The following is a 108047-nucleotide window of genomic DNA, read 5'->3' as shown; positions in this document are numbered from 1 at the left end:
GGAAGCGAATACAACCGTTACATCCCCTTGACCGCCGGTATATAAATGCATATTTTTCCCATTCACTTTGTACAGCTTGCCGCTAGGGGTATAAGTTTTCAAATCCTTCCGGACGCTCACCTGTTCATATATCGCGCCTGATCCCAGAAAAACAAGAATAGCCACGAACCCGATAACAAGCGTCTTCCATAATCTTTTACGCCATTTTTTCATCTCTCACACTCTCCTGGATGTCAATACATAGATTCCAATGGCTGATCGGGCGTCGTTATTGAGCGGCGGCAGCGTTAGCGACGGCTTCTCCCTGCCGCATAACCAGACCGTTCTCCCAGCGCACGGGAATCGATTTTCCTGCGAACAAGTCTTTGTTATCGGATACTTGATAATGCAAATGGGGCTCGCTGGAATTGCCGGAATTGCCGCATAGCCCGACCGGGTCCCCCTTGGCGACTTTGTCTCCGATTTTGACTTTGACGGAACCTTCCCGGAGATGCGCGAGAAAGCTGTATTCTCCATCGCCGTGATCGATAACGACCATATTGCCCGCAGGCCGATCGGCATTCATAGTACCGACCGGGACGTTATCCTTGATATCGTTCACGACGTCGACGACCGTTCCGTTCCTGGGCGCGAGGACCTCTTGTCCGAACGCATAATAGCTTTCATTTTTGGCGGCATCCCCCTTATAGGAATATCCGTCTTTGACCTGAATGATATCGTAGGCGTAGCGCTGGCTGGGATACGCGTAGTGATAATTCGAGAGAACGTCCCGGCCTCCCCAAAAGACGAACCATTCCCCTTTGAACGGAGCGCCGTATTCAAGCTTGGTCAATGTATCGTCCGTTGCCGGAAAACTTTCCAACGGCTTAAACTGAAGTCCCGTAATCACGTTCTCCGCGTCCATCGTTAAGATGACTCCTTTTTTGCCTTCCTGATCTGTCCACGTGAAATAATTCGTTCCGTTTAACCGTGCTTGCGAATGGGGCTTCCATACTTTTACGCCCTCGCTGACGCTGGTGACAACCTCCCGGAACTGGTCTTTAGCAATTTGCTTTTGAAACTCGGCGCTAGTTTGTTTGTAAATCGCATCGTATTGTCCGTCAAGCAAAGCCTGCCCGATTTGTTCCGCCTTAAATTTCATCGCATCTGGCTCCTTCGATTCGGATGCCGCTGCCGGTTCCGAAGTGGCTGCGGATTGTTTCCCGCTGCCGTTATTGCCGCTTCCACACCCTCCCAGCAGGATAGCGCAAGCTGTCAGAAGTACTAATGTTCTTTTCATTGTCTCCACTCCATTCTCTAATCGACCTGTCTCCATTATGAAAGATCAGTCTTATTTCATTGGAAACGGAATATTACGCCAATCTTAATTCGGATCAGCCATAATTAAGGTTCCGTTAAGTTTGCAGCGGTTCCCCGTCAGCGGGAACATGTTAAAATAAGAGGAAACGCCGGGAGCAGAGGAGTGAAATGAACTTGAAAGATGCCGCCATCCTTCTCGTGGACGATGAACAAGCATTACTCCAGTTATTGGAAACGGTACTTCGCAAAGAAGGGTTCCAGACGATAGATAAAGTAAAATCGGCCGAGGAGGCGCTGATCGCGTGCGAGCGGCGAGGCTATCACGTCATCGTCCTCGATGTAACGCTGCCGAGTATGAGCGGTATTGAGGCCTGCCCTTTCATTCGCAGATTAACGGACGCTCCGATTCTCTTCCTGAGCGCGAGGACGACGGATTTCGATAAGCTGACCGGGTTTGCGGTCGGAGGGGACGATTATGTCACCAAGCCGTTTAATCCGCTGGAAATCGTCGCCAGAATCAAGTCGCTGCTGCGCCGTTCCGGCAAAGCGATTCAGTCCTCAGCCGCTCCGGCTGGCAGAATGATCGATTTCGGCCGTTTTCAGGTCGATGAAGCCGCCGCGGAGCTGCGCGTGAACGGTACGCCGGTTCCCTGCCCTTCGCTTGTTTTTCAACTCCTGATGTTTTTATGCAAAAACCCCAATCGTGTTTTCACGAAAAGCGAGCTATACGAACGGGTGTGGGGCGGAAACAGCTTGAATGACGACAACACCATCATGGTTCATATTCACCGGATCCGCGAGCGAATAGAACCCGATCCCGCCCAGCCGGAGTACCTGGTGAATGTCAGGGGGCTTGGGTACAAGCTGGTGAAGAAGGAGCTTCCGCATGAACATTAAAAGCCGGCTTGCTCTCCGCCTGGTCGCCTGGCTGGCGGCCGTCGGGCTCATTTTGTTGGCGCTGGCCGGAGCCGCGCTTTATTGGATGCTGGACCAGTTGACGAAGATAGACGCGACGCGGCAATTCGAGAGCGCAGGCTTGTACCGGCTGATTACAACGATTCAATCCGAAGGGGACAAGCTGCGATTCGACCCGGAGCTTTTGGAGCAGGTTCGCGAAAGCGGAGGATGGCTCCAGCATCTCGATGAAAAGGGCAGAGTAACGGACGCTTTCTATACGCCGGACGATGTTCCGCTCTCCTACGGTCCGGGACAATTAACCGCTTATTGGCTTGGAAAGAGCCCTTTTCCCTATCAATTGTACTTGTGGATACAGGAAAAGGACGGTACCCTCCATACGCTGGTTTACGGCAAAGAAAAGCGGGACGACTACTTACTCCAACAATTGGTCGATCACGCTGTCATTAACGGCAAAGACATTCGTCTTTCGGACGAATTGCAGAGCAGCCTGAGAAGCAGTGCGGCCTGGCTGCAGCTGTTGGACGAGAACGGCGCAGAGATAGCGTCCTTTAACAAGCCCGCCCAAGTCGTAGCCGATTTCTCCGTTCAAGAATTGGCGCTGCGCTCCGTATACCCTGACCGTTACGGCACGAGCCTGAAGTCGCGATACATCAAGGAAACCGGACGGACCTGGGTGCTCAGCTCTCCGTTATCCGGCATGAAGCCCGGGGAGAAGCCGCTGTTCAATCCGGAGATTCGCGTGCTCGCTATCGGTATTGGAACGTTCCTGCTGGCGGCAATGCTCGTATTCTTGATCGTCGCCTATTTGTTCGGGCAGCGCTTCGGCTCTCCGATCATGCATGTGCTGAAATGGCTCGGATTTTTGGGAGAAGGCCGGTATGAGGAACCTGCCGATCCGGGCGGCGTTCCCCGCAGCCAGGACGGCCGCGGCAGACGAAAACGCAAGTTTCGCGTCTATCAGGACGTGATCGATTCGATGAATTCGTTATCGCAGACTTTGCACCGCAATGAGAGGCTGCGGGAAGAAACCGAACAAATGAGGGCCGATTGGATCGGGGGCGTTTCGCACGATTTGAAAACCCCTTTGTCCTCCATCAAAGGCTATGCGCATCTTTTGGAGAACGATACGTATGAGTGGACGCCGGAAGAGGTGCGCTCTTTTGCCAGAATCATTTTGGACAAATCTTCCTTTCTGGACGAGTTGGTCAATGATTTGACGCTGACGTACCGGCTGAGAAACGGACAAGGGGCTCCTTCCGACGAGCTTGTGGAAATTAACGAATATGCAGCCGAAGCGGTCGAGGAAGCGGCTAACCATCCGGTATACGCGAGAGGCAGCGTCCGTTTCATCCCTTCGGGCACTCCCTCCTATATTTTCGTATATAAGCCCTGGTTTCAACGTATCGTGGACAATTTGGTCGCCAACGCCCTGCTGCATAACGATGCAGGGACGATTTTAACGGTGTCCGTTCAAGCCGCAGAGCCATCCGGCATTATTTTATCCTTCGCGGACAACGGCAGGGGAATGAACGAAGAGACGGCAACCCGGCTGTTCGAGCGGTATTACCGGGGCACGGACACCGAAAGCAGAGCGGAGGGCTCCGGGCTTGGCATGGCCGTTACCAAGGCGTTGGCGGAAGCGCTTGGCGGGACGATCAAAGTCATAACCGCCGAGGGGCGGGGGACGACGATCCTGCTTCATTGGAAGCTCGAAGGATCGCAGACAAATCCGGCAGACAAGCATGCCGAAGTGTAGAATTGATTTTGAACAGGGTTATCATCTTGACAACAAGGCACGTTTAAAATATAGTAAACACATCGGAATTAACATTAACTGACTCGTCAGTTAAGTGAGAAGAGGTGGTTAGGATTGCAACCGTGCCGGATCAGGAAGATCGCCGTCAGCAGTTGATGGGGGCGGCGCTTGAGCTGTTTGCGAGAAAGGGGTACCACAATACGAAAATTTCGGATGTGGTTAAGTCTGCGGGCGTGTCCCAAGGAACGTTTTATTGGTATTTTCAGAGCAAGGAACAGCTTACGCTGGAATTAATCGATGGCGGCAAAGAGAAGCTGGCCAAAGTGATCGAACAAGGATACCGCAAGCACGCCGGGACAACGGAAGATATGGTGCGGTCGTCGGCGCGGCTGCTCACGGATTTGTTCGAATTCGCCCATGAGAACCGGTATTTGATGGCGCTGCTGCTGATCAAAGGCCAGGGCGCCGACCCGCCGGTCAGGGAAGCCGTATCGCAAACATGGATCGCCTTCGAAGAAGCCTTCAAGAGCAACGTCAAGCGCGCAATAGAGCTCAGCATGCTGCCGCAAAAGATCGATGTGCCCCTGCGGGTAAGCATTCTTGTCGGCCTCATTACAGGGGTGCTCACCAAATGGTTGTTCGGCCCGATGCACGACGTCGATTATGAATCGGCGTACAGCCCTGCGCAAATGGCGGAAGAAACGGCAAGGTTTGAGATTTTGGGATTGTTGGGATAATGAAACATATACGACTAGAGAACAATCGGGAGGAATGGAAGTCACTATGAAAATGAACAGATGGTTTAAATCGATATCGTTGTTAAGCGTAATTACGGTCGCACTCGCAGGATGCGGGACGAAACCGTCGCAGCCTGCGGCGCAAAGCCCAAGCGCCCAGCCAACCGCAGCGGCGGCCTCGTCGAACCTGCTCGAACAAATCAAAAAGTCGGGCAAAATCAAAGTGGGCTTAATGGGAACCTATGCCCCGTATAACTTTTTGAACGACAAGCATGAAGTGGACGGATTTGACGCCGATGTGGCGAAAGAAGTCGCCAAGCGTCTGGGTGTGCAGGTGGAATTCATCACCGGGGAATTTTCCGGATTGATCGAAGGTCTGCAAAAAGACAAGTACGACGCATTGGTCAGCCAGGTGACCATCACCGACGACCGCAAAAAAACGATGGATTTTTCCACGCCTTATATTAAAAATGCCGTCAATGTCATCGTCAAAAGCGACAACACGACGATCAAGTCGATCGACGATTTCAAAGGCAAAAAAGTCGGCGTAGGGCTCGGCACGAACGATGAGAAATATTTGCGCGACGTCGTGCTGCCGAAAGTCGGAACATTTGAAATCGCCACGTACAACGACGTTATCACATCCTTGACCGATTTGAATGTCGGCCGGATCGATGCGACGATCAACAACATATTCGCGATCAAGCCGCTGGTCGAGAAAAATCAATTCAAAATCAAAACCGTAGGCGATCCGATCAAAGAGGACTCCGCCGGCATCGCCATCCGCAAGAACAATCCGGAGCTGCTGGATGCGATCAATAAAGCGTTAAGCGACATGAAAGCCGACGGAACGTTTAAAACGATTTTCCAAAAATGGTTTGGGGTCGACCCTAACATTTAACGGGCACGACTGGAGAGGATGCATGGAATGGATCTTGTTATTCAAAATCTCCATTTTCTATTGACGGGTGCCTACTATACGCTTCTTATCACGCTTGTATCGATGTTTTTCGGCTTCATAATCGCTCTGATCGTAGCGATAGCGCGGTTAAAAGGAAATTGGCTCATTCGTAATGCGGCCAAAGTCTATGTCTCCATTATCCGCGGAACGCCGATCCTTGTTCAGATTTTTATCGTCTATTACGGATTGCCCGATTACGGAATCAATTTTGGGCCGCTCACTGCGGCCTATATTTCCTTAAGCATCAATATCGGCGCTTATTTGTCCGAAACGTTTCGCGGCGCGATTTTGTCCGTGAACAAAGGCCAGACGGAGGCGGCGCTGTCGCTCGGCTTGTCGCCGTGGCAGACGATGCTGAAAGTCGTGCTCCCGCAGGCGGCCAGAGTAGCTATTCCGCCCATGGGCAATACGTTTATCGGCATGCTGAAGGAAACTTCGCTCGTATCCATCGTGACGGTCACCGAGCTGCTCCGTTCGGCTCAACTGCTCATGGCCCAGTATTATATAGCGATGCCTTTTTATATTGCAATTGCCCTCATGTATTGGATCATGAGCATGGCTTTTTCCTATATTTTGAACCGCATTGAAACGAAATTATCCAAGGCTTATTAAGGGCGTGGGTTCGCATGATCGAGGTTAGCAAGCTTAGCAAAAGTTTTCAAGATTTAAAGGTGTTTCAGCATATCGATTTGCATATTCGTCAGCGGGAAATCGTGGTCGTCATCGGCCCGAGCGGTTCGGGCAAAAGCACGCTGCTGCGCTGCCTGAACGGGCTGGAGGAGCCTGATGAGGGAACGATCCGCATAGGCGGCATCAAGTGGGATGCGGCCATGGATGCCCCGGCGAAAAAGCAGGCGATCAAACAGATCCGTTCGTTAACCGGAATGGTTTTTCAATCCTTTAATTTATTTCCGCATATGACCGTTTTGGAAAATGTCACGATGGCTCCTATGCTTTTGAAAAAAATGCCCAAGGCGGAGGCTGTGCAGCTTGGCGAATCGCTGCTGGCCAAAGTCGGCCTGCTGGAAAAGAAGCACGAATATCCGTCCCGGCTTTCCGGAGGCCAGCAGCAGCGGGTGGCGATAGCCAGATCGCTCGCCATGGAGCCGCAGATCATGCTGTTTGACGAGCCGACATCCGCCCTGGACCCGGAATTGACGGGGGAGGTGCTCGCGGTGATCAAGCAGCTTGCCGCGGAAGGCAGGACGATGGTCGTCGTGACACATGAAATGAAGTTCGCCAGGGAAGCGGCCGACAGAGTTATTTTTATGAGCGAAGGGAAAATACAGGAGGAGGGCGTTCCCGAGCAGTTTTTTGCCGGGCCGCAGACCGAACGCGCGCGTAAATTTTTACGGCAGCTTGGCGAATAACACGCAGGAGGGTGAGACCGTGCTTTCCAGCAAAGCAGAACATTTGAGCCATATTGCCGCGAGATCGAGGCGGATTATGGAAAGGGACAACCTGGACGCGCTCGTGGCGTCCGGCTGTGAAAATTTTTACTACCTCTCCGGTCACCCGAGCACGTTCATGTATACGCTGCGCATGAGTGAAGTGGCGCTGGCCGTCATGTTTCGCGATCCGAACCGGAAGACGATCGTGATCATGAACGAGTTCGAAGCCGCCGGCGTTCCGGAGGATTTGCCCGGGTGCGAGATCAGAACGTATCCGACGTGGGTCGATGTCGACGATCCTTTGGGTCTGCGGGGAGGGAAATATCAAGGCAAAAGGCCGACCGCGCACCAGGTGCAGGAAATGTTCGGCCTGCTCGTGCAAGTGCTGGACGAGCATGGCGTCTCGCAAGGCCGGGTGGCCGTCGAGCTGGGCTCCATGCGGTATCCTGCGGCGGCGGCCCTGCTTGAGCTCGCGGGAAGCCGGGAGCTGGTCGAGGCAGCTCCCGTTTTTAGCGAGCTGCGCGCGATCAAGACGCCATGGGAGATCGAGCTGCTGCGCCGAAGCTGCGCCTATGCCGAAGCGGGCGTCTCCGAAGCCGTGCGGAGCATTCGGGCGGGGAGTTCCGCCGCCGACATTGCGCACGCTTTTCAGCAAGCGCTGCTGCGCAACCGAGAGGGATCGACGTCGCGATTCCATATGATTTCCGTCGGGGCGAACTTTGCCCCTGCGCATATTTTTGATACCCGTCCGGGCGAGCCCGGGGATTTGGTCAAATTTGACGTAGGCGTCGATGTGCTAGGATACGGGTCCGACATTGCCCGGACTTTCGTCATCGGGGCTCCTGCCGATACGGCGAAGCGGGCTTACGAGGCTTTGAGGATCGGGCACGACCGTCTCCTGGAGCTGATCGAACCGGGGAAAACGATGCAGTCCGTTTTTGACGAAGTCATGGGCCTGATTCGCCGTTCCGGTCTGGACAATTACAACCGAGGCCACCTTGGGCACAGCGCGGGTTTGAGCCTTGCGGCGGAAGAGCCTCCGTTCATCAGCCCAGCCGAGAGTACCGTTTTTCAGCCCGGCATGGTGATTTGTCTGGAGACCCCTTATTACGGTTACGGCGTAGGCTCGATTATGATTGAAGATATGGTGCTGGTAACGGAATCGGGCTGCGAACGGCTCAACAAGCTGTCGCGGGATTTGATTTCGCTTTAAGTTGGCAGTCGAGAGGGAGGCTTTTAGAAGCCTCTCTTTTTTTTGACATATAAGAATTTATAAGTTTTGGGGTGATCGGGGGGGACCCCTTATTTATTCGAGCCGTGCCGAGCGGCCGACCGTCGAAAAGCTGTTGTGGCCAGGACAACGCCGGCCATGCGAAAAAACCTGCAAAAGTGCATCCTTTTGCCCCAAAATATGCTTGCAGCGATAAATTCCTGCAAATCTGCAGTTTTTTTCGCTGAATTCGGGGCTCAGTTCTATTTGGAGCGGGAATTCCTGCACTATCGCAGGCTTTTCCTCCAAACGAGCCGCTTTTGCCGAAAAAGGCTGCACTTTTGCAGGCTTTGCGGGTTAGCGAGCCGCTTCACAAACGGCCGCCCCGGTTTCTGGGAGGTAAAAGAATAGTTACTCACCCGTCCCCACGCACACGCTACAGCACTTAGCCGTCCGTGTCGGCCGCCCCCCACGCAACTAAGCCGTCCACGTCGTGCCGCCCTGCGCTTGCGCTTAGCGCGTTATGCCGCCAGCTTAAATCCTTGTTCTGAAGAAAACCTCCGGTTCGACGGGGAGTTCATCCCTTTAACTCAATGAAAAGATGGAAGCCGGAGTCTATTCAGCTGCATGTACGGTCATGGGCGGCGGGGATCAGTAGTCGGAGAAAAGAACAATTTGAGCTAATGTGTATTAATTTTCATACAGAATTATCGATTTAACGAAAGAAGGATAATTCTGTGTGATTTTTCGAGTTGATCCTGCAGATCGTAGATGGCTAATGATGAATGAGCTGATCGACCCGTTTACGGGTGAATAGGTGAAAAAGGGCGTGTAAAATGGACGAAACCTTGATTGACGGCCAAGAACTGCCGCTTTGCGGCGGGATTCGTGTCGTCCTCTTCTTATTGCCGGGGATTCGATGTATAGTCTTAACGGGATTCTCGGGGGAATTCATGTCCAGACTACTCCCGATATGCATGCAGCCCGTCTCTCGTTGAAAAAGTATATGGTGGTTTGTAATCACGGTGGATTAATATTAGGTCTAGCCAGGGATCCCTAAGTTGAAGTTTGCCGCATGTTCTTTAAAGCATTTTCTTGCCGTAGCGGCAGGACTATGTTTCGTGTCTCAATTGGGTCTTGACTATTGCTTCCCAATACTATATCTTAATATTAAGATAATCAATTTAAAGATTTTTCGAATTTGTTCTACATACAGCATACTAGAAAATGGAGAGTGGACACAATGACCGATTTTATTTCTTTAGTCAAAGAGCGCAGATCCGCCAACAAGTTTATTCCCGATATCGAACTGCCGGACCATGAGCTGGAGGAAATTTTTAACCTTGTCAAATTCGCACCGTCGGCATTCAATTTGCAGCACGCCCACTATGTCGTCGTTAAGGACCCTGCTGTCAAAGATGAAGTGTACCATGCAGCGGCGCAGCAATACAAAGTAAAATCGGCATCGGCGGTTATCGCGGTGCTGGGCAATATGGATGCTTACAAGGATGTGGCGAAAATAAATGAAGGGTTTTTGCATCTGGGCGTTTTTAATAAGCAAGAATATGATATGACAGTCGAATCGGTGACCCGGTTTTATGAAGAGCGCGGCGACACATTCATGCGGGAAGAGGCCATTCGGAACGCAAGCTTGTCGGCCCAGTTATTTATGCTGGCTGCAAAAGAAAGAGGCTGGGATACTTGCCCGATGATCGGATTCGATCCCGAAGCTTTGCGGCAGGTGCTGCAAATTCCGGATCGGTATGCAATCGCTTTGCTGGTGACTATCGGGAAAGAGGACACTTCCAAAAGAAGGCCGCGCGGCTACCGCAAACCGACCGGCGAGTTCGTCAGCTACAACCGGTTTTAATGGGTTCAAAATGAAAAAAAGGAGCTGATTTCGATTGGCGAGTTCGAGCCCTCAAATTGCCCCGTTTCTCATGTTTGCCGGCAAGGCTAAGACAAATACGGCTTATCGTGGCAATTGAACCTTGCAAAAAACTAGTACAACGAGGCCGGGGACAGAAGCGAGCGCAATCCTCGGCCTTTCTTTTGCCGATGGGCGCTTTGCGACGGGCTGCCGAGCCCGCAAAACTACGAATGAGCGGACGAGTTTGTTTAAAAATTGGGGGAACTGATTGGATGAAGAGTAAGCTGCAAATATTTATCGCGTTATGGGGGGCCCTATCGTTATCGCTGCTGGTGCTGACCGCCTATTCGAAGGAAACGGTTCCGGCGGCGAAGCAGACGGTCGTCCTGAAAGTAAGCGATCCGGTTGCGACGGTCAATGGCAAACAGGTGGCTTTGCAGACGGCGCCGATCCTGCTGAATAATGTTACACTTGTACCTCTGCGCTTCATAAGCGAAACGTTTGGCGCAAATGTGAAGTGGGAGGAGAAGAAGCGCGGCATTACGATACAGGACAAGGAACAAACTATCGAGCTTGTGATCGATGACGCATGGTCGCAGGTGAACGGAACGCGCTCCAAATTGGAGCAGCCTGCCGTTATTGTCAACGAAACGGCGATGGTTCCTTTGCGATTCGTAGCCGAAAGCTTGCATCTGACCGTCAGTTACGACGAAACTGTTAAGCAGATTCAAGTAACTTCGAACGAGCGGAAAGCGGAAGCCGAACAGGCCGAAGCGCCTGCCAAGCAGCGTTTGGAGCATGTAACCGTAGATCATCTAACGGCTGGCCGGCGATATCCAAAATCTTTCGATAAGCTGAAATTAGCCCCTCTCTCGACCAAGAGCGTGGCGGCGGCCAAAAATAATCAGGTTTATATCCTTGAAAATGACACGGTTACAGGATCAGGACTCGTCATCAAGAAATACGATCCGAATGCTTCAGAGAAGCTTTCTCTGGTAACTACGATTAACGAGAAGTTCAACTTTGAGTATACCGTTAAAAATGACAAAATTCGGTTTATTTACTCGTCGTTCGTTCCCGAGAGATTGATTTACAATGACGCGACCGGCGCTTTGTACGTGCTCGGCGAGAGCACAACGGAGGACCCGCGTTTGCGAACGGTCGTGTATTCCATTTTGCCGGAAGTGAAAATGATTACATATCAGTTTGAAACGCCCGGCTTTTTCAACATCGAGGATAATTTTTTTGCTTCTCTTGACGAGCAAACGTATTATTACGGGGACCCGCACACGCGGTCGGTCTATTCGGCAAAAAAAGGCGAGAAGATGGCTCTGTTCGCCGATTCCGGCACCGAGGGCGTAACCCGAATGATCTCCACGGTAAAAGACGGCGTCACGTATGTGTTTGACAAAAACGGAAAAACGATATTCAAACTTACGGACAATGGGCTGAAAAAAGCAGCCGCAGTATCTGTCGACACGGATTCGATAACCAGGCTGTCAGCCTCCAATGGATACTTCTATGTCCTGGATAAAAACTCGCTCATTCATCGAATCGATCCGAATGGCGAAATATCCGTTTACGCCGATCTTCAAGGCGTTACACACAACAGGGGGATCTTCAATATCCCGGAGACGCAGATACAGCAGTCGGACCCGTTGACGTTGGACCGAAACCGTATATTGATGTCTGCGGACAGCAATGGCAATATTTTTCTTATCGACGATGACATTTTAAAACGCATCAACATTTATCCGTGAGAATGCCCCGCCACGGCACAATCGCTGCTTGGTGGTAAAACAAACCTCTAAACGCGGCCGCTCATCATTGAATGGCCTCGATAGAGGTTTTCTCATTGACATAAAACTTTACTTGAGTTAATTTATAAATATAAGTTCACAAATGGATGACAATAAGTACGCAGAGAAGGTGAAGGATATGAGAGCGGGAAACCGGCAATCGGTACGCCATAGCAAAAGCAAAATGCCGCTGAGGGAGATTAAAAAAGCCCGCGCGAAGCTGGCTGTTTTTCAGGCCAGTCTTGAATTGATCGGCGAAAATACGTTTCGCGCCGTGTACGTCGACGATATTTGCCGGCGGGCGGAAATATCGAAGGTGACGTTTTTTAAGTTTTTCCCGCAAAAAGAAGACGTACTCATTTATTTCATGCTCGTTTGGCTGACGCGGCGGCTTGTGGAGCTTCGGGAAGAGCAGAAGCGGGGGATGGCCGCGATCCGCCATATTTTCGGCAAGGTGGCCGAGGACGCGAAGAAACAGCCGGGGCTGATGCTCAGCCTGATCGGGTTTCTTGCGGAGCAGAAAATGCACCCTTGCATGCCCGATTTGAACGAAGCGGAATTGCATCTGCTGTTTCCCGGCAAGGAGGAGCTGGCCGCTTCCGTCGACCCGAATCTCGACAAACGCTTCCGGCAGTTTGTCGAGGAGGCCAAACAAGACGGCGGCATTGACGCCGAGCGGGATACCGAAAACTTGGTAGCGATGCTGGTCACGCTGTTTTACGGCGCTTATTTAACCGCTCATATGTTCAAAGCTTCGGATTACATGGCTTTTTACGACATGCATTTACAATTCATCGGAAAGTAGGGTGTTTTCTATGGCAAAAGTCGTTCCGGGCCGGTATACGGCCCAAATGGGGGATTCATTCGTCGTATTTATTATCGGAATGCGTGTCAACAAGCTCTGGGCCGTCCATAAATGGTGGCCTGTTATGAGCGCGATGCCCAAAATGCTGAAAGAATTGTACAGCCATCCCGAGCTCGGATTTTTGCACTCCGAATATTTGTTAAGCTGGCGCGGAGTGACGCTGATCCAGTACTGGAAGTCGTTCGATGATCTGGAGAAATACGCGCGCGGCGGCGTGCACTTGAAAGCGTGGCAGGCATTCAACCGGAGCGTCGGCACGGACGGGACGGTCGGCATTTTTCATGAGACGTATCTCATGAAGGAGGGGCAGTATGAATGCGTGTACGGCAATATGCCGCGCATGGGGCTTGGGGCTGCAGGCGAACATGTGCCGGCTACGGGAAAAAGGGAGACCGCCCGCAGAAGAACGGGCGGAACCAACGATCCCGCCGTACCGACTCCGCCGAATCCCGCGGTATAATCTGAAGCGAACTGCGGGACAATAGTAGCGAACAGCAAAACAACCGTTTCCGGAGGGTTCGGAAACGGTTGTCGTATGAATCAATATTAATTGGCGATAAATTCTTGAACCCATTCGTTGTTGTAAAAGGCTACGCCAATTTTCGTGTAGTTAGGGCTTAAGATGTTTTGGCGATGACCTTCGCTGTTCATCCAGGCAGTCATAACTTCTTGCGGAGTTTGCTGCCCCATGGCAATATTTTCGCCGGCATACGTGTACTGGATTCCGTATTTGGTCATCATATCGAACGGAGATCCGTAAGTTGGCGAAGTGTGATCGAAGTAATGGTTGTTGTACATGTCTTTCGCTTTATCAAGCGCCATAGCAGCCAAACTGGAGTCGCTTGTAAGCGGGCTCAAGCCTGCTTTGGCCCGTTCCTGATTGACCAGGGTGACGACTTGATCGGCATAAGTGGAGCTGGAAGTGTCCGTAGTCGTGCCTGTTGTCGTTCCTGTATCAGTGCCTGTGGAAGGCTGTGTCGTTGTTCCCGTATCAGTGCCCGTAGAAGGTTGTGTCGTCGTACCTGTGCCACTGCCTGTGTCAGTACCCGTAGAAGGCGTATCCGTCGGCGTTGTGCCGGTGGAAGGCGTTCCGGTATTCGAGTCTGAGCCATGATGTCTTACGTGATGATGGTAAGAACCCGATGGCATATTGTAATTGCCGGGAGATTTAAACAGGCCGGCCCAGTTGCTCGGATCAAACAATTGCGGATATTGCTGAAGCAAGCTGTCCAGGGAAGTTCCTTGAGAATTTCCTTGCTGGAGTCCTTGCTGAAGTAATTGCTGAATGTTTTGCTGAAGCCCTTGCGGGAGCCCCTGCAGGTTGCCGATGACTTGGCCGTTCACAGTGTAAGTAGCTGCGGATGCCGCTCCGGAACTTACGATCATGCCTAATACCAGCGCACCTGTGATAGCTGTTTTCTTGAAACGCATTAAAACCATCCTCTCCTTTTTTGGCCTACGAGGTTAGCTGACGGATTCGGGTCAAAGAGAAATCACCCTGCCATTTTGCAATGGCTTCACCCCAAATAAAGAGGTTCCCCCGTGCATCTTTCGATGCTTTGGCCGTTTTGTTTGCTCAGCAAGAACAGCAGTTTCCCACGTCCTTCTGTGGGTTTCATTCTAGCATAGAAAACTAGGGGGGATCACCCCTCAAATGTTTCCATTGATAGAAACAGGCAGCCGCAACAAAAAAAGCCCGGCCGTCAGGTTTCCCTGATCTGGCCGCGCTTGGCGTCGTTTCGGTTGGTATGTACGCTGTTCGCTTATCGGCGTCTTGCTGCCGCGAACCGGCTTTTTATCAATTCCAAAGCTTTCGTGCTTTCTTCCTTTTGCTCTCTTAGCAAATCTTGAAAGCTCTTGTTGGGAGAAACAAAAAGCAGCGCGTCTTTGGGCTGCTCGCCTACGGCTACCGACACTTTTCCGTTAATGGATACATATACAGTTGTCATGGCTGCATCCCTCCGATCATTTTCCGGGCAAATTCAAAAACCATAGGGTTCTGGTTCATTATAGCATATAATACGTCATCTCGAAAAGTGACAAACTTCCGCGCATCCCAGCCGGAATCGGCCCGAAAGTGGCAGGTCATGACCCGGTCCTGGCATTTTACCGTTAAGTAGAGCGTTTGCTTGGCTTCATTGAAAAAAAGCTGCTCCGGATTGTCCCTTTTCGCCGTAATCGATACGTACGATTTTTCATTATTCAGCAGAAAAAAAGGTTCGCTAGTCGTATTCCCGACTTCCAGCAGCAAATTCATCCGCCCGTTGTCGCGCGTATATATCGTAACGGCCGAGCAATCATGAAAGGCGCCGATGTCCTCGGACATATAGTTTCCATAATGGCGCTTTACCATTCTGCCTTTGAGCTTGCTCATAAAATCGGCGAAAAAGAGCGCCATCCGATCTTTCGGTAAATGTTGAAAAAGCGGAATATTGCGCTCGATGAATTGAGCGAACTCTTCATGCAGTTGAATTTGTTTCGTATACGTTTCGAACGTAGCTTCAAGCGGAAGCAGCAGAACGCCTCTGCGCATCAAGTCGCTGAAATAGTCTTTCCAGTCGATAGAGACACCCAGTGAGAGCTCTTCCATATAAATCCCTTTTTTGACCAAATCATCGATGAAAAACCACACGTACGGATCGATGTGGGAAGGTACTTGAGTATGGCTTTTTAATGCGGCTGTAATGTCCGCGGCTTTAGGATAAGCCCCGGTTTCTTCGGCATGCCTGTTCGTAATTTCTTCGATAATGCCTTTCATAGTGCTGAAAAACAGGCGCTTGACGCCGGTTTCTACAAAGACAAGCACGGTCTTATTCAAACGGGTTGCCTGTATGTACTCCAGATGGGTAATCGTCCGGTCGTATTTGGGGTAGAACGTGCCCCCTTTATCTTTAATAAATAAAAGAAAAACTTCCGACTCTTCGACTTTTTTGAGGCATTTGCTAATAGGATCCTGATGCGAGTCCCACGGGCCAAAATTTCGTTCGTACATAAGAGGATCATGCCCGATTTCCGTCAATTGCTCGAAAACGGCGTTTCGAATCGGCCGCAATTCGTCTTGGCCTACGGAGCTAATGAATATTTTCGCTTTAGGCAAAACGTTCACCCCTTACCTTATCTGCAACTATTATACCTTATTTGATGCTTTTTTCGCATATTTTCATTGAGCAAGTGAAGAGAGGGATGGTAATATATTGAAAGAACGACATTACGACAATAATCGACAAACAGAGAGAGGGATTGTACATGCAGCATGTTCATGGTACGTACGATACGGGACTGGTCATATTTTCATATATCGTAGCTGTCGTTGCGTCTTATACGGTTCTTGATTTAACCGCACGGATCAGTACTGCCGCAGGCGGAGCCCGTTGGCTGTGGCTCTCATTCGGCGCCATTGCCATGGGGATGGGCATATGGTCGATGCATTTTGTCGGAATGCTCGCCTTTTCTCTGCCTATACCGATCGGATACGATCTTATGCTCGTGCTGTTGTCCGTGCTCGCGGCTGTCAGCGCGTCTTTCGTCGCTCTGAACGTCGTGGGCCGCAATCAGCTGACATTGCGCCAATTGATCGGCGGCGGGCTGATGCTGGCCGTGGGCATTTCGGCGATGCATTACATCGGCATGGCCGCCATGCAGGTCGATATTTCGTACGACCCGTTCTATTTTGCGCTGTCCATCGTCATTGCGATCGTCGCCTCCATCGCGGCTTTATGGTTATCGTTTTATTTCCGTACGGGAAAAGAAAGCGGCGAAGTGTGGAAAAAGATCGGAAGCGGATTGATTATGGGCGCCGCGATCGTCGGTATGCATTATACGGGAATGATGGCCGCGCAGTTTCATTTGGGGGGCAAAGCGGCGCTATCCTCAGGAATGGTGCTGGATCAAAAATGGTCGGCTTATTTCATAGCCGGAGGCACTTTGTTTACGCTCGCACTGTCCCTCTTGGGAATTTATATTTCCAAGCGCCTGTCTCATAAAGATTTGGAGATTGAGGAAAAAACAAACGAAATTTACATCATGAACCAGGAGCTCCGAAAGTTAAACGACCATTTGGAGGAATTGGTGAAGGAACGCACGGCACAGCTTGAGAAAGCCCACGACGAGGCGATCCAGGCGAATATGATCAAAAGCCAGTTTCTGGCCAATATGAGCCATGAACTGCGGACGCCGCTCAATGCTATCATCGGGTACAGCGAAATGCTGATGGAGGAAGCGGAAGAACTGGGCGAGCCGACTTTTGTGGACGATCTTGGCAAAATCGGCAAATCGGGCAGGCATCTGCTGGCGCTTATTAACGATATTTTGGATATTTCGAAAATCGAAGCCGGTAAAATGGAAATTTATTTGGAGCCGTGCCATTTGCCGGAACTGATTCAGGACGTGCTGACGACGGTAAAACCGATGATCGAAGGCAATGGGAACCGGCTGGAATCCAGCGAAATAGAAGGCGAAATCACGACCGATGTGACGAAGATGCGGCAAATATTGTTCAACCTGCTCAGCAATGCGAGCAAATTTACGAAAAACGGCACCATCGGTCTCGAGGTGTACCGCCAAGCGAAAAAGGGCGTCGAGGGCTTCTGCTTCCGGGTCAAGGATACGGGAATCGGCATGACGCCGGAACAAATCGAGAAACTGTTCCAGCCGTTTACGCAAGCCGACGCTTCAACTACGCGCAAGTACGGAGGCACCGGTCTCGGGCTGGCTATCAGCCAAAACTTCTGCAGCATTTTGGGCGGCGACATTTCGGTCGAAAGCGAACTGGGATCCGGCAGCACATTTACGTGCTGGCTTCCTGCCGTTCCTCCCGGGCGGGACAATAGCCAGGCTCTGTCCGCGGGCGATTCCGGCACAGCGGAGGATAACGGTCCGATGAGCGTTCTGGTGATCGACGACGAGCCTTTTAACCAACAATTGATACGGAAATATTTGGCCAAGGAAGGATGGGACTTGACGTTTGCCGAGAGCGGAGAGGAAGGGCTTTTGCTGACCAAAAAGCTTCGTCCCAAGGTAATCTGTCTGGACATTCTGATGCCGAGCATGGACGGGTGGAGCGTGCTGGCCGCGCTTAAGAACGATCCCGAGCTGCAGGATATTCCCGTTATTATATTATCGATGACGGACGACAGGCACCTGGGCTACGAGCTTGGCGCTTCCGAATTTCTGACGAAGCCGGTGCAGCGGGAACGGTTGATCGGCGTCATAGACAAGTACATCTCGAAACATAAGGAACACTCCGTTCTGGTGATCGAGGACGACGCGACCACAAGCGCCTTAATGGCCAAGCTGCTGCAAAAGGAAGGGTATGTGGTGACCCAGGCCGGCAACGGCAGATTCGCTTTGGAATTTATGGCAAGGAAAATACCTGAGCTGATTTTGCTGGATTTGATGATGCCGGAGATGGACGGCTTTCAGTTCGTTGAAGAGCTGCGCAAGCACGACGCTTGGAGCGCTATTCCGATTATCGTCATCACCGCGAAGTCGATCACGTCGGAAGACAGGATGAAATTGAACGGTTTCGTAAAAAGCGTTTATCAAAAAGGCTCGTTCGACCACAAATCGCTGCTGGCCGAAATCAGCCGGTTCGTAACATCGCCGTAGGGGCGCGCACAATCTGCCTGGTTCTGGTGGCGCGAAGAAAACCTGCAAAAGTACAGTTTTTGCTTGGATGATACGCTGCAAACGAAAAATTCCTGCAAATGTGCAGGCTTTTCGCCGCGAACATGGGCTCAGATACATTTTTATAGAAAATTCCTGCACAATCGCAGGCTTTTCGCCCAAATGAGGTACTTTCATGGAAAAAGCCTGCACTTTCGCAGGCTTTTTCCCTGCCAAGCCGCCCTGTCCCCACTTCAGCACCCCAACCCGTGCAATAGAGGCCGTAGGTTGTGAAAGAGCGGCCGTCTTTTCTTAGCCATTTGACAAAATAAACTGTAACTATTATTATGATAGTTAAATAGAATAATTATATAACTTCAGATGGGTGGTGCAGAAAGATGAACTTTGAAATCAGCGATTGGGTGCAAGGCAGAACGGATGCTGGGGAATTAGTCCACGGGTACATTGAATCGATTCATGAATTGTTGGGAATCGCCAGAGTGAATGTTCTTCAATCCGATAATGAGGAGATCATAGGTACGATTGCCTTGGTTTCAGTGAGCAAGTTGAAAAAATTAGCGATGATTTCCATGGAAGCCGATGAACAAATAAAAGCGTTGATCGATATTGCGCTGTCAACCCGCGATGAAGCGTGGTTCATGGAGCTTTCCGGCAAATTGAAATCCAAGCCGAACGGTGCAGGACAAGATAACGGAAGCCGGCCCGCCGCTTACTCATCTTTTGTTAACCGTTTGGGCCTGTCCGGGAAAAAATAAAAATGCTGATGAACATCTATACGTAAGGCTGCCGGGAAAGTTCCGGCAGCTTTTTTTGGCGTTTTGGCGTGCTGTATCGCTTCCCAGGCGTGGACAACGGAAACCGGGGGGGCGGGCGGACCGGCGCTAACCGACGCAGAGCGGCGCGCGAAAATGCGGCAGACAAACACGCGGGCTGTCAGGGACGCATACAGTGTTCCAAAAGGAGGGGAGCCGTATGCCATGGCTGCAAAAAGCTTTTTTCTTAATCGGCCGTCCGGTAGGCGTATCTTTGACGAATGGACAGGGTGTGTCAGGGGTAATGTGTACGATTCAGAACGGTGAAATTTATTTGCTTGAGTACTTGTACCATACGCAATTCGCGACCAAGCACTATCCTTTCGAGCAAATTCAGGACATCCACGCTTTTCCTCCTTGTTATCCGCCGCTTCAACATTACGCTCAACCGTTATACCAGTGAAACACCCGGAAATGCAGCGGAATGGTTACATGTATGCAGAGGCTATACGGCGAATGGCACCAGGACGGTCCGTTCAAAAGATAGCCGCTTTCGCATGCGCACGTTTTGTTGTATGATATTGATAATGATTATCACTAAAACTTTTCATTCGGTAAAGCAATTCAGGGAGGCATATGGAATGGGTCGATCCGACCGGGCGAGTACCTTTCTGCATGGGACGATGCTGGAAATCAAAGATGCGGATGCAGTATCGGGCTTTGCGGCGGAGCGGTGTCTGGAACGGCATACGGTTACATCGCATACGCTGCTTTTTTTTGTCAAAATGAGAGGCACGATCCTCGTAAATGATATACCAGCCGGCATAACCGGCAAATCCGCCTGGCTGCTGCTTCCCGGCACGACCGTAGAAGCGAAAGGTTCATCGGGCAAAGATGCGAAAATGTACCGGATTGCGTTCGATTTATTCCGGGCGACGGAAAACACGGATCAAAGAAAAGTGTACGAGCGGGAAACAAGCTTTCCCGTGCAAGGAAGCGTGCGGAACGATTTGAACCGCATTCAGCGCCTTGTTTTGCAGCTTGCGGAAGAGCGCCCGGCTGCAGATGCCTATGCGCATGCGGATTCCGGCTACCGCTTCCGGCAGCAGCAGCGCATGTACGAATTGCTGGAAGTTTTGCTGCAGAGCGAGCCCGCCTCACCGCCGCCGACCAGCCCCGAGGAGCCGCTCCAACTGACGGTCCGCTACATGCAGGAGGCGTATCATACGGACATCAAGCTGGACAAGCTGGCCGAGCTCGCCGGTATGCATCCGTCGTATTATTCGCAGCTGTTCAAGCAAAAAATGAACAAAAGCCCGATTGAATTTTTGACCCGGCTGCGCATGAACAAAGCGAAGGAGCTGCTCCGCGTCTCCGACAAAAAAGTCCGCGAGGTCGCCGCACATGTCGGCTATCGCGACGAGTTTTATTTCAGCCGCCGGTTTAAAGAGAACTACGGCTACGCGCCTACGCAGTATTTGAAGCAAACGTGTCCGAATATCGTCTCGCTTTCGTTTCCGTATACGGACCATTTGTTCACCCTTGGGGTGGTGCCGTGTGCCGCGCAAATTCACCCGCTGCTGCCCCAGGCGATCAAGTCGCTGACGCTGCCGTTTCACGCTTACGAGACATGGGACATCGACAGGCAGGCTTTTTTCGACGTCAAGCCCGATCTCATTGTATGCAAAGACAATGTGCTGCAAAAAGCAAGGGACCATATCGGCGATATCGCCCCGATTATTTCGATTCCGTGGAAGCCCGGGGACATCTTCGACCATATGCTGGAGATCGCCCGGATTGTCGGGAAGGAGCAGGCGGCCAGGGATTGGATAAGCCTTTACGAGCAACGGGCGGAGCGGGCGCGGAAAAGGGTGAAAAGCGTTATCGGCAGCGCGACGGCAGCCATTTGGCGGATTGCGCCGGGCGAATTCAGGGTATACGCGGCACGCAATATCGGCCACGTTTTTTACCGCAGCCTGCAGCTGTCGCCTCCGGAGCGCGTCCGCACGTCAATTCAACGGTATCGTCCCGGCACCCAATTGACCTGGACGGCCGCCGCGATCGAGGAGCTCGGCGACTACGATTCGGACTACCTGTTCCTGGTCGTACAATCGGCGGAGGAGGTGCGGCGCGTCATGCATCAGATCGCTACGAACCCCATGTGGCTGCGGCATTCCGCGATTCGCGCGAACCGTTACTATTTTCTGGAGTGGGAAAAGTGGAAGGTCTATGCGCCGTATGCCATCGGGCGTCAATTGGAGGAAGCGGTATCGATGCTGGAAGGCTCGCACAAATCGTCCTACATCTAAAGAAATAACATGGAAACGAATCTTAAAATATGTCATGGACGCCGCGGAAAACGGATTTTATAATACATTTTATTGATAATGATTATCAATACTACTCGAGAAGGAATATGCAATGGAACAGAATCGACTGCAAGAGCAGTGGACATCTGCTGCTGCGGCGCGTACGAACTTCGCGCTTTTTGTGCTCATTTTCGTTTTGGCTATATTCGGATTGCTGCTGTCGATGTTTCTCGCGATCTCATATGGGGCGAAGGAGCTTACCATGAAAACGGTATGGACGGCGGTCGTGCACTATGATCCGTCTGTGACCGCGCATCAAATCATCCATGAACTGCGGCTTCCCCGCGTCATAGGCGCTGCCGTAGTAGGAGCGGGGCTTGCCGTGGCTGGCGCGCTGATGCAGGGCGTTACGCGCAACCCGCTTGCCGATGCCGGCATCCTGGGCATTAATGCGGGCGCGATGCTGGTGGTGGCGGTCAGCTTCGCCGTTTTGCCGAATTTGCCGTACTCCGCTTTAATGGCGCTGTCTTTTGGCGGAGCCGTGCTCAGTACGGTCGTGATTTTTGCGCTTGCCTCGGCGGGGCCGGGCGGGCTGACGCCTTTGCGGCTCACCGTAGCCGGTGCCGTAGTGGCCGCGATGCTGCATTCGCTCAGCTCGGGAATCGCGATTTATTTTGATTTGAACCAGGATTTGGCCTTTTGGTATGCGGGCGGGGTGGCCGGGGTCAAATGGTCTCATCTCCAGCTCCTGGTGCCGGTTATCCTGCTGGCGATCCTTTGGGCAATGACGATGGGACGTGCCGTCTCGCTGATGGCGCTCGGGGATGAGGCGGCGGTAAATTTGGGCGTGCGAACGAAGCGGATACGCATGCTCGCGATGACCGCTGCGGTTATTTTGGCGGGCGTCTCCGTGTCGGCGGCCGGCTCCATCGGGTTTATCGGGCTTGTCATCCCGCATATTTCGCGAAAGCTTACCGGCGTGGACTACCGCTTCATCATTCCGCTGTCTGCGATTCTGGGCGCGGTGCTGCTCGTTCTGGCCGATCTGGGCGCCCGGACGGTCAACCCGCCGAAGGAGCTTGCCATCGGCGTGATGGTCGCGCTCGTCGGCGTTCCTTTCTTTTTATATTTGGCGCGAAAAGAAAGGAGGAGCTTGTAGATGCAACTGCAAACTAAAAGCAGGGGGAAGAAAGCTTTTGCAGTGGGGATCGTCCTGGTCCTGATTTCGCTGGCAGTCATCCTTATAAGTCTGAATACCGGCACGATCCGGCTGTCTCCGCTGCATGTGGTGCAAACCTTTCTCGGCTATGGCAGCGAGGACGACAAGACCGTGCTGTTCGACTACCGCTTGCCGCGTATTGTCGTTGCCATGCTGGCGGGGATCGGCCTTGGAGTATCGGGAGCCATTTTGCAAGGGCTGTCGCGCAATGCGCTCGCCGATCCGGGCATTCTCGGGCTTCATGCAGGCGCGGCATTCGGCCTTATCATTTTTATGTCCTTCTTCCGTTCGATGCAGGGCCCGGTTTCGCTGCTCATTCCGCTGTTCACTTTCGCGGGCGGCGTGGCGGCGGCTTTCCTGATTGTGATTTTGGCGTACGACCGGCACAAAGGGGTGCAGCCGATTCAATTGCTGCTGATCGGAATTGCGGTTGCTGCGGGTTTTAGCGCAATCACGCTGTATTTATCGCTTCGCCTGGACGACAAGACGTATACGTTTGCCGCAAGATGGCTGGCCGGCAACATATGGGGAAGAGACTGGCTTCATGTGTATGCGCTGCTGCCCTGGATTGCGCTGTTGGCGCCTTACACGATGCTCCAGTCCAGAGCGCTGGACGCCTTTGCTTTCGGCGACCAGGTGGCGGCCGGCCTCGGAGCGCCGGTGCGCAGAAACCGGCTGCTTTTGCTGGGAGCAGCCGTCGCTTTATCGAGCGCCAGCGTATCGATGGCCGGCGGCGTCGGTTTCATCGGGCTGGCGGCGCCGCAGCTTGCGCGCCGGCTGGTCGGTCCGATGCACCGGCATCTGCTGCCGATATCCGGGCTCATCGGCCTTGTCATCCTGGTGATCGCGGATACGATCGGACGTTCGGTCTTCCAGCCGAACTCGATTCCGGCCGGGGTCATCGTAGCGGCCGTCGGAGCGCCTTATTTTCTGTATTTGCTAGTGAAAACCAAACATACATAACCAAGGGAGAAAACCATGAAAAAGACATCTTTACTCATCATGAGCATGATCGTAATACTAGTACTGGCCGCCTGCGGCAAGGCGGCGGCTCCGGCTGAGCCGAGCCCGGCCGCGGCCAATGCCGGGACAACGGCAGCGGCGTCGCCAACGCCCGCAGCCGCCAAAGAGCAGAGAATCGCTTCGCTGTCGATTCATCTGACGAACCACCTGCTCGCGCTCGGCATTACGCCTGTCGGCTCGGCCATCGGCGGCGACCTGAAAGACTTTTTGCCGCACGTCAAAGACCGCCTGCAAAACACGAAAAAGCTGGGCGTAGTTTCAGACCCGGACATGGAAGCTTTGCTTGCCTTAAAGCCTGACGTGATTTTCCTCGACAAGCAGTACGCCGGCAACGATCTTGCCAAATATGAGAAAATCGCTCCGGTTCAAGTGTTCGATCTGGACGAAGGGACATGGAGAGACACGCTGAAACAAGTCGGAAAGGCCGTGAACCGCGAAAAACAGGCAGAAGATTTTATCAAAGAATATGACACCGAAAAAGAGCGCGTTAAAGGGCTCATTGCAAACAAGATCGGCACCGGCAAAGTGATGGCGATCCGGGTTACGAGCAAAGAGCTCCGCGTCTTCGGCATGAAGCGTCCGATGGGCCCGATCCTGTTCGACGATTTGAAATTGCAGCCTGCCAAAGGCGTTGAGAAAATTAACAAAGCTTACGAGGTGATTTCCCAGGAGGTGCTGCCCGATTTTGACGCCGATGCGATTTTCGTCGTTGTCAACCGGGATGAGGAGGCTCAGAAGGTGTTCAAGCAGCTGCAGGGCAACCCGATCTGGCAAGGGCTCAAAGCCGTGAAGCAAAATCACGTTTACCCGATCGCCGACCAGCCGTGGCTGGACTATTCGTCGCTGGGCAGCAAGTTGTCGATGGATGAGGCGGAAAACATATTTTCCAAATAATCGCTGACTAAATGCTGAACATTTTGATTTTCTCTTTCAGGCCTTGAGCCTGCTCGCTGAGAACGTTCGCCGAAAAAGAAATTTCCTGCATGAATGCGGTTTGCTCCTGCGTGGCCGAGGCCGCTTGCATGGCCATATCCGTAATTTGTTTGGAAATGAAAGCTATCTCCTGGCCCCTCGATTCCGAGAGGCCAATTTTTTGCGCCTGCTCGCCCACCGTTCTCGCAATCATGTTTACGGCGTCCGCCGTCTGATGCACGGCGGCGCCGATATGCTCCATGGCCGCGCCGGCTTTTTGCCCTCTTCCGAGCTCTTCGTGAATGTGGCGCACCTGATCGGCTATTTTGTCCTCCATCGTATGCACTTGCGCCTGAATGTCCTTGACCAGCCTGTCGATGTTTTTGACGGCATGGGCGCTCTGTTCGGCCAGCTTTCTGATTTCCAGGGCTACGACCGAGAATCCGATGCCCTCGTCGCCGGCTCTGGCCGCTTCAATGCTGGCGTTTAAAGCGAGCAGGTGCGTCTGATCGGCGATTTCCCCGACCCATCCGGATACTTTGCCGATTTCGGCGGTATGCGCTTGCAGCTTGTTTGCCAGCGCTGTGGAGTCCTCGCTGATCGTGGAAAGATCCGATATCCCGGCCAACAGCGATTGAATGTCGCTGCCGCTTTCCCGGATGGTGACGACCATTTGCCGGGAAAGCTCGTGAACGTCCGCCGCCTTCCCGTTCATCTCCGCCGCGGCTTGCGCGGCCGACTCGATGGCGTTCAGGCACTCTAGAGACTGCTGCTCCTGCCTGTGGGTGCTGTTTGAAATGTCCTCGGTGCTCTGCGAAATTTGCTCGGCCTGCTTCGCCGCAGCCCCGATGGCGCTGTTTAACGAGGCGGAGCTTTGTTCGGCGACCGTGATGTGCTGGGAGATGTCGACGATCATGTCCCGAAGATGGCGGACCATTTTCTGAAAGGAAGCGGTCAGCATGCCGAGTTCATCATCCGATTTGTGATCGGGGATGCTGATGTCGAGGCGGCCCAAAGCCGCATCGTCGGCGAATTTGGCCAATCTCAGCAGTGGCCGGACGATCCAGCGCGCCATCAACCAGCCCAACAAACCGGTCCAGCACACGCCCAGGCTCAAAGTGCCTAAAGTGAACAGCCAGCCGGGAATGCCGCTCGCGGCCGCGTCTTTAATATAAAGAATGAAAAAAGCGCTAGTGCCGTAAGTGATGATGGAAACGGCTACAATTCCGATGACGATTTTTTGGATCAGGCCCAGACGCATACCGAAGCCCCTCTCGTTTTTGATAGTTTCAGTTTACCATGCTTCTTATTCGATAGAATCGTTTTTCAGCATGTTTTTGGCTAAATTTTCGGTCGCCAGATCCCGCGAATGATCTTCGTAATCTTCCAAAATGTCGATGATATATTCTTCGCCCGGTCTGTACGCTCTGAAAATCGCCTTTTCCTTGTTTTCCAAACGCACTTCGTGGCCGCAATCCTTTAGACATTGAGCAAAATCATGAAGGGTAGGCTGCTGGCCTTCTTCCAAAAATATGACGCCTCTCAGAAGCTTCACGCTGTCTTTGCGAATGACTTTAAAGTGAATGATATGTTCTTTTTTCACGGGTACGCACTCCCCTCATTGTTTCCTTCGCACTGCATATTTACATGGTAGCTGAAAATTGGCGGTGCAGGCTGTGATATTTGTTACTGCATCGGCCTTTATTGCGGCCGTTGGCATCTCCCGGCAGTTTCGTTACAATAGAGAAGATGCAAAGCCGGAAGGAGCCGAGTCCAAATGTCTGTCGATCGTCGCAACGGAATTTTCCCCTCGGTATGTTCGCTGGATTGTCCGGATCAGTGCGGACTGCTCGTTCATAAAGAGGACGGAAAAATTGTGAAAATAGAAGGGGACCCCGCGCACCCGGTCACGCAAGGCGCGATTTGCAACAAAGTCCGCCATATGGCGGAACGGTTATACGACCCCGAGCGGCTGCAATTTCCGCTAAAACGCGTCGGAAACAAAGGCGAGAACCGCTTTGAGCGGATCACTTGGGAGGAAGCTTTGGGCACGATCGCCGCCAACTGGAAACAGTTGATTGCCGAACATGGGGCGGAGGCGATTCTTCCTTACAGCTTTTACGGGAACATGGGCCGAATCGGCACGGAGGGCATGGATCGCCGTTTTTTCCATCGCCTGGGCGCGAGCCGGCTGCTGTATTCGATCTGCCAGGCTGCCGGAACGGAAGGTTACAATTATACGATGGGCGGGAGCTTCGGGATCGACCCCGAGGATACGGTTCATTCCAAGCTTATTGTGATGTGGGGCATCAATGCGGTCAGTACGAACATGCACCAGGTCGTGCTTGCGGAGAAGGCGCGTAAAAACGGCGCGAAAATCGTCGTGATCGATGTTCATAAAAATCAGACAGGCCGCTGGGCGGACTGGTTCATTCCGGTACTGCCGGGAACCGATGCGGCGCTTGCCCTGGGGCTGATGCATATTTTGTTCGACGAAGGTTTGACGGACGAAGCTTTCTTGAAAGAGTACACCGTAGGATACGAGGAACTGAGGAAGCATGTCCGGAAGTACGATCCTCTGACGGTGTCCGCCGTGACGGGTGTGCCGGTCGAAGATATATACCGGCTAGCCCGGATGTACGGCCAGTCCTCGCCGTCGTTCATTCGGATCGGCAACGGCCCGCAGCATCACGATAACGGCGGCATGTGCGTGCGCACGATTGCCTGCCTGCCCGCGCTTACGGGCCAGTGGCTCCACAAGGGCGGCGGCGCGATCAAGGGAAACGGCGGCTACCTGGAGCACAACACGGCTGCACTGCAGCGCCCGGATTTGCTGACCGCGGATACGCGGCGCATTAATATGAACTTGCTGGGGAGCGCGCTGCTTGAACTGGACCCTCCGGTCCGTTCGCTCTACGTGTACAATTCGAACCCGGCGCTCGTAGCTCCGCACGCCAATAAAGTCAGAGAAGGTCTCGCCCGGGAGGATTTGTTTACCGTCGTGCACGACTTGTTTCTGACAGAAACGGCGTTGTATGCGGATATCGTGCTGCCTGCTACGTCGTCTTTTGAAAATACCGATTTTTACCGGTCTTACTGGCATCATTACGTGCAAATTCAGCAGCCGGTTGCAGAACCTTACGCGGAAAGCAAATCCAATGCGGAAGTGTTCCGCTTGCTGGCGCGGGCGATGGGTTTTGAGGAGCAGGCGCTGCAGGATTCGGAGGAAGCGATGATCCGCCAGGCGCTGGATCACCCGGACAATCCGTATTTGGACGGGCTCACCTATGAGGCGCTGCTGGAAAAACAGTTTGTCAAAGCGGCGGTTCGGCCGCTCTTCCCGGGGCGGCTAAGTACCCCAAGCGGGAAAATCGAGCTTTATTCGCAGACGATGGAAAGCCGGGGCTATCCGCCGCTGCCTGTTTATACGCCGCTTCACGAAGACGAGAAGCTGCCGTTTTTGTTCGTTCCGGCGCCGAATCATAACTTTTTGAATTCGACCTTTTCCAATAATGCCAAGCATGTGCGCATGGAAAAAGCGCCAAAGCTGCATATGAATGCAGCGGATGCCGCAGCCCTTGGAGTGGCGACCGGCGACAAGGTGCGGGTCTGGAACGGGCGAGGGGAATGCGAGCTGGTCGCCTCGGCCGGAGAGGACGTGCTCCCGGGAGTCGTCGTCAGTCAAGGCCTCTGGGCCGACTCCCCGGAAGGCAAAGCGCCGGCGTTGGTCAATGCGCTGACGCCTGACCGTGTGGCCGATATGGGCGGAGGAGCGACCTTTTTCTCCGGGCGGGTACAGGTGGAAAAGAGCGCAGGGCGGTAAAAGCAGGAAGGCTGCCGCACAAGCAGCTTGTGAGATGCTTGTGGGGCTGGCGCCGCGTCCGGCAAAGCTGCAAACGCGCGGCGTTGCCCCGCCGACAGAATTCGCACCGCGCGCAGCTCCCAGCGCGTGGTATTTGCGCTGCATGGCGGTCGGTCCGACCACAGCAAATCTCAGGCTGCTGAGAAAAACGTACACGCCAGAGCCGGTTGCACAATCGCCTGGCTGCGCGAAGAAAGCAAGCATAAATCAGATTGTTGATAAAGTGGCGGGTTAGAGGAATCAGAGGGGAACAGCCGCTCACTCCCACCCACGTCTCTCTTGCACGGGTTACGGAGCTGAAGTGGGGGGCAAAGCGGCTTGGCGGGGAGAAAACCTGCGAAAGTGCAGTTTTTTTCGCAAAAGTGGCTCGTTTTGGCGAAAAGCCTGCGATTGTGCAGGAATTTTCCGCGAAAATGAATCTGAGCCCATGTTCGCGGCGAAAAGCCTGCACATTTGCAGGAATTCGTCGTGACCAGCGTATCAACCGGGCAAAAACTGTACTTTTGCAGGTTTTCTTCGCGCAACCAGGCAGATTGTGGGCGATCGGTTCGGCTTGTGGGTTTCTGAGCAGCCTGCAAATCAGCAGTTTTTTCCGTTAGGAGTCTGTCGGGCGGAGTTGCTTTTGTGCATAAAGAAGGGGCTGTCCGTTGAGACAACCCCTTCTTTCATAAAAGCTTAAGCTTGTTTCGAAGTCCACATGGATTCGATTTCCTCCAGCGATTTTCCTTTCGTTTCAGGCACGGCGCGCCAGGTGAACAGGAATGTGAACAGCGACATTACGCCGAAAATCCAGAAGGTGATGGCAGGTCCGGCGGATTGAAGCATCGGCGGGAACGATTGGGAGACGATATAGTCCGCCGCCCACAGCGCCATGGATGCGATTGCCGTAGCTCTGCCGCGGATGCGGTTCGGGAAAATTTCTGACAAAATGACCCAGACGACCGGTCCGAGCGACACGGCGAAGGATGCCACGTAGATCAGGATGAAAATAAGCACGAGCGGCCCGCTTGTATAGCCGGTATGAAAAGCGATGCCGATAACGAGCAGGCACAGCGTCATCATTGCGGACCCGACGAGCAGCAGCGCTTTGCGTCCCACTCTATCGATCAGCCATAAAGACAAGATGGTGAACATAAAATTGATGAAGCCGATGAGAATCGTTTGCACCAGCGAAGCGCTTGTGCCCGCGCCCATTTGCTTGAAAATTTCCGGGGCGTAATACATGATCGCGTTGATGCCGGTCACCTGCTGCAGGATAGCCAGCACTACACCCGCAATGAGAGCCCAGCGCAGCCCGGGTTTAAACAGTTCTTTGATGGAGCCGTTGCTTTCCTCTTTGAACGATTCTTTAATGTCGAGCACTTCTTTGCGGGCAAGTTCCTCGCCATGAATTTTCAGCAGAATCGGCAGCGCCTCTGCGGGGCGTTTTTGCTTGATCAGCCATCTTGGGCTTTCAGGCACGAAAAACAGCAGCGCCATGAACAGCAGGCCGGGAATGACGCCGATGCCGAACATCAGGCGCCAGCCGGTGGAAATATTCCATGCCTCGTCCCCGGCGCCGGCAATGCTCAAATTGACAAAATATACGAGAAAAATGCCCGTAACCGTAGCAAACTGGTTGAACGCGACAAGTCTGCCGCGGTATTTGGCCGGCGCGATTTCGGCATTGTACAGCGGGCACAGGGTCGAGGTGATGCCGATGCCGACACCGCCGATGATCCGGGCTATAATGTATCCGGAAAAAGTAGCCGGAATCGCGGAGCCGAGCGAGCCGATAATAAACAAGAAGGCCGCGGCGATAAGCACTTTTTTGCGGCCGAACTTGTCGCTGAGCACGCCGGAACCGGCGGCGCCGACGATACAGCCGATGATCAGGCTGGATACGGCCCAGCCGACCTGCACTTCATTCAGGCCGAACCGCTCCTGCATAAATCCGATCGCGCCCGAGACAACGGCTGTATCGAAGCCAAACAGCAAACCGCCCAATGCGGCGATAATCGAAACGAGCGTTACAAACTTGATGCTGATTTTTTCATTTTCGTTTTCTATGCGAACAGCTGCTTCCATTTTGATCACTCCTCTCAGTATCTCCATACGGAAACGAGTTCATTATAGCATGCCGCAAAGTTCGCAAAAGGAGGGATCGTCTGCACTTATTTGTGGTCTTGCCGCATTTATTTTGCAATTGCCGGCGCATCGCCCCCTACGCGGCCGGACTAGCACATTCTTGCTGTCCGAACACAAAAAAGTCCACGTCCGTTCAAGACGTGAACATCGCCCGCTTGGGCTTATTTGGTCTGGCCGCGGTACTCGGTCGGGGTGACTCCCGTTACTTTTTTGAACACCCTGCTAAAATAATTCGGGTCTTTGTATCCGACCTCGAAGCATACTTCCTTAAGGCTGACCGAGCCGGCAGCGATCAGTTCCTTGGCCTTTTCGATCCGCAAGCCGGTTACAAAATCAATGAACGTTTCGCCGACTTGCTGCTTGAATACCTTACTGAAATAGTGGGGATTGAGGTGGACGAAATCGGCGACTTCCTCCAGCGATATGTCTTCGGTGTATTGGTCCCGAATATAGCTTTTCGCTTTGTCCAGCACCGACAAGGTTTGCTGCTCGCGCTCTTCCCGGATGCGCTCCAGCGCGGACAAGACGTAGGACTGCCTGGCGGGAGACGGCGATGACAGGGGTTCGCCTTTGGCGGAGGACGGCCCGTCCGAATGGCCTTCTTTCAGGTCATCGAAGCTGCATACCCGGCCGCCCTGGTCATAGCAAGTGGAAGCAAATACCGCTTCAAAATATGACTTGCGAAAACCTTCGGACCCGCTGCGCTCCGTCCCGATGCCGACCGAAACGGACAGCTCCAGCTGGCGTTCGGTCAAGGAGCATACCTTTTCGCCGAAGCTCAAAACTTCTGCTTTCCACAAGGAGGCGGACAGTTCCGGCGATTTTCTGAGGAAAACAGCCATGTGCAGATCGATCAGCGAGCTGACGATGCATGAGCCGTGCGTTTTGGCAAAATTCCGGATAGTGTCGTATATCTTTTTCTTCGTGCGGGCATGCAGATGCTCCGGAAAAGCGATTACGATTGCACAGCCGTCGTCAATGGGGAATTCCAGCCACTCGGACAACTGCTCCACGCTCGCATCGAGCACCTGATCGACCATGAAAAGCATAGCCAGCTCGTTTTCGACCAAAGGCTGCAGCTGGGACACTTTGTCCCGCAGCTCCAATTCCTCTGCGCGCTTGCTTTTTTCCGTATCCAGCTCTTCGAGCAGCTGCTGCAGCGTTTTGACGACTTGCTCGCGGCTCGCCGGTTTGACGATGTACTGCTTGACTCCGAGCGACATCGCCTCCTGGGCATAAGCAAAATGGTCGTAAGCCGTCACCATCACGAATTTCGCATCCGGCAGCCGCCGCCGAATTTCCCGCAGAGCCGTAAGCCCCTGGATGCCGGGCATATTGACATCCATGAAAATAATGTGCGGACGGTGCTCATCCGCCTGCTCGATCGCCCGCCGTCCGTTCTCCGCATGAATCACCTGGAACGTATCCGGCATCATACGCTGGATGATCCATTCCAGCCCTTCGCGCTCCAGCGCCTCGTCATCCGCGATCAACATCCGGTACATGCGTCCTGTCACCTTCCTTTCGATACGGAATCCGGACGGATACCGTCGTTCCTTTTCCGGGCTCGCTTTGAATATGCACCCAGTCGCCGCTTCCGTAAAACAACTGCAGCCGCTTAAACACATTCCTGGTCCCGATGCCCGCGGAATCCTTAGTGCCGGCCCCGGCTTCAAGCTGCAGCATCGACCGGCGGGTTTCCTCGCTCATGCCGCTGCCGTTGTCCGTGACCTCAATCGCTACCGCATCGGCTTCGCCGCGAATGCTCAAGCGAATGACCGCGCCGCGCTCCATCTTTTCAATGCCGTGGACGAACGCATTTTCCACAAGAGGCTGGATCGTCAGCAAAGGGATCGGTTCGTTCAGCACGGCTTCATCGACCTCCGTTTCAAACCTGACCCTGTCGCGAAACCGGGTTTGCTGAATCCGGATGTATTCCCGGACATGCGCCAGCTCGTCCCGCAAAGTCGCCGGCTCGTCCAGCTTGCGCAAATTGTACCGCAGCAGGTTGGACATGGATACGATCAGATCGCTGGTCTGCTCCGCTTCTTCGATGAGGGCAAGTTTGGAAATGCTGTTCAGCGTATTAAACAAAAAATGGGGATTGATCTGGCTCTGCAAAGCTTGCAGCTCCAGTTCCTTCATAAGCCGGTCTTTCTCAAGGCTTTCCTTCTCTTTGGCCATCAGCTCCCGCAAATCGCCGATCATTTGCCGAAACGTATCGGACAATAAGCCGAGCTCATCCCCGCTGGGCAGCCCCGCATCCGTATGCAGGTCTCCCCGGGAGATGTGTCTGGCTGTTTGCACCAGGCGGTTGACCGGCCACGTTATGCTGCGGGATATCCATACCGCAAGGACGATGCTGAGCAGCGTGTTCACGACGAACACCGCCGCGCCCAGCCAGTACATCCGCTGCTGCGCATCATGAATATCCTGATAGGCGGTTTGGTACGAGCTCAGCTCCAAATCGACGAGATGCTGGCTTTCATCGCGGATAAAGCCGGTCGTCTTTTCCGCGTCCTCGTAATGGTTCAGCGCCTCGCGGGATTCGTGGGAATCGGCTTTGGACAGCGACGCCCCCGCCTGTTCCAAAAGGGTGCCGATCAGGTTGGCGTAGCCGGCCAATACGGACGGATTGACCGCCGCGTTCTGCTGACCGGCCAGTGAGGCGCGCAGCGTAAGCAGCTCGCTCTGCATTGCGTTCAGCTCCGCATGGCTGTTTTCGTCAGGGCTCAGAAGGTAGTTGTAGAGCGTTTTCAGCATGTTTTCGGCTTTTTGGGAGGACTGTTTGTATAAGAGAAAGCGGTCCATTCTCGTATCGTAACTTTGCTGGACGGCTTTCCCGTTTTCGAACAAAAAGAAAGTGACTGAATTCGTCAGCAGCACCAGCAGAGGAATAAATAAAAGCAGTTTGGTACGGATCGTCATGGTCCGTTTCCTCCGGTTTCGCCGGTTCCGCCGGCGGTTTCACTGCCGACGCTGACGCGGTCCAGCACGGTGGTTGAAGTGAACAGCTGCGGCTGCACCGCTTTGCCATGAAAAAAATCGTTCGCCAGCGAAACGGCCTGATAGCCGATTTCGTGCGGCTGCTGGACGATGGCGGAGGCGATTTGTCCCTGGCGGATGCCGTCCTTCGTCTCCTTCACATCGTCAAAGGCAAAAACGGCAAGGCTGCGCGGCTTCACCCGGCGCGCGGCTTCGGCGATTCCCGGCCCGTCCAGGGCGCTCAAGCCGACCATATAGCCGATTTCCGGGCGCTGCGTCAGAAGGTCGGCCGCTTGTTCGGCCGCTTGGAGGCGGGAAATGTCGGACGAGCGGACTTCGGCTACGGCAAGTCCGGGATAACGCTTAATGACGGATCGAAATCCGTCCAACCGCAGGCGTTGATTATACGCCTGCTCATTGCCGATGATCACGCCGATGGTGCCCTGACCGCCTGCGGCTTGGGCGACAAGTTCGCCCATCCGCTCGCCGGCCGCGGAATTGTCGGTGCCTACGTAAGAGAGCCGCCGGCTGCCGGGCTCGTCCGTATCCACGGCGATGACCGCGATCCCCTGCGAAACGGCTTTATCGATCAGCCGCCGATACTGCGGATCGCCGATTCCTTGCGCCAGCACGGCATCGGCCTTGGCCGCGATCGCTTTTTCCAGCAGCCGGATTTGCTCCGCCGGATTGATGCGGTTCGGCCCGGTATATTCCAGCTCCAGTCCGAACTGCCCGGCAGCTTCTCGGGCCCCCTGCTCGATAGACCTCCAGTATGGATTGTCCATTTCCTGGGAAATCAGCACGACATGCCGAGCCGCTTGGCCGTTCGGCAGACCGGCTTCGGGCGGCTTGACCAAGGCCCGGATGCGGATCGTCGAGAGCAAAAATTGCAGCAGCAAGAAGGCGAACAGTGCAAATAGCAATAGTATGGCAATTTTCCATTTTTGATTCGACATGAAGTCACGGCCCCCGTCGGATAGACTCATACGTCATTATACAAAAAGCCGGAAAAGAAACCAAAGCGGCGTATGTGCAGGAACCTCGGGGACGGGACAACCCGAAAAAGCGGGCAAAATGCCGCCCGCTTTCAGTATGCCGGTTCCCGGCGCTAGCAGAAGCGAAATACTCCGCTAGATGTTGTATTCCAACCCGGTATACCCGATCGACCGAGCGAGCTTTTCGCTCCTGTCAACGCGAAGAAACCTGCAAATCAGACAGACTATCGAGAAACCCGCACACACGCTGGACAATAGCAAATCTGCCTGGAAATGTGGGGAAAAGCTGCAAATCAGACTCTCGAGAAACTCGCACACATGCTAGAAAAAAGCAAATCTACTTGGAAATGCGGAGAAAACCTGCAAAAGTACAGTTTTTTGCCATCGGCACGCTCGCAGCGAAACAATTCCTGCAAATGTGCAGGTTTTTTCGCGAATACCAGGGCGTAGGCCCATTTTGATTGAAAATTCCTGCACAATCGCAGGCTTTTCCTCCAAATGAACCTCATGCACAGAAAATTCCTGCACTTTTGCAGGTTTTCCCCTGCGGCTAAGCCATATTACGAACAGCTCCGTCGTCTTTGGCCATGGATGCTTAGCACAGTCGTAATTTTCGACTATGCCTGCATCAGGCAGAACGCCTGTCCCGCACCCATCTTTACTATGCTCTATTTATCGGTTGTCGACTTTTTCGGGATACAGGTCGTGGTTCATAAGCCGGTGTTCGGCCATTGCCTCGTATTTTGTGCCGGGATTGCCGTAGTTGCAGTAAGGGTCGATGGAAATGCCCCCTCGGGGAGTGAATTTGCCCCAGACTTCAATGTACCAGGGGTCCATCAGGCCGATCAAATCGTTCATAATGATGTTCACGCAGTCTTCGTGAAAATCGCCGTGATTGCGGAAGCTGAACAAATACAGCTTGAGCGATTTGCTTTCCACCATTTTAATATGGGGAATATAGGAGATGTACAAAGTCGCAAAATCCGGCTGCCCGGTCATCGGGCATAAACTGGTGAATTCGGGGCAGTTGAATTTCACAAAATAGGCTCTGTCCGGATGCTTGTTGTCAAACGCTTCCAGAACGCCCGGATCGTAGTTGAAAACGTACTTGGTCCCTTGATTGCCAAGCAGTGTAATATCCTGCAATTCTTCGCTGCTTCTTCCTGCTGTCATAAGTGGTTTCCACCTTTTTCTTAGTTTTTTTATAGAGGGAGTTTGCGAACCTCTGCGAACTTTGGCCAAGCTCAAGCCGGCTACTTTCGAAATATACCATACACACCGGGGAAAAGCATCCTTGCTTTTAAATGGCTTCGCCGCGCCGCTTGAGCATTCTGTACAAAATGAAGCTCACTACCGCGCACGCAAGCGCGCATGCGGCGATAAATATATAGCCGGCTTGCAGACCTGCGACCAGTCCGGTCTCAGCATCGCCCGTGCGGGCAAAATAAGACTTGAACCCGTCGGTGATCGCGCCGACGAGGAAATTGCCGATCACGCTGGCGATGCCCATCATCGTTACCGTGAACGTGATCGCGGTCTCGCTGCCGCTGCGGTAACGCTTGGCGAGCATGGCCATCACCGTCGGATAGATGGGAGCGATCCCGGCGCCCGCCAGAGCGAATAGGAAAGCTCCCGGCGGTCCTGCAGCAATCGCTGCGAGCGAGCATAAGCCCGAGAAGGCGGAGAACAGGATGAGCGAGAAGACGAAGCCGATTTTGTCCGTAAGCGGTCCGAGGACCAGCCTTGCGAGCGTAAAGCACAGAAAAAAGACGGACAGCATGCCGGAAGCTTCGGCCATTTCCCAGTGGTAAGCTTTTTCCAAAAAGTTGACCAGCCAACTGCCGATAGACAGCTCCGATACGACGCCGAAGGAAAGAATAGCGACGATCAGCCAAGCTACGGGATCACGGACGTAGGCTTTCATCGAAATCTGTTCCGCCGCTTCGCCGCCGCCGTCTCCGGGAAACTTCGAGAGCACCGATGGAATCATCGGAAGCAGCGCGAGAGCGAGCATGATCATATACATGCCCCGCCATCCCAATTCGCCGCCCCCCAAATGGGCGCCCATCAATATGGAAGCCAGGATCGGCGCGGCAATGGAACTTAATCCGTAGAAGAAATGAGCGAGGTTCATCATCATGCCGGTGTTTTTGGTGAAAATTTTAGCCCCGAGGATAGCCAGCGCGATTTCCAGCATCCCGTTGCCGATGTACATGAAAAAGTAAGAGGAAGAGAACGACAAAAACTGCGGCGAAACCGCAATCAGGACTCCCGATATGACCATGGAGCCGAAAGAGATCAGGCATGTCAGTTTCAGCCCGATTTTACGGCTCAGAAAGCCGGTGAAGCTGCAGGCAAGCAGGTAGCCCAAGGAATTGAGCGAAAGCAGGGTGCCGATTTGTATTTCATTGAGCGCAAAGTCGCTCTGAATACGGGGGATGGCAGGTCCTTTAATATTTTCGGAAAAACCGAAAACGAGAAAGCCGACGAAGGTCACCAGCAGCAAATAATAATAATTTTTGCGGGATGGCGCGGCTGCAAGCTTGTGCTCGATTTCCATAAAATGAAACCTCCAAAATGATATGTGTAAGATGCAACGGCCCTGACAGATTTCCTTTATTTTACCACATAAGCCGGAGTCGGTGCCTAACAACAATGTTATAGCCAATCTCTGGATATCCATTGTATACTTTTACATATCAAAGTCATGAGCGAGGGTGGAATGTACGAATATGGCGACAAAAGGAAACCCTTTGGATGAAGCGATGTTTGACATGTTCGCCTGCATGCCGATCGGCGTTATGTTCGTCGGACCCGACGGTCGATTCATGAGAGCCAACGCCGGTTTCTGCAAGTTCGTAGGTTATGCGGAAGAGGAACTGCTGCACCTGAATTTGTACGCGCTTACGCATCCGGAAGATGCCCCGTTGACCCAAGCGCAGTTTGCCTTCGGCACACACCCGCCGGAGCCGTTCAGCATGGAGCAGCGGTACTTCCACAAGCAAGGACATACCGTATGGGGACTCGTACAGGGAGACATGAAAAAAGAAAATTTGTACGGGCTCGAGGCTCCTTTTTACATCTGTTTTGTCCATGACATAACTATAATGAAGAACCAGCAGGAAAAACTGCTCGCGGTGCAAGAAAAATACGAATCGTTCATTAACCGCTCTTCCGATGCGATTTTGATTTATGATACGGAAGGACGCGTCCTTCAAGCGAACGACGGACGCGACATGACGATGCTTAAAAAGCTGTGGGAGCGGACCAAGCAGCAGGAGAAATCGTTCAAGCAGCTGGTGGAAAACTCGCCCGAGCCGTTCATGATCATAAAAGGCTATGAATGGGCGTACAGCAATCCTGCAGGACTGAGACTGTTCGGGGCGGATCGTCCCGAGCAAATTGTCGGCCGGCCTGTGCTGGAATATACCCATCCCGATTACCGGCAGCAGGTGCAGACCCGAATTCGCAGCGGGCTAAATGGGTTTACGAGCAGTTGGATGCCGCTGAAAGTCATCCGACTGGACGGACAAATCCTCGACGTCGAAGCGACGGGATTTCCCGCCAATGACGATGCCGAGCCGGCGATTCATGTGCTTCTTCGGGATGTGACCGAACGCCTGAAGACGGATGAGCTCATGCGGATATCCGATAAGTTGAACGCCGTAGGCCAACTAGCCGCCGGCATCGCCCATGAAATCCGCAACCCGCTGACAGCCATTAAAGGCTTCGTGCAGCTGGCGCAACAAAAATTTCCGGAAAACCTCGACTACTTTTCGATCATTCGCTCCGAGGTGGAACGAATTGAGCTTATAACCGGCGAGCTGCTTTTGCTGGCCAAGCCTGGCGTCAAAGCCGTGCAGGCCATCGATCTTTGTGAAATACTCAATAATGTAAGCGCACTCCTCGAAACGCAGGCGATCATGAGCGGTGTGCAAATTTTTAAGGAATACACCTTTGCCCCTCTTCCTGTCATGTGCGATGCGAACCAGTTGAAGCAGGTGTTCATTAACATTGTGAAAAATGCGATAGAAGCAATGCCAAAAGGCGGCGAAATCACCATTACCGCCGGGCTCGACCTTAACGTGATCACCGTTTCCATTGTCGACCAGGGGCCGGGCATTCCCCAAGAAAAGCTGAAAAACCTCGGCCAGCCGTTTTATACAACGAAACCCCAAGGCACAGGCCTCGGCTTGGTTGTAAGCTACAAAATCATCCAAAATCACGGAGGATCCATCCAAGTAGAAAACGCCGCCGGCGGAGGGGCTGCCTTTACGATCAAGCTCCCTTGCGCAGTGGGCTTGTGACGCTTGTTTGAGCCACTATGGAGCGACGCAAAACTCCGCCCCAGCCGGCATCACGGCGTTCCCGCATACCAATCAGAGACTTAGCTGCCTGCAAAAAAAGTAACATTCCAGCAGCGGCAAGTGGCTTGACCTCAAATGAAACAGTAGCTTACCAATCGAAAAGCCTGCAAAAGTGCAGGCTTTTTCGATGGAGAAGGCCCATTTGGAGGAAAAGCCTGCGATTGTGCAGGAATTTTCGGTCAGGATGGGCTTGGGCCCCCAATTTCAGCGAAAAGCCTGCAGATTTGCAGGAATTTTTCGCGGCGAGCGTAAACAGGTGCAAAAAGATGTACTTTTGCAGGCTTTCTGCGGCATTCCGCGTTCTCGAGTCGCCCGACCGCCGTCATGCAGCGCAACACCACGCGCTGGGGGCTGCTTTTCGCGGCAAGCGTAAACAGGCGCAAAAAGATGTACTTTTGCAGGCTTTCTGCGCATTCCGCGTTCTCAGGTCGAGCGATCGCCACCATGCAGCGCAACACCACGCGCTGGGGGCTACTTTTCGCGGCAAGCGTAAACAGGCGCAAAAAGATGTACTTTTGCAGGCTTTTCTGCGCATTCCGCGTGCTCAGGTCGCCCGACCCCTGTCATGCAGCGCAACACCACGCGCTGGGGAGCTGCACATCGGCGCGATTGCACTCCGCATTCCGCACTGCGTCGCCCCTCGGTCGCGCTTCCGCGCTTCGAACGGCGGAGCATCCTGCAAGCAATCGCCCTGTGTGTGTTGTCCAGCGGCTCCCCTATTCGGATAAAATCAAAACCCCGAACCCTTCCAACTGGAACTCGCCGCTCAGGCGCTTGCCGGTAATGAGGTCGGCTTTTTCCTGTTTCAGCCGGATCGTGACGGCGTCTTCGCTGTAGTTCAGCAGGAAGGCGAAGCTGCCGGCCGCCCCGCGCCGGATTTGCAGTTCTACCTGCTCGGGCAGTTCCAGCCAATCGGCGGCGGGGGAGGCGATGCCGAGGAGCCGGATCATCCGGCCCGCTGCGTCCTCATTGAAGACCGCGCCGTAATACCAAGCCTCGCCCTGGCCGAGCTTGTTTTTGGTAACGGCCGGCTTGCCGGCATAATAATCGGAGGCGTACACGGCTGCGATCTCTACGGCGCTATCCTCGTCCGCCTGCAAAACATCATTAAAAGCAGCCGCTTCCGTCAAGGCGGAAGGGTCGTCTGCCCAACGCATCGCTGTCGGCCGGCGCGTGCCTTTGATCATGGTAAACTCTTCGACCGTTATACCGCACAGTTCTGCGGCTGCGCCGGGAAAAGGACGCATATAGCATTGGCCGCGCTCGTCCTTATAGCCGGTTCTGCAGCCGAAGATCACTTTGCCGCCCTGAAGCACGTACGCTTTCAGCAAAGCGGCCGTTTCGTCGCGCATGATGGTCGGGTGCGGGTAAATGAGCGCCTCGTACCGCGTCAGCTCTTCCAAGGTCGTGCCGCTTCGCAAATACAGCACATCGCTGGGGATATGCCTGCGCTGGAGCGCTTTGAACCAGGCTTTATTGCTAAGCCAGGTAAAAGGGCCGTGCCACACATCGTACTCGCCGTCCCACTCGTTGTCATAGTCGCGGACGATCGCAACGCTTGCCACGTTGCGGGTTCCGACGATGCTTTGGCCGATGGCCGCAAGCTCGCTCCCGATCTGGCCGGCTTCCCGCACTCTGCGGTTCGGCCGGTTATGGTAATCATTGATGCCGTGCCAATAAATTTCATTGCCGAAGGTCGCGGTGCGCCAGCGGAAATAGAGCACCATATCGGCGCCATGGGCGATGGACTGGTACGTCCATAAGCGCATTTGTCCCGGTTTGGGGGAAGGCATATCCATCCGGTTGACCCAGCCCCCGGGCCCCGACTGCTGCTCCATCACGCAGAAATTCGGCGAAATGGAGCGGGTTGTGGACAGCGACAGGCTCCAGCTTCTGTCCAGCAGCGGGTTCGGGTCGTCCTGATCGCCGCGGATGGTCGAAAACTGAGGGTAAGAGTCATAGCTGAAAAAATCCAGCAGCTCGTCCGTCAGGCGATGATTGTCCAAATGCCCGAACAGCCCGTTGGTCGTAATCCAGTGATTCGGCGCCGCTGCGCGAATCATATCGGCCTGCACCTTGGCGAACGAGATCGTGTTGTCGGAAATGAATCTCTTCTCGTCGAGAGCCTGATGCGGGTTCGGCTGCCGGGGACTCGGCGTCGGCCTGGGCAAATGAACCTGCGACCAGTCCGAGTACGTCTGGTTCCAGAACACGGTTCCCCACGCTTCATTGAGCCGCTCCAGTGTCGTATATTTGACTTGCAGCCATTCGCGGAATGCAGTATGATCCGCCGGCGAATAAAACTCGCCGATCTCGCAGTTCAGCTCATTGTCGATCTGCCAGCCGACGACGGCCGGATGGCCGGCGTAATGCTCCGCCAGCTTCGCCGTAATCCGCGCGCACAGCTCGCGGTATTTCGGGCTGCTGTAATTGTAATGGCGCCGCATGCCGTGATGCAGGGTGACGCCTTCGTACGTAACGTTCAGCACTTCAGGATATTTATGCGTCAGCCAAGCCGGAGGCGTAGCCGTCGGCGTGCCCAAAATAACTTTAAGTCCGTGGCGGTGAGCCAGATCGAGTGTCCGGTCGAACAGCTCGAAGGAGAACCGTCCTTCCTCGGGTTCGAAGATCGACCAGGCGAATTCCGCCACCCGGATGATCGTGAAGCCCAGTTCGCGCATCCGGCGGTAATCGTCGTCCCACATCGATTCCGGCCAATGTTCGGGATAATAGCAGACGCCCAGTTCGAACTTTTCAAAAGCAGCAGCGCTTTTCATGTCCAACCTCCAAATATGAAAAATATGCTTTCATGTTCTTTCTATTTCATTGTAAAATCAAGATTATTGCCAGTATATAATAAAATCCTGCTTTTATAAGACGATGTTGCTCTCTTGCCCGTGAAAGGAGACGCCTGTGAAACAGCAATATTATGTACCGCCACCCGCGTTCCCTCACTACGTTTGTTACCCGGACATGACAGGCCGGTATTACGATTTCCCGCAGCATATGGAGCGCAGGAGCGAAGGCTCGCTGTCCAGCTACAATCTGCATTTGATTTTTGGCGGAAAAGGCTACGTTTTTCACGATGGCAAACGGATTCCTTTAAGCGCCGGGACGGGTTTTCTTTATCCTAGACGGGCCTTTCAGCAATACGGGACCGACGCGGCCGACCCTTGGGACATCAGATGGATCCATTTTGACGTCGGGACGCCGCTGCCTTTGCTGCAGGAGGTGGATCAGTCGCGCGGATGGTTTTTTTCGTTCGAGCCGAAAGTGCGGTTTGAGGATTTGTTCGAAGATATGTACGGCATGTGCGCCGCCTTCGAAACCCGGCACGAGCCGCATCTCTCGGCGCTGCTTTATGAAATTTTGGTCAAATTGCTGCAAAATTCCGCGCGGCTGGACGGGACGATTCCTTTGGAAAAGCGGCATTCGATCCGGGCTGTAGCGGATACGATCCACAGGCTGTGCGAGCAGCGCTGGACTTTGGACACGATGGCCCGCCTGTCCGGATACAGCTCGTACCATTTTTTGCGTTTATTTCGCGCCGTAATGGGGAAGACGCCCAATCAATATTTGGCCGAATGCCGCATCGTCAGGGCGAAACTGCTCTTGGTTTCCACACGCCTTCCGATCTCCGAGGTTTCCGTGCAGGCGGGTTTTTCGCAAGCGAGCTATTTCATCAAAGTGTTCAGACAGCTCGAAGGCATGTCCCCCAAAGAATACCGGATGCTGTTCGGCTGACGCACCTGTCTTTGATAATTATGCCCAGGGACTACTGTCGGTTTCGGAAGTCCTTTGCTATAATTGTAGTAATTGTCTCGGAGAACGGGCAAAATTCGTAGCATAACAGTTTAATCGAGGTGGCTGATGAAAGCTTATTTGGAACTGCTTCAAGATATATTGGACACCGGGGTTCAAAAAGAGGACCGCACCGGTACCGGCACCATTTCGGTATTCGGCCGGCAATTGAGATTCGATTTGCAGCAAGGATTTCCGCTGCTGACAACGAAGAAATTGCACATCAGATCGATCGTTCACGAGCTGCTGTGGTTTTTGAGCGGAAGCACCAATATTCAGTATTTGCATGACAACGGGGTTACGATCTGGGACGAATGGGCTGATGAGGAGGGGAACCTCGGGCGCGTGTACGGCGCGCAGTGGCGCATCTGGCTAGGTTCGGACGGACAAGCTGTCGATCAGATCGCGGGTGTGATCCGGCAAATCAGGAACAACCCGGATTCGCGACGCCACCTGGTCAGCGCCTGGAACCCGGCGGAAGTGGACGGCATGGCGCTGCCGCCCTGTCACTACGCATTTCAATTTTATGTAGCGAACGGCCGGTTGTCCTGCATGTTTCAGATGCGGTCGGTCGATACTTTTCTGGGGCTTCCGTTCAATATCGCGTCATACTCTCTTTTGACGCATATGGTCGCCCAGCAGTCCGGGTTGGAGGTCGGCGAGCTGATCTGGACCGGCGGCGACGTGCACATTTATTTGAACCATCTGGAGCAGGTCAAGCTGCAATTGACAAGGGAGCCGTACGCTCTGCCGACGCTGCAAATCAACCGCAAGCCGGATTCGATTTTCGACTACCGGTTTGAAGATTTCGAGATCGCCGGATATCAATCGCATCCCGGCATCAAAGCGCCGATTGCGGTCTAACGCCGCTGCTAATCAGGATTGGAGGGATTCGCTCTTGAGCATTTCATTTATTTTTGCGATGGACCGGAACCGGGCTATCGGCAGCAACAACAAGCTTCCGTGGCGTTTGCCGGCGGATTTGCAGTATTTTAAAAGAGTGACGATGGGGCATCCGGTTTTGATGGGCCGCAAGACGTACGATTCCATCGGCAAGCCGCTGCCCGGCCGGAGAAACGTCATCCTGACGCAAAACAACGATTTTCGCGCCGAAGGCTGCGAGATCGTACATTCGGCCGAGGAAGCCGTAAACGGGTTTGCCGAAGAAGAGCTGTTCGTAATCGGAGGAGCGGAAGTATTCCGGCTGCTGCTTCCGCAGGCGGACCGCATGTACATCACCTTTATCGACCATGAGTTTGAAGCCGACGCCTATTTCAAAGAGTTCGATTTGTCGGAATGGGAGCTTGTTTCCTGCGAGCAAGGGGAGCAAAACGAAAAAAATCCATACGTGTACGAATTTCGCGTCTACGACAGAAAGAGGGAATAGTCTATGAAATACTTTGCCGCATTTTTGCCTATGAAAGACGAAGAGCTTAGCAAGCAGTATCGCCCCGATCATCTGGCTTATTTGGAAAAATGCCGGGGCGAAGGGAAAATTTTCGCCAACGGGCGCTTTGCCGACGGTACCGGAGGCCTTGTCATTTACAAGGCCGAGACGCTGGAAGAAGCCGCCGCTTTGGCGGGTGAAGACCCATTCGTCAAAACCGGCGCCAGAGAGTGCCGTCTTCACGAATGGGAAGTCGTCATCAGCTAAACAAACAAGCCCCGGCCGCTCTGCATATCAGAGCCGGTCAGGGCTTGTTTTTTCGTTAAGCGCGCTTTTTGAACAAGGAGACGATCAGTGACAAAGCGCCGAGCACAACAGCCGCGATGGATACATACAGCGCCGTATTCGAGGAGGAAGCGCCTCCGTCATGGGCCGCCTCTGCAGCAGCGGCCGTATGGCCGTGGCTGTCGGCCGCCGCTCCGGCCGGTTTGGGCTTCACTGTCGTCACGGAAGCGGGCTTGTCGGATCCGTTTGCTCCGACCCATTCAACGACGCTGCCGTCCTGATACGTTTGGTAAGCTTTCCAAACGATCTGCGTAGCGGCATCCGCTACTTTTCCCTGCATGCTGAATTCGCCGAACTCGTTTTTCGCCAAGCCTTCGCCGGTAGCGGTCCAGGTGACCCCTGTAATTTTGCCTGAATCATCCTTGGCGATATCGTATTTCCAGCCTGGCTTCGGCTCAAAGCGGGAGATGGCGACCGAATCTACCGCGAATTTGACTTCCACTTTTGTCGTCGCCACATCTTTCTCTACCGGCACCCGAACGGTAAACTTTTCGTACGAACCTTGCGTAGTCTCGCTAGGGAGCACTGTCACATGGGCGCTGGCGATTCCAGCGAAAAGCATCGAGCAAACGAGCAAAACAACTGCATGAACCATGATCTTTCTAAACACTATACGGGATCCCCTTTCGAATCAACTCTTTCACCATGATGTCCATCTTACGCGAATATCAAGCAAAACAGTATGACTCAACTGGGCTATTTTTGCAGCTAGTTTTGTCCTTTTCGTGTCAAGCCGAATTTGACGGCGAACGCCGTAAGCTGTACACGGTTTTCGAGCTGCAGCTTTTCCAAAATATTTTTCATATGGTTTTTGACCGTATGTTCGGATATGAGCAGCTTTTCGGCGATCTGCCGGTTGTTGTCCCCGGCCGCCACGTAGGCGGCAATCTCCTGCTCCCGGGAGGTCAGCATGCCGGGATGAGGACCGTCCGGCTGCGTTCCCGACGGGGCGCGGAAGCGGTGAAACAGCTTGTCCGCCATTTGCCGGGCGACATCGGAATTGTCGTCAAGCAGCGCGTGCAAGTAGGTGAGCCATTCGTCAGGGTCCATGTTTTTCAGCAAATAGCCCTGCGCGCCGAACTGGAGCGCCGTGAACAGATCGGCAACGTCATCGGAGACGGTCAGCATGACGATGCGGATATGTCCGTACAGCTGCTTGATGCGCCGCGTCGCTTCCAGACCGTTGACCGGAGTCATGTGAATATCCATGAGCACGACATCCGGTTGAACTTCCCCGCACAGCGTGACGGCTTCCTCGCCGTTAGCCGCTTCGCCTACGATGAAGAACTCGGGTTCTCCTTCCAGCATGCTGCGGACGGCTTTCCGTGCGAGCGGATGGTCGTCTGCGATGAGGACGCGGTAAGCTTGCTTCGATATCACTGGCTTTTCCTCCTTTGTGCGACGGCGATAAGCTCCGTGCCCGGCCGGCCTTCGGCAGAGCGGATTTCGAACGCCGCGTTCAATTCGGCGGCCCGCTTGCGCATCAGCTCGATGCCGTATTTTTTGCCGGCCGGCTCTTGCTGCTGCAAACCGCATCCGTCGTCAACGATGTGCAGGCGCCATTCCGCCGGTGAAGCGGTCAGCGAGATGGCGGCTTCCGACGCTTTGGAATGCTTGCGTATGTTCGTAAACGCCTCCTGAATGATGCCGAAGAGCTGCACCTCTTCCCCGGAGCCGAAGCTTTGCTCGGCGATGGCGATATGCTCCTCCAGCCTGATGCCGGTGACGGCCTGCCAGTCCTGCAGCCATTTGCGGATGCGCACAATGAAGGCGGTGCCTTCTTCGGGCGGAGTCCGCAGGTTGAAAATCGCCTGCCGCAGCGAATTATCGATCTCGGAGACGGCGGCTTTGGCGTCTTCCAGTTTGCCCTGCTTCAGCTTCACGTTCAGGAAAAAGAGCGTTTGCGCCAAATCGTCGTGCAGCTCGCGCGCCAGCCTTTCGCGTTCTTCGTACACGGCTCTCCGGGCCTCCCCGGCGGCAAGTTTTTCGTTAATGCGCGTAATGCTCCGGAACATCCAGGAGGCAAAAAGGTAGGAGAGCAGCAGCGTAATGAGCGTAATCGCAAAATTGCCGGCTTCCATGGACAAATAGTTCAATAAAAATTCATGGCGGATATACTCAAAGCCGCCGATGATCAATACCGGCAGAAAAATCGTAAACAGCTTGAGAATATTTAGGGACATAGGGCCAACTCCTTATGGCTGACAAATATTTGGCATGAATTCTATTATAGCAGGAGAAATGTTGGTTTTCTTCACAAAATCCCGGAAACAAGCTTCTCATTCGCCTACTCTTGTGCTACATTATTAATGATTTGTAACACGATTGGAAAAGGATGGGGGAGCCGCGATGCCGAATGGCATATTTCAACAAAAAAGAAATTGGGCAGGGTACGCCGTCAGTGTTGTCCTGCTGCATATTATAGGATTGTTCGGGCTGTACAGCGTAGCCAAGGATCATCCTTCCTTTTGGGCGATCGGGCTGCTCGCTTACACGCTCGGCATGCGCCATGCTTTTGACGTCGACCATATTGCCGCTATCGATAACACCGTCCGCAAACTTCTCGAGCAAAAGAGCAATCCGCTGGGAGTCGGATTTTACTTCTCTCTCGGGCATTCCTCCGTCGTATTTTTGATGGCGATCGCGACTGCCTGGTCCGTTCAATGGGCGGCGCGCGAGCTGCCCTGGCTGCAGCGGGTCGGAGGCGTCATCGGGGCCTCGGTGTCCGGGGGCTTTTTGGTCATCATCGGTCTGCTGAATTTGATCATTCTGGTCAATTTGTTCCAGTTGTTCCGAAAATACCGCAAGGGCGAGCACAACGAGGACGAATTTGAAAAGCTGCTCGAATCGCGGGGACTCATCACCAGGCTGATCAAACCTTTCTTTTCCTTCATTAAAAGAAGCTGGCACGTTTACCCGCTGGGATTTCTCTTCGGGTTGGGTTTCGATACGGCCAGCGAAATTGCTCTGCTGGCGATTTCCGCGAGCGCGGCCAAAGAGGCGATGCCGTTCTTCGGCGTCATCTCGCTGCCGCTGCTCTTTGCGGCGGGGATGAGCCTTTTCGATACGGCGGACGGCATGTTCATGACCAAAGCGTACAGATGGGCTTTCACGACGCCGCTGCGCAAGCTGTATTACAACTTGACGGTCACGGCGGTAGCGGTTTTGGCCGCGCTGGTGATCGGGGCTGTCGAGCTGGGTCAGGTGCTGTCGGAGGAAGCGGGACTGGAGGGCGGCTTCTGGACATGGCTGCAGGAACTGGACTTCGGGATGCTCGGTTATATCCTCGTAGGCCTGTTCGTACTGGCTTGGGCGGTTTCCGTCACCATTTGGAAAGGACTGCGCATTGAGGAGCGCTGGGGCGCCAAGGTGTAATAAAAGTCGGCGGTATGCGGCGGAGCTGCAAAGCCCGCCGTTTTTTTGTGCCGGTGAACAATGGAATATGAATTTTTTATAAAGGAGATACAGAAAAAAGGATTTTGGCGAATTTCGTGGAATTTACAGATGGATTATTTCAGACACCACTCAAAAGAAAGTAGGACTTGTATGATTCAGTTTCAACGCATTTCCAAAGTGTATCCGAATGGGACCGTAGGTCTTAAGGATATCAATCTTACCATTCATCCCGGAGAATTCGTTGTCATTGTAGGTCTGTCGGGCGCCGGCAAGTCAACGCTGCTCCGATCCATTAATCGTTTGCACGAAATTACGGACGGACAAATTTTAATTGACGGCAAATCCATCACCAAAGCTTCCGGCGCTGAGCTTCGCCGCATGCGCAGAGATATCGGGATGATTTTCCAAACCTTTAACCTGGTCAAACGGTCTTCGGTGCTGCGCAACGTATTGTCGGGCCGTGTGGGCTACCATTCCACGCTCCGCACCGTACTTGGCCTGTTTCCGAAAGAAGATATAGAGCTTGCGCTCAAAGCGTTGGAACGGGTAAATATCCGGGAAAAAGCTTACTCGCGTGCCGATGAATTGTCCGGCGGTCAGCAGCAGCGCGTTTCCATTGCCCGGGCGCTCGCCCAGGAAGCCAAAATCATTCTCGCGGACGAGCCTGTCGCATCGCTGGACCCGCTCACAACGAGACAGGTGATGGACGACCTGAAGCGGATTAATCAGGAGCTCGGCATTACGACCGTTGTCAACTTGCACTTTATCGATTTGGCCCGGGAGTACGCGACCCGGATTATTGGCCTCAGAGCGGGGCAGGTCGTGTTTGACGGCCCTGTAGCCGAGGCGACGGATGCCAAATTCTCCGAAATTTACGGGCGCCCGATCGATAAAGACGAGCTGTTGGGGGGGCAGGGAGGATGAGCACCGGAACTATCGCCAAACCTTCCCGCATGAAGTTCTATCTGACTTTGGTCATCATGGTCGGGCTGCTGATTGCCAGTGCATACGGAACCGACGCTACGCTGACCAAGCTGATCACAGGTACGCCGCAAATTACTTCATTTATTGGGGAAATGTTCCCGCCCGATTGGGCATTTTTTGCTGATATTTGGAAGCCGATGAGGGAAACGATCCAAATGTCCGTGCTCGGCACGCTGATCGGGGCATTGTTCGCTTTTCCGATGGCGCTGCTCGCCGCGCGCAACATAACCACGGTACCGTGGTTGTTTTACCCGGCCCGTCTCATTATGAATCTGATTCGTACGATTCCCGATTTGCTTTTCGCTTCGCTGTTTGCCGTTCTCGTCGGCTTCGGCCCTACGGCAGGTACGCTGGCGCTTATTTTTTTCACCTTCGGCATTTTGTCGAAGCTGGCGTACGAATCGACCGAGTCGATCGATCCGGGTCCGCTGGAGGCGATGACAGCCGTCGGCGCCAACAAGCTCAAGTTGATCCGCTTCGGTGTTCTCCCGCAGGTTGCGCCCACCTATTTGGCCCACCTGCTGTATACGTTTGAAGTCAGCATCCGGGCTTCAGCCATTCTCGGGCTGGTCGGAGCGGGCGGAATCGGCTTGCTGCTGAAAAACGTGCTCGATCTGTTCCGCTACGATCAAGCCTGCTCCATCGTCATTTATACGTTGATTATCGTCGTGCTGATCGACACCGTGAGCACGCGCATCCGCACTTACTTGCTGAAGGGCGGCAAAGGGCCGGTTTCGCCTTCCCGCTCGCGTTGGAATACGGCGATAGGCTGGCTCGTTGTGTTCGGCTTGTTCATCTGGGCACTGACCGGTCTGGAGTTGACCGGATTCCAGCCGACAACGTGGACTTTGACGAAATCGATGCTGAGCGGCTTGTTTCATCCCGACTGGTCGTACGTTTATATCCCCGAGGGAGAAGACTTGATCCGCACCTTGCTTGAGACGTTGGCCATTTCGTATCTGGGCAACTTCGTGTCAGCCGTCGTATGTCTTCCATTCGCCTTCTGGGCGGCGTCGAACATGGTCAAAAACCGCTTTCTTTCAGGCAGCGGCAAGCTGTTCCTGAGCGTCGTCAGAACGATTCCGGAAGTGATCATGGCGCTGATCTTTATTAAAGCCGTGGGCCCGAACGCGTTCGCCGGGGTTATGGCGCTGGGGCTTCACTCGGTAGGGATGCTCGGCAAGCTGTATGCCGAGGGCATCGAGAACATGGACATGGGCCCTGTGGAAGCGATGACGGCCGCAGGAGCGAACCGCTGGCAGACGATGGCGTTCGCCGTCATCCCGCAGGTCATACCCGAGTTCATCTCATACTCGCTGTACCGGTTCGAAATCAACGTCAGATCCGCGACGCTGCTCGGTATTATCGGTGCAGGGGGGATCGGTACGCCGCTCATCTTTGCGATCAATGCCCGCGGCTGGCCGCGCGTAGGTATCATTTTGATCGGGATTGTCGTCACCGTCTCGATTATCGATTATATATCCGGAGCGCTGCGCAAACGAATTGTGTGACCCGCCCCGAACGTTATGAAAAAGACGCCTCCAACACCACTTGCGAGTGGAATGGGGCGTCTTTTTTTGCAGAAACATTTATGTTTGCTGTTTGGCTTGGCAGTTGCGGCACATTCCCTGAAAATCAAGCCGGTGATCCAGCACCTTGAAGCGGAACTCCTGCGCCAGCCGCTCTTCAAGCGGCAGCAGCCAGTCGTCTTTAATTTCCTCGACGCTGCCGCATTTGACGCAAATCAAATGATGGTGATGGTGGGCCTGGCTTTCATTGCGCAGGTCAAAGCGGGCTACGCCGTCGCCGAAATTGATTTTTTCCACAATGTGCAGCTCGCTGAGCAGCTCCAGCGTCCGGTAAACGGTGGCGAGCCCGATTTCGGGAAATTTGCTCTTCACCAAAATATAGACGTCCTCCGCGCTCAAATGGTCGTCTTCGTTTTCGAGCAGCACCTGAACAGTCGCTTCGCGCTGAGGCGTCAATTTGAAGCCTTTGACGGTCAGCAGTTTTTTAATTTTATCAATCGCTGCGTTCATGGTTTGTTGTTCCATAAGGTTGGTTCCTTTCAGCTACTGAAAAGGATTTACTTTATAATAATTCTAAAACTATTATAAAGTTAAATAAGAAATGCTGTCAAAGCATTTTACTGCCAGCCTATCCTTATTCTACTTGATAAAAAGGATTTGCGCGAACATGGATTAAAAATTTTCCCGGAATCCGTAACGAATACCGTCATGAACTTGTCATATATTAGTAGAGAGGTGAAAAGTTGATGTTCGAATGGCTCATAATAGGTAAAGAAGAGGTCAAAATTACGTGCGGGAATAACACCCTCGTAGGCACTATCTCGAATTATTACAAAGCCTTCCAACTCATCAAAATCGACAATGTGCTAATTCCCGTCGAATGTATTCGGGAAATCGAGGTGCTGGATACGTCCGGTCCCGTTACGAATACGGCGGCAAGCCGCAGAAATACGCCAATCGATTTCTTCACCAAGAAGCTGGCACGGACTTAAGAAGCAGCAAAATGCCTCCACCAGACCTTTAGGTCCGGTAGGAGGCATTTTTGCTTGAGCTGCGAATTCGGCTTATTTCAAGCCCATTTCTTTGTTAACATCGCGAACGATGTTGAATTTGGCATCGTCGGAAGCTACGTAGCCTTTGTGAGAGTATACGTCAAAAATAACTTTTTGGCCTTCAGGGTCGTTGCCGATCGCGATGAACGCGTCCTGAATTTTCTTTTTCCATGCTGCATCCATATCCGTACGAACGGCGATAGTGTCATTCGGGATTTTGTCGGAGTAGCCAAGCACGCGGGTTTGTTTGAAAATGTCCGGATAATCTTTAGTCATGTTGGCGCGGATATCCTGGAATACGCCTACAGCGTCAACTTGACCGTTGAGCAGAGCGATAACCGCTTTGTCGTGTCCTTGGAACTGAACGCCGGTTACGTCTTTCACAGGATCTACGCCGGCTTTTTTCAACATATAGCCAGGATAGATGTAGCCTGCTGCGGAAGTAACGCCCTGCCAGCCCATTTTTTTGCCTTTCAAATCTTTCACTTCTTTGATCGGGGAATCCGCTTTTACAACGATCATAGCTTTGTAAAAATCTACGAGATCTTTCGTAGGCTGGCCTGTAGCATCGTCAACGCCAAGGCGGGTTGCTTGCGCAAGCAGGTCGGCCGCTTTGCGGGTGTCATGAGCAACGACGTAGTTGGACGGAGGAAGGAATCCGACATCTACTTGCTTGGAAGCCATTGCTTCGATAACCGTGTTATAATCTGTGGATACGGAAACTTTTACAGGGATGCCGAGTTTATCTCCGAGCAATTTTTCAAGTGGTCTTGCTTTTGCCTCAAGCGTTTCGGCGTTTTGGGACGGCACGAATTGCACTCTCAGCTCTTTAGGTACGAATCCTGCTGCTGCAGCTGCCGGCGAGGAAGAGGCTGCCGGTGAGGTTGATGCGGCAGTTGTGTTCTCTTTTTGTCCGCAACCTGCGATAGCCGCTGCCATTACCAGGGATAAACTAATTGCAGAAAACTTTTTTAACATTTGTTGACCTCCGATTAATTAATTTACAACTACTCTTGTAGTACTATAACATTAACACATCTGATATGGAAGATAGTGTGAAGTATTTGTTAAAGTGACAAAATTTCTGTAAAGGCACACAAAAACTAGAGATGCAGGAGTGGAAAAATGGAGAAGTTTGCTGACCGCAGGAGCTGTACGATTACGATTTTGGAGACTAGCGATTTGCATGGAAGTCTGCTGCCGATTCATTATGCCAATAATGGGCCCAACGAAGTAGGATTGGCGAAAATTGCGAGCTTGATTGCGGCCGAGCGCGGCAAAGAACAGCATGTGATCGTCATTGACAACGGCGATTTGATCCAAGGCACGCCGCTTGCCTATCATCATGCAAGGCTGGACAATACGCCGGTCAATCCGATGGTTCTCGGTCTGAACTATTTGAAGTATGATGCCGCCGTTCCGGGGAATCACGAATTTAACTACGGGCTTGACGTGCTGGACAAAGCGGTGAAGGAATCGGAATTCCCCTGGCTTTGCGCGACGATCGCCGATGAGGCGACAGGGCGGCCTTATTTTGGACAACCTTATATTGTCAAAGAAACACCGGAGGGTGTCCGCGTCGGAATTGTCGGATTAACGACACCGTATATCCCGAACTGGGAAAATCCCGACCATATTCGCGGTCTGGTGTTCGAAGATGCCGTCGCCAGCGCGGCCAAATGGGTAAAAACGCTTAGGGAAGAAGAGCGTGCCGATGTCGTCGTCGCTGCGTATCACGGCGGTTTCGAGCGCGATCTTGCGACCGGAGAGCCTACGGAGCCTCTGACGGGAGAAAATCAGGGATACCGGCTTTGTACGGAGGTCGAAGGCATCGACGTGCTTCTGACGGGGCACCAGCACCGCAGCCTTGCCGCAGTCGAGGTGGGCGGAGTCGTCATCGTTCAGCCCGGAAGTCTCGGCGCCGCGCTCGGCAAAGTGGAGCTGAAGCTGGAACAAAACGATAGCGGCACATGGAGCATTTTGTCCAAAAAGTCGGAATTGCTGTCCGTGCAAGGCGTCGACGCAGATGCGGGCGTTGTCGGATTGGCGGGCGAGTACGAGGCGAAGACGCAGAAATGGCTGGATCAGCCGATCGGCAAGCTGAAGGGCGATATGCTGGTCAAAGATCCGATGCAAATCAGGCTCCGGGACAGCGCGCTGATCGAATTCATCAACCGCGTGCAAATGGAGCTGTCAGGAGCGAAAATTTCCAATACGGCATTGTTTGACAATAGTTCGCCGGGGTTCCCTTCGGATATAACGATGAGAGATATCGTGTCGAACTATATTTATCCGAATACGCTGAAGGTCATTCGCATATCCGGTCAAGACATCAAGGATGCGCTTGAACAATCCGCGGAATACTTCGAGCTCGCGCCGGACGGCCGGATCGGGATAAGCGCCAAATTCAGCGAGCCGAAGCCGCAGCATTACAACTATGACATGTGGGAAGGAATCGAGTACAAACTGAATATTTCCCGCCCGCCCGGCCAAAGAGTCGTCAAGCTTGACTATGAGGGCCGTCCGCTTGATATGGAGGCATCCTATAATGTAGTGATGAACAATTACCGGGCCGGCGGCGGGGGAAATTATACGATGTTCCAAAATAAACCCGTTGTGAAAGATATACCGACAGACGTTGCGGAGCTGCTGGCTATTTATATTATGGAAAAAGGAACGATAGAGGCCTCATTAAATCATAACTGGGAAGTCGTTACCGAATAATTTACTTCTCTCGGACATATTCTCTGTCGCCGGTTCGCGGGTTGTAATAAACCCGGTAAGTAAAGCCGTCCTTCGGATCGATAAAAACTTCAGCCGTCCATACGAAACCGTTGGACGGCTGAGAATCGTCCGCGTTCGTCCTGCTTTTATAACGTTTGTCGTAGTAAGCCCAGCCCAGAAGGAAAAGAACGATAAATCCGATCAGCCAGATTCCGTAAAAGAATATGACGGGATACATCCCATTCATAACCTGCGCGTCCGGACCGCCGTGCCGTAAGCGACGATTTCGCTCATGTTCTGGCCGATGTCACCGCTGTCGAAACGCATCATCACGATCGCGTCCGCGCCCATCGCGGCGGCATTTTTCACCATGCGATCCATGGCTTGGCGCCGTCCGTCCTCAACCATCTGGGTGTACTGCGTCACTTCGCCGCCGACCAGCCCCTTGAGCGAAGCGAGGATGTCGCCGCCGATCCCTCTCGCCCGAACGACGACGCCGAACGTGCTTCCGAGCACCTCGGTAATTTCATGACCTGCAATGTTTTCTGTTGTAGCTACAATCATGCTTATCATCTCCTTGAGTGAAATATAGCTTGCTCTATCATTTTGTTGCGATATTATTAGCTTAGTACGTATTTTAACCGATGGGGGTTCCAAAATGAAAACAGTGGATTTATGGCCTGGCGTATCTTTTGAAGCCAGCGGAGAAATCAATGACGGGTGTCCGAGCTTGTCGCTCTACCCAGTCTCAGGGGAAGGCGCAAGCCCTGCAGTTATCGTCTGTCCCGGGGGCGGATACCGCAACCGCGCGTCCCACGAAGGCGAGCCGATCGCGCAGTGGTTGAACGGACTCGGGATTTCCGCATTTGTGCTGAATTACCGGGTCGCTCCCAATTATCATCCCGTGCCTATGCAGGAAGTGCTGCGGGCTATTCGCACAGTCCGGCATTATGCCGCCGAGTGGGGAATCGATCCCGGGCGCGTCGGTATTTTGGGCTTTTCCGCAGGAGGCCACCTGGCGTCTACGGCAGGAACGCATTACGACCTGGGCGATGCGCAGTCGGCCGATCCGATCGAAAGGCAGAGCAGCCGTCCCGATCTCATGGTACTGTGCTATCCGGTTATTACTTTTGGCGAATACACGCATCAAGGGTCGAAAACAAGCCTTCTGGGCGAGTCTCCCGATGAAGCGCTTGTCGAGCTGATGTCGGGCGAACGGCAAATTACCGAAGATACGCCACCGACCTTTTTGTGGCATACCGCCGATGATGCGGCCGTAGCCGTCGAGAACAGCATGCTGTTTGCCGCAGGTCTCAGCCGCAACAAAGTGCCTTTCGAGCTGCACGTGTTTGAAAGCGGTTCGCACGGGCTCGGTCTGGCGCAATCGCACCCCGAAGCCAAAGCCTGGCCGGAGCTTTGCGGCACGTGGCTGAAGAAGCAGGGCTTTTAACGCCGGGCGGGCCAGCCGCGGAGCGATAACAGTGACCGTATGTGCATTACGGTCGCTCAGACTGTTGAAAAGCTCGCACGCGCCAGGGGGCAGCACACCTATTTGACAGCGCGGGGAAAAACTGCAAAAGTGCAGCTTTTGCTCGACGGATACACTGTCCGCGAAATATTCCTGCAAATGTGCAGGCTTTTCACCGCGAACACGGGCTCAGGTTCATTTTCATCAAAAATTCCTGCACAATCGCAGGCTTTTCGCCAAAATGAACCATTTTTACGGAAAAAACCTGCACTTTTGCAGGTTTTACGGGCTGCCCCCAGGTCCCCCTTCGGCGGACCTAATTCTCAACACTCTGAGTGACCATCGGGTCACTGTTTATTATGACCCATGGGACGCGTATAAAAACAGCGCGTCCCAATTACGCATGATTCGGATTCTCGCCAAGCTCGACCTTCGTCCCCCTGGCTAACTAACTCCCACCATCCCGACTAACTCCCACCACCCTCTGGCGATTTTGCAGATACTGCAGAACGGCGCCCACCGAGAAGCACAGATCCACCGAGCCCCCCGCCACACGTACTAACTTCCACCACCCTCTGGCGATTTTGCAGATACAACAGAACGGCGCCCACCGAGAAGCACAGACCCACCGAGTCGCCCGCCACACGTACTAACTTCCACCACCCTTTGGTGATTTTGCAGATACAACAGAACGCGTTCACCGAGAAGCGCAGAGCCCCCGAGTCCCTATCGTTTGTGGAAACTCCTACCACCTTTGGCTAGCTAACTCCTACTCCCCTGGCTGACCAACCCCTGCTATCTTGACTCCCCTCCCCCAACCCCCTTGGCGATTTTTGCAGATACGACAGAACGGCGTCCGCCGAGAAACAGCGTGCCCTCCTCCCCGAGCCCTCCAATAAAGATTCGTTATAATGATTCTTTCGCTTGAGGAAAGTTTTGGTTTGTGAGTTAATGGAAGAGTAGCCGGCCGGCTGATTCCTCAGGAAAGGAGTGATCAAAGTGATTACAACAGCAGAGGTGGTCTCTGCGTAAGCAGAGGCAATCATTCACGGAGGCCGAAAGGCCTCCGCTATAATAAAGATTCGATCGCAAGTAGACAGAGTGAAGCTTTTAACATATAATAAAAATGTTACATTTTACTAATTCCAAGGTGAAAGGAGTGCAGTATACACATGAATACAGCAAACACAATGGTAGCAATGATGAATGCAGCGGCAGCCGCAGAGGTGCTCGTCTCTTAAACTGAATATCATTCGTGGAATAACCATTCACCTGATTATTGTATAATTGAATATACAAACAACAGGCACGATACGTTATCGTGTTTTTTTAATTCCTTTTTACAGAATGATAGGAGGTGCAGGGGCGATGAAAACTACCGCGGCAAATAAGGCGAATTCTTTTAAGATCGACATATTTGAGGAGGTTTTCATCAATGAGTTACAAGAACGGCAAGGACGTTCTTCCCCCTAGCCTATTAAAACAATTACAGGAGTACATCCAAGGTGAGATCATATACATTCCCAAAAAGGAGCAGAAACGCGCCGGATGGGGTGAAAATAACGGAACCCGGATTATTATCGAACGAAGAAACCGCGAGATTTTCCGGATGTACCAGAACGGATCGACAGTCATGGAGCTGATCAAAGTTTTCCATCTTTCGGAAGACAGCATCCGCAAAATTATTGTCAAAACCCGTGAATTAACTACAAATCAAGCGTAAAACAGCGACTAATGAGTTGCTGTTTTTTTTATTGACACTTTTTCGTGCAGTGCACGTACATGTATAGTAAATTTCATACCCAAGTTCGGCAAGGAGGGGTGTCTTATAGTTTCGGTTTTTGTTTACGGCACGCTTTTGGCAGGGGAGAGCAATCATCATGTAGCGGCGCCGCATGTTTTGTCCGTTCAGCCGGGGGCAGTCCGGGGGCGTTTGTACGACGTTGGCGCTTATCCGGCTCTTGCGCTCTATGACGAACGGGAGGCCTTTTCAGAAGGGACGGTCGTCGGCGAGTGGCTGGAAGTGACCGAGGAGGGACTGAAGGCGATGGACATTTTGGAGGACTACTACGGACCTGGCGGGCAAAATGAATACGAACGCGTGTGGGTGGCGGATATCAGCGGCCTTCGGGAAGGCTGGGTCTATGTTTGGAAAGATGTCACAGGACTTAAGGAAATTGCCGGCGGTTCGTGGAAAAAGTACAGGATAAAATGATATAATTGGCACGAATACATGTTATAAGGAGAGCATTCATGTCTGCGCATAAGATTTTGCTGGCTGACGATGAGGTGGCGCTGCGGTTTTTGCTCACGGAAACATTATCGGATGACGGCTACGAAATTACGGAGGTCGAAGACGGCCTGCAGGCGATCGACCGGCTGCAAAAGGAATCTTACGATTTAATTATTTTGGATTACATGATGCCCGAGCGAACCGGCGTCGAGGTATGTGAATGGCTGCGGAAAAGCGACAATGCCAACCGGAGCATTCCCGTGATTTTGCTTACCGCCAAGGCGCTCGACAAAGATAAGGAAAAGGCGAAGGCGGCCGGCGTCACAGCCTACATTGTGAAACCGTTCAGTCCGCTTCAATTGCTGGAGACGGTCGGACATTTGCTGAAAAACTGACACAGTATACGGGAGGACTTCATTCCTCAAAGATAAAGGGTGGTCGAACACGATGAACAACATCAATGAGGAACATGCGTCGGACAAAGATGCGAGAATCTTGCGGCAGGGCAGGAAGCTGTTCGTTCAAGAGCTCCATAAACAGTTGGACCAGATGGAGAAGCTGCTGCGTTTAATCCAAGTGCAGCCTGAATTTGATCCCGTGGCCAGGTTTTACCGGATTGCGCATACGCTTAAGGGCAGCGCGCCGATTTTTGGCTACCACCGGATCGGCAAGCTGGCGGAAGAGCTGGTGCACTGCTGGGAATGGAGCCAATCGATGACGAGCGAGAATGCGTCGTCCGTGATCATGCTGTCCCCCGTAGACGATAACATTGCATTTAGCCGGCGATCCCTGCTGCAGTTGAGCATGGAGCTTGATATTTGCGAGACGGAGCTTCAACTGGACGAACAGAAAAAGCCGGGAGGCGGCACGCTGCTCGGAACGTTAAAGAGCCGTCTTCTGCTCGTCGACGACGATGAAGTGCTGCGTTCTTATTTGACCCGCCGTTTGCAGCTTGACGAATGTATCGTCGATGAAGCGTCGGACGTTGAATCGGCCAAGAGGCTGCTGCGCGAGCATAACTATGATTTGGTGACGCTGGATTTGCTCATGTACCCGCAATCCGGATATGAGCTGTTTGAATATTTGAAAGAAGATCCGACGTTGAAGTGGCTTCCGCTCATTGTTCTTTCCGGGCGCGACGACTTGAATGACAAAGTCCGCTGCTTTCATCTCGGGGCCGACGATTACGTAACAAAGCCTTTTCAGTATGAGGAGTTGGCGGCGCGGATCTACAGTATTTTGAAAAGGACGAAAAATTTCGAGCAGCTCGCATTTCGCGATCCTTTGACAGGCGCGTTCAACCGCCGTTATTTCGATCTGCAGATCGGTTTGGAGCTGCAACGACTTGAGCGGTATCCGGCGCCGATTTCGCTTGCTTTTATCGATATCGACCGCTTCAAATCGATTAACGATACGTACGGGCACCATGTCGGAGATCTGGTGCTTCAGGGATTGGCGCATTTGCTGCAGGTGAATCTGCGGTCAACCGACTTGCTCGCGCGTTTCGGCGGCGAGGAGTTTGTCATCGCTATGCCGGGTGCTTCAGTCGGGCAAGCGGTACAAGCTTTGGAGCACGTTTTGGACAAAGTGCGGCAAAATCCCGTCGCCCAAAATGAAGGGCAGACGTTCTCCATTACTTTTTCCGCAGGCATAGCGGAATGGCAGCCAGGCATGGCCATGGAGGAGTGGATCGACCGGGCGGACAATGCGATGTACCAGGCGAAGCAGCAGGGCAGGAATCGCGTTGCCGCCGCCCGGGATGCGGAAGCAACGGACCGCGAATCCAAGCCCGCGCCCGACGCTCCAGCCAGAAAGAAGCTGCTTATCGTTGACGACGATCACATTTTGCGCTCGATTTTGACGTCTCACTTGGAGCATTTGCCTATAGATATTACGCTTGCTTCGGATGGCGAAGCTGCTTACCGGATGCTGCTGGAGAAATCGTTCGATGCTTGCATTTTGGATGGAATGATGCCCAAAATAGACGGTTTCAACTTGCTGGAGCAGCTTAAAACGAATCCCGTTCTGTCGCAGCGACACATGAAAGTGCTGATGCTTTCCGGGAAAAAGCGGGAAGACGATTTGCTCAAAGGCTACCATATGGGCGCCGATGACTATATGACCAAGCCGTTCTCTTTGGTGGAATTGGAAATACGGGTTCGCCGCTTAATGAAGCTGCCGTAAATAAGGGGATGGGAGCCGAGCCCGTTCCTTTTTTGCTGCAATAAAAGTTTGCCTGGAGAGGAGGCTTCACTCTATGTCCGATAAAGATGCGTTAGTCCGCTTCGGGATTTCGATGCCGCAGTCGTTGATCGAACAATACGATCAATTGATCGCCTTGCAGGGCTACGACAATCGTTCGGAAGCGATACGGGACCTCGTGCGCAAAGCTTTGCTCGTAAACAGCTCCATGCAGGAGGAGGAAACGGTGGCGGGCACGATTGTAATGGTCTACGATCATCACGTGAGCGACCTGCCGATTACGCTGACAGAGCTTCAACACGATTATCATCATGAGATTATTTCCACCATGCATATTCATTTGAATCATCAGCAATGTCTTGAAATTCTTGTCGTTCGGGGAAAAGTACGTCTGCTCCGGACGCTTCAACAGCGCATTCAGGTTCTTAAAGGAGTCAGTTATGCGGAATTGTCGGTCACGCATGTAGACGAGGCGCATGGACACGGTTCGTAGTCATGCCGGTTTTTTGATAGAATCGAGAGTAGGAGGTGCCGGAAGTGTCGGGAAAATATTTTACTTTGCAGCAGGCGAATGAGCTGTTGCCTGCAATCGACAAGGAACTGCGGGCCGTACAAGCGTTGAAACGGCAATTCGAGGATAAATACCGGGCGCTTCGCCAAAGCAAGGAGGAGTACTCGGGAGAGCAGCTCGGGGATGGAGAAGATCCGTTCTTTTTTATGGAGGCGGAACTGGAATTCATTCAGATCGAGGCGCGGGGACATATTCAAGGGTTTCAGCTCAAGGGAGTGGAACTGAAGGACATCGATATGGGACTCGTTGATTTCCCGGCTTTGATCGACGGCGAAGAAGTGCTTTTGTGCTGGCGGCAGGGAGAAGAAAGCATCCGCTATTATCATAGTAGGCAAGATGGATTCGCCGGCCGCAAGCCCATTTCGGAATAGAGGTTGAATGATGATAAGAAATCGTTATAACCGCCGGCTTGCCAAGCTTCGGCTGGCGGTCGTTTTGCTGGCATTCGCAGCGGTTATTCTGGGGATGATTTCCACCCCTCAGAAGGCACTGGCCCATGCCTCGCTGGTACAAGCCGTACCGGAAGCAAACAGTACGCTGAAGGATTCGCCCGCCCAAATATCCGTTACGTTCAATGAACGACTGGATGAGGGGCTCTTTTACATCAAGGTGCTCAACAGCAAAGGCAGCGAAGTTACCAAAAGCAGGGCGGTCATGAACCCGGAGCACACCGGTATGGTCCTTGCGCTGCCGAAGCTTTCCGAAGGCGTCTATTTGGTCAGTTATCATGTGATTTCGGAGGACGGCCACCCGGTTGGGGGCAGCTATCCGATCACGGTCGGCAATCCGCCGCAAGAGGAAAAGCTTCAGCTTCCGGCGGGTCAGGTCAACCATCAGCATGAGTTTACCGGTTCGTGGAGCAACAAGATTATGATTCAATACGCGGTTCGCGGGCTGTGGTATTTGGCCGTGCTGGCGCTGGCGGGTTGGGTCGTTTGGTTAAGGATCGACCGCAGAGGGGGAGCCGAAGCGCGGAAATCTTTATCCGCCTGGACATTGAATTTGCAGCGGGCCCAAGTGCTTGCGCTGCTGCTGCTGATTTTTACGCATATCGAGGATCTGCTGGGCGGCGGAGGTGCGGAGGAGCTGTGGCAGCTGTTCAGCGCGACGAGTATCGGGATCAGCTGGCTGCTGCTGCTGGTGCTCTCATGTTTAGGTTTTGCGATCGTGGGCAGGCTGGCCTGGCTTGATATATTGTGGGCGCTCGCCCTGCTGGCCGCCAAAAGCTTCAGCGGCCATGCCGCGTCCTATTCACCGGTCAGCGCAACGGTTACGCTGGATTTTATTCATTTGGCGGCCGCGGCGCTTTGGGCCGGCGGGCTGCTGCTCCTGCTCGTCAAGTGGCGCAAACGCAGCGAAGAGACGCCTGATTTTGTGAAAGCATTCTCGAAAATGGCTTTCGTGTCGATCATCGTTCTTACATTGACAGGCGCGGCATCGATTCTATTGTTTTTGCCCGGTTTGCACTACTTGCTTTACACGACATGGGGAATTTTGATGCTCGTGAAAATCGGGGCGGTCCTGCTGGTCATTGTCGCCGGAATCGTAATCCGCATGTATGTACGCAAGCGGAAGGCCCCGCAGGCTTACTTGTGGGTGAAAATCGATTTCGCCTTGATGGCGGTCATCGTAATTTTGGTCGGGCTGATTACCTACATGGCTCCCATCCCGTCCAATCAGCCTTTGGTGTGGCACGTTATGGGGGACAAGGTGCACATGACCTCCGGCATTAGCCCGAAGGCGCAGGGAACGAACACTTTTGAAACGAAGGTGTTTCTTCCGGAGAAGGCGGGCAAGCCAAAGCAGGTGCAAATGATTCTGCATTATACGGACGATACGGATATCGCTCCGATTCAAATTCCTTTGCAGCCTTTTGCCGATGAGAAGCAGGAGGAGTCTTACGGTTTTGTCAAATATAGCTACACAGCTTCGGGCGCATACTTGCCTTTCCGCGGCAACTGGGATTTGGAAGTCAGAGTAATGGACATGGAAGATAACGAAACCGTGTACCATAAGGATTTTATCGTGTACTAGAAAAAACGGCCCTTTTGCCAGAGGGCCGTTTTCATTTTGGGCGGCTGCAGCGATTGCTTTACAGCCTTATTGTTTCCACGCTTGCGGGTGATTGTCGCTGATCAGCTCGACGGCGCTTGCATTGGCGGCAACCTGCTCAGGGTTTTTGCAGCCCGGGATGACGGCGGTCACGGCCGGGTGCTTGAGGCACCACGCAAGCGCCCATTTGGCCATATCCATGCCCGCGGGAACCTCTTCCTGCCGGATGCGCTGCACTTCTTCCAGCTTCAACCGAGTGCTCTCCTGATCGTGGCGGTGCCGAACGTCCGTCGTATCGAAAACGGTGCCGGGCTTGTATTTGCCGCTAAGATATCCGCTGGCGAGCGGCACCCGGGCTAAAACGCCCAAATCCTGGCGCTCGCAGGATGGGAATACTTGCTCTTCCGGCACGCGGTCGAGCCGGTTGTAAACGACCTGGATCGCCTGCGAGTTGACCTTGGTCGACGCGTCCGTTTGGTGGATGTTGGCATTGCTGCCGATAGAGGTGCCCAAATGGCGTATTTTGCCGGCTTGAATTTGCTTGTCCAGCGTCGTCCACAGCTCGTCGTTGTCGAATGCGGCGTCCGGACCGGAATGGAATTGGTATAAATCTATGTAGTCGGTCCGCAGCGCTTTGAGCGAAGCGTCCAACTGCTTCACAACATCTCCGGCGGAGTAATCGTCGGTTCTGGTGAACCGTTCGTGGAAGTGATGACCGAACTTGGTCGCTACGACCCAATCCTCACGCTTGCGCCGCGACAAATAGTCGCCTATGAACGATTCGGACAAGTGATCGCCGTAGCACTCTGCCGTATCGATCAAGTTGATGCCGAGTTCGGCCGCCTTGTCCAGAATAGCGTCGGCTTCCGCCTGCGTGAACTCCAGTCCCCATTCTCCACCGAACTGCCAGGTGCCTACGCCTATGATGGAGACCTTTAATTCCGTTTTTCCGAGTCTGCGGTATTTCATTTCGACCACTCTCCTTATAAGGGTATCCAAATTCATTAAACGACAAAGCGGATGCCATGTCAAAGACAACGCTTTCTTTAACATTTTTATGTCAGATTAATGTTTGCCGGGCTGCGATCGTTTACAGTAAGACTTATCATGTTCACAAAGGAGAGAGCCATGAAGAAAAAGCTACTGTCCCTCGTCAAAGAGTGGGTGCCCAGCATCGCTTTTGCGGTGGTCCTCGCGCTGTTCGTCAATACGTACGTGGCCCAGGCGATGAGCGTCCCTACCGGGTCGATGCTGCCGACCATACAGCTGCAGGACGAGCTGGTTGTCGAGAAAATGAAGCCGCTCACCCATTTTGAATTCGGCGACATCGTCGTGTTCTGGCCTCCTCTGCCGGACAATAAGGACCGTTATGTGAAACGGCTTATCGGCTTGCCGGGTGATACGATCGAAGTGAAGGGCGGCGCTTTGTACCGCAACGGGGCAAAGGTGGACGAGCCGTATGTGAAAGAAGCGATGAATTATACGTTTGACAAAGTGACCGTACCTGCGGGCGAATATTTTTTCCTCGGCGATAACCGGAACGACAGCTACGATTCGCATTTGTGGCCGACGCCTTTTGTGCCGGAAAAAGACATTATCGGCAAAGCCGTATTCCGGCTTCTTCCGCTTAATCATATGGGCAAAATCGAATAAAACCCAAAAAGCTCCCTTCCGGCGGAATCCGGTTGGGAGCTTTTTTTATTAGGCGGGCTCGGGAGCCGCCGCCTCCGTTTTTTTGGATTTTGGGTTGGAAATTTTGATCGGGCCGATAAAGAAAGTAACGACGGCGCCCAGCAGCACGAAAACCAATCCGTAAAAAAATACTTGGTGAAGCGAAGCGACAAGCGCATTTTTGATAATCGGCAGCAAATTGTCCACGAATTCTTTAGGCATCTTGGCCAGCGTCTCGGGGCTGAGCAGCGAAGAATACAGCCCTTGCGGATTCGTATGGATCATCGAGGTCAACTGGCCGGCCATTTGGCCGGATTGCGCAGGCAGCTGTTTGATGACGGGAATTAAGTTGTCTTCAAGCAGCACTGTCGATTTATGATTCATAATTGCGCCGAGAATCGTCATCCCGAACGTACCGCCGATTTGCCGGAAAAACTGGCTCGAAGACGTTACGACCCCAAGCTCGGATTTGGGGAAGCTTTCTTGCAGCGCGAGTGTAAGAATCGGCATAACAAGCCCCATGCCAAGACCCAGAATAAGCATGTAGCCGGAAGCGGTCAGTTTGGTCGTATCCATGCCCATCGTGCCGAGCAGCAGGAAACCGGCCGCCATAATGATCATTCCGATCAGCATCTGTCTGCGCACGCCGACTTTGTGAATGAACTGCCCGGAAACCATGCTCGCGATAATCATGGTGATCATCATCGGCGTCATCACGGTGCCGGAAGCGGAGGCGCTGATGCCGACGATGCCCTGCATGAACAAAGGGACGAACATGATCGCGCCGAACATGCCGACGGACATCAGAAACCCGACGCCGTTGATCGTTGTGAACGTCCTGTTCTTGAACAGGCGGACGGGAAGGATCGGCTCTTCGGCCCTGTTTTCGATAAAGGCGAAGGCGGTTAGCGATACGACGGCAATGGCGAACAGGCCGATAATTTGCCAGGAAGCCCAGGCGTAATCTTTGCCGCCGAAAGTTAAAGCGAGCAGCAGGCTGACGACGCCGATAATCATGGTGACGATGCCGGGCACGTCGAATTTTACATTGCCGGCAGCTTTGTGCTTAGGCAAAGCGATCGCGATCAAAACAGTAGCGAGAATACCTACGGGAAGGTTGATGTAAAAGACCCAGCGCCAGCTCAGGGAGTCTACGATCCAGCCGCCGACCTGCGGGCCGATTACGGTCGCCAGACCGAAGATCGCACCGAAGACGCCCTGCCATTTGGCCCGCTGCTTGCCGCTGAACAAATCCCCAATAATAATCATCGCCATCGGCATCATAATGCCGCCGCCGATTCCTTGCAAGCCGCGGAACCAGATCAGTTCCGTCATATTTTGAGCCATTCCGCACAGGGCGGAGGCGCCGATAAAAATAATCAGCCCGGTCACATAGACGACGCGGCGGCCGATCAGGTCGGCCAGCTTGCCCGCGATCGGCACGACGACCGTCGAGGTCAGCATATACGCAGTCGTCAGCCAGGCCATCAGGCCGAGACCGCCGAACTCCCCGACGATGCGCGGCATCGCGGTGCCCACGATCGTTCCGTCCAACGCCCCGAAAAGCATGGCGATGATCAAGCCTGTCAACAAAAGGCCGCGGTTTTTCACGGCCGGCGATGCGGATTCTTCAAGCGGACCGGATGTCTTCGTATGATTGTTTTCCACTCTACTCACTCCTTGTTTTCAATGCCTCAGACTGTTACGGCGAAGTATGAAGCGATTTTTTCAAATGACTTGACGAAAATGTCAAGCTCTTCAGACGAGAGCTGCGATAAAGCTTGCGCCGAGACTTCCTTGTGAACTTCCATCGCTTTTTGCACGATTTGGTCGCCCGACTCGGTCAGTTCGACAAGCACAATACGGCGGTCCGTTTCGTGATGTTTTCGAATGACGTAACCGTTTTGAACCAGCCGGTCGATCATCACTGTAATCGCGCTGGGCTTGACGCCTAATTTGTCCGAAAGCTGGGTTTGCTTGATGAGGCCTTCTTTTTTAATGATAAAAAGCATGAAATACTGAGGCCCCGTAATATCAAATTCCAGCTTCGAAAGTACGGCATGGCCCAGTTTGCGGTGAGTCATTTCAAAAGCGGTCCGAAACCGGTCCGTATATGCGTGAATGGACTCGTCCATAGCAGTCCTCCTTTGTTATAATGGTTAAATTTTAAATGATATAATATTTAAATGATTTAAATAAATTATAAGCCGCTTCGCAGCATATGTCAAACCTTTTAACTCGATTATGAAGAATGCCCACTTGCATATAAGGCGTATCTTGCATATAATTACTCATAAATATACGAGCAAATGCTTTGACGGAGAAGAGTACGCAGTGCTTCTTGACAGGGAGGGAAAGCCGAAGATTGAGAGCTTGCCCCGGGAATCAGGCTGCCGAAGTTCGCTCCCGAGCAGTCTTTTGAACAGGTTGGGCTTATGGAGCCACGGCCTCAGTAGAGAGAACCGGACGGTTCGTCCGTTATCCGCAATGAAGTGAGATTCGGCTTGTGCATAACAAGTCCGGGTCTAATTAGGGTGGTACCACGGCTTTTTCGTCCCTTGTCCGGGGATGGAAAAGCCTTTTTGTGTTTTTATTAAAGGTTCTGCGTTTGAGGGACTAATTTCAGGAGGGATTTCGATGAAAGAGCGGTTAGAGGCTTTAAAGCAGGAAGCGCTGCAAGAGCTCGGAAGCGTTCAGAGCCAGCAGGAACTGAACGACCTGCGAATCAAATATTTGGGCAAAAAAGGACCGTTAACGGAAATTTTGCGCGGTATGGGCGCATTGAGCGCTGAAGAGCGCCCTGTCATCGGACAGGTTGCCAACGATGTCCGCGCGGCCATTGAAAGCGTAATTGAACAAAAACAAGCGGCCTACCTGCAGCAGGAAACCGACAACCGTCTCCGCGCCGAGACGATCGACGTCACTTTGCCGGGCCGTCCGTCGCAGCAAGGGGCCGTTCATCCTTTGAACAAAGTTATTCAGGATATTGAGGACATCTTCATCGGGATGGGCTATACCGTGGCGGAAGGTCCGGAAGTGGAACAGGATTACTACAACTTTGAAGCGCTGAATTTGCCGAAAGATCATCCGGCCCGGGATATGCAGGATTCCTTCTATATTACGGAAGAAATTCTTATGCGCACTCAGACCTCCCCCGTGCAAGTCCGCACCATGGAAAAACGCAAGGGCGAAGTGCCGATCAAAATTATTTGCCCGGGCAAAGTGTACCGCCGCGACGATGACGATGCGACCCATTCGCACATGTTTACGCAAATTGAGGGTCTTGTGATCGACCGGAATATCCGGATGAGCGACTTGAAAGGAACGCTGCTGCAGTTCGTTCAGGAAATGTACGGCAAGCAGACCAAAATCCGTCTGCGCCCGAGCTTTTTCCCGTTCACGGAGCCGAGCGTCGAGGTGGACGTAAGCTGCGCCATGTGCGGCGGCGCAGGATGCAGAACGTGCAAGCAAACCGGCTGGCTTGAAATTCTTGGCGCCGGCATGGTGCACCCGAGAGTGCTTGAAATGGGCGGATACGATCCGAAGGAGTACAGCGGATTTGCCTTTGGCATGGGCGTTGAACGGATCGCCATGCTGAAATACGGCATCGAGGACATTCGCCATTTTTATACGAACGACTTGCGTTTCTTGAAGCAATTCTTGCACGTGTAGGCATAAAGTGAAACTTATGCTTGCCATGCAAAATTTGCAGCGGCAAAACTTTAAGGAGGAATGAGACCATGAAGGTATCCTATCAATGGTTATCGGAATATGTAGACGTATCCGGCTATACGGCGGAGGATTTGGCGGAAAAACTGACCCGCAGCGGGATTGAAGTTGATATCGTAGAGGATCGCAACAAAGGTGTGACGAACGTAGTCGTAGGTTATGTAAAATCGCGCGAAAAACATCCGGACGCAGATAAGCTCAGCGTTTGTATCCTCGACGCGGGGCAAGGCGAAGACTTGCAAATCGTCTGCGGCGCAAAAAACGTAGCCGCAGGGCAAAAAGTGCCCGTAGCTCTCGTAGGGGCCGAACTGCCGGGCGGCTTGCAAATCAAGCGCGCCAAGCTGCGCGGCGTGGAGTCGCAAGGCATGATCTGTTCAGCCAAAGAACTGGGGCTGAACGACAAATTGCTGCCTAAAGAAATCCAGGAAGGCATTCTGGTCCTTCCTGAGGATACCGTTGTAGGCAGCTCTATCCTTGAAGTTCTGGCGATCAGCGACAAGGTGCTGGAGCTTGATCTGACCCCGAACCGCTCCGATGCACTAAGCATGATCGGAGTGGCGCACGAGATCGCTGCGATCCTCGACCGCAGCGTCAAGCTGCCGGATGCGGAGGCCGCGCTGCAAGCTGCGGAAGCAGCAGCAGTTAGAGCCGCGGACCGCATCAGCGTGAACATCACAGCGAAGGAGCAGTGCACCCACTATGCGGCGCGCCTCATCGAGGGCGTCCGCATCGGCACTTCCCCGCTGTGGATGCAAAACCGGTTGATGGCCGCGGGCATCCGCCCCATCAACAACATCGTCGACATCACGAACTTCGTGATGTTAGAGTACGGACAGCCGCTGCATGCATTTGACGCGGATCAGCTGAACAACGGCCACATCGATGTACGGCTTGCCGAGCCGGGCGAGAAGCTGGTCACGCTGGACGATGTGGAGCGCAATCTTGAGCCGCACATGCTGCTTATCACTGACGGCACGAAGCCTGTCGCGCTTGCGGGCGTAATGGGCGGCGCCAACTCCGAAGTGACCGAGAGCACGACGCGGATTTTGCTGGAATCCGCGAGATTCGCGGGCAGCTCCGTCCGCCGCACGTCCCGCCAGCTTGGCTTGCGCTCCGAAGCAAGCCTTCGCTTCGAAAAAGAAGTCAACCCGGAGGCCGTGCTTCCGGCTTTGAACCGCGCTGCGGCCCTGATGGCTCAGTATGCAGCGGGCCAAGTTGCCGACGGCATCGTCGAAGCCGTCGCCGGATCGCACCAGCCGGTCCGTATCGAGCTTGCGGTGGACCGCGTCAACAACTATCTCGGCACCGCACTGACGCTGGCCGAGATCGAGAAAATCATGGAGCGTCTCAGTTTCACCTTCGTTAAGACGGACGACGGACAGCTGCTCGTTCACGTTCCGAGCCGCCGCGGAGACATTACCCGGGATGTCGATCTGATCGAAGAAGTTGCACGCCTCTTCGGCTACGACAACATCCCGACGACACTCATGAGCGGCGTAACGACTCCCGGCTCATTGACCAAAGAGCAGTCGATCCGCCGCATCGCGCGTAATCTCCTGACACAAAGCGGGTTGCATGAAGTTATTACCTATTCCTTCACGCACCCCGATCAAAATTCGCTGCTTGCAGGCCTCTATCCTGCAGCAAAACCAATTCCTCTCGCCATGCCGATGAGCGAGGAGCGCAGCCAATTGCGCACAAGCCTGCTGCCTCATTTGCTTGAGGTTGTCAGCTACAACCGCAACCGGAGCAACGACGACGTGGCTGTTTTCGAGATGGCCAGAGTTTTTGTCAGCGAAGAGTCCGTCCTGACCGCTTTGCCGCAAGAAAAGCTGCTTCTTTCAATCGCCATGACAGGCAAACGCCGCCAGCCGCATTGGGGGCAAAAATCGGAGTCCGTCGACTTTTTTGATCTAAAAGGGATCTTCGATCGTCTAATTCATTATTTGGGAATTGAAAACCTGGAGTACGTTTCTGCAGCTCCTGAGGGCTTCCATCCGGGCCGCACGGCCGAGCTCTACTTGCATGGCGCAGGGGGAAGACAACTTATTGGAAGAGCGGGCCAGCTTCATCCCGCGCTTCAGCAGCAGCGCGATCTTGACGATACCTACGTTCTCGAAGTCGAGATGGGGCCGTTAATGGCCGCGGCAACCCATTCGATTGCCTACAAGCTTCTTCCGCGTTACCCGGCAATCGGCAGAGATATAGCTGTCGTTGTGAACGCAAACGTTCCGGTCGGTCATATGGAAAACACGATCCGCGAAGTGGCAGGCGAACTGCTGGAATCCATCCAGGTGTTTGACATTTATACGGGCGAAAGACTGGGGGCCGGCAAAAAGAGCGTAGCGTTCGCATTGATTTATCGCCATGCCGACAGGACATTGCTTGATGAAGAAGTAACGGACCTCCATGCAAAGGTCGTTCAAGCCCTTGAACGGCAATTTGAAGCAGAGCTAAGAAAATAGTGTGACTTATAGCGTTGAGGCAGGAAATCAGGCTGGTCTTATCGAATTGTTGTCGATAGGACCAGCCTTTCATCTAAGGGAGGATATAAAGAGTGAGCGCTGAAGAAAAGACTAAAATAACCGTTGAAATATACGGCAACCAATACAAACTCATGGCAAGCACTAGCACCAACTATATGAAGCGCGTTGCTGAGCACGTGAACGACCAAATGTTTCGTATCGCCAAAGGATACCCGCGCCTGGATTCGCAAAGAATTGCCGTGCTGGCTGCCGTTAACATGGCCGATGAACATCTTCGGATAAACACGGAAATCGAATTGCTCCGCCAAGAACAAGCAAAGCATGAAGAAGCACAGAAAGGGTATGACCAACTGCTCCAGAACTTCAATGAGCTAAAACTGGAGCACGAAGCCAAACTTCTACTCATCAACGAGCAAAATAACCAGCTTAAGCAGCTTCAAGACCGTCAGGAGGCCGCACAAGAGCAATTGATCCGCCAACACCAGGAAGAAAAAGAAGCCATCATCAAACAAAGCCAGGAAGAAAAAGAAGTCATCATCAAACAAAGCCAGGAAGAAAAAGAAGTCATCATCAAACAAAGCCAAGAAGAAAAAGAGGCAATCGTCCGACAAAACCGTGAAGAGAAAGAAGCTATCGTCAAACAAAACGAGGAAGAAAAAGACACTGTTGTCAGACAGATTCAAGAAGAGAAAGAAGCTGCCATCAGACAATATCAGCAAGAAAAAGAAGCGGCGGTCCAACAGCTGCAGGCGGAAAAAGAATCCGCGGCCCATGAATTCCGCTCCGAGAGAGAAGCCTTGCTGCAAAGACACGGCGCAGAAATGGAATCCATAATCAAGCAATATCAAGCCCAACTGAATGATCTGAATAGACGGCATAAAGAGCATCATGAAGAAATGGGGCAAATGTATGAGAATGAAAGAAGGCAGCTCATGGAGCAAGTGCAAGCGGAAAGAGAAGAACTCGTGCAGCGAAATCTGCAGGACGAATCGCTTCAAAGAGAACTGAACAAAGTACGGGCTGAATACCGTGAACTGCGGGAGGAATACACGAAACTGCAGAACGAATACAATGAATGGATCGAACTGGCCGAAACAGATGGTCCCGGCAGGTAATCTCCGTGCACATGAATAACTTGGATTACATCATTTTGGCAGTAGTAGCCCTCGGATTGCTTTTCGGTTACTTTAGAGGATTTATTGCGCAAATCGTATCGCTTTCCGGTTTTTTGCTTGCTTACCTGGTTGCGTTCTTCTTTTATAAAAACGTGGCCCCGATCCTGCGCCTTGCAATTCCGGTCCCTGCATACGAGAACTATCAACGGTATGAATTTATCGTTAAAGGTCTGAATCTGGATACTTATATCTTCAATGCGCTGGCCTTCGCCATTCTGTTTTTCGGAACCAGGCTTGCAATAAGCATCATAGGCAAAACATTGAACGTTATCGCCAAAACGCCGGGACTTAACCTCATCAATCGCTGGAGCGGAGCTCTACTTGGTTTGGCGGAAGCGCTCCTGATCGTCGTTATTGCCGTCAACGTCTTAACGATAGCCCCGTCAGACGGATTGCAAAAGCTTTTGTCCGGCTCAACTATAGCCCCCTACTTCATTAACGAACTCCCCAGCATTGCCGGAAAACTCCAAGAATTATGGAAGCAAGGAATCTCCGTATAAAAGCTGCCTCTTTCCTACCCGAGGGACAGGGGGCAGCTTATCAACAAAACGCATTTTCTGTGTCATCTACAAAAACAGAGTGTCGGCACCTCTTCACGACCTCACCCCCAAAAGCCGCCGCTGCAACGACCAAAACAAAGCATCGGTCCTGCCTGCCTTAAGCAACCCAAGCAAACGCAGCAAATCCAAATCACCAAAACATACTAATCCACACAAAAACCCGAAATCACTTGACGGGACACACTCCTCTTTCGCTAGCCGAGACCTTATTTGGAGACACATTTCTTTCGCTAGCCGAGACCTTATTTGGAAACACATCCATTCGCTAGCCGAGACCTTATTTGGGAACACATCTCTTTAAATTGATGGGACCTAACCCCATCACTTGCCAGAACCTTATTTGAAATACTTCCCTTCACATAAGAGGCGATCCAGTTCCCAATCTGGTCCAAAGATCAGATCTATTCAAGATTACATTGAATGTGGGATTTTCTGGTATCCGGCATGTCAAGCGACTCACTTCCAAAGTATTTGATATTTAAGCACAATGTGTGGTCGACCGACCGCCGTCAAGCAGCGCAACACCGCGCGCTGGGAGCTGCACACGTACCCGGAATCGGGCGCAGGGGTATTTTTGGTTGCTCAGCAGCTTTACCTGACCGACAAGAGGCTTTGTAGATATTACAGAATTGTGGTGTATGTGGTGGACCGGCCACCGTCATGCAGAGCAACAACGCGCACTGGGAGCTGCACACGTGCGATTTATCGTCATGGTGGTTTTCGCCTGCTTTAAAAGTAGTTGACCACCGTCAGGTGACGCCAAGCACTGCGCGCGGTGCGGAGTTTTTGCAGATACTACAGAATTTTTTTTAGAACGATGTAGCTCGATGAGATAGGGGGCAATTTATTCTTTACATACGAACATATATTCTGTATAATGGAATAAAAGGGAATGTTTGTTCCTGTTTGGGGAGGGCGGAGAATGGACTTTTCGGTGGAATCTTTGGATCGGATGTTTACCAGTGAGGAAGATTGTGTAGAGTACTTAATGAACAAGCGGTGGAGGAATGGATTCTGCTGCCCTCGCTGTGATCATACGGAATTTTTCAGGATTCGTACGAGGAACTTGTTGGAATGCAAAGAATGCAGAACGCAAGTTTCGTTAACCGCAGGCACGGTTATGCATAAATCGAAACTTCCGCTGTTAACATGGTTCAAAGCGATATACTTGCTTATTCGGACTGAACAAACCTATACCGCTTCTGCATTAGCACAACAAATTGATGTGAATTATCGAACTGCAAGGCTTATGTTGAATAAAATTCAATGCGCTTTGCATAAACGATATGATCGAATAGATTCTCCCAAAGCTAATGAATCGGCAGCTTCTAAACGACAAATGACCGCCGCGACTTCCCATAATCAAGCGAGTTAATTCAAAAGCTTGCTGCTCGACAGCTCGCGGCGAAGTTTCCGTTGAAGGGAGCAGTTAACTTGGCCTCATTTATTTTTAAAAGTTCCGGGCTTATACTCCATAATACGGATGTTTTGCTTTCCAAATGGGTCGATGCCTGTATTTCGGTTTTTCAATATCCGCGATTTTTGCGGTATCATCAAGTCCATTAAATAAGTGAAATCAAAAACAGCCCAATCGCAGTAAAAGCGATAAGGCTGTGTGGGAAAAAGAATAATTATTCAACAATAAGGGTTGCTTTCATTTCAGCGTGTCCGGATCCGCACATGATAGAACAGATGATGGGGTATGAGCCGGCTTTATCGGGCGTAAAAGTTAACGTTTTTTTGTTGTTGTCCAAGTTCACTTTGAAGTCTTTGATTTGGATACCATGAGCGCCTTGCGTGTTATCAAGGGTGATTTTTACAGGCTCTCCCTTTTTAACGCGGTACTCGGCTTGATCAAATTTAAAGTTGCTTGCTTTAACTACGACTTCTTGTGCTGTGCCTTGTGCGGAATCTGCTCCATTTGTCGACTCGGCTGTTTTTTGATCTTTGCTGCCGCAAGCCGCAAGTGCGAGGATTAGGCAAACTCCCATTGCGAGAACGAGTAATTTCTTCATCGTGTAAACCCCTCCATAAAACTGGATTAAGTACAAAACCCATTTTACACGACCTTTTGCAAAAAAGCAGTGACAAACTCGTGAAAAGGAAAAGATCGACCCGGCGAATGGATACGCTGCAGGCCGATCTTTTTTGGACTTTAGCATTCGCAATTACCGATTTTCTCTGCCTGCCGCACCTTGTTCGAAAGGGGTTTTGACAGGAATGAACAAGTCGATAATCCCGATGACTAAAGCTGCTAAAATCGCACCTATCATGCTTATGGAAACATTGCTTACGATGAATTGCGCTATCCAGATTACAAGAGCGCTCACCAAAAAGCCAACGATTCCTCTGCCAAAAGGAGTAATTTTTTTGCCGAAGATTCCTTCAATAATCCAAGCGGCAAGGGCAATGACCAGAGCCAGGAAAAAAGCGCTCCAGAAACCGCCGACTCGAAAACCCGGCACCAACCAGCTGACAAACATCAAAACCACAGCGGATACAACGAACCTGACCAAATGACCAAGGAAATGCATCCACATCCCTCCTTCATGTAAATATGAAACGAAGCTGTTGCGAGAAAGGTTTTGCCTAACAGTCATGGTGCCGATTGGGTGCTTGAAGGTTGTACTTCTTTTGGCAACAGGTGCACAACTTAGTATGCACGAAATCAGAAAAAATATAGGCAGCGGAATTATTTATAACGATTGTCTGCATAGCTAATCATTATCGCTTTGGTTTATAATAAAGGATAGTGAAAAGGGGATGGAGATCAATTGAATAAGAAGATTATTAAAACATTGGAATATGAAAAGATTTTACATAAATTGAGTCATCATGCATCGACTTCTCTCGGCAAGGAGGCTGCCGAACATTTGGAGCCTGTCGGAGATTTTGAACTAGTGAAGCTCAGATTGCAAGCGACGGATGAAGCGGTGAACATCGAACGGCTGAAGGGCAATGCGCCGTTTGGCGGAATTCGTGACATTCGCGCGGCTTTGCATCGCGCCAGAATCGGCGGGACGCTCAATCCGGCGGAGCTTCTTGACATTTCCACGACGATGTTCGGAACAAGAAGGCTAAAAAGGTTCGTTATGGCCGTCGACGAGGAGTATTCAGTTCCGATGCTGAAGGAACAGGTTGATTTGCTGTCTGAAAACAAGCCTGTTGAAGACAAAATCAACAGCTGTATCGATGAAAATGCGGCAGTACTCGACAGCGCAAGTCCGGAGCTGGGCCGGATTCGAAGCGAACTTCGCACGGGGGAATCGAGAGTACGGGAAAAACTGGAGCAAATGATCCGCACGCCATCCATTCAAAAAATGCTGCAGGACGTGCTCGTAACGATCCGAAACGACCGGTATGTCATTCCGGTGAAACAGGAGTACCGTTCCAATTTTGGCGGTATGATTCATGACCAATCCGCTTCCGGTGCAACGTTGTTCATTGAACCTGAATCGGTCGTTCAGCTGAATAATAAAATCCGAGAGCTCAAGCTAAAAGAAGAAGCCGAGATTGAGAAAATTTTACGTGCCCTGACAGCTTTGGTGGCGGAAAATGTGGAATTGCTCGTTTCCGACGTGGAGCTGCTTGCGCAGCTTGATTTTATTTTTGCCAAAGCGGGGCTGGCAAGAGAGTTGAAGGCTACGATGCCGAGGCTTAATGACCGCGGGTTTATTAAAATCAAGCGGGGACGGCATCCTTTGATTGCTGCAAATGCGGTTGTCCCCCTTGATTTGGAGCTGGGGAACAACTATCAGACGATCATCGTCACCGGACCGAACACGGGCGGTAAAACGGTGTCCTTAAAAACTGTCGGCTTGCTTAGTCTGATGGCGATGTCCGGGCTTTTTGTGCCGGCTGAGGAAGGCAGCCAGTTATGTGTGTTCGATGCGATTTATGCCGATATCGGCGACGAGCAAAGCATTGAGCAAAATTTAAGTACGTTCTCCAGCCATATGACGAACATTATTAGCATTTTGCGGGATATGACGCCGAAGAGCCTCGTTCTTCTGGATGAACTTGGGGCGGGAACGGATCCTGCCGAAGGTTCTGCACTGGCGATTGCCATTTTAGAATACATCCATCAAATGGGCTGCCGAATCATCGCTACGACTCACTATACGGAGCTGAAAGCTTACGCTTTCCAACGGCAGGGGACTATCAATGCAAGTATGGAATTTGACGTCCAGACGCTGAGTCCGACCTATCGTTTGCTTGTCGGCGTCCCGGGGCGAAGCAACGCTTTTGCTATCGCGCAGCGGCTGGGGTTGTCGAGCCGGATTATCGAGCATGCGCAGGGTCAGGTGGACGAAGAGGACAAGCGCGTCGAATCGATGATCGCATCGCTTGAGGAAAACCGCCTTACGGCGGAGGCCGAGCGCCAAAGCGCGGAGCAGCTGCGGCGAGAGGCCGACGAGCTGCGCCGGGAGCTGGAGGCGCAGAAGGCGAAGTTCGACGAGCAGCGCGACAAGCTGCTCGAAAAAGCCGAGCGCGAAGCGCGCGAGGCCGTCGCCAAGGCGCGGCGTGAGGCGGACGAAGTCATCGCCGAGCTGCGGCGCATGGCGCAGGAAGAAGCCNGAAGTTCGACGAGCAGCGCGACAAGCTGCTCGAAAAAGCCGAGCGCGAAGCGCGCGAGGCCGTCGCCAAGGCGCGGCGTGAGGCGGACGAAGTCATCGCCGAGCTGCGGCGCATGGCGCAGGAAGAAGCCGGTGCCATCAAGGATCACCGGCTCGTGGAGGCGCGCCGCCGGTTGGACCAGGCGGCGCCGGAGCTGCGCGAGAAGCGCGAAGCTCGCGCGGCAAAGAAGCGGCCTGAGCAGATCGAGGCCGGCGATGAAGTGCGGGTCGTGAACCTCGGCCAGAAGGGTCACGTCGTGGAAATTGCCAGCAGCACGGAAGCGATCGTGCAGCTCGGCATTATGAAAATGAAGGTCAACTTGGCCGACCTTGAAAAAACGGGTTCCCCTGCACCGAAAAAAGCGGTGCAGCAAACCGCCGCGACTGTCAAAAGGTCGCGCGACGATCATGTGCGCACCGAGCTCGATATGCGCGGCCTCAATTTGGAGGAGGCGCTCATCGAGGCCGACCGGTTCCTGGACGAATCGTTCCTTTCCAACCTCGGCCAAGTTTATTTGATACACGGCAAAGGCACAGGCGTGCTTCGTACCGGGATGCAGGATTATTTGCGGCGTCATAAACATGTGAAAAACTATCGGATCGGCAACTACAACGAAGGCGGAACGGGCGTCACTGTAGTTGAGTTGAAATAACTCATAAAAAAATAAAAACTTTTTGAAACTCCGCCTTAAGCATTTGCGTATGTAATGAGTGTAAGCACCGGTGACCAAAAAAGAATTTGCAATACCCAATCATAGACGATTTTCAAAACTAGGAGGAATTTACAAATGGGAATTTTTAAAAGACTGCGCGACATGACTATGGCTTCAATCAACGACCTGCTTGACAAAGCGGAAGATCCGGTGAAAATGCTGAACCAATTCCTGCGCGATATGGAAGAAGATATTTTGGAAGCCGAATCCGCAGTTGCCAAGCAAATTGCGATCGAGAAGAAATTCAAGCAGCAGTACGAGGAAGCCGAAGAAATGGTTACCAAACGCACTGAGCAGGCGATGAAAGCTCTGGAGCAAGGCAACGAGGATCTTGCCCGCCGCGCTCTTCAGGATAAGAAAGAGCATCAAGAGCGTTTTGACGAGTTGAAACGTCAATACGATATCGCCAAAACTAACGCGGATCAGCTGCGCAACCAGTTGACTGAAATGAAAGACGAGTTCAGCAAAATGAAAAACAAGAAAGACCTGCTGATCGCTCGCGCCGAGTCTGCAAAAGCACAAAAGCAAATCAATCAGGCGATGTCCGGCTTCGGTACGGATAATGCGGCAAAAGGCTTTGACCGGATGACGGAAAAAGTGCTGCAAATGGAAGCCGAAGCGCAAGCAAGCGGCGAAATTCGCGCGAAAAACCGCAGCCTCGACGATGAGCTCGATCAACTCGGCAAATCGGACGGCGTAGACGATGAATTGGCTGCTCTGAAAGCAAAGATTGCTGAAAAAAAACAATCTTAATGATATAATGTGGAAGCACCTGCGAGAGACTGAGTACTGCTCAGTCTCTTCGACCTTTTGTAAGGAAGGCAGGAGTCGATATGAACGAAGAGGTGGATGTATTGCTCAGTAACCCGTATTTGGGCACTCTGGCGTTTTTCGCCGTGGCCGTCATTGCACTTGTGGTGTTTCTTACTGTGTTTGAACTCGTTACGAAGTATGATGATTGGGCTGAAATCAAGGCGGGCAATTTATCCGTCGCGATGGCGACCGGAGGTAAAATTTTCGGCATTTGCAATCTGTTTCGCTTTTCGATCCTGAACAACGACACGATGATTCACTCATTGATTTGGGCGGGGTACGGGTTTTTGCTGCTGCTTGTCGCGTACTTTATTTTTGAATTTTTAACGCCGTATTTTAAAATTGACGAAGAAATTAAAAAAGATAATCGTGCCGTCGGCTTCCTTTCCTTGACGATTTCCGTATCGATCTCTTACGTGGTCGGAGCATGCGTAACCTAGGGAGGGGCTAAGCAATGAAATACTTATGGGGCAGCTTGTTTGCCCTTGCATTTGTTTTTGTGGCGCTAGGAGTATATTATTTAATGAAATAGGTTTGTGAATGATGTGGAGGATTACGAAATGAGCGCCAATGAAGAAGTCGTGTGCCCCTGGTGTCAGACGGAAATTGTATGGGACCCGGAAATCGGCCCTGAGGACGAATGTCCGCACTGCTTTAACGAACTGAAAGATTATCGCAGCATCCAGCTGACGGTGAAACAGACAGGTCAGCCTTTGCGCTTTGAAGAAGAGCCGGATGAGGGAGAAGAAGATTTCACCGCAGCCTGGGAAGGCTTCGATGAGCCTCTTGACCGTTATGGGGAAGCGGTGCAGAGCGTTACGGATGAGCAGGAAGAAGCGCCTGAATGTTCGGGCTGCCACGAATTTATGCTGCTGGCCGGCAAAGAGACCGTGTCAGGGGAAAGTTTTGATCCCCATATTTCCAAAACGATAGGCAGAGCATTCATACAAGCTCCTTTTTCGTTAGATGTGTACGTATGCCCGTCCTGCTTTAAAGTGGAGAAGCTGCTTTCCGATACCGATCGGATGCTGATGGTGCAAGCCATCAAAGAAAGTAAATAACAAGCCGAATCCGTTATGGATTCGGTTTTTCGTTTCTTTTTGCCTGCTCATATTTTCACTCGATTGGGGAAGCTTAACTAAAGCTAATTCAATCCAGGGGAAAGGTGAGGAACAGCCTTGCAGCACAATGATAGCGGACATCGGATTCATCCCGGATGGAGTCGGGGTCCGGCAAGCGGCAATTACTTTGCAGATCACGAAAATGCCGAGGTTAACAGAGCCGGAAAGGGCCGGAAGAAAAAAGGGCGGCTAAATGCCCAAGCTGTTTTGTTATTGGCTGTGAATGCGCTGTTCGGGGTTGCCAATGCATTATCGGGCACGTTCGTAGGCGTGTACTTATGGAAAGCCAAAAATGACTACGCGCTCATCGGCTGGTTCACGCTGGTAACGCATTTGACGATGGCGCTGACGTTCTGGGTTGCGGGCAAATGGGTCAAAGAGCATAATAAAATGAATTGTTTGCGCGCAGGAGTGGCTGTTTCCGCCTGTTTTTATATGCTGGTACTGTGGCTCGGGCGTGGCAGCATTCATCACATCGTAGTTTTGGGGATCGTTCAGGGGATTTCATCGGGGCTGTTTTGGCTCGCTTTTAACGTCGTTTACTTTGAAGTGACCGACCCGGACAGCCGGGACCGTTTCAACGGTTGGGCAGGGCTGCTGGGTTCCGGGGCCGGCATTGTTGCGCCGTGGATATCCGGAATGCTGATTGTGTCCATGGGCGACAAGATCGGGTATCGCCTTATTTTTTCAATTTCTCTGGGCATTTTTGTGCTCGGAGTCATTGTCAGCTTTTTTTTGAAAAAAAGAAAAGTTCAGGGAACTTATGAATGGTTTCTTCCCGTTCGCTGCCTCAAACAAGCGGAGACGCCATGGAAGCGTGTCAGTCTGGCGCTTGTCGCCCAAGGCTTCAGGGAGGGCGTATTCGGGTTTATGATCGGTCTGCTCGTGTATATTTCGACTTCCAGCGAAGCGAGTCTGGGCAATTTTGTGCTGATCAATTCCGCGGTTTCGCTGATCAGTTTTTGGGTGGCCGGGCGCTATATTAAGCCGCGTTTCAGAAAGTGGGCAATGCTTGCGGGAGCGGCGATGATCGTGGCTGTCATATTGCCCTTTTTTTGGAAGTTGAGCTTTGCCACGCTGTTGATTTTTGGGGTTGGCGTTTCGCTTTTTCTTCCGCTGTACACCATTCCGATGGTTTCCGAAGTATTTGATTTGATCGGTTCCGAGGACAGCAGCGCGAGACAGCGGGAAGAGTATGTCGTATTGAGAGAGCTATCCCTCAATGCCGGGCGGGTGCTGGGCGTTCTTCTGTTCATCACGGTCGTATCCTGGAGCAGAGCCCCAATGGTGCTGAATGTGCTGCTGTTGATTATTGGGAGTTCCCCGTTGGTCAGCTGGTTTTTTATGCGCAGGCAGCTTTCGCTAAATAAAGCTTGACTTCCGCGGAAATCCCGATAAAAATGGTTGGTAAAGGTTTATTGGGTTGGGGGAAGGGAGGCCGAACTTTGGCGCATCGTAAAATGGTAAACAACATTACAGAACTGATCGGCGATACGCCTGTCGTGCGCATCCGGCGGCTTGTCGATGGCGATGACGCGGAGCTGTACGTGAAGCTCGAATATTTCAATCCGAGCGGAAGCGTGAAAGACCGTGCAGCCTACAACCTGATCGCGCAAGCGGAGAAGGACGGGTGGCTGTTGCCAGGCGCTACGATCATTGAGCCGACGAGCGGCAATACGGGCATCGGCCTGGCCATGAACGCGGCGGCCAAAGGGTACAAAGCCATTCTTGTCATGCCGGACAACATGACCAAAGAGCGCATCAATCTGCTCAAGGCTTACGGAGCAGAGGTCGTTCTGACGCCCGCGGCGCAGCGGATGCCGGGCGCGATCAGCAAGGCCATCGAGCTAAGCGAGCGGATGCCCGGCAGTTTTATCCCGCAGCAGTTTGAGAATCCGGCGAATCCGAATATTCACCGGACGACAACGGCTGTGGAAATTTTGCAGCAGATGGACGGTCGGCTGGACGCTTTTGTAGCTACCTCAGGAACAGGCGGAACGATAACCGGAACCGGGGAAGTTCTGAGGGAGAAACTGCCGGAGATCGGGATTTATGTCGTCGAGCCGAAAGGTTCGCCGGTGTTGTCGGGAGGCAGTCCGGGCCCGCATAAGCTCGTTGGGACAAGTCCCGGCTTTGTGCCCAAAAACTTGAATACCGGCGTTTACGACGAGATTATTCAAGTTTCCGACGAGGACGCGATTCAGACGGCTAAAGATTTGGCCGCCAAGGAAGGCATTTTGGTGGGACCTTCGGCCGGCGCTTCGGTGTGGACTGGATTGCAAATCGCCCGCAAGCTGGGCGCCGGCAAGAGAGTGTTGTGCATCGCGCCGGACACGGGCGAGCGATATTTGAGCATGGACATTTATTGAAAAAAAATGGTTCCTTGGGCTGCGTGCGTACGGCTGCTTTCAGGGAATCATTTTTTTTGAAGGTGTTGAATATTTATACATCGTATTGTATAATTATATAGAGAAGAGAAAGTTGTTCGGAAGGTGGAGTTAACAGTGAAAATCGCTTATGTCAATGAATTACCCGGGCAGGAACAGCTTGCGGCATTCATACAAGCATATACAAAAGAATGCATGATGCTCGGGGAAGCTCCGGCGGACAAGGTGAGCGTCAACGGCTCCGCCTGTGTGATATCTGTTTATGATAATCAAGACCTGATCGGAATCGGCTGCTTGCATGACAGCCTTGAAGTCCATGTGCTGCCAACTTACCGTCACCGGGAGGTCGAAGGGAATATAAACAAGCTGCTGAAGGCTGAAAGCAAATATTGCTACAGCGTCTAGAGCTTATAGAGAGCCATGAGGGTTTTGCGTCCCTCGTGGTTCTTTTTGTGTTGTTCGTCCGGCCGTATAAAGGTAAGGGAACGAGCGCTTGAGGTGGCGTCGGCGGCCGTTTTATGAATCGGCTGGGATTGGTAACCGGAAAAACCTGCGAAAGTGCAGGCTTTTTCTATGAAAGCGGTTCGTTTTGGCGAAAAGCCTGCGAAAGTGCAGGAATTTCCGGTGAAAATACGTCTGAACCCGGATGTTCGATGAAAAACCTGCACATTTGCAGGAATGTTCCGTTGCTTGGCGTAGAAACGAGCAAAAAGCTGCACTTTTGCAGGTTTTTTGCGTGCAATGATGGCCGGAAGTCTGCGGAGCCCGCGGAGGTCTACGCGAATGCTCGCGGAAGTCTGCGCCATGCCCGCGTGGCTCTTAACGCTCGTCGGCCAGCAGCCGGAGCGAGACTTTGTCATTCAGTTGGAACTGCATGGGGGAGCTTATCTCCCATTGCCCGTCTTCCGACTGAATATGATAGTGATATTCCCTGCCCTGAAACTGGATGTTCGCGATTTCGCCGCGAATGCCGGGCTGGTCAGGGGTGCACAGCTCAAATTGATCCGGCCTGACGGGGTACAGGCCGCATGATTTGAAATGGCCGGCCACATGGCGGCCGAGCCACTGCACGGTGCCGTCCGAGCTTGCCGGCACGAACGTATCCCGGTTCCAGCGTCCGCGAACCAGGTTCGCTTTGGCCACGAATTTGGCGACGAATTCGGTTTCGGGGCGCAAATAAATGTCCTGCGGCGTTCCGACCTGCTCGATGCGCCCGTCTTTCATCACGACAATCCGGTCCGCCATAGCCAGGGCCTCTCCTTGGTCGTGCGTGACGTATACGATGGCGGTGCCGGTCTGTCTATGAACCGCCTGGATTTCCCTGCGCATATCCATGCGCAGCATCGCATCCAGACTGCTGAGCGGCTCGTCCATCAGCAGGAGGGAAGGCTCGGCGGCGATGGCTCTGGCAATCGCCACCCGCTGCTTTTGCCCGCCGGATAGCTCGTGGGGCATACGGCTGCCGTGCTCGGACAAGCCGACCATTTGCAGCACGCCGGCGATGCGGTCCTGCTCCCTGCTGCGAATGGAAGCAGGGGTTCCTTTATGGTGACGGATCGGAAAGCGCACATGCTCCGTCACATTCATGTGAGGCCAAAGGGCAAAAGCTTGAAACACCATGCCGATTTTGCGTTTTTCCGGAGGCAGGCTGAAGCCGGGCTTCGCTACCTGCGTTTGATTCATATAAATTTCTCCGGTTGTCGGCTGCTCGAATCCGGCAAGCAGTCTGAGCAGCGTCGTTTTGCCGCAGCCGGACGGACCGAGTATGGCGACGAACTCCCCTTCGGCTATGGCGAGATTCAAAGATTTGAGCGCCTGAAAGCTCCCGAATGATTTGCTGACTTCGATTAACTGAATGCTCATGGCTGCTGATCTCCTCTTTTGGTTTGAAGCTTTTGCAGGATTTGCAGAACGATCATTCCGAGCAGGATCAGAACGACGATCAAGCTGGACAGAGCGGTCGAGTACAAGGTGCTGCCGGCCTGTTCGAAGCTGAATATCGTCACCCCGATCGTTTGCGAGCCTGTGGACCCCAGCAGAGCGGATACCGTAAGCTCGGTGAACGCGGTCAAAAAGACAAGAAACGCTCCGCTAAGCAGCCCTGGCAGCAGCAGCGGCAAAAGCACGAAAACCCACTTGCGCCAAAAACCGGCGCCGAAAACATGGGCCGCTTCCTCCAGCGAAACGTCTATCTGAGTGAAAGCCGTTATGCCCGCTCTTACTTGCAAAATGAGAAAACGGCATACGTAAGCGATGAACAAAATCCGGATCGAGCCGTAGATGCCGGGATTCCAGCCGGGAATCGGCTCCATCCAGGTGAAAATCATGCATAAGCCGAATACGATTCCCGGCAGCGTGTAAGGCAGGGCGACGGCGAGCTCCGCCGATTTGGTCACCCAGGAAGGGTTGCGCACCCTGGCGTAAGCGAGCAGGGACCCGAGCACGAGGCAGATGCCGAATGTAGTGACGGACAGCAACAGGCTGGTTTGGATCGATTGCCACACTTTCGGATTGTCCAACAGGATGTACCGATAGTTGGACAAAGTTAAATTCGCCGCCTTGAACGGGACTCCATACGCTTTCTTCAAAGAAATGGCGACCATGGATACAAGGGGAACGGCGGTGATCAGAGCCAAAGCGGCCCAGACGGCCGACGTCGCCGATCCCCGGTACTTGCCAAGCGAATAGCGAGGACTGCTGTCGATGACGATCGAGTCTGCGGCTTTAATTTTTCGGACGGCAAGCCATTGCAATAGTGTCCCGATAATGGCGATAATGCCAAGCATGACGGACAAAGCCGCCCCTCTGGCAAATGCGGAAGGGCCGAATCCGATAATTTCCTCATAAATGAGTGTGCTCAAAACCGAAATGTTTTTAGGAATGCCGAGAAAAGCCGGGATTCCGAAGTTGTCCAAAGAAGCGAGAAAAACGAGCAGCCCTCCGGCCGTCAGGCCAGGCAAAGCGAGGGGAAGCGTGATGAGGCAAAACGTTTTCCATTTGCCCGCACCGCTTGCTCGTGTCGCCCATTCCAGATCGCGGGGAATTTTTTTCAGCACTTCCACCGTCAAGAGATACACGAGCGGAAAATGATGAATGCCCATAACGAAAATAATGCCGCCGTAGCTGTACATGCTCCACGGTTTCATATCGGGGCTAAACCCGTGCAGCACCTGGGCGACTACCCCTTGATTGCCCATAAACGAAGACCAGGACAACGTCAAGACGTAGGACGGCAGTATTAAAGGGAGCAGCATCGCCATATGCAGCGGCTTTTTGTGCTTAATGTCCGTATAGGCTATCAACCAGGCGGCTACGACGCCTAATATGCAGGATACGACGGTAGAGCCTGCGACGATAACGAACGTATCTTTCAGCGTTTTCCATAAACGGGCCTGTCGCAGCATTTCGGCGTAATGCTCGAACGTCGGTCCGGCATTCCCCTGCGCGCTTAAATAGACAAGCTTGGCGACCGGGACGACAAACAGCACTGCAAGAACTAGCAGGAGCAGCGCTGCGGCAATGCGTTTTGCGATTCGGGAAAAGCTTCCGGGGAGGGCAGGGCCGACCCTGCCGTTCTCCCTCGCAAGCTGAGTTGGTTCTGAATCCGACATGTATGATGCGCTCCACTTCTTATTGTCCGAACACTTGGCTGAATTGTTTTTTATCCGCTTCGCGGGCTTCCGCCAGCTTGGTAATATCCGAGGAAATCACTTTGAATTCGGAAATGCTCTTCAGCCCTTTCGGCGCAGCGACGCCTTCGCGGATCGGCGTATACCCGATATCGGAGGACACTTTTTGGCCGTCTTCGGACAGCACGAAATCGACGAATGCTTTGGCGGCTTTTTCGTTGGCGGCATTTTTCATGATGCCGATTGGCTCCGTAATGACGGGCACGCCTTCCGTCGGGTAGATCAGATCGACCGGCGAGCCTTTGGCTTTTTCGCGGGCTACCAAATAATCGACCACCATGCCGTACGACTTCTCGCCGCCGGCTACAGCGTTCAGTACGGCTCCGTTGCCTTTTACCACAGACGTGTTGTTCGCCTTGAGGTTTTTGAAGAAGTCCCAGCCGAAGCCGTCGGTACGCGTCAATACGCCCACGTTGTATGCTGCAGCGCCGGAGTACAGCGGACTCGGCATGATGCCGGCATCCTTGCTCTCAGCGGACGCTAGCGCCTTCCAGGAGGTCGGCGGCGTTTTTACTTTTTGCGTATTAATGGCCAGTACGGTCGCCATCACTTTCGTGCCCGTGTACATGCCGTCCGGGTCTGCGAGATCCTTCGGAATTTTGGATAACTCCGGCGATTTATAGGAGCCTAGCAAATTTTGCTTCTTGAGCCCTTCGAAAGTTACCGCATCGGCCAGCAGAAGCACATCCGCCTGGACTTTGCCGGCCTGGTTTTCCGCCTGAATTTTGGCGGTTACTTCCTCGGTGCCGGAACGGAAGCTTTCGACCTTCACATCGGGATACTTCTTATTGAATGCCGCCACTAGTTTGGTCACATCTTCCTCCGGTTGGGATGTATAGAAGGAAAGCTTGCCGGAAACCGGGCTTGCGGCTTCTTGTTTCGGAGACGATTGGGGTGTCGATTGCGCGCCTTGCGTTGCTGCAGGTTGTCCGTTAGTTCCGCAGCCGCTGAAAATCAGCAGAGCCGCTGCGCTCATCATCAAAGATCCTTTTTTTAACAAAATGGTTTCTCTCCCTACGTTTTTGTCTATGTTCTCTTCGAAATTCATTATATAAAGCGAATGTTAGACGACTGTAAATTGGGAAGGCTCGGTTTGTAAAATGCTTTTGCTCCGCCAGGATTGAATTCGGACAGCAGTTCATTGTAAGATTGAAAGATGAACATATTTCCACCAACGAAAGGTAGGGTTAACCATGGATGCTTTGAAGCTTAAAATTCTCGAAATATTGAAGGAAGACGCCCGCCGCAGCGCGGAACTGATTGCCACCATGCTGGGAACGCCGGAGGCTGAGGTAGCGCAGGCGATACGCGAGATGGAAGCGGATAAGGTCATCGTCAAATACGCCACGGTTGTCAATTGGAGCAAGGTGGATGATGAGAAGGTTACGGCCCTGATTGAAGTGCAAATTACGCCGGAACGCGGCCGCGGCTTCGATGCGATTGCGGAACGGATTTATTTATATCCGGAAGTAAGATCCGTTTATTTGATGTCCGGCGCCTACGACCTGCTCGTCGAGATCGAGGGCAGATCGCTTAAGGAAGTCGCTTCGTTCGTTTCCAACAAGCTTTCGCCAATCGACCGCGTGCTGTCGACGAAAACTCATTTTATTTTGAAAAAATATAAACAGGACGGCATTATTTTCGAGGATCAAGAGGACGATCACCGAATGCTCGTCTCGCCGTAAGGGAGAATTTCGCCATGATTAAAGATGAACCGACGGTCCGCAAGCCAAAGTCGATGACGGATTATTTGGCTCCTATGGTAAAAGCGATCCCGCCATCGGGCATTCGCAAATTTTTCGATCTGGTCAGCAACAGCAAGGAAGATATTATTTCGCTGGGGGTCGGGGAGCCGGATTTTTCCACGCCCTGGCACGTTCGCGAAGCCGCCGTATATTCGCTGGAACGGGGCCGGACCAAATATTCGCCGAATTCGGGAATACCGGAACTGCGGGAGGCGATTGCCGAATACTTGCACAATTCGTTCCAGGTAAGCTACGAGCCCGGCGACGAGGTGCTGGTGACCGTAGGAGGAAGCGAAGCGATCGACCTCGCGCTGCGGGCGCTGATTACGCCGGGGGATGAAATTTTGATCCCCGAGCCGTGCTACATCTCTTACTCGCCCATCACGACCATCAGCGGGGGGAAAGCGGTAGGCATCGAGACATTTGCCAAAGACCAGTTCAAACTGACCGAGCAATCGCTGCGAGCGGCGATAACGCCCCGATCCAAAATTTTGATTTTGTGCTATCCGAGCAATCCGACCGGCGGCATTATGACTTATGAAGACTGGCTGCCGATCGCCAAAGTCGTCGAGGAGAACGACCTGATCGTCATTTCGGATGAAATCTATGCGGAACTCACGTACGAACAAAAGCATGTGAGCTTCGCGGCCATGCCGGGAATGAAGGACCGGACCATCCTTGTGAGCGGTTTTTCCAAAGCGTTCGCCATGACGGGCTGGCGCATGGGATATGCGTGCGGGCACTCCGACCTGATCTCCGCGATGACCAAAATTCACCAATACACGGTGATGTGCGCGCCGATTATGGGGCAGGTGGCCGCTCATGAAGCTCTCAAGAACGGGCTGGAAGAGAAAGACCGCATGATGGAATCGTACAATCAGCGCCGGCGCCTGATCGTCAAAGGATTTCGCGAGATCGGGCTCGAATGCCACGAGCCGCAGGGCGCGTTTTACGCGTTTCCGAGCATTGCGGCGACGGGGATGACTTCGGAGAAATTTGCCGAAAGATTGCTGTTCGAAGCGAAGGTGGCGGCAGTTCCCGGACACGTATTCGGGCTTGGCGGAGAAGGCTTCCTGCGCTGTTCTTACGCGTATAGTGTTTCCCAGCTAAATGAAGCATTAGAACGAATAGGAAAATTCATCAAAAAAATGTAAAACATTTTAAAAAGATATTTTCAATAGGGACAAAAACTGGTATCCTTGAGGTAAGGAGGGAAGAGCATGGCTTTTATGGAATATCAACTTGCTTCATATAACAAACATTTCCAAATTCGGGAAGATGATTCCGATCGTAGCTGGTTGATCAAGCATGCTAAGAAATCCGCCTCCTTGAGTCCGCTCGAAGAAGAGATTCATTCTTTGAGACGGATGCTCGAACAGATGGTTGTCGAAGGCAAGGAAATGACTTCCGAAGCCGTCGTCGAGCTCAGCACAGTCCTCGATCAAAAAATAAACGAATATATGAATAGAGGCAAAAAAAGTCGGTGATGAGCCGGCTTTTCTTATGACCGTACAAAACTTCGGAAGGATTGAAACTGCATGAGAATCAAGCTGCTTTTAGTGAGCATCGCCATGCTGGCGGTGCTGTTGGCCGGGTGCGGAGGCCCAAAGCCTGATGTGCCTATTTTCGCCATGGGAGCGAACGGATTTCCTTCGGAAATCGGCGACAAGCTGGAAGCTTCCCTTGCGGCCAAGGTAGGCGAGAAGCCGACCGTAAAGTTCGTCTCAACGCCGATTTTTTCGATGGAAAAAATGATTGTCGAGCTTGCCGCCGGCGGCAACGGCATTCTTATTTTGCCGGACGAACAGTTTAAAGCGCTGTCCAAGCAGGCCGGGTTCGTAGCTCTTGACGACGTGATCAAGCCGGAGGATTATCCGGATGGGGTTATGGAACTTGCCGAGGATGGGAAGCCGGCGGAAAAGCATCTTTACGGCATTCCGATGGCAGGCAACAAATGGCTGAAAGAGCAGGGGCTGGAGGGCAAAGGGCTAACCGCCTTTATTCCACAAAACTTTAAACAAATCGATGAGGCCAAGCAGGTGCTGAAGGTCATCGCCGCGAAGTAATTCGCCTTCGGCTTGTACATGCCGGGAAACTCATCTATAATCGACAAAGAGATACTGAATGTTATAGCTATGCAGCCACAGGTGTCGGCAGCTGTGCCCGATCGGTCGGGCGCTGCCGCTTAAAAGGGAAGCCGGTGCAAATCCGGCGCGGTCCCGCCACTGTAACCGGGAATGTTCCTCATAATGCCACTGTTCCGATTTAGGGGATGGGAAGGCGGGGAAGCTCGATACCCGAAAGTCAGGAGACCTGCCTATGGTGCCGTACACGACTTCCTTCGAGGAAAAGGATGGCGTTAAATCAGGGAGCAGCCGGCGGCTGTCAGCTGCCTGGATTTATCGTCCCCTGCTGTTCCTTCGGGAAACGGCAGGGGATTTTTTGGCAGGATGGAAGTCCTGACAGACGAGGAAAAGGAGAAAAGCGAGATGAAAGTGAGCTTGTGGAAAAAGACCGCGCTGCTGGCTCTTGCCGCAGCTGTGGCAATCAGTCTTGCAGGCTGCGGCAAGACAGTGGAGAAGCAGCCGGAGCTGACGGACCCGGCCAAGCTGGGAGCGGGCGAAACGAAAGCCCCGTCCGCGACGGCGACGGCTGCGGAAACCGCCAAAGCGTCCAAAAAGACGCAGTACCCGCTCAAAATCAAGGATGCGACGGGAAAAGAATTTACGTTTGACAAGGCGCCGCAGAGGATCGTATCCGTATCGCCCGCCGAGACGGAAGCGCTTTTTGCTATAGGGCTCGACAATCAGATTGTCGGCGTATCGGACCTGGACGATTATCCGGAGGCGGCGAAATCGAAGCCGAAGATGGGCGGCATTACGAAGCCGAATCAAGAGGCGGTCATCGCTGCTAATGCGGACATCGTTTTCACGGGCGTTTCGATGAAGGCCGACACTGTGGAAAAGCTTCGCGCGATGAATATCAATATGTTTAAAGTGGAGCCCAAGACGCTCGACGACGCCATTGCCGACGTGCTTACGTTCGGGGTCATTACGGATCATCAGGAACAGGCGGAGCAGGTGGCGGACAAAATGAAAGCGGACCGCCAGAAAGTGGTCAGCGCCGTGAAAGACGTGAAGCAGGCCAATAAGAAAAAGGTCTACGTCGAATTCAGCGCAGGCTGGACGGTCGGCAGCGGCGAATTTATGGACGAGCTGATTCAACTGGCCGGAGGCGTCAATGTTGCAGGGGACAAGAAGGGCTGGTACCAAATCAGCGAAGAGAAGATCATTCAGCAAAACCCCAACGTCATTCTTTTCGCGGCCGGCGTGACCGATGACAAGAGCAAAAAAACGCTCGACGCGATCATTCGCGAACGCAGCGGATGGGATCAGATTGAAGCCGTGAAAACGAACCGGGTTGTCGGCATCGATCAAAATCTGCTCAGCCGCCCGGGCCCAAGAATAACGGACGGCCTGCTTGCCATGGCCAAGGCGATTTACCCCGAACTGGTGAAGTAGATGAAAAGAAAACTGATGCTGTGGGGAGGAGTAGGAGTCTTACTCCTTCTTCTTTCTATTCTGATCAGCTTGTCTTTGGGCACGGCCCATGTCCATGTACTGCAAATAGCCGGTATTATCGGCAAGCACATTCCGTGGCTGGGAGAGCGAATCGAAGCGGATTGGCCGCAATCTTCCGAGCAGATCATCATGAAAGTCCGGCTTCCCCGCGTCATGCTCGGCATCCTTGTGGGCGCCTCGCTGTCGGTAGCGGGGGCGGCTTTTCAAGGAGTGCTGCGCAACCCGCTGGCCGATCCTTACACGCTGGGCGTATCTTCGGGCGCTTCGGTGGGCGCAGCTTTTCTGATTTATTTCGGGCTGCAGTATTCTTGGCTTGGGCAATGGTCGATTCCGGCTGTGGCGTTCGGTACCGGGCTTATTTCGCTGCTGCTCGTGCTGAAGCTGGCGCAAATCGACGGCAAGCTCAAGCTGGAGACGCTCATTCTCTCAGGCGTGGTCATGCAGGCGTTCCTGGGCTCGATCGTTGCGTTCATGGTATCTTTATCCAACCAAGTCATTAACGAAATCGTATTTTGGCTGATGGGCAGCCTGGCATTGCGGGGCTGGTCCTACGCGGCGTTGGTAACGCCTTATTTGCTTATCGGCTTTGCGGTATTGATCGGCTTGGCCAGATCGCTGAACCTGCTCGCGCTCGGCGAGCGCCAAGCCGCCCATCTCGGGGTCAATGTCGAACGGACGAAATTGACCGCACTGATCGTTGCGACATTCGTTACGGCGGCGGCCGTATCCGTGGCCGGAGTTATCGGTTTTGTAGGACTTATTATCCCGCATCTGGTGCGCCTGTTGGTCGGCCCCGATTACCGCCTGATTATGCCCTTATCCGTTCTCGGCGGCGGAATTTATGTGCTATGGGCGGATACGTTGGCCCGCACGCTGCTGAGCCCGACGGAAATACCGCTCGGCGTTATTACCGCCTTTTTGGGGGCGCCGTTCTTCGCTTACTTGTTGAACAAAGATAAGAAAGCGCAGAGAGGTTGATCTTGATGATACAAGTCGAAAACGTTTCGAAAAGCTTCCACGGGAAGCAGGTGCTGCAACATATGAGCTTCGAGGTCGAAGCGGGCGAATTTTTCGGCATTATCGGGCCTAACGGAAGCGGCAAATCGACGCTGCTGCGGATCATGTCGGGCATCGACCCGGCCTCCGCAGGCGATGTGCGATTGGCCGGCAGGCCGGTGGCTTCCTACAGCCGCAAGGAGCTGGCCCGCCGGCTCGCCGTGCTGCAGCAGGATGCCCTGCCGCCTGTCGGCTTCACCGTGCGGGAGGTCGTGGAGATGGGCCGGTACCCGTTTCAAAACTGGCTTGGCGAAGATTCGCAGAATGCCGAGCATTTGATTGCAAGCATCGTGGAGAAGCTCCATTTGGAACCGCTCATCGGCCGCACGGTAGACCGCCTTAGCGGGGGTGAGCGGCAGCGCGTAGCGCTCGGCAAAGTAATGGCTCAGCAGCCCAGGCTGCTGATGCTCGACGAGCCGACGACCTTTTTGGACATCGGATATCAAATCCAGATGATGGATTATGTCAGGGCATGGCAGCGGGAAGAGGGTTTGACCGTCGTAGCCGTGCTGCATGACTTGAACCTGGCTGCGCAGTATTGCAGCAGGCTGCTCGTCGTCCATGACGGCAAGCCGGCGGCCATAGGGACGCCGCAGGAAATTATAACGAGCAGGCTGATCGCAGAGGTGTACGGAACCGAACCGATCGTGCTGGAGCATCCGTTGAACCGGGCGCCGCAAATATTGCTGCAGCCCGGCAAATAACTGAAAATGCGAGGGATGAAATGATGTCTAGATTAGATCAAGAAATCAGCGCTATTCAACCGATCGATCAGGAGTTCGCCGAACTGGCCGGGCGGCATTTGGATCAGCTTACGAAACCGCCGGGAAGCTTGGGCAAGTTGGAGGCGATCGCGTGCCAGACAGCCGGCATTACCGGTGAAGTAAGGCCTGTATTCGAGAAAAAAGCCGTCATCGTGATGGCCGGCGACCATGGCGTCTGCGAGGAAGGCGTCAGCGCGTTTCCGGCGGAAGTGACGCCGCAGATGGTACTGAACTTCGTGCACGGCGGCGCGGCCGTCAACGTGCTGGCGCGGCATGCCGGGGCGGAAGTCGTCTGCGTCGATATCGGTGTAAACGCGGATCTGGAGCATCCGCAGCTTGTATCGAAAAAAGTGCGCAAAGGCACGCGCAATATGGCCCGCGAAGCGGCGATGACGCGTGAGGAGGCGCAGCAGGCGATTATGGCCGGGATCGAAGTGGTGGACGAGCTTGCCGGCAAAGGTTTCCGGCTTTTTGCTACAGGGGATATGGGAATCGGCAATACGACGGCGAGCGCGGCGATTCTCTGCGCGATGACCGGACTTGATGCCGGGATGGCGGTTGGGCGAGGCACCGGCATTGACGATGCCAGATGGCTGCACAAGCAATCCGTCGTCAAACAAGCGCTGGAAGTGAACGCCCCCGATGCCGACGATGCGCTCGACGTGCTGGCCAAAGTCGGCGGCCTGGAGATCGCCGGTCTCGTCGGCGTCATCCTCGGAGCGGCGAAGAACCGCTGCCCGGTCGTCATCGACGGCTTCATCTCTTCGGCGGCTGCGCTGGTGGCCAGCCGCTTGGCGCCGGTGTGCGCGCCGTACATGCTCGCTTCACATTTGTCGCACGAACAGGGTCATGCCCGGCTGCTCCAGGCGATCGGCCTCGAAGCGATGCTGCAAATGGATATGCGGCTTGGCGAGGGGACAGGCGCGGTGCTTGCCTTTAACCTGATCGATGCCGCAAGCAAAATTATGCGGGAGATGGCGACTTTCGAGAGCGCGGGCGTGTCCCGCTCGTAGGAAGTTTGAGCCGAGCGGGTGCGGGAGGTCCGATCATGGCAGTATTGGTAACAGGCGGCGCGCGCAGCGGCAAGAGCGCCTTCGCCGAGAGGCTGGCGATGCGCGGCAGCGCCAGAGGGATTTATATCGCGACCTCGCAAATCTACGATGAGGAAATGAGGGAGCGGGTCGGTTTGCATCAGCGGCAGCGGCTGGAGTCGGGGTTTCCGTGGGAAACCCTGGAGGAGCCGTATGCGCTGCGGGAGCTTCTGCTCCGGCTGCAGGCGGACGGGCGCAGCGCGGAAGCTTCGGTGCTGGTCGACTGCCTGACGCTGTGGCTGTCGAACTGGCTGCTGCGCCATGAGAGCGAGCCGGAAGCGATTATGGCGCAAATCGAGGAACTCGTCCGCGCCGTGTCCTCCTACAGCGGACAATTGGTGCTCGTCACCAATGAAGTCGGGGACGGGATCGTGCCGGAGTATCCTTTGGGACGACGCTTTCGGGATTTGGCCGGACGGATGAACCAGCGGCTGGCCGAAGTGTGCGGCGAGGTGTTCCTGGTGACGGCCGGAATCCCGATCGAGTTGAAAAGCAGGGCGTACCGGCTGGATTAGATGCGGAAGATGACTAACAACAAGCTTGATAAAGGGCCGCCCCCGCTCTTTCCCAACCTGCGCCTCTCCTCACGGGTCGTGGCGCTGAAGTGGGGGGACAAGGCGGCTTGGCGGGGAGAAAACCTGCGATTATCAGGCTGCCCGAGAAAGTGACGACACTAGAGGGGACGCCTAATGCTTGGCGCAGCCGCGCGCTCCCGGTTGTGCCTCCCCTGGCGTGGTTACGCGGCTGTATGACGGGCGGTCATGAGACGGTTTGCAAGGCCAGGACAGGAGAAAACCTGCAAAAGTACAGTTTTTTCCTGCAGAATCGGTTTGTTTTGGCGAAAAGCCTGCGAAAGTGCAGGAATTTTCGCTAAAATGAACCTGAGTCCATGTCCGACGACGAAAAGCCTGCACAATTGCAGGAATTGTTCGTGGCTGGCGGATCAAGGTAGCAAATTCATGTATTTTTGCAGGTTTTTTTCGCACCGTCAGGCAGATAGTGGCTATCGACGTTATGCGGCTGCATGGCAGGCGGTCATGAGACGGTTTGCTCGTCAGGACAGGAGAAAACCTGCAAAAGTACAGTTTTTTCCTGCGGAAATGGTTCATTTTGGTGAGAAGCCTGCGAAAGTGCAGGAATTTTTGCCAAAATCAACCTGAGTCCATGTCATGCGGCGAAAAGCCTGCACAATTGCAGGAATTGTTCGTGGCTGGCGGATCAAGGCTGCAAATTCATGTATTTTTGCAGGTTTTTTCGCACTGCCAGGCAGATTGCGGCTATCGACACCGGCTTGGGGGTTTTTCAACAGGCGAGAGGCTTTCGACAGTCTGGATTTTGCAGGAATTTTCGATGAAGACGAATATGAGCATTGGCAGGATAGCTTCGGGGGAACGGCAATGTGGTGGGTATATTCTTGGAAAGAGCTGGCCGTCATGACGGCGGCGGCTCTCGCACTCGACTGGATCGTCGGCGATCCCAAATGGCTGACGCATCCGGTTGTCTACATAGGCAGGTGGATTCAATTCATGGAGCGCCGGCTGCTCCGGGGAGCGGCCTTGAAGGCCAAAGGCGTGCTGCTGGCGCTCTCCACGGTGCTGCTCGGCTTCGGCGCAGCGCTGCTGCTCGTGCTGGCCGCCCAAGCGGTGCACGAATGGCTCGGGTATGCCGTGTCGACGTGGCTGATTTCGACGACAGTCGCCGTCAAAGGGCTGAAGGATGCGGCATATTTGGTGGCCGTGCCTTTGCGCAGCGGCAATATGGACGACGCCCGCAAGTACACGGGGTACATCGTGGGCCGCGATACCGCGCATCTTGGGGAGGCGGAATTGACGCGGGCCGTCGTCGAGACGGTGGCGGAGAACATCGTGGATGCAGTCATCGCCCCGCTGTTTTATGCGCTGCTCGGCGGAGCGCCGCTGGCGATGTTCTACAGGGCGACCAATACGCTGGATTCGATGGTCGGCTACAAAAATGAGAAGTACCGCCAATTCGGCTGGGCGTCGGCCCGCTGGGACGACGTCATGAACTGGATTCCGGCCCGGCTGACCGGCCTCCTGCTCGTGCTCGTCGCCCTGCTGCAGCCGGGGCTTTCGGCGAAGCGGGCAGCGGCAGCGATTCGCCGCTTCGCGCACCTGCACCCCAGCCCGAACAGCGGGATTCCCGAGTCGGCGGTAGCCGGAGCGCTCGGGATCGAGCTGGGCGGGCTGAACGTCTACGGCGGTGCCGCGAGCGAGCGGGCCCGCCTCGGCTGGCCGCTGCGGGAGCGGACGCAGCGGGATATCGTACTCGCCGTACGGATGCTGTACGGCGTCAGCTTTGCCGCGATGGGAGGAATGCTATGCGCAATCGCGATGTTATGGTAGGCTGGCTGCATGGACTCATTGCAGCTTTTCAGTTTTTGACAAGACTGCCGGTTCCGGTTCAGATTGCATATACGGAGCAGGTGTTTCGGCGAAGCGTCGTTTTTTACCCGCTGACCGGCGCGGTCATCGGACTGCTTCTCGCCGGCGCGGGAGCGGGCTTAAGGCTGGCGCTTCCCGCTTTTCCGGCGGCGGTCTTGCTTCTCGCGCTTTGGGTCATCCTCACCGGCGGTCTGCACCTGGACGGTTTGATGGATACGGCGGACGGCATACTCAGCCATAGACCGCGCGAACAGATGCTGGAAATTATGAAAGACAGCAGGGTAGGCGCGATGGGGGTTATCGTGTGCGTTCTGCATTTGCTGTTGAAGCTCTCGCTGCTTTACACGCTGCTGGACGTTCCTTCCGCCGGTGTTCGGCTGACGGGCGGCATGCTGCTGGCGATCATTCCGATATGGAGCCGCTGGTTTATGGCCGCAGCGATCTATGGATGGCCTTACGCCCGGCGCGAATCCGGACTCGGCAGTTTATTTCAGGGCGTAGGGCGGAAGGAAGTGGCCATGTGTACGGCGGCGGCGCTGCTTGCGACATCGCTTACGGTTTTGGCGGTCCATGCGTCCGCAGCTCCAGCTTCCGAATATTTGAACGTCTGGACGATAACCGCGGGCTTTGCGCTCGGGACGTTCATGGCCGGCTGCGGCATTGCCGGTTATATCAGCCGCAAGCTTGGGGGATTGACCGGGGACACGTACGGCGCTTTGAACGAACTGCTGGAGGCTTTGCTCCTGCTGGCTGCCGCTGCGGTCTTCATTTACATATAGAGAGGTGAGTTTTGATGCTGGAACGTTTTGGACACGGAGGGGATGTGTGGACGGCGGAAGAGGCTTTCGGGCGCCCGAAAGAACAGTTTCTCGATTTCAGTTCGAATATGAATCCGCTCGGGCCTCCTTCCGTCGTTGAGCATATTATGCGCAGCCGATGGAAGGATGTGGTAAAATATCCGGACCCTGCGGTGCGCGAGCTGCGCAGCAAATTGTCCCGCAAATACGATATTCCTGCGGAAAGCATTTTGGTCGGCAACGGAGCTGCGGAGCTGATCGATCTTGTGGCAAGAGCGCTTAAAACGGTCGTTACCGGTCTGGCGAGACCTTCCTTTACGGAGTACGAGGAAGCGGTTCTGGGGTCCGGCGGCTCGGTTCATTCCATTCCGCTGCGCAGAGAACATGAGTTCGTGCTGCAGCAAGAGGATGTGGCCGTGGCGAAATCGTTCTGCGATTTGCTTTTTCTCGGGCATCCGAACAATCCTACGGGCAAACTGATTCCCCTCCGGGTGCTGCGCGATCTTGAACAAAGCGGCGTCCGTCTGGCGCTCGACGAGGCGTTCATGGATTTCGTACCGGACGAGCGCGAGCATTCGATGCTGCGGGCGGCGGCCGATAGCAAACATTTGTTCGTTCTTCGCTCGATGACGAAATTTTACGCCATTCCGGGCATCCGGCTCGGCTTCATGGTTGCGCATCCGGACTGGATTGCGCAACTGAAAACGATGCAGGTTCAGTGGAGCGTGAACTACTTGGCGCAGCTGATCGGTTCGGCGGTGCTCGACGATGAGGAGTTCGAACGGGCGAGCAGAGTATGGCTTGCGGCGGAAAAGCCGTGGCTGACGGATCAACTGGAGCGGCTCGGCTTGGAAGTCGTGCCGAGCGATGTCAACTTTTTGCTGTTCGCCTTTCCTAAGCAGTCGGGCGTTAGCGTGAAAGAAGCGCAGCAGATCATGGGGCGGCAGGGCATTTTAATCCGGGATGCGTCCTTGTTTGAAGGGCTGGATCGCCGTTACTGCCGGGTGGCGGTGCGGCTCAGGGAAGAGAACGAACGGCTGGTCGAAGGTTTGCGTTCCATGCTGCAGACGTTACGGGAAAGAGGCGGCGACGATGAGCGATAAAACGCCGTATGCGGCAGCATTGATGATCCAGGGGACGGCGTCCGACGTCGGTAAAAGCATTTTAACTGCGGCACTCTGCCGCATTTTTGTACAGGACGGCTTGCGTACCGCGCCTTTTAAATCGCAAAATATGTCGCTGAATTCATACGTCACTTACGACGGCAAAGAAATCGGCAGGGCGCAGGGGGTTCAAGCCGACGCTTGCGGCATTTTGGCTACGACCGACATGAACCCGATTTTGCTCAAGCCCAAACAGGATATGGTCGCCCAGGTGGTGGTGCACGGCAGGCCGCTCCGGGATCTGGATGCGCGGACGTACCGGGAAACGTATTTGCCGCAGGCCGAGCAAATTGTGAAAGACGCGCTCGCAAGGCTGCGCAGCGGCTATGATCTCGTCGTTCTGGAGGGCGCCGGCAGTCCGGCCGAAGTGAACCTGAAGGACCGCGACATCGTCAACATGCGGCTTGCGGGTTGGGCGGACAGCCCGGTCCTGCTCGTGGCCGATATCGATCGCGGAGGGGTGTTCGCATCGATTGTCGGGACGATGGATATTTTGACGCCCGAGGAGCGGGATAGGGTGAAGGGGTTCGTCATCAACAAGTTTCGCGGAGACATCACTCTGCTGAAACCGGGGCTCGACTGGCTGGAGGAGCGTACGGGCAAGCCGGTGCTGGGCGTCATTCCCTATATGCCGCAGCTTGGCATCGAGGATGAGGATTCCGCCTCGCTCGACGCCAAGCGCGCGAAGCGTGAGCGGGACCCCGTCTCGCGGCCCCGGCCGGCGGACAAGCTCGATATCGCGGTCGTCCGTCTGCCACGGCTGTCCAATTTTACGGATTTCGATCCGCTGCAGGAGGAGAGCGATGTTCATTTCCGCTACATTTCGCATTTGTCGGAGTGGGGGGAGCCGGATGCGGTTGTGCTGCCGGGCAGCAAAAACACGATGGACGATTTGCGTTATTTGCGGGAATCGGGGCTTGCCGAGCGCATTGTGCGGTTTGCTCTCGCAGAGCGGGGCTGGGTCGCGGGGATATGCGCCGGCTATCAAATGCTGGGCCGAAGATTGCTCGATCCGGACGGTCTCGAATCCGACTATTCCGAGCTTGAAGGATTGGGGCTTTTGCCGACGGAGACCGTGTTTACGGCCGACAAGCGCACCGTTCAGGTGCAGGGCTACAGCGCCTTGTTTGCGGCCGCCCGGCCGGAAATCGCGATCGACGGCTATGAGATTCACATGGGCAGAACCTCGTATGTCGAAGACGTGGAGCCGCCTTTTCGGGTGAAAGCCCGGCATGAGGCCGATGCGCTTCCTGCGGGGCGGGACGATTTGCACGGCGACGGGGCTTCCGCTTTTGGAGGGCGCGTCTGGGGGACGTACCTGCACGGCATTTTGCATAACGACGATTTGCGCAGAGCTTGGCTGAACGAGATCCGCAGGCAAAAAGGGCTTGCTCCGCTGGAAGCGGGACCGGGCTTCAAGCAGCGGCGGGAAGCCGCTTTTGACCGGCTGGCCGATCATGTGCGCCGGCATTTGGATATGAATCGCATTTATGAGATTATACATGTATCGAAGCGGCAATAAAGGAGGATGAGCCTGATGAAAATTTATACGCGCACGGGGGATGCGGGGCAAACCGGCGTAGTCGGCGGCAGAGTCGACAAGGACGATGACCGGGTTGAGGCTTACGGGACCGTAGACGAGCTGAATTGTTATCTCGGGCAGGCGATGAGCTTCATGGACCCGGACAAATTCAAAGATTTGCTGGAGGATATGCTGAAGGTGCAGCACGAGCTGTTCGATTGCGGTTCGGATCTGGCTACGCTGAAAAAAGAAATCCGCCCCTACAAAGTCACATCCGACATGGTCGATGCGCTGGAAGGCTGGATCGACAAGTACGATGCGGAGACGACGGACATTTCGCGGTTTATTTTGCCGGGCGGCGGCCGTGTATCCTCCGCGATCCACATTTGCCGGACGGTATGCCGCCGGGCCGAGCGCCGGGTGGTCACATTGGCCCGCACGCAGGAGATTAATCCGGAAGTACGGCGGTATTTGAACCGCTTGTCCGATTTGTTCTTTACCGTCGCCCGTACGGCGAATTTCCGCGAAGGTGTCGCGGACGTGGAGTACGAGCGCAGCGGGCACGTATTCCGCCGCAAGTCATGAGCTACTACGAGCCGCTGGTATACGTCGTTCCTCCCGAGGAAGAGGGCATGCTGCTGAAAACGATTTTGCAAAACAGGCTGATGGTTTCCCGCAAGCTGCTGTCCCGCCTGAAGCTGACGGAGCAAGGCATTACGGTGAACGGCGCCAGACAGTATATCAGTGTCAAAGTAGCCGCAGGCGACAGGGTTGAAGTGAGGATGGAGCAGGAAGAATCGGAGGATATTTTGCCGCAGGACCTGCCTCTCCACATTTTGCACGAGGACGAGCATGTGCTCATCGTAGCCAAAGAGGCAGGCATCATCGTACATCCGACGCACGGGCATTACGTCAATACGATTGCCAACGCCGTCGTGCATCATTGGCGGCAAATGGGGATCAGCTGCCGCTTTCGTCCGGTCCACAGGCTCGATCAGGAGACGTCCGGCGTGCTCGCCATTGCGAAGACCCCTTACGTTCACCAGCAAATATCCGAACAAATCATCAGGCATACGGTCAAAAAAGAGTATCTCGCGTTCGTATGGGGCGTTGTGGCCCAGAAGCAAGGGACGATCGACGCGCCAATCGACCGCGACCCCGAGCAGCCTCACGTGCGGATTGTGACGCCTGCCGGATATTCGGCCGTCACTCACTACGAGGTGGTCGAGCAGTATGCCAATGCCGCTCTGGTCCGGCTGTGGCTGGAAACGGGGCGAACGCATCAAATCCGCGTGCATATGAAACATTTGGGCCATCCCCTGCTGGGAGACAAAATGTATGTGCTTCCGGACTTTGCGGAAAGCGACGAGGCCCGCGAGGTTGCCGGGCTGCTCGACAGGCAGGCGCTGCACGCGTTCAGGCTCGGATTCGTTCATCCCGGGACGCGGGAATGGGCGGAATTTGGCGCTCCGCTGCCGGCGGATCTGGCCCAATTGCAGGCATGGCTGAGGGCGTAGGCCGCGAATCGCATAGCATGCAAAAACCAATCGGACTTTCCGAATGGTTATTTGCACTGTCCGAAAAAGCAAGTACAACTTGACTTTCCCGCCCGTTTGGCCCAAAATTTTAAGAATAGCTATATATTATCGCAATAAAAGGAGAAAACAGCGTCGTGGGAGTAAAAGTTTTTTGTTATGATAAATGCGGGACGTGCCGCAGCGCGTTAAAATGGTTGAAGGCGCATGACGTGGACGTCGCGGAAAATGTCCCATTGTTCGACACGCCGCCTTCCTCTGCGGAACTGGCCAAGCTGCTGGCTGACAGCGGACTGCCGATCAAGAAATTTTTCAATACTTCCGGCGAAGTGTATAAGGAAATGGGACTTAAGGACAAGCTGCCGGGCATGTCCGAGCAGGATATGCTGGAACTGCTTGCCTCTAACGGCAGGCTGATCAAGAGGCCGATCGTAACGGACGGCAGCAAAGTGACCGTAGGGTTCAAGGAAGAGGACTACGAGGCGGTATGGGGAAGGGAGTGAAGCCATGGCGCAATCGGGCAAACCGAATCGTAAAAATCCATTCTGGGTGCTTGGCGCAATCGGAATGTTTCTTGTATCGCAGGCCAAGCTGATTCTGCCGCTGCTCAAACTGGGGAAATTCGGCGGAGTCGTGATCAGCATGTTTATCAGCATAGGAGCTTACGCGATCATGGAGCCGCTGCCTTTTGCCATCGGAATCGTGATTATGATTCTTATTCATGAACTGGGCCATGTGCTTGCGGCCAAAATCAAGGGACTTCCCGTCACAGCCCCTGTATTTATTCCATTTCTGGGAGCTTTGATCACGATGAAAAAGCATCCCAGGGATGCGGCCACAGAGGCTTTCATCGGGATTGGCGGGCCCATTCTCGGGACTGTCGGTGCGGTAGCCGCCTTTGGACTTGGCGTGGCTGTCGGCTCTCCCCTTCTTGTTTCCATATCGTATCTTGGATTTTATCTCAATCTGATCAATCTTTTGCCGATACATCCGCTTGACGGAGGCAGAATTTCCACTGCCGTAACCCGCTGGCTCTGGCTTGTCGGACTTGTCGGCGGGCTTGTTGTCATTTACTATATGGAGAGCATTTTGTTTTTCATTATTTGGTTGATGTTTGCATGGGATTTGTATAATAAATATGTGAAAAACAGGAATAAAGGCGGAGTCAGATCGGCGAACACGCGCTTCGAGTTTAATGCTGAGCATCTGCTGCAGCACGGCATGATCGTTCCCGGCGAAGGCCATACCCGCGAGCTTGAGTTTACGACTTTCTCCGAGCTGGACGCGCAGGCCGAAGGCAGCCAAAAAATCGTGATGTGGTGGCAAGCCATCGGGTTCGAAGGCTATTTGCATTTGCCGAGACAAGCGCTGATCAAGAAAGTATCCGTCGTGAAAGTCGAGCATCTGCACAAAGAGATCGAAGGCATCGAACGCACGGACAACGGATACGGGCTGCATTTGGGCATTCATGTCAAAATCGACTTCGTTCCGCTCGACGAGCTTAACGAATATTACGATGTCCCGGTTCGCACCAGATGGACGTTCGGCGCTGTTTATCTGGCCCTTGCGGCCTTCCTGTTCTTTATGATCAGGCAAGTTCATCAGACAGGAATTGGAACGGGTTTGTAGAACATATTAAATGATTTATTACGTTAATTAATAAAAAGAAGGTTTTTGTCCATGAAGATTAAAGGTTCCGAACGTTTGACCCGGCTTGGTTCGGCTATTTTTGCAGAGGTAGCCGAATGGAAGAGAGAGGTTATGAACCAAGGGGTAGACGTCATAGATTTAGGTATCGGCAGTCCCGATTTGCCGCCTTCAAAGCGGATTCTCGAAGCGATTGCGCAAGCTGTGGGCAACCCGAAGCTGTACGGCTATCCTTCCTCGGAAGGAAGCCCGGAGTTTCGCGAAGCGGTGGCCAAATGGTATCGGTACCGATTCGGCGTCGAACTCGATCCGGCCGATGAAATTTTAACGCTGATGGGCTCCCAGGACGGTCTGGCGCATTTGGCGCTGGCGTTATGCGACCCTGGCGATATGGCGATCGTGCCCGATCCCGGCTATCCGATTTATTCCGCAAGCCTTGTTTTGGCCGGGGTTAAACCGTATCTTGTGCCGCTTCGCGTAGATAACGATTATTTGCCGAAGCTGGACGATATTCCGGCGGATGTCGCTGCGCAGGCGAAATTTATTTTGCTCAATTATCCGAGCAATCCGTTGGCGGCTGTCGCAGACCGGGCTTTTTTCGAACAATTGGTCGCTTATGCGAAAAAGCACGAACTGCTCGTTGTGCATGATTTGGCGTACTCGGAGATGGCTTTTGACGGATATCGGCCGATGAGCATTCTTGAAATTGCAGGAGCCAAGGAGGTTGCCGTCGAATTTCATTCGCTATCGAAGAGTTTTAACATGGCAGGCTGCCGGATCGCCTTTTTGACGGGAAATGCCGAAGCCGTGAAAGCTCTGAAGACGCTTAAGTCCAATATCGATTACGGCGTGTTTCAGGCCGTTCAAGCCGCAGGCATTGCAGCTTTGGAAGAAGATATGGAAAATGAGCATTCCGTTGCCGGGATTTACCAAAGCCGGAGAGACGCGTTTCTTGCAGCGCTTGCCGAAGCGGGCTGGCATATTCGTCCGCCCAAAGCGACCATGTTTATTTGGGCCCCTGTGCCGCAAGGCTGGACCTCTCGACAAATTTCCCGGGAAATGCTTTACCGCGCAGGCGTTGTCGTCATTCCCGGAGACGCTTTCGGGGCAGAGGGGGAGGGATTTGTCAGAATCGCCATCGTACAGGATGAGCAAAGGCTGCTCGAAGCCGCGCGCCGAATTGGAGAATGGCTTCGTTCAATAGAATGAAACTAAGATTTTTTGGAAAAAATAGGAGAAAGAGAACCGTATCGAATATTGATTTGAAAGGGGTACCTATGATGGATGCTATTAATTCATTATCCGAGCTCTTGGCTGAGCAAAAACATTCAACGTTTGTAGAAATCCCGGGAACATTGGGACATACCTTCGGACAGCCTACCATAGCTGCGACATTGCCGATGAGCAAGCTGTTTTCGATCTATGAAGTGGATTTGGAAGTGCAGCGCGCGATTATTCCGCGCAATCTGTCCAAACTGATCGATTATGTCAATTTGTATTTGGAAGACCGGCAGCCGATTTATTTCCCCGGCATTATTTTTTCGGCACGGGGAGCGGGCCATTATGACGAGGAGCAGCGGATGCTTCGCTTGCAGCCAATCGAAAAGCTGTATGTCGTCGACGGACAGCATCGCCTGGCCGCTTTTCAGCGCATTATGGAAACATTGCAAAGCCAAATGGCGCGGGCCAAAGACCGCCGGGAATACGATAAAATGGAAGAGATTACGGAGAAGCTGCGCAGATTGTACGCATTCCCGATCTCGACGATGACTTATTTGGACATTAACGCCCGGCAAGAGCGCCAGTTATTTTCCGACATCAACAAGCTTCCGCGCAAAATCGGCGGAAATCTGGCCGTTCTTCGCGATCAGCGCAGATTTTATCATGTCGCCGCAACGGAGCTGGCCGCCAAAGCGCCGGCTATGCAGACGCTGACGGTTGATATGTTTTCCGAGCGCGGCAAAGCGCCTGAATATTTGTTTTCCTATCACCTGCTGATTGAAATTTTGGTCGCTCTGTTTGAAGGCCGGATGAAATCGGCGGCGCGAAACAACGGGTATCAATACGAAGACAAGGAACTGCAGGAGCATGTGTCGTTAGCGGCTTCTTATTTCAGCGGATTGCTAAACTATTTGCCGACGCCGACCAAAGGCGAGCTGGTCTGGAGCGAAAACATTCAAATTGCGCTGGCGCTCTTCATCCACGAAGAAGCGACAAAAACCGGGAAATTCAACCGGTACGCATTGGAGCACGCTTTGAAAATATTGCCGCATGTGAACTGGAACGGCATTTATGCGGGCGATGAAAAGGACCGTCTTCCAAGACGTTCGCGGATTATGAAAGCATATCAATTCATCAAAGGCTTCTACCAGGAGCAAAATGTTTTTCTCATCAGCGATAAGGAGGATGCGGGCTAATGGAAGGTTTGCGTTTGCGGATGACGATTCATCCATTTTGTGACAAATTCGGGCTGGCCACGGTCGCTCTTCGCGTACAGGATTTGCTTAACTACACGATGATCGATCCGATGGTTCAACGGAAGCTCAGCAATATGCAAAGACGGAAAATTTCTACGTATTTGCAGGAGCGCGAGCTGGATCATGTATTTTTCGGACCGGTAACGCTGTCTTTGCGCGAGGTGAACCAGCTGTCCAAGGGCGACAAGGAGTTTCTCTTGAGACACGGCAGCAAATTGAGCATCCTCGACGGGCAGCACCGGATTCTGGCGCTAGGTTACGTCAACGACCAGATGCAAAAGGAAGTGCGGCGGTACGAGAAAAAGCTCGCTCTGTTAAAAATCAAACAGCGCAGATTTCCGGAAGATGCCGAGCTGAAACAGGAAGTGGATCAAACCGAAGGCGTTGTGAGCCAGTTGGAAGGCAGACGGCTGGATTTGATGGAAACGGAGCTTGCCGTGCAAATCTATATCGGCCTGTCCGAGGAAGAAGAGCAGCAGTTGTTCGGCGATATTAACTCCAAAGTACAGCTTGTGAGCAAAGAACTGGGCCATTCCTTCGACTCGATCGATCCGCTCAATCTGGTCATTCAGCAGGTAGTGGACCATAACATTTATCTCAAAGCGGCCGGCGTGGAGCGCCGCAGCAACTTGACGGCGTTCAACCGCAACTTTACGTGCTTCAGCTGGTTGTATTCGACGGCAACGATGCTGTTCTCCGGCAGAATGCAGCCTTCCTACGAGCTGCAGCGCAAAATTCGTCAAGACCCGTCCACCTACGTGGAAATTTTGCATCAGTTCTTTAACACGATCCTTCCGATGATGCCTGAACAGCCGGGACTGGCTTCGTACACTTCCGCCAACCGCGTCATTCAGGAAAGCATCGCGCTGTACGCCAACCGGTTCTTGTTCCCGGAGGGACAGTACAACGAGGAATGGACGCAGTCGTTGAGCATTCTTGATGGATTCGACTGGTCGCACGATAATGAGGAATTGATTTACGTATTCGGAACGCTCGATAACGGCAAAATCAACCTGATTCACGAAAAATCGCTGAAAAAGCATGTCAAACTCGTCCAGTTTTTCCTGGAGGGCACAGACGCTGCATCTTCGGGAGAAGATGAAGTAGCTTCGCCGGCATAAATCGCGAACCCCCTTTTGCGTACAACTTGAATGTTGGACGTGAAAGGGGGGTTTTTACCGAACCCGCCCGGGCTTTGAGGGCGGGTTTTCCATGCGGCGCCACAGCCCGGGTCGGCCCGGCAAAGCGGCTTGAGTCAGCGCAGATACTTGGCCTGGCCTTGCGTAGCTCTGCAATGGCTCGAGGCAGCGGCAGATACTTGGCGTGGCATGGTTTGGCATGGCATGCATGGCAGCGTGAGGAAAACCTGCAAAAGTACAGTTTTTTGCCCGGCGATGTGCTTGGGACGAAATATTCCTGCAAAAGTGCAGGTTTTTCGCCGCAAACATGGGCTCAGATTCATTTTCAGCGAAAATTCCTGCACTATCGCAGGCTTTTCGCCAAAACGAGCCACTTTCAGCGAAAAAGCCTGCACTATCGGCACAATCGCAGGTTTTTCGGCGTGCCCGAGTCCAGGCAGGTTCAAGAACGGCTGCCGGGGCGGGCGAACCGAGCTATGCTCCAGCATTGGCCCACGACGAAGTGTTTGAAATCGCTACCAAAAGATGCGACCGCCACCATGCCCCCACCACGAAACACGGTCATGCAGCACCACCATGCAGCACCGCTATGCCGCCATCGCACTGTCACAAAGTAGCCCAGCCAGACAGTAACACCGTACAGCCATGTAGCCCGGCCATGCCCCCCACCATGAAGCACGGCCATGCAGTACCGCCATGCAGCACCACCATACAGTACCGCTATGCCGCCATCGCACCGCCACCATGCAGCACCGCCATGCGGTAACACTATGCAGCCGTGACACAGCGATGCACCGCCACCATACCCCCAATGTTGTCAGGTTAGTAGATTTTGGTATAGTAGAGGTAAATGATAGAAACGGATGATAGCGCGTGAAAAAAACGGAAAAGCGACCTTATCTCGTGTGCTTAACAAGATGAAAAGCGACGAATTCAAAGCAAGCGCGAAGAAGAATACGCAGGATTTTAAACGCGATCGCAAGATCGGTTTCTTTCCGCTGCTGCTTCTCATCCTCCGCATGGTCCGAAAATCGACGCAGTTGGAGTTGGATGAATTTCGCGAGATGTTCATGCCAGAAGAGGCGACAACGACAACGTATACGAAACAGTCCTTTTCCGAGGCCAGACAAAAGCTCTCCCCGGCCGCGTTCACCTTGCTAAATGACGAACTGGTTCAGGCGTTTTACGAAGACGGGGATTTCAAAACGTATCATGGATTTCGACTGCTTGCTATGGACGGCAGCGTGATGGAATTGCCAAATACATCTGAAACCAGAAACGTGTATGGATACACGACGACTTACAAAGTCGGGTTTCGTATAGCCAGGGCACGCTCCTCCCATCTGTACGATTTAGAGAACAAACTGGTTCTTAGTACCTGCCTAAGCCGTTATGACGATAATGAACGGGATCTGGCCAAACGGAACGTAGAACACCTGTTG

102 protein-coding genes, 3 pseudogenes and 3 riboswitches are annotated in these 108047 nt (G+C 53.3%); of the genes and pseudogenes, 74 read left to right on the top strand and 31 right to left on the bottom strand.

The features are described from left to right. A pseudogene (locus tag AC0LWT_RS31160) lies at nucleotides 1-213 on the bottom strand (alpha/beta hydrolase); the annotation flags it as partial. 55 nt (nucleotides 214-268) lie between these two features. Continuing rightward, nucleotides 269-1279 (bottom strand): M23 family metallopeptidase, encoded by a 1011-nt coding sequence (locus AC0LWT_RS31155; RefSeq protein ID WP_474685174.1) that lies wholly within the window; start codon nucleotides 1277-1279, stop codon nucleotides 269-271. A gap of 194 nt (nucleotides 1280-1473) precedes the next feature. On the opposite strand from AC0LWT_RS31155, the gene AC0LWT_RS31150 reads away from it, so the two are divergent. The 12 genes and pseudogenes from AC0LWT_RS31150 (at nucleotide 1474) to AC0LWT_RS31095 (ending at nucleotide 13266) form a co-directional block, all read left to right on the top strand. Continuing rightward, nucleotides 1474-2196, top strand: coding sequence for a response regulator transcription factor (locus AC0LWT_RS31150; protein WP_474685184.1), 723 nt, complete (start codon nucleotides 1474-1476; stop codon nucleotides 2194-2196). Then, a complete protein-coding gene (locus AC0LWT_RS31145) occupies nucleotides 2186-3973 on the top strand; it encodes a sensor histidine kinase (protein ID WP_474685173.1) in 1788 nt (595 codons plus the stop codon). Before AC0LWT_RS31150 ends, AC0LWT_RS31145 begins: the two co-directional genes overlap by 11 nt. A gap of 155 nt (nucleotides 3974-4128) precedes the next feature. Then, nucleotides 4129-4710: a TetR/AcrR family transcriptional regulator gene (locus AC0LWT_RS31140; protein WP_474685183.1), complete on the top strand. Its 582-nt coding sequence runs from the start codon at nucleotides 4129-4131 to the stop codon at nucleotides 4708-4710. Nucleotides 4711-4756: 46 nt separating this feature from the next. Continuing rightward, entirely contained in the window at nucleotides 4757-5611 is an 855-nt protein-coding gene (locus AC0LWT_RS31135) for a transporter substrate-binding domain-containing protein (RefSeq protein ID WP_474685172.1), read from the top strand. A gap of 27 nt (nucleotides 5612-5638) precedes the next feature. Then, on the top strand, nucleotides 5639-6283 hold the full coding sequence (locus AC0LWT_RS31130) for an amino acid ABC transporter permease (RefSeq protein ID WP_474685171.1): 645 nt from the start codon (nucleotides 5639-5641) through the stop codon (nucleotides 6281-6283). Nucleotides 6284-6297: 14 nt separating this feature from the next. Continuing rightward, nucleotides 6298-7041, top strand: a complete 744-nt coding sequence (locus AC0LWT_RS31125; RefSeq protein ID WP_474685170.1) for an amino acid ABC transporter ATP-binding protein — start codon at nucleotides 6298-6300, stop codon at nucleotides 7039-7041. Between the two features lie 19 nt (nucleotides 7042-7060). After that, entirely contained in the window at nucleotides 7061-8275 is a 1215-nt protein-coding gene (locus tag AC0LWT_RS31120) for a M24 family metallopeptidase (protein ID WP_474685169.1), read from the top strand. An 830-nt stretch (nucleotides 8276-9105) separates the two neighbouring features. Then, nucleotides 9106-9332, top strand: a pseudogene (locus AC0LWT_RS31115) (MBL fold metallo-hydrolase); the annotation flags it as partial. A gap of 183 nt (nucleotides 9333-9515) precedes the next feature. Beyond that, nucleotides 9516-10142 carry a nitroreductase family protein gene (locus AC0LWT_RS31110; RefSeq protein ID WP_474685168.1) on the top strand — a complete coding sequence of 209 codons (627 nt, stop codon included), beginning with the start codon at nucleotides 9516-9518 and terminating at the stop codon, nucleotides 10140-10142. Between the two features lie 272 nt (nucleotides 10143-10414). After that, nucleotides 10415-11902 (top strand): copper amine oxidase N-terminal domain-containing protein, encoded by a 1488-nt coding sequence (locus AC0LWT_RS31105; RefSeq protein WP_474685167.1) that lies wholly within the window; start codon nucleotides 10415-10417, stop codon nucleotides 11900-11902. A 178-nt stretch (nucleotides 11903-12080) separates the two neighbouring features. Then, entirely contained in the window at nucleotides 12081-12746 is a 666-nt protein-coding gene (locus tag AC0LWT_RS31100) for a TetR/AcrR family transcriptional regulator (protein WP_474685166.1), read from the top strand. A 10-nt stretch (nucleotides 12747-12756) separates the two neighbouring features. Continuing rightward, complete coding sequence (locus tag AC0LWT_RS31095) at nucleotides 12757-13266, top strand: DUF4188 domain-containing protein (protein WP_474685165.1); 510 nt, start codon at nucleotides 12757-12759, stop codon at nucleotides 13264-13266. Nucleotides 13267-13352: 86 nt separating this feature from the next. On the opposite strand, the gene AC0LWT_RS31090 is transcribed toward AC0LWT_RS31095, so the two are convergent. The 3 genes from AC0LWT_RS31090 to AC0LWT_RS31080 form a co-directional block, all read right to left on the bottom strand. Further along, nucleotides 13353-14237 carry a CAP domain-containing protein gene (locus AC0LWT_RS31090; protein WP_474685164.1) on the bottom strand — a complete coding sequence of 295 codons (885 nt, stop codon included), beginning with the start codon at nucleotides 14235-14237 and terminating at the stop codon, nucleotides 13353-13355. Between the two features lie 7 nt (nucleotides 14238-14244). Continuing rightward, nucleotides 14245-14381, bottom strand: a riboswitch (cyclic di-AMP (ydaO/yuaA leader). A 188-nt stretch (nucleotides 14382-14569) separates the two neighbouring features. Beyond that, nucleotides 14570-14755, bottom strand: coding sequence for a hypothetical protein (locus AC0LWT_RS31085; protein ID WP_474685163.1), 186 nt, complete (start codon nucleotides 14753-14755; stop codon nucleotides 14570-14572). Then, entirely contained in the window at nucleotides 14752-15903 is a 1152-nt protein-coding gene (locus AC0LWT_RS31080; protein ID WP_474685162.1) for a DUF4062 domain-containing protein, read from the bottom strand. Before AC0LWT_RS31080 ends, AC0LWT_RS31085 begins: the two co-directional genes overlap by 4 nt. A gap of 149 nt (nucleotides 15904-16052) precedes the next feature. Here AC0LWT_RS31080 and AC0LWT_RS31075 point away from each other — a divergent pair, with 149 nt between their 5' ends. The 7 genes from AC0LWT_RS31075 to AC0LWT_RS31045 all read left to right on the top strand — a co-directional run bounded on the left by AC0LWT_RS31075 (nucleotide 16053) and on the right by AC0LWT_RS31045 (nucleotide 24628). After that, on the top strand, nucleotides 16053-18413 hold the full coding sequence (locus AC0LWT_RS31075; protein ID WP_474685161.1) for an MHYT domain-containing protein: 2361 nt from the start codon (nucleotides 16053-16055) through the stop codon (nucleotides 18411-18413). Nucleotides 18414-18808: 395 nt separating this feature from the next. Continuing rightward, nucleotides 18809-19186, top strand: coding sequence for an IDEAL domain-containing protein (locus AC0LWT_RS31070; RefSeq protein ID WP_474685160.1), 378 nt, complete (start codon nucleotides 18809-18811; stop codon nucleotides 19184-19186). Nucleotides 19187-19403: 217 nt separating this feature from the next. Then, nucleotides 19404-19646, top strand: coding sequence for a hypothetical protein (locus AC0LWT_RS31065; RefSeq protein WP_474685159.1), 243 nt, complete (start codon nucleotides 19404-19406; stop codon nucleotides 19644-19646). A gap of 178 nt (nucleotides 19647-19824) precedes the next feature. Then, nucleotides 19825-21492: an AraC family transcriptional regulator gene (locus tag AC0LWT_RS31060; RefSeq protein ID WP_474685158.1), complete on the top strand. Its 1668-nt coding sequence runs from the start codon at nucleotides 19825-19827 to the stop codon at nucleotides 21490-21492. Nucleotides 21493-21715: 223 nt separating this feature from the next. After that, nucleotides 21716-22651: a FecCD family ABC transporter permease gene (locus AC0LWT_RS31055; RefSeq protein WP_474685182.1), complete on the top strand. Its 936-nt coding sequence runs from the start codon at nucleotides 21716-21718 to the stop codon at nucleotides 22649-22651. After that, complete coding sequence (locus AC0LWT_RS31050; protein ID WP_474685157.1) at nucleotides 22652-23674, top strand: FecCD family ABC transporter permease; 1023 nt, start codon at nucleotides 22652-22654, stop codon at nucleotides 23672-23674. 15 nt (nucleotides 23675-23689) lie between these two features. Next, a complete protein-coding gene (locus AC0LWT_RS31045) occupies nucleotides 23690-24628 on the top strand; it encodes an ABC transporter substrate-binding protein (RefSeq protein WP_474685156.1) in 939 nt (312 codons plus the stop codon). Nucleotides 24629-24635: 7 nt separating this feature from the next. On the opposite strand, the gene AC0LWT_RS31040 is transcribed toward AC0LWT_RS31045, so the two are convergent. Both AC0LWT_RS31040 and AC0LWT_RS31035 read right to left on the bottom strand, forming a co-directional pair. Further along, on the bottom strand, nucleotides 24636-25907 hold the full coding sequence (locus tag AC0LWT_RS31040) for a methyl-accepting chemotaxis protein (RefSeq protein ID WP_474685155.1): 1272 nt from the start codon (nucleotides 25905-25907) through the stop codon (nucleotides 24636-24638). 45 nt (nucleotides 25908-25952) lie between these two features. After that, nucleotides 25953-26249 (bottom strand): hypothetical protein, encoded by a 297-nt coding sequence (locus AC0LWT_RS31035; RefSeq protein ID WP_474685154.1) that lies wholly within the window; start codon nucleotides 26247-26249, stop codon nucleotides 25953-25955. A 174-nt stretch (nucleotides 26250-26423) separates the two neighbouring features. On the opposite strand from AC0LWT_RS31035, the gene AC0LWT_RS31030 reads away from it, so the two are divergent. Further along, nucleotides 26424-28469, top strand: coding sequence for a molybdopterin oxidoreductase family protein (locus AC0LWT_RS31030; protein WP_474685153.1), 2046 nt, complete (start codon nucleotides 26424-26426; stop codon nucleotides 28467-28469). A 714-nt stretch (nucleotides 28470-29183) separates the two neighbouring features. On the opposite strand, the gene AC0LWT_RS31025 is transcribed toward AC0LWT_RS31030, so the two are convergent. The 6 genes from AC0LWT_RS31025 to AC0LWT_RS31000 form a co-directional block, all read right to left on the bottom strand. Further along, on the bottom strand, nucleotides 29184-30575 hold the full coding sequence (locus AC0LWT_RS31025) for a sugar porter family MFS transporter (protein ID WP_474685152.1): 1392 nt from the start codon (nucleotides 30573-30575) through the stop codon (nucleotides 29184-29186). Between the two features lie 221 nt (nucleotides 30576-30796). Next, entirely contained in the window at nucleotides 30797-32140 is a 1344-nt protein-coding gene (locus tag AC0LWT_RS31020; RefSeq protein ID WP_474685151.1) for an AraC family transcriptional regulator, read from the bottom strand. Continuing rightward, the gene (locus AC0LWT_RS31015; RefSeq protein WP_474685150.1) at nucleotides 32115-33563 is read right to left on the bottom strand and encodes a sensor histidine kinase; all 1449 of its coding nucleotides are present in this window, start codon (nucleotides 33561-33563) and stop codon (nucleotides 32115-32117) included. The genes AC0LWT_RS31020 and AC0LWT_RS31015 overlap by 26 nt, the downstream gene beginning before the upstream one ends. Then, nucleotides 33560-34576, bottom strand: a complete 1017-nt coding sequence (locus tag AC0LWT_RS31010; protein WP_474685149.1) for a substrate-binding domain-containing protein — start codon at nucleotides 34574-34576, stop codon at nucleotides 33560-33562. Before AC0LWT_RS31010 ends, AC0LWT_RS31015 begins: the two co-directional genes overlap by 4 nt. 711 nt (nucleotides 34577-35287) lie before the next feature. Further along, entirely contained in the window at nucleotides 35288-35788 is a 501-nt protein-coding gene (gene queF / locus AC0LWT_RS31005) for a preQ(1) synthase (RefSeq protein WP_474685148.1), read from the bottom strand. A 14-nt stretch (nucleotides 35789-35802) separates the two neighbouring features. After that, nucleotides 35803-35847, bottom strand: a riboswitch (PreQ1 riboswitch). A gap of 68 nt (nucleotides 35848-35915) precedes the next feature. Further along, complete coding sequence (locus AC0LWT_RS31000; RefSeq protein ID WP_474685147.1) at nucleotides 35916-37175, bottom strand: MFS transporter; 1260 nt, start codon at nucleotides 37173-37175, stop codon at nucleotides 35916-35918. 172 nt (nucleotides 37176-37347) lie between these two features. On the opposite strand from AC0LWT_RS31000, the gene AC0LWT_RS30995 reads away from it, so the two are divergent. After that, entirely contained in the window at nucleotides 37348-38922 is a 1575-nt protein-coding gene (locus AC0LWT_RS30995; RefSeq protein ID WP_474685146.1) for a PAS domain S-box protein, read from the top strand. 239 nt (nucleotides 38923-39161) lie between these two features. Here AC0LWT_RS30995 and AC0LWT_RS30990 read toward each other — a convergent pair whose 3' ends face one another. Both AC0LWT_RS30990 and AC0LWT_RS30985 read right to left on the bottom strand, forming a co-directional pair. Continuing rightward, nucleotides 39162-39428 carry a hypothetical protein gene (locus AC0LWT_RS30990; protein ID WP_474685145.1) on the bottom strand — a complete coding sequence of 89 codons (267 nt, stop codon included), beginning with the start codon at nucleotides 39426-39428 and terminating at the stop codon, nucleotides 39162-39164. A 270-nt stretch (nucleotides 39429-39698) separates the two neighbouring features. Beyond that, a complete protein-coding gene (locus AC0LWT_RS30985) occupies nucleotides 39699-41759 on the bottom strand; it encodes a beta-galactosidase (protein ID WP_474685144.1) in 2061 nt (686 codons plus the stop codon). 136 nt (nucleotides 41760-41895) lie between these two features. On the opposite strand from AC0LWT_RS30985, the gene AC0LWT_RS30980 reads away from it, so the two are divergent. From AC0LWT_RS30980 to AC0LWT_RS30965, 4 genes are all read left to right on the top strand, one after another. Then, nucleotides 41896-42726, top strand: coding sequence for a helix-turn-helix transcriptional regulator (locus AC0LWT_RS30980; protein ID WP_474685143.1), 831 nt, complete (start codon nucleotides 41896-41898; stop codon nucleotides 42724-42726). Between the two features lie 126 nt (nucleotides 42727-42852). Continuing rightward, complete coding sequence (locus AC0LWT_RS30975) at nucleotides 42853-43647, top strand: thymidylate synthase (RefSeq protein WP_474685142.1); 795 nt, start codon at nucleotides 42853-42855, stop codon at nucleotides 43645-43647. A 34-nt stretch (nucleotides 43648-43681) separates the two neighbouring features. Continuing rightward, nucleotides 43682-44170, top strand: a complete 489-nt coding sequence (locus tag AC0LWT_RS30970) for a dihydrofolate reductase (RefSeq protein ID WP_474685141.1) — start codon at nucleotides 43682-43684, stop codon at nucleotides 44168-44170. A 3-nt stretch (nucleotides 44171-44173) separates the two neighbouring features. Beyond that, nucleotides 44174-44437, top strand: coding sequence for a YciI family protein (locus tag AC0LWT_RS30965; protein WP_474685140.1), 264 nt, complete (start codon nucleotides 44174-44176; stop codon nucleotides 44435-44437). Nucleotides 44438-44492: 55 nt separating this feature from the next. Here the strand turns inward: AC0LWT_RS30965 and AC0LWT_RS30960 are convergent, their stop codons facing one another. The 3 genes from AC0LWT_RS30960 to AC0LWT_RS30950 all read right to left on the bottom strand — a co-directional run bounded on the left by AC0LWT_RS30960 (nucleotide 44493) and on the right by AC0LWT_RS30950 (nucleotide 46698). Beyond that, complete coding sequence (locus tag AC0LWT_RS30960) at nucleotides 44493-45110, bottom strand: YcnI family copper-binding membrane protein (protein ID WP_474685181.1); 618 nt, start codon at nucleotides 45108-45110, stop codon at nucleotides 44493-44495. A gap of 113 nt (nucleotides 45111-45223) precedes the next feature. Next, nucleotides 45224-45892: a response regulator gene (locus tag AC0LWT_RS30955; protein ID WP_474685180.1), complete on the bottom strand. Its 669-nt coding sequence runs from the start codon at nucleotides 45890-45892 to the stop codon at nucleotides 45224-45226. Then, nucleotides 45892-46698: a sensor histidine kinase gene (locus tag AC0LWT_RS30950; protein ID WP_474685139.1), complete on the bottom strand. Its 807-nt coding sequence runs from the start codon at nucleotides 46696-46698 to the stop codon at nucleotides 45892-45894. Before AC0LWT_RS30950 ends, AC0LWT_RS30955 begins: the two co-directional genes overlap by 1 nt. Before the next feature lie 166 nt (nucleotides 46699-46864). Here AC0LWT_RS30950 and AC0LWT_RS30945 point away from each other — a divergent pair, with 166 nt between their 5' ends. From AC0LWT_RS30945 to phnE, 3 genes are all read left to right on the top strand, one after another. Further along, the gene (locus AC0LWT_RS30945; RefSeq protein ID WP_474685138.1) at nucleotides 46865-47890 is read left to right on the top strand and encodes a HoxN/HupN/NixA family nickel/cobalt transporter; all 1026 of its coding nucleotides are present in this window, start codon (nucleotides 46865-46867) and stop codon (nucleotides 47888-47890) included. A 171-nt stretch (nucleotides 47891-48061) separates the two neighbouring features. Next, nucleotides 48062-48835, top strand: a complete 774-nt coding sequence (gene phnC, locus AC0LWT_RS30940; protein WP_474685137.1) for a phosphonate ABC transporter ATP-binding protein — start codon at nucleotides 48062-48064, stop codon at nucleotides 48833-48835. Then, nucleotides 48832-50406 (top strand): phosphonate ABC transporter, permease protein PhnE, encoded by a 1575-nt coding sequence (gene phnE, locus AC0LWT_RS30935; RefSeq protein ID WP_474685136.1) that lies wholly within the window; start codon nucleotides 48832-48834, stop codon nucleotides 50404-50406. The genes phnC and phnE overlap by 4 nt, the downstream gene beginning before the upstream one ends. 78 nt (nucleotides 50407-50484) lie before the next feature. On the opposite strand, the gene fur is transcribed toward phnE, so the two are convergent. Further along, nucleotides 50485-50934 (bottom strand): ferric iron uptake transcriptional regulator, encoded by a 450-nt coding sequence (gene fur / locus AC0LWT_RS30930; RefSeq protein WP_474685179.1) that lies wholly within the window; start codon nucleotides 50932-50934, stop codon nucleotides 50485-50487. Between the two features lie 236 nt (nucleotides 50935-51170). Between fur and AC0LWT_RS30925 the strand changes: the two genes are divergently transcribed. Further along, complete coding sequence (locus AC0LWT_RS30925) at nucleotides 51171-51416, top strand: hypothetical protein (protein WP_474685135.1); 246 nt, start codon at nucleotides 51171-51173, stop codon at nucleotides 51414-51416. A gap of 72 nt (nucleotides 51417-51488) precedes the next feature. On the opposite strand, the gene AC0LWT_RS30920 is transcribed toward AC0LWT_RS30925, so the two are convergent. Further along, a complete protein-coding gene (locus tag AC0LWT_RS30920; protein WP_474685134.1) occupies nucleotides 51489-52454 on the bottom strand; it encodes a phosphate/phosphite/phosphonate ABC transporter substrate-binding protein in 966 nt (321 codons plus the stop codon). Between the two features lie 147 nt (nucleotides 52455-52601). Between AC0LWT_RS30920 and AC0LWT_RS30915 the strand changes: the two genes are divergently transcribed. Beyond that, a complete protein-coding gene (locus AC0LWT_RS30915) occupies nucleotides 52602-54200 on the top strand; it encodes a bifunctional metallophosphatase/5'-nucleotidase (RefSeq protein WP_474685133.1) in 1599 nt (532 codons plus the stop codon). Between the two features lies 1 nt (nucleotide 54201). Here AC0LWT_RS30915 and AC0LWT_RS30910 read toward each other — a convergent pair whose 3' ends face one another. Together AC0LWT_RS30910 and AC0LWT_RS30905 are read right to left on the bottom strand one after the other, a co-directional pair. After that, nucleotides 54202-54447, bottom strand: a complete 246-nt coding sequence (locus AC0LWT_RS30910; protein ID WP_474685132.1) for an HD family phosphohydrolase — start codon at nucleotides 54445-54447, stop codon at nucleotides 54202-54204. After that, nucleotides 54444-54764: a YbjQ family protein gene (locus AC0LWT_RS30905; protein WP_474685131.1), complete on the bottom strand. Its 321-nt coding sequence runs from the start codon at nucleotides 54762-54764 to the stop codon at nucleotides 54444-54446. The genes AC0LWT_RS30910 and AC0LWT_RS30905 overlap by 4 nt, the downstream gene beginning before the upstream one ends. Nucleotides 54765-54858: 94 nt before the next feature. On the opposite strand from AC0LWT_RS30905, the gene AC0LWT_RS30900 reads away from it, so the two are divergent. From AC0LWT_RS30900 to AC0LWT_RS30865, 8 genes are all read left to right on the top strand, one after another. Continuing rightward, entirely contained in the window at nucleotides 54859-55650 is a 792-nt protein-coding gene (locus AC0LWT_RS30900; protein ID WP_474685130.1) for an alpha/beta hydrolase, read from the top strand. Between the two features lie 1453 nt (nucleotides 55651-57103). Then, nucleotides 57104-57391 carry a CD3324 family protein gene (locus AC0LWT_RS30895; RefSeq protein ID WP_474685129.1) on the top strand — a complete coding sequence of 96 codons (288 nt, stop codon included), beginning with the start codon at nucleotides 57104-57106 and terminating at the stop codon, nucleotides 57389-57391. Nucleotides 57392-57496: 105 nt separating this feature from the next. Beyond that, nucleotides 57497-57883: a gamma-glutamylcyclotransferase family protein gene (locus AC0LWT_RS30890; protein WP_474685178.1), complete on the top strand. Its 387-nt coding sequence runs from the start codon at nucleotides 57497-57499 to the stop codon at nucleotides 57881-57883. A 38-nt stretch (nucleotides 57884-57921) separates the two neighbouring features. Next, the gene (locus AC0LWT_RS30885) at nucleotides 57922-58296 is read left to right on the top strand and encodes a response regulator (protein ID WP_474685128.1); all 375 of its coding nucleotides are present in this window, start codon (nucleotides 57922-57924) and stop codon (nucleotides 58294-58296) included. A gap of 52 nt (nucleotides 58297-58348) precedes the next feature. After that, nucleotides 58349-60085 (top strand): diguanylate cyclase, encoded by a 1737-nt coding sequence (locus tag AC0LWT_RS30880; RefSeq protein ID WP_474685127.1) that lies wholly within the window; start codon nucleotides 58349-58351, stop codon nucleotides 60083-60085. Nucleotides 60086-60158: 73 nt separating this feature from the next. Then, the gene (gene nikR, locus AC0LWT_RS30875) at nucleotides 60159-60596 is read left to right on the top strand and encodes a nickel-responsive transcriptional regulator NikR (protein WP_474685126.1); all 438 of its coding nucleotides are present in this window, start codon (nucleotides 60159-60161) and stop codon (nucleotides 60594-60596) included. A gap of 44 nt (nucleotides 60597-60640) precedes the next feature. Beyond that, nucleotides 60641-61045 (top strand): DUF2203 domain-containing protein, encoded by a 405-nt coding sequence (locus AC0LWT_RS30870; protein ID WP_474685125.1) that lies wholly within the window; start codon nucleotides 60641-60643, stop codon nucleotides 61043-61045. Between the two features lie 7 nt (nucleotides 61046-61052). After that, nucleotides 61053-62708, top strand: a complete 1656-nt coding sequence (locus AC0LWT_RS30865; protein ID WP_474685124.1) for a copper resistance CopC/CopD family protein — start codon at nucleotides 61053-61055, stop codon at nucleotides 62706-62708. A 66-nt stretch (nucleotides 62709-62774) separates the two neighbouring features. On the opposite strand, the gene AC0LWT_RS30860 is transcribed toward AC0LWT_RS30865, so the two are convergent. Then, a complete protein-coding gene (locus AC0LWT_RS30860; RefSeq protein ID WP_474685123.1) occupies nucleotides 62775-63695 on the bottom strand; it encodes an aldo/keto reductase in 921 nt (306 codons plus the stop codon). Nucleotides 63696-63854: 159 nt separating this feature from the next. Here AC0LWT_RS30860 and lepB point away from each other — a divergent pair, with 159 nt between their 5' ends. Continuing rightward, a complete protein-coding gene (gene lepB, locus AC0LWT_RS30855; protein ID WP_474685122.1) occupies nucleotides 63855-64379 on the top strand; it encodes a signal peptidase I in 525 nt (174 codons plus the stop codon). Nucleotides 64380-64427: 48 nt separating this feature from the next. Here lepB and AC0LWT_RS30850 read toward each other — a convergent pair whose 3' ends face one another. Together AC0LWT_RS30850 and AC0LWT_RS30845 are read right to left on the bottom strand one after the other, a co-directional pair. Continuing rightward, complete coding sequence (locus AC0LWT_RS30850; protein WP_474685177.1) at nucleotides 64428-65966, bottom strand: MDR family MFS transporter; 1539 nt, start codon at nucleotides 65964-65966, stop codon at nucleotides 64428-64430. A gap of 125 nt (nucleotides 65967-66091) precedes the next feature. Beyond that, the gene (locus tag AC0LWT_RS30845; protein WP_474685121.1) at nucleotides 66092-66532 is read right to left on the bottom strand and encodes a MarR family winged helix-turn-helix transcriptional regulator; all 441 of its coding nucleotides are present in this window, start codon (nucleotides 66530-66532) and stop codon (nucleotides 66092-66094) included. Between the two features lie 502 nt (nucleotides 66533-67034). Here AC0LWT_RS30845 and pheS point away from each other — a divergent pair. The 5 genes from pheS (at nucleotide 67035) to AC0LWT_RS30820 (ending at nucleotide 73722) form a co-directional block, all read left to right on the top strand. Next, nucleotides 67035-68069 carry a phenylalanine--tRNA ligase subunit alpha gene (pheS, locus tag AC0LWT_RS30840; protein ID WP_474685120.1) on the top strand — a complete coding sequence of 345 codons (1035 nt, stop codon included), beginning with the start codon at nucleotides 67035-67037 and terminating at the stop codon, nucleotides 68067-68069. A 68-nt stretch (nucleotides 68070-68137) separates the two neighbouring features. Then, complete coding sequence (pheT, locus tag AC0LWT_RS30835; protein ID WP_474685119.1) at nucleotides 68138-70591, top strand: phenylalanine--tRNA ligase subunit beta; 2454 nt, start codon at nucleotides 68138-68140, stop codon at nucleotides 70589-70591. A gap of 92 nt (nucleotides 70592-70683) precedes the next feature. Beyond that, a complete protein-coding gene (locus AC0LWT_RS30830; RefSeq protein WP_474685118.1) occupies nucleotides 70684-71727 on the top strand; it encodes a cell division protein ZapA in 1044 nt (347 codons plus the stop codon). 11 nt (nucleotides 71728-71738) lie between these two features. Then, complete coding sequence (locus tag AC0LWT_RS30825; RefSeq protein ID WP_474685117.1) at nucleotides 71739-72287, top strand: CvpA family protein; 549 nt, start codon at nucleotides 71739-71741, stop codon at nucleotides 72285-72287. 952 nt (nucleotides 72288-73239) lie between these two features. Continuing rightward, entirely contained in the window at nucleotides 73240-73722 is a 483-nt protein-coding gene (locus AC0LWT_RS30820) for a transposase (RefSeq protein WP_474685116.1), read from the top strand. A 256-nt stretch (nucleotides 73723-73978) separates the two neighbouring features. Here the strand turns inward: AC0LWT_RS30820 and AC0LWT_RS30815 are convergent, their stop codons facing one another. Together AC0LWT_RS30815 and AC0LWT_RS30810 are read right to left on the bottom strand one after the other, a co-directional pair. Next, nucleotides 73979-74362, bottom strand: coding sequence for a cupredoxin domain-containing protein (locus AC0LWT_RS30815; protein ID WP_474685115.1), 384 nt, complete (start codon nucleotides 74360-74362; stop codon nucleotides 73979-73981). A gap of 153 nt (nucleotides 74363-74515) precedes the next feature. After that, nucleotides 74516-74881: a phage holin family protein gene (locus AC0LWT_RS30810; protein ID WP_474685114.1), complete on the bottom strand. Its 366-nt coding sequence runs from the start codon at nucleotides 74879-74881 to the stop codon at nucleotides 74516-74518. A 240-nt stretch (nucleotides 74882-75121) separates the two neighbouring features. On the opposite strand from AC0LWT_RS30810, the pseudogene AC0LWT_RS30805 reads away from it, so the two are divergent. From AC0LWT_RS30805 to AC0LWT_RS30770, 8 genes and pseudogenes are all read left to right on the top strand, one after another. After that, nucleotides 75122-76930, top strand: a pseudogene (locus AC0LWT_RS30805) (endonuclease MutS2); the annotation flags it as partial. A gap of 167 nt (nucleotides 76931-77097) precedes the next feature. Further along, nucleotides 77098-77616 carry a Smr/MutS family protein gene (locus tag AC0LWT_RS30800; RefSeq protein ID WP_474685113.1) on the top strand — a complete coding sequence of 173 codons (519 nt, stop codon included), beginning with the start codon at nucleotides 77098-77100 and terminating at the stop codon, nucleotides 77614-77616. A gap of 135 nt (nucleotides 77617-77751) precedes the next feature. After that, a complete protein-coding gene (locus tag AC0LWT_RS30795; protein ID WP_474685112.1) occupies nucleotides 77752-78429 on the top strand; it encodes a PspA/IM30 family protein in 678 nt (225 codons plus the stop codon). Between the two features lie 80 nt (nucleotides 78430-78509). Further along, nucleotides 78510-78929 (top strand): DUF350 domain-containing protein, encoded by a 420-nt coding sequence (locus AC0LWT_RS30790; protein WP_474685111.1) that lies wholly within the window; start codon nucleotides 78510-78512, stop codon nucleotides 78927-78929. A 120-nt stretch (nucleotides 78930-79049) separates the two neighbouring features. Continuing rightward, nucleotides 79050-79550, top strand: a complete 501-nt coding sequence (locus tag AC0LWT_RS30785; protein WP_474685110.1) for a hypothetical protein — start codon at nucleotides 79050-79052, stop codon at nucleotides 79548-79550. 117 nt (nucleotides 79551-79667) lie between these two features. After that, nucleotides 79668-80987, top strand: a complete 1320-nt coding sequence (locus AC0LWT_RS30780) for an MFS transporter (protein WP_474685109.1) — start codon at nucleotides 79668-79670, stop codon at nucleotides 80985-80987. 23 nt (nucleotides 80988-81010) lie between these two features. Then, nucleotides 81011-81979: a cysteine synthase A gene (cysK, locus tag AC0LWT_RS30775; protein WP_474685108.1), complete on the top strand. Its 969-nt coding sequence runs from the start codon at nucleotides 81011-81013 to the stop codon at nucleotides 81977-81979. Nucleotides 81980-82114: 135 nt separating this feature from the next. Then, nucleotides 82115-82402 (top strand): hypothetical protein, encoded by a 288-nt coding sequence (locus AC0LWT_RS30770; protein ID WP_474685107.1) that lies wholly within the window; start codon nucleotides 82115-82117, stop codon nucleotides 82400-82402. Here the strand turns inward: AC0LWT_RS30770 and AC0LWT_RS30765 are convergent. From AC0LWT_RS30765 to AC0LWT_RS30750, 4 genes are read right to left on the bottom strand one after another with little or no spacing between them, the layout of a single operon-like run. Next, nucleotides 82399-82803, bottom strand: a complete 405-nt coding sequence (locus tag AC0LWT_RS30765; RefSeq protein ID WP_474685106.1) for a hypothetical protein — start codon at nucleotides 82801-82803, stop codon at nucleotides 82399-82401. The two genes, AC0LWT_RS30770 and AC0LWT_RS30765, sit on opposite strands and share 4 nt — an antisense overlap. Before the next feature lie 13 nt (nucleotides 82804-82816). Beyond that, entirely contained in the window at nucleotides 82817-83860 is a 1044-nt protein-coding gene (locus tag AC0LWT_RS30760; protein WP_474685105.1) for an ABC transporter ATP-binding protein, read from the bottom strand. Then, on the bottom strand, nucleotides 83857-85608 hold the full coding sequence (locus AC0LWT_RS30755) for an ABC transporter permease (protein WP_474685104.1): 1752 nt from the start codon (nucleotides 85606-85608) through the stop codon (nucleotides 83857-83859). The genes AC0LWT_RS30760 and AC0LWT_RS30755 overlap by 4 nt, the downstream gene beginning before the upstream one ends. 19 nt (nucleotides 85609-85627) lie before the next feature. After that, nucleotides 85628-86665 carry an ABC transporter substrate-binding protein gene (locus tag AC0LWT_RS30750; RefSeq protein WP_474685176.1) on the bottom strand — a complete coding sequence of 346 codons (1038 nt, stop codon included), beginning with the start codon at nucleotides 86663-86665 and terminating at the stop codon, nucleotides 85628-85630. Between the two features lie 214 nt (nucleotides 86666-86879). On the opposite strand from AC0LWT_RS30750, the gene AC0LWT_RS30745 reads away from it, so the two are divergent. From AC0LWT_RS30745 to AC0LWT_RS30640, 22 genes are all read left to right on the top strand, one after another. Further along, the gene (locus tag AC0LWT_RS30745) at nucleotides 86880-87371 is read left to right on the top strand and encodes an Lrp/AsnC family transcriptional regulator (protein ID WP_474685103.1); all 492 of its coding nucleotides are present in this window, start codon (nucleotides 86880-86882) and stop codon (nucleotides 87369-87371) included. A 14-nt stretch (nucleotides 87372-87385) separates the two neighbouring features. Then, entirely contained in the window at nucleotides 87386-88585 is a 1200-nt protein-coding gene (locus AC0LWT_RS30740) for an aminotransferase class I/II-fold pyridoxal phosphate-dependent enzyme (protein WP_474685102.1), read from the top strand. 66 nt (nucleotides 88586-88651) lie between these two features. Then, nucleotides 88652-88918 carry an aspartyl-phosphate phosphatase Spo0E family protein gene (locus AC0LWT_RS30735; RefSeq protein ID WP_474685101.1) on the top strand — a complete coding sequence of 89 codons (267 nt, stop codon included), beginning with the start codon at nucleotides 88652-88654 and terminating at the stop codon, nucleotides 88916-88918. 51 nt (nucleotides 88919-88969) lie between these two features. Next, on the top strand, nucleotides 88970-89497 hold the full coding sequence (locus AC0LWT_RS30730) for a hypothetical protein (RefSeq protein WP_474685100.1): 528 nt from the start codon (nucleotides 88970-88972) through the stop codon (nucleotides 89495-89497). Nucleotides 89498-89559: 62 nt separating this feature from the next. Then, a riboswitch (cobalamin riboswitch) is annotated at nucleotides 89560-89766 on the top strand. A gap of 115 nt (nucleotides 89767-89881) precedes the next feature. Further along, complete coding sequence (locus AC0LWT_RS30725) at nucleotides 89882-90952, top strand: ABC transporter substrate-binding protein (protein ID WP_474685099.1); 1071 nt, start codon at nucleotides 89882-89884, stop codon at nucleotides 90950-90952. After that, nucleotides 90953-91990, top strand: coding sequence for a FecCD family ABC transporter permease (locus tag AC0LWT_RS30720; RefSeq protein WP_474685098.1), 1038 nt, complete (start codon nucleotides 90953-90955; stop codon nucleotides 91988-91990). A 5-nt stretch (nucleotides 91991-91995) separates the two neighbouring features. Further along, nucleotides 91996-92772: an ABC transporter ATP-binding protein gene (locus AC0LWT_RS30715; RefSeq protein WP_474685097.1), complete on the top strand. Its 777-nt coding sequence runs from the start codon at nucleotides 91996-91998 to the stop codon at nucleotides 92770-92772. Between the two features lie 20 nt (nucleotides 92773-92792). Then, entirely contained in the window at nucleotides 92793-93845 is a 1053-nt protein-coding gene (gene cobT, locus AC0LWT_RS30710) for a nicotinate-nucleotide--dimethylbenzimidazole phosphoribosyltransferase (RefSeq protein WP_474685096.1), read from the top strand. Nucleotides 93846-93880: 35 nt separating this feature from the next. Then, nucleotides 93881-94438 (top strand): bifunctional adenosylcobinamide kinase/adenosylcobinamide-phosphate guanylyltransferase, encoded by a 558-nt coding sequence (gene cobU / locus AC0LWT_RS30705; RefSeq protein ID WP_474685095.1) that lies wholly within the window; start codon nucleotides 93881-93883, stop codon nucleotides 94436-94438. Between the two features lie 246 nt (nucleotides 94439-94684). Further along, nucleotides 94685-95083: a hypothetical protein gene (locus AC0LWT_RS30700; RefSeq protein WP_474685094.1), complete on the top strand. Its 399-nt coding sequence runs from the start codon at nucleotides 94685-94687 to the stop codon at nucleotides 95081-95083. 237 nt (nucleotides 95084-95320) lie between these two features. Beyond that, complete coding sequence (gene cbiB, locus AC0LWT_RS30695) at nucleotides 95321-96286, top strand: adenosylcobinamide-phosphate synthase CbiB (RefSeq protein ID WP_474685093.1); 966 nt, start codon at nucleotides 95321-95323, stop codon at nucleotides 96284-96286. After that, nucleotides 96262-97104: an adenosylcobinamide-GDP ribazoletransferase gene (gene cobS, locus AC0LWT_RS30690; protein ID WP_474685092.1), complete on the top strand. Its 843-nt coding sequence runs from the start codon at nucleotides 96262-96264 to the stop codon at nucleotides 97102-97104. Before cbiB ends, cobS begins: the two co-directional genes overlap by 25 nt. Nucleotides 97105-97118: 14 nt before the next feature. Next, a complete protein-coding gene (gene cobD / locus AC0LWT_RS30685; protein WP_474685091.1) occupies nucleotides 97119-98225 on the top strand; it encodes a threonine-phosphate decarboxylase CobD in 1107 nt (368 codons plus the stop codon). Beyond that, complete coding sequence (locus tag AC0LWT_RS30680; protein WP_474685090.1) at nucleotides 98215-99807, top strand: cobyric acid synthase; 1593 nt, start codon at nucleotides 98215-98217, stop codon at nucleotides 99805-99807. The genes cobD and AC0LWT_RS30680 overlap by 11 nt, the downstream gene beginning before the upstream one ends. Before the next feature lie 15 nt (nucleotides 99808-99822). Further along, nucleotides 99823-100392 carry a cob(I)yrinic acid a,c-diamide adenosyltransferase gene (locus AC0LWT_RS30675; RefSeq protein WP_474685089.1) on the top strand — a complete coding sequence of 190 codons (570 nt, stop codon included), beginning with the start codon at nucleotides 99823-99825 and terminating at the stop codon, nucleotides 100390-100392. Further along, complete coding sequence (locus AC0LWT_RS30670; RefSeq protein WP_474685088.1) at nucleotides 100389-101324, top strand: RluA family pseudouridine synthase; 936 nt, start codon at nucleotides 100389-100391, stop codon at nucleotides 101322-101324. Before AC0LWT_RS30675 ends, AC0LWT_RS30670 begins: the two co-directional genes overlap by 4 nt. Nucleotides 101325-101479: 155 nt before the next feature. After that, nucleotides 101480-101845 carry an arsenate reductase family protein gene (locus tag AC0LWT_RS30665; RefSeq protein WP_474685087.1) on the top strand — a complete coding sequence of 122 codons (366 nt, stop codon included), beginning with the start codon at nucleotides 101480-101482 and terminating at the stop codon, nucleotides 101843-101845. Nucleotides 101846-101849: 4 nt separating this feature from the next. Further along, entirely contained in the window at nucleotides 101850-102971 is a 1122-nt protein-coding gene (locus tag AC0LWT_RS30660) for a site-2 protease family protein (protein WP_474685086.1), read from the top strand. A 51-nt stretch (nucleotides 102972-103022) separates the two neighbouring features. After that, nucleotides 103023-104198, top strand: coding sequence for an aminotransferase class I/II-fold pyridoxal phosphate-dependent enzyme (locus AC0LWT_RS30655; protein ID WP_474685085.1), 1176 nt, complete (start codon nucleotides 103023-103025; stop codon nucleotides 104196-104198). A 71-nt stretch (nucleotides 104199-104269) separates the two neighbouring features. Next, nucleotides 104270-105406 (top strand): DNA sulfur modification protein DndB, encoded by a 1137-nt coding sequence (locus AC0LWT_RS30650; protein ID WP_474685175.1) that lies wholly within the window; start codon nucleotides 104270-104272, stop codon nucleotides 105404-105406. Next, nucleotides 105406-106587 carry a DNA sulfur modification protein DndB gene (locus AC0LWT_RS30645; RefSeq protein ID WP_474685084.1) on the top strand — a complete coding sequence of 394 codons (1182 nt, stop codon included), beginning with the start codon at nucleotides 105406-105408 and terminating at the stop codon, nucleotides 106585-106587. The genes AC0LWT_RS30650 and AC0LWT_RS30645 overlap by 1 nt, the downstream gene beginning before the upstream one ends. 923 nt (nucleotides 106588-107510) lie before the next feature. Beyond that, on the top strand, nucleotides 107511-108047 hold a 537-nt coding region (locus AC0LWT_RS30640), incomplete at its 3' end, for a transposase (protein ID WP_474685083.1).

It is taken from the genome of Paenibacillus sp. sgz302164 (assembly GCF_056120505.1).
This window is presented reverse-complemented; position numbering and strand designations above follow the sequence as displayed.

Bases quoted from the DNA above. Each gene is read 5' to 3' on its own strand.
- AC0LWT_RS31155 (WP_474685174.1), bottom strand. From the start codon at position 1,279: ATGAAAAGAACATTAGTACTTCTGACAGCTTGCGCTATCCTGCTGGGA.
- AC0LWT_RS31145 (WP_474685173.1), top strand. From the start codon at position 2,186: ATGAACATTAAAAGCCGGCTTGCTCTCCGCCTGGTCGCCTGGCTGGCG.
- AC0LWT_RS31140 (WP_474685183.1), top strand. From the start codon at position 4,129: ATGGGGGCGGCGCTTGAGCTGTTTGCGAGAAAGGGGTACCACAATACG.
- AC0LWT_RS31135 (WP_474685172.1), top strand. From the start codon at position 4,757: ATGAAAATGAACAGATGGTTTAAATCGATATCGTTGTTAAGCGTAATT.
- AC0LWT_RS31130 (WP_474685171.1), top strand. From the start codon at position 5,639: ATGGATCTTGTTATTCAAAATCTCCATTTTCTATTGACGGGTGCCTAC.
- AC0LWT_RS31125 (WP_474685170.1), top strand. From the start codon at position 6,298: ATGATCGAGGTTAGCAAGCTTAGCAAAAGTTTTCAAGATTTAAAGGTG.
- AC0LWT_RS31110 (WP_474685168.1), top strand. From the start codon at position 9,516: ATGACCGATTTTATTTCTTTAGTCAAAGAGCGCAGATCCGCCAACAAG.
- AC0LWT_RS31105 (WP_474685167.1), top strand. From the start codon at position 10,415: ATGAAGAGTAAGCTGCAAATATTTATCGCGTTATGGGGGGCCCTATCG.
- AC0LWT_RS31100 (WP_474685166.1), top strand. From the start codon at position 12,081: ATGAGAGCGGGAAACCGGCAATCGGTACGCCATAGCAAAAGCAAAATG.
- AC0LWT_RS31095 (WP_474685165.1), top strand. From the start codon at position 12,757: ATGGCAAAAGTCGTTCCGGGCCGGTATACGGCCCAAATGGGGGATTCA.
- AC0LWT_RS31090 (WP_474685164.1), bottom strand. From the start codon at position 14,237: ATGCGTTTCAAGAAAACAGCTATCACAGGTGCGCTGGTATTAGGCATG.
- AC0LWT_RS31085 (WP_474685163.1), bottom strand. From the start codon at position 14,755: ATGACAACTGTATATGTATCCATTAACGGAAAAGTGTCGGTAGCCGTA.
- AC0LWT_RS31075 (WP_474685161.1), top strand. From the start codon at position 16,053: ATGCAGCATGTTCATGGTACGTACGATACGGGACTGGTCATATTTTCA.
- AC0LWT_RS31070 (WP_474685160.1), top strand. From the start codon at position 18,809: ATGAACTTTGAAATCAGCGATTGGGTGCAAGGCAGAACGGATGCTGGG.
- AC0LWT_RS31065 (WP_474685159.1), top strand. From the start codon at position 19,404: ATGCCATGGCTGCAAAAAGCTTTTTTCTTAATCGGCCGTCCGGTAGGC.
- AC0LWT_RS31060 (WP_474685158.1), top strand. From the start codon at position 19,825: ATGGGTCGATCCGACCGGGCGAGTACCTTTCTGCATGGGACGATGCTG.
- AC0LWT_RS31055 (WP_474685182.1), top strand. From the start codon at position 21,716: ATGTTTCTCGCGATCTCATATGGGGCGAAGGAGCTTACCATGAAAACG.
- AC0LWT_RS31050 (WP_474685157.1), top strand. From the start codon at position 22,652: ATGCAACTGCAAACTAAAAGCAGGGGGAAGAAAGCTTTTGCAGTGGGG.
- AC0LWT_RS31045 (WP_474685156.1), top strand. From the start codon at position 23,690: ATGAAAAAGACATCTTTACTCATCATGAGCATGATCGTAATACTAGTA.
- AC0LWT_RS31040 (WP_474685155.1), bottom strand. From the start codon at position 25,907: ATGCGTCTGGGCCTGATCCAAAAAATCGTCATCGGAATTGTAGCCGTT.
- AC0LWT_RS31030 (WP_474685153.1), top strand. From the start codon at position 26,424: ATGTCTGTCGATCGTCGCAACGGAATTTTCCCCTCGGTATGTTCGCTG.
- AC0LWT_RS31025 (WP_474685152.1), bottom strand. From the start codon at position 30,575: ATGGAAGCAGCTGTTCGCATAGAAAACGAAAATGAAAAAATCAGCATC.
- AC0LWT_RS31020 (WP_474685151.1), bottom strand. From the start codon at position 32,140: ATGTACCGGATGTTGATCGCGGATGACGAGGCGCTGGAGCGCGAAGGG.
- AC0LWT_RS31015 (WP_474685150.1), bottom strand. From the start codon at position 33,563: ATGACGATCCGTACCAAACTGCTTTTATTTATTCCTCTGCTGGTGCTG.
- AC0LWT_RS31010 (WP_474685149.1), bottom strand. From the start codon at position 34,576: ATGTCGAATCAAAAATGGAAAATTGCCATACTATTGCTATTTGCACTG.
- queF (WP_474685148.1), bottom strand. From the start codon at position 35,788: ATGACAGCAGGAAGAAGCAGCGAAGAATTGCAGGATATTACACTGCTT.
- AC0LWT_RS31000 (WP_474685147.1), bottom strand. From the start codon at position 37,175: ATGGAAATCGAGCACAAGCTTGCAGCCGCGCCATCCCGCAAAAATTAT.
- AC0LWT_RS30995 (WP_474685146.1), top strand. From the start codon at position 37,348: ATGGCGACAAAAGGAAACCCTTTGGATGAAGCGATGTTTGACATGTTC.
- AC0LWT_RS30990 (WP_474685145.1), bottom strand. From the start codon at position 39,428: ATGGTGGCGATCGCTCGACCTGAGAACGCGGAATGCGCAGAAAGCCTG.
- AC0LWT_RS30985 (WP_474685144.1), bottom strand. From the start codon at position 41,759: ATGAAAAGCGCTGCTGCTTTTGAAAAGTTCGAACTGGGCGTCTGCTAT.
- AC0LWT_RS30975 (WP_474685142.1), top strand. From the start codon at position 42,853: ATGAAAGCTTATTTGGAACTGCTTCAAGATATATTGGACACCGGGGTT.
- AC0LWT_RS30965 (WP_474685140.1), top strand. From the start codon at position 44,174: ATGAAATACTTTGCCGCATTTTTGCCTATGAAAGACGAAGAGCTTAGC.
- AC0LWT_RS30960 (WP_474685181.1), bottom strand. From the start codon at position 45,110: ATGGTTCATGCAGTTGTTTTGCTCGTTTGCTCGATGCTTTTCGCTGGA.
- AC0LWT_RS30950 (WP_474685139.1), bottom strand. From the start codon at position 46,698: ATGTCCCTAAATATTCTCAAGCTGTTTACGATTTTTCTGCCGGTATTG.
- AC0LWT_RS30945 (WP_474685138.1), top strand. From the start codon at position 46,865: ATGCCGAATGGCATATTTCAACAAAAAAGAAATTGGGCAGGGTACGCC.
- phnC (WP_474685137.1), top strand. From the start codon at position 48,062: ATGATTCAGTTTCAACGCATTTCCAAAGTGTATCCGAATGGGACCGTA.
- phnE (WP_474685136.1), top strand. From the start codon at position 48,832: ATGAGCACCGGAACTATCGCCAAACCTTCCCGCATGAAGTTCTATCTG.
- fur (WP_474685179.1), bottom strand. From the start codon at position 50,934: ATGAACGCAGCGATTGATAAAATTAAAAAACTGCTGACCGTCAAAGGC.
- AC0LWT_RS30925 (WP_474685135.1), top strand. From the start codon at position 51,171: ATGTTCGAATGGCTCATAATAGGTAAAGAAGAGGTCAAAATTACGTGC.
- AC0LWT_RS30920 (WP_474685134.1), bottom strand. From the start codon at position 52,454: ATGTTAAAAAAGTTTTCTGCAATTAGTTTATCCCTGGTAATGGCAGCG.
- AC0LWT_RS30915 (WP_474685133.1), top strand. From the start codon at position 52,602: ATGGAGAAGTTTGCTGACCGCAGGAGCTGTACGATTACGATTTTGGAG.
- AC0LWT_RS30910 (WP_474685132.1), bottom strand. From the start codon at position 54,447: ATGAATGGGATGTATCCCGTCATATTCTTTTACGGAATCTGGCTGATC.
- AC0LWT_RS30905 (WP_474685131.1), bottom strand. From the start codon at position 54,764: ATGATTGTAGCTACAACAGAAAACATTGCAGGTCATGAAATTACCGAG.
- AC0LWT_RS30900 (WP_474685130.1), top strand. From the start codon at position 54,859: ATGAAAACAGTGGATTTATGGCCTGGCGTATCTTTTGAAGCCAGCGGA.
- AC0LWT_RS30895 (WP_474685129.1), top strand. From the start codon at position 57,104: ATGAGTTACAAGAACGGCAAGGACGTTCTTCCCCCTAGCCTATTAAAA.
- AC0LWT_RS30885 (WP_474685128.1), top strand. From the start codon at position 57,922: ATGTCTGCGCATAAGATTTTGCTGGCTGACGATGAGGTGGCGCTGCGG.
- AC0LWT_RS30880 (WP_474685127.1), top strand. From the start codon at position 58,349: ATGAACAACATCAATGAGGAACATGCGTCGGACAAAGATGCGAGAATC.
- nikR (WP_474685126.1), top strand. From the start codon at position 60,159: ATGTCCGATAAAGATGCGTTAGTCCGCTTCGGGATTTCGATGCCGCAG.
- AC0LWT_RS30865 (WP_474685124.1), top strand. From the start codon at position 61,053: ATGATGATAAGAAATCGTTATAACCGCCGGCTTGCCAAGCTTCGGCTG.
- AC0LWT_RS30860 (WP_474685123.1), bottom strand. From the start codon at position 63,695: ATGAAATACCGCAGACTCGGAAAAACGGAATTAAAGGTCTCCATCATA.
- lepB (WP_474685122.1), top strand. From the start codon at position 63,855: ATGAAGAAAAAGCTACTGTCCCTCGTCAAAGAGTGGGTGCCCAGCATC.
- AC0LWT_RS30850 (WP_474685177.1), bottom strand. From the start codon at position 65,966: ATGCTTTTCGGGGCGTTGGACGGAACGATCGTGGGCACCGCGATGCCG.
- AC0LWT_RS30845 (WP_474685121.1), bottom strand. From the start codon at position 66,532: ATGGACGAGTCCATTCACGCATATACGGACCGGTTTCGGACCGCTTTT.
- pheS (WP_474685120.1), top strand. From the start codon at position 67,035: ATGAAAGAGCGGTTAGAGGCTTTAAAGCAGGAAGCGCTGCAAGAGCTC.
- pheT (WP_474685119.1), top strand. From the start codon at position 68,138: ATGAAGGTATCCTATCAATGGTTATCGGAATATGTAGACGTATCCGGC.
- AC0LWT_RS30825 (WP_474685117.1), top strand. From the start codon at position 71,739: ATGAATAACTTGGATTACATCATTTTGGCAGTAGTAGCCCTCGGATTG.
- AC0LWT_RS30820 (WP_474685116.1), top strand. From the start codon at position 73,240: ATGTTTGTTCCTGTTTGGGGAGGGCGGAGAATGGACTTTTCGGTGGAA.
- AC0LWT_RS30815 (WP_474685115.1), bottom strand. From the start codon at position 74,362: ATGAAGAAATTACTCGTTCTCGCAATGGGAGTTTGCCTAATCCTCGCA.
- AC0LWT_RS30810 (WP_474685114.1), bottom strand. From the start codon at position 74,881: ATGCATTTCCTTGGTCATTTGGTCAGGTTCGTTGTATCCGCTGTGGTT.
- AC0LWT_RS30795 (WP_474685112.1), top strand. From the start codon at position 77,752: ATGGGAATTTTTAAAAGACTGCGCGACATGACTATGGCTTCAATCAAC.
- AC0LWT_RS30790 (WP_474685111.1), top strand. From the start codon at position 78,510: ATGAACGAAGAGGTGGATGTATTGCTCAGTAACCCGTATTTGGGCACT.
- AC0LWT_RS30785 (WP_474685110.1), top strand. From the start codon at position 79,050: ATGAGCGCCAATGAAGAAGTCGTGTGCCCCTGGTGTCAGACGGAAATT.
- cysK (WP_474685108.1), top strand. From the start codon at position 81,011: ATGGTTGGTAAAGGTTTATTGGGTTGGGGGAAGGGAGGCCGAACTTTG.
- AC0LWT_RS30765 (WP_474685106.1), bottom strand. From the start codon at position 82,803: ATGGCGCAGACTTCCGCGAGCATTCGCGTAGACCTCCGCGGGCTCCGC.
- AC0LWT_RS30760 (WP_474685105.1), bottom strand. From the start codon at position 83,860: ATGAGCATTCAGTTAATCGAAGTCAGCAAATCATTCGGGAGCTTTCAG.
- AC0LWT_RS30755 (WP_474685104.1), bottom strand. From the start codon at position 85,608: ATGTCGGATTCAGAACCAACTCAGCTTGCGAGGGAGAACGGCAGGGTC.
- AC0LWT_RS30750 (WP_474685176.1), bottom strand. From the start codon at position 86,665: ATGATGAGCGCAGCGGCTCTGCTGATTTTCAGCGGCTGCGGAACTAAC.
- AC0LWT_RS30745 (WP_474685103.1), top strand. From the start codon at position 86,880: ATGGATGCTTTGAAGCTTAAAATTCTCGAAATATTGAAGGAAGACGCC.
- AC0LWT_RS30740 (WP_474685102.1), top strand. From the start codon at position 87,386: ATGATTAAAGATGAACCGACGGTCCGCAAGCCAAAGTCGATGACGGAT.
- AC0LWT_RS30735 (WP_474685101.1), top strand. From the start codon at position 88,652: ATGGCTTTTATGGAATATCAACTTGCTTCATATAACAAACATTTCCAA.
- AC0LWT_RS30730 (WP_474685100.1), top strand. From the start codon at position 88,970: ATGAGAATCAAGCTGCTTTTAGTGAGCATCGCCATGCTGGCGGTGCTG.
- AC0LWT_RS30725 (WP_474685099.1), top strand. From the start codon at position 89,882: ATGGAAGTCCTGACAGACGAGGAAAAGGAGAAAAGCGAGATGAAAGTG.
- AC0LWT_RS30720 (WP_474685098.1), top strand. From the start codon at position 90,953: ATGAAAAGAAAACTGATGCTGTGGGGAGGAGTAGGAGTCTTACTCCTT.
- AC0LWT_RS30715 (WP_474685097.1), top strand. From the start codon at position 91,996: ATGATACAAGTCGAAAACGTTTCGAAAAGCTTCCACGGGAAGCAGGTG.
- cobT (WP_474685096.1), top strand. From the start codon at position 92,793: ATGATGTCTAGATTAGATCAAGAAATCAGCGCTATTCAACCGATCGAT.
- cobU (WP_474685095.1), top strand. From the start codon at position 93,881: ATGGCAGTATTGGTAACAGGCGGCGCGCGCAGCGGCAAGAGCGCCTTC.
- AC0LWT_RS30700 (WP_474685094.1), top strand. From the start codon at position 94,685: ATGAGACGGTTTGCAAGGCCAGGACAGGAGAAAACCTGCAAAAGTACA.
- cbiB (WP_474685093.1), top strand. From the start codon at position 95,321: ATGTGGTGGGTATATTCTTGGAAAGAGCTGGCCGTCATGACGGCGGCG.
- cobS (WP_474685092.1), top strand. From the start codon at position 96,262: ATGCGCAATCGCGATGTTATGGTAGGCTGGCTGCATGGACTCATTGCA.
- cobD (WP_474685091.1), top strand. From the start codon at position 97,119: ATGCTGGAACGTTTTGGACACGGAGGGGATGTGTGGACGGCGGAAGAG.
- AC0LWT_RS30680 (WP_474685090.1), top strand. From the start codon at position 98,215: ATGAGCGATAAAACGCCGTATGCGGCAGCATTGATGATCCAGGGGACG.
- AC0LWT_RS30675 (WP_474685089.1), top strand. From the start codon at position 99,823: ATGAAAATTTATACGCGCACGGGGGATGCGGGGCAAACCGGCGTAGTC.
- AC0LWT_RS30670 (WP_474685088.1), top strand. From the start codon at position 100,389: ATGAGCTACTACGAGCCGCTGGTATACGTCGTTCCTCCCGAGGAAGAG.
- AC0LWT_RS30660 (WP_474685086.1), top strand. From the start codon at position 101,850: ATGGCGCAATCGGGCAAACCGAATCGTAAAAATCCATTCTGGGTGCTT.
- AC0LWT_RS30655 (WP_474685085.1), top strand. From the start codon at position 103,023: ATGAAGATTAAAGGTTCCGAACGTTTGACCCGGCTTGGTTCGGCTATT.
- AC0LWT_RS30650 (WP_474685175.1), top strand. From the start codon at position 104,270: ATGGATGCTATTAATTCATTATCCGAGCTCTTGGCTGAGCAAAAACAT.
- AC0LWT_RS30645 (WP_474685084.1), top strand. From the start codon at position 105,406: ATGGAAGGTTTGCGTTTGCGGATGACGATTCATCCATTTTGTGACAAA.